The organism is Aureivirga sp. CE67, assembly GCF_015767245.1.
In the GTDB taxonomy this organism is placed as follows: Bacteria; Bacteroidota; Bacteroidia; order Flavobacteriales; family Flavobacteriaceae; genus Aureivirga.
The window spans coordinates 115,344-217,174 of the sequence record NZ_JADOTV010000004.1; the positions used below are offsets into that span (position 1 = coordinate 115,344).

The 101,831-nt window shown below is 29.4% G+C and carries 79 protein-coding genes and 4 tRNA genes (1 of these 83 only partly in view); 40 read left to right on the forward strand and 43 right to left on the reverse strand.

The window, feature by feature from the left end; translation table 11 throughout:
- The 5 genes from I0K12_RS07620 to I0K12_RS07640 all read left to right on the forward strand — a co-directional run.
- Nucleotides 1-1,955, forward strand: partial view of a peptidase domain-containing ABC transporter gene (locus tag I0K12_RS07620; protein ID WP_196886743.1) — the 3' portion only. 253 nt of this gene lie to the left of the window's left edge; only the last 1,955 of its 2,208 coding nucleotides appear in the window; its start codon lies off the left edge, out of view; its stop codon occupies nt 1,953-1,955.
- Nucleotides 1,956-3,260, forward strand: coding sequence for an HlyD family secretion protein (locus tag I0K12_RS07625; protein ID WP_196886745.1), 1,305 nt, complete (start codon nt 1,956-1,958; stop codon nt 3,258-3,260).
- Between the two features lie 73 nt (nt 3,261-3,333).
- Nucleotides 3,334-3,729, forward strand: a complete 396-nt coding sequence (locus I0K12_RS07630) for a hypothetical protein (protein WP_196886746.1) — start codon at nt 3,334-3,336, stop codon at nt 3,727-3,729.
- Between the two features lie 559 nt (nt 3,730-4,288).
- Nucleotides 4,289-6,595, forward strand: a complete 2,307-nt coding sequence (locus I0K12_RS07635) for a TonB-dependent receptor (protein WP_196886747.1) — start codon at nt 4,289-4,291, stop codon at nt 6,593-6,595.
- Between the two features lie 92 nt (nt 6,596-6,687).
- Nucleotides 6,688-7,911, forward strand: a complete 1,224-nt coding sequence (locus I0K12_RS07640; protein WP_196886748.1) for a sialidase family protein — start codon at nt 6,688-6,690, stop codon at nt 7,909-7,911.
- Between the two features lie 155 nt (nt 7,912-8,066).
- Here the strand turns inward: I0K12_RS07640 and I0K12_RS07645 are convergent, their stop codons facing one another.
- Nucleotides 8,067-8,372, reverse strand: a complete 306-nt coding sequence (locus I0K12_RS07645) for a hypothetical protein (RefSeq protein ID WP_196886750.1) — start codon at nt 8,370-8,372, stop codon at nt 8,067-8,069.
- Nucleotides 8,373-8,493: 121 nt separating this feature from the next.
- Entirely contained in the window at nt 8,494-9,003 is a 510-nt protein-coding gene (locus tag I0K12_RS07650) for a hypothetical protein (protein ID WP_196886752.1), read from the reverse strand.
- Nucleotides 9,004-9,297: 294 nt separating this feature from the next.
- Here I0K12_RS07650 and I0K12_RS07655 point away from each other — a divergent pair, with 294 nt between their 5' ends.
- A complete protein-coding gene (locus tag I0K12_RS07655) occupies nt 9,298-9,984 on the forward strand; it encodes a metal-dependent hydrolase (protein ID WP_196886754.1) in 687 nt (228 codons plus the stop codon).
- Between the two features lie 44 nt (nt 9,985-10,028).
- On the opposite strand, the gene ettA is transcribed toward I0K12_RS07655, so the two are convergent.
- Nucleotides 10,029-11,723: an energy-dependent translational throttle protein EttA gene (ettA, locus tag I0K12_RS07660; protein WP_196886756.1), complete on the reverse strand. Its 1,695-nt coding sequence runs from the start codon at nt 11,721-11,723 to the stop codon at nt 10,029-10,031.
- Between the two features lie 146 nt (nt 11,724-11,869).
- Between ettA and I0K12_RS07665 the strand changes: the two genes are divergently transcribed.
- A complete protein-coding gene (locus I0K12_RS07665) occupies nt 11,870-12,457 on the forward strand; it encodes a mechanosensitive ion channel domain-containing protein (protein WP_196886758.1) in 588 nt (195 codons plus the stop codon).
- Between the two features lie 170 nt (nt 12,458-12,627).
- Here I0K12_RS07665 and tsaD read toward each other — a convergent pair whose 3' ends face one another.
- Nucleotides 12,628-13,656, reverse strand: a complete 1,029-nt coding sequence (tsaD, locus tag I0K12_RS07670) for a tRNA (adenosine(37)-N6)-threonylcarbamoyltransferase complex transferase subunit TsaD (RefSeq protein ID WP_196886760.1) — start codon at nt 13,654-13,656, stop codon at nt 12,628-12,630.
- A 111-nt stretch (nt 13,657-13,767) separates the two neighbouring features.
- On the opposite strand from tsaD, the gene I0K12_RS07675 reads away from it, so the two are divergent.
- The 3 genes from I0K12_RS07675 to I0K12_RS07685 all read left to right on the forward strand — a co-directional run bounded on the left by I0K12_RS07675 (nt 13,768) and on the right by I0K12_RS07685 (nt 19,199).
- Nucleotides 13,768-18,177 (forward strand): translocation/assembly module TamB domain-containing protein, encoded by a 4,410-nt coding sequence (locus I0K12_RS07675; protein WP_196886762.1) that lies wholly within the window; start codon nt 13,768-13,770, stop codon nt 18,175-18,177.
- Between the two features lie 179 nt (nt 18,178-18,356).
- Nucleotides 18,357-18,788: a hypothetical protein gene (locus I0K12_RS07680; RefSeq protein WP_196886764.1), complete on the forward strand. Its 432-nt coding sequence runs from the start codon at nt 18,357-18,359 to the stop codon at nt 18,786-18,788.
- A gap of 27 nt (nt 18,789-18,815) precedes the next feature.
- Nucleotides 18,816-19,199, forward strand: a complete 384-nt coding sequence (locus I0K12_RS07685; protein ID WP_196886767.1) for a methylglyoxal synthase — start codon at nt 18,816-18,818, stop codon at nt 19,197-19,199.
- A 53-nt stretch (nt 19,200-19,252) separates the two neighbouring features.
- On the opposite strand, the gene I0K12_RS07690 is transcribed toward I0K12_RS07685, so the two are convergent.
- Nucleotides 19,253-20,884, reverse strand: coding sequence for an ABC-F family ATP-binding cassette domain-containing protein (locus I0K12_RS07690; protein WP_196886769.1), 1,632 nt, complete (start codon nt 20,882-20,884; stop codon nt 19,253-19,255).
- Nucleotides 20,885-21,072: 188 nt separating this feature from the next.
- Here I0K12_RS07690 and I0K12_RS07695 point away from each other — a divergent pair, with 188 nt between their 5' ends.
- Nucleotides 21,073-21,636 (forward strand): HdeD family acid-resistance protein, encoded by a 564-nt coding sequence (locus tag I0K12_RS07695; protein WP_196886771.1) that lies wholly within the window; start codon nt 21,073-21,075, stop codon nt 21,634-21,636.
- A gap of 94 nt (nt 21,637-21,730) precedes the next feature.
- On the opposite strand, the gene I0K12_RS07700 is transcribed toward I0K12_RS07695, so the two are convergent.
- The 8 genes from I0K12_RS07700 to I0K12_RS07735 form a co-directional block, all read right to left on the reverse strand.
- The gene (locus I0K12_RS07700) at nt 21,731-23,158 is read right to left on the reverse strand and encodes a CCA tRNA nucleotidyltransferase (RefSeq protein ID WP_196886773.1); all 1,428 of its coding nucleotides are present in this window, start codon (nt 23,156-23,158) and stop codon (nt 21,731-21,733) included.
- Between the two features lie 6 nt (nt 23,159-23,164).
- On the reverse strand, nt 23,165-23,722 hold the full coding sequence (locus I0K12_RS07705) for an L-threonylcarbamoyladenylate synthase (protein ID WP_196886774.1): 558 nt from the start codon (nt 23,720-23,722) through the stop codon (nt 23,165-23,167).
- Between the two features lie 18 nt (nt 23,723-23,740).
- A complete protein-coding gene (locus I0K12_RS07710; protein WP_196886776.1) occupies nt 23,741-24,505 on the reverse strand; it encodes a glycosyltransferase family 2 protein in 765 nt (254 codons plus the stop codon).
- A complete protein-coding gene (locus I0K12_RS07715; protein ID WP_196886778.1) occupies nt 24,505-25,608 on the reverse strand; it encodes a glycosyltransferase in 1,104 nt (367 codons plus the stop codon). Before I0K12_RS07715 ends, I0K12_RS07710 begins: the two co-directional genes overlap by 1 nt.
- A 3-nt stretch (nt 25,609-25,611) precedes the next feature.
- Complete coding sequence (locus I0K12_RS07720; RefSeq protein WP_196886779.1) at nt 25,612-26,727, reverse strand: glycosyltransferase family 4 protein; 1,116 nt, start codon at nt 26,725-26,727, stop codon at nt 25,612-25,614.
- Nucleotides 26,728-26,754: 27 nt separating this feature from the next.
- Nucleotides 26,755-27,630 (reverse strand): hypothetical protein, encoded by an 876-nt coding sequence (locus I0K12_RS07725; RefSeq protein WP_196886780.1) that lies wholly within the window; start codon nt 27,628-27,630, stop codon nt 26,755-26,757.
- 76 nt (nt 27,631-27,706) lie between these two features.
- Entirely contained in the window at nt 27,707-28,522 is an 816-nt protein-coding gene (locus I0K12_RS07730) for a 2,3,4,5-tetrahydropyridine-2,6-dicarboxylate N-succinyltransferase (protein ID WP_196886781.1), read from the reverse strand.
- A 115-nt stretch (nt 28,523-28,637) separates the two neighbouring features.
- Nucleotides 28,638-29,489: a class D beta-lactamase gene (locus tag I0K12_RS07735; protein WP_196886782.1), complete on the reverse strand. Its 852-nt coding sequence runs from the start codon at nt 29,487-29,489 to the stop codon at nt 28,638-28,640.
- Between the two features lie 170 nt (nt 29,490-29,659).
- Here I0K12_RS07735 and I0K12_RS07740 point away from each other — a divergent pair, with 170 nt between their 5' ends.
- Nucleotides 29,660-30,364 (forward strand): PepSY domain-containing protein, encoded by a 705-nt coding sequence (locus I0K12_RS07740; RefSeq protein ID WP_196886783.1) that lies wholly within the window; start codon nt 29,660-29,662, stop codon nt 30,362-30,364.
- A gap of 87 nt (nt 30,365-30,451) precedes the next feature.
- Here I0K12_RS07740 and I0K12_RS07745 read toward each other — a convergent pair whose 3' ends face one another.
- From I0K12_RS07745 to I0K12_RS07755, 3 genes are all read right to left on the reverse strand, one after another.
- The gene (locus I0K12_RS07745; protein WP_196886784.1) at nt 30,452-33,367 is read right to left on the reverse strand and encodes a T9SS type A sorting domain-containing protein; all 2,916 of its coding nucleotides are present in this window, start codon (nt 33,365-33,367) and stop codon (nt 30,452-30,454) included.
- A gap of 360 nt (nt 33,368-33,727) precedes the next feature.
- Nucleotides 33,728-35,071, reverse strand: a complete 1,344-nt coding sequence (gene purB / locus I0K12_RS07750) for an adenylosuccinate lyase (protein WP_196886785.1) — start codon at nt 35,069-35,071, stop codon at nt 33,728-33,730.
- A 73-nt stretch (nt 35,072-35,144) separates the two neighbouring features.
- Entirely contained in the window at nt 35,145-37,646 is a 2,502-nt protein-coding gene (locus I0K12_RS07755) for a P-loop NTPase fold protein (protein ID WP_196886786.1), read from the reverse strand.
- Nucleotides 37,647-37,787: 141 nt separating this feature from the next.
- Between I0K12_RS07755 and I0K12_RS07760 the strand changes: the two genes are divergently transcribed.
- The 3 genes from I0K12_RS07760 to I0K12_RS07770 all read left to right on the forward strand — a co-directional run bounded on the left by I0K12_RS07760 (nt 37,788) and on the right by I0K12_RS07770 (nt 41,392).
- A complete protein-coding gene (locus I0K12_RS07760; RefSeq protein WP_196886788.1) occupies nt 37,788-38,939 on the forward strand; it encodes a T9SS type A sorting domain-containing protein in 1,152 nt (383 codons plus the stop codon).
- Nucleotides 38,940-39,001: 62 nt separating this feature from the next.
- A complete protein-coding gene (locus I0K12_RS07765) occupies nt 39,002-40,165 on the forward strand; it encodes a T9SS type A sorting domain-containing protein (protein WP_196886790.1) in 1,164 nt (387 codons plus the stop codon).
- Between the two features lie 54 nt (nt 40,166-40,219).
- The gene (locus I0K12_RS07770; RefSeq protein ID WP_196886792.1) at nt 40,220-41,392 is read left to right on the forward strand and encodes a T9SS type A sorting domain-containing protein; all 1,173 of its coding nucleotides are present in this window, start codon (nt 40,220-40,222) and stop codon (nt 41,390-41,392) included.
- 339 nt (nt 41,393-41,731) lie between these two features.
- On the opposite strand, the gene I0K12_RS07775 is transcribed toward I0K12_RS07770, so the two are convergent.
- From I0K12_RS07775 to I0K12_RS07785, 3 genes are read right to left on the reverse strand one after another with little or no spacing between them, the layout of a single operon-like run.
- The gene (locus I0K12_RS07775; RefSeq protein WP_196886794.1) at nt 41,732-43,606 is read right to left on the reverse strand and encodes an amidohydrolase; all 1,875 of its coding nucleotides are present in this window, start codon (nt 43,604-43,606) and stop codon (nt 41,732-41,734) included.
- A 21-nt stretch (nt 43,607-43,627) separates the two neighbouring features.
- Nucleotides 43,628-44,791 (reverse strand): hypothetical protein, encoded by a 1,164-nt coding sequence (locus tag I0K12_RS07780; protein ID WP_196886796.1) that lies wholly within the window; start codon nt 44,789-44,791, stop codon nt 43,628-43,630.
- A gap of 12 nt (nt 44,792-44,803) precedes the next feature.
- On the reverse strand, nt 44,804-45,988 hold the full coding sequence (locus I0K12_RS07785; RefSeq protein WP_196886798.1) for a hypothetical protein: 1,185 nt from the start codon (nt 45,986-45,988) through the stop codon (nt 44,804-44,806).
- Between the two features lie 123 nt (nt 45,989-46,111).
- On the opposite strand from I0K12_RS07785, the gene I0K12_RS07790 reads away from it, so the two are divergent.
- Entirely contained in the window at nt 46,112-46,510 is a 399-nt protein-coding gene (locus I0K12_RS07790; RefSeq protein ID WP_196886800.1) for a DUF4870 domain-containing protein, read from the forward strand.
- A 177-nt stretch (nt 46,511-46,687) separates the two neighbouring features.
- Here the strand turns inward: I0K12_RS07790 and I0K12_RS07795 are convergent.
- The 4 genes from I0K12_RS07795 to I0K12_RS07810 all read right to left on the reverse strand — a co-directional run bounded on the left by I0K12_RS07795 (nt 46,688) and on the right by I0K12_RS07810 (nt 47,088).
- Nucleotides 46,688-46,761: transfer RNA gene (locus tag I0K12_RS07795), tRNA-Met, on the reverse strand.
- Nucleotides 46,762-46,798: 37 nt separating this feature from the next.
- Nucleotides 46,799-46,872, reverse strand: a tRNA-Met gene (locus I0K12_RS07800).
- 34 nt (nt 46,873-46,906) lie between these two features.
- A tRNA-Met gene (locus I0K12_RS07805) sits at nt 46,907-46,980 on the reverse strand.
- A gap of 34 nt (nt 46,981-47,014) precedes the next feature.
- A tRNA-Met gene (locus I0K12_RS07810) sits at nt 47,015-47,088 on the reverse strand.
- Nucleotides 47,089-47,204: 116 nt separating this feature from the next.
- Here I0K12_RS07810 and I0K12_RS07815 point away from each other — a divergent pair.
- Nucleotides 47,205-47,588 carry an START-like domain-containing protein gene (locus I0K12_RS07815; RefSeq protein ID WP_196886802.1) on the forward strand — a complete coding sequence of 128 codons (384 nt, stop codon included), beginning with the start codon at nt 47,205-47,207 and terminating at the stop codon, nt 47,586-47,588.
- A 241-nt stretch (nt 47,589-47,829) separates the two neighbouring features.
- Here the strand turns inward: I0K12_RS07815 and I0K12_RS07820 are convergent, their stop codons facing one another.
- A complete protein-coding gene (locus tag I0K12_RS07820) occupies nt 47,830-49,692 on the reverse strand; it encodes a mucoidy inhibitor MuiA family protein (protein WP_196886804.1) in 1,863 nt (620 codons plus the stop codon).
- Between the two features lie 150 nt (nt 49,693-49,842).
- The gene (locus I0K12_RS07825) at nt 49,843-50,532 is read right to left on the reverse strand and encodes a nitroreductase family protein (protein ID WP_196886806.1); all 690 of its coding nucleotides are present in this window, start codon (nt 50,530-50,532) and stop codon (nt 49,843-49,845) included.
- A gap of 204 nt (nt 50,533-50,736) precedes the next feature.
- On the opposite strand from I0K12_RS07825, the gene I0K12_RS07830 reads away from it, so the two are divergent.
- The gene (locus tag I0K12_RS07830) at nt 50,737-51,810 is read left to right on the forward strand and encodes an AAA family ATPase (protein WP_196886808.1); all 1,074 of its coding nucleotides are present in this window, start codon (nt 50,737-50,739) and stop codon (nt 51,808-51,810) included.
- A 114-nt stretch (nt 51,811-51,924) separates the two neighbouring features.
- Here the strand turns inward: I0K12_RS07830 and I0K12_RS07835 are convergent, their stop codons facing one another.
- Complete coding sequence (locus tag I0K12_RS07835; protein ID WP_196886810.1) at nt 51,925-52,857, reverse strand: toxin-antitoxin system YwqK family antitoxin; 933 nt, start codon at nt 52,855-52,857, stop codon at nt 51,925-51,927.
- Nucleotides 52,858-53,259: 402 nt separating this feature from the next.
- On the opposite strand from I0K12_RS07835, the gene I0K12_RS07840 reads away from it, so the two are divergent.
- Nucleotides 53,260-53,814, forward strand: coding sequence for a hypothetical protein (locus I0K12_RS07840; protein ID WP_196886812.1), 555 nt, complete (start codon nt 53,260-53,262; stop codon nt 53,812-53,814).
- 11 nt (nt 53,815-53,825) lie between these two features.
- Nucleotides 53,826-55,040, forward strand: a complete 1,215-nt coding sequence (locus tag I0K12_RS07845; protein WP_196886814.1) for a CotH kinase family protein — start codon at nt 53,826-53,828, stop codon at nt 55,038-55,040.
- Between the two features lie 59 nt (nt 55,041-55,099).
- On the opposite strand, the gene I0K12_RS07850 is transcribed toward I0K12_RS07845, so the two are convergent.
- Nucleotides 55,100-56,458: an alpha/beta hydrolase gene (locus I0K12_RS07850; protein WP_196886815.1), complete on the reverse strand. Its 1,359-nt coding sequence runs from the start codon at nt 56,456-56,458 to the stop codon at nt 55,100-55,102.
- 551 nt (nt 56,459-57,009) lie between these two features.
- On the opposite strand from I0K12_RS07850, the gene I0K12_RS07855 reads away from it, so the two are divergent.
- Entirely contained in the window at nt 57,010-57,471 is a 462-nt protein-coding gene (locus I0K12_RS07855; protein WP_196886817.1) for a hypothetical protein, read from the forward strand.
- A gap of 91 nt (nt 57,472-57,562) precedes the next feature.
- On the opposite strand, the gene I0K12_RS07860 is transcribed toward I0K12_RS07855, so the two are convergent.
- From I0K12_RS07860 to I0K12_RS07890, 7 genes are all read right to left on the reverse strand, one after another.
- A complete protein-coding gene (locus I0K12_RS07860) occupies nt 57,563-58,126 on the reverse strand; it encodes a helix-turn-helix domain-containing protein (protein WP_196886819.1) in 564 nt (187 codons plus the stop codon).
- Between the two features lie 189 nt (nt 58,127-58,315).
- On the reverse strand, nt 58,316-59,320 hold the full coding sequence (asnA, locus tag I0K12_RS07865; protein WP_196886820.1) for an aspartate--ammonia ligase: 1,005 nt from the start codon (nt 59,318-59,320) through the stop codon (nt 58,316-58,318).
- A gap of 403 nt (nt 59,321-59,723) precedes the next feature.
- Entirely contained in the window at nt 59,724-60,221 is a 498-nt protein-coding gene (locus I0K12_RS07870; protein ID WP_196886822.1) for an SMI1/KNR4 family protein, read from the reverse strand.
- Nucleotides 60,222-60,229: 8 nt separating this feature from the next.
- On the reverse strand, nt 60,230-60,979 hold the full coding sequence (locus I0K12_RS07875; RefSeq protein ID WP_196886825.1) for a hypothetical protein: 750 nt from the start codon (nt 60,977-60,979) through the stop codon (nt 60,230-60,232).
- A 66-nt stretch (nt 60,980-61,045) separates the two neighbouring features.
- Nucleotides 61,046-61,606 (reverse strand): CopD family protein, encoded by a 561-nt coding sequence (locus I0K12_RS07880; RefSeq protein ID WP_231372719.1) that lies wholly within the window; start codon nt 61,604-61,606, stop codon nt 61,046-61,048.
- 5 nt (nt 61,607-61,611) lie between these two features.
- Nucleotides 61,612-62,631 (reverse strand): ferrochelatase, encoded by a 1,020-nt coding sequence (hemH, locus tag I0K12_RS07885; protein ID WP_196886827.1) that lies wholly within the window; start codon nt 62,629-62,631, stop codon nt 61,612-61,614.
- Nucleotides 62,632-62,836: 205 nt separating this feature from the next.
- Nucleotides 62,837-63,733: a helix-turn-helix domain-containing protein gene (locus tag I0K12_RS07890; protein ID WP_196886829.1), complete on the reverse strand. Its 897-nt coding sequence runs from the start codon at nt 63,731-63,733 to the stop codon at nt 62,837-62,839.
- A 305-nt stretch (nt 63,734-64,038) separates the two neighbouring features.
- Between I0K12_RS07890 and hemA the strand changes: the two genes are divergently transcribed.
- The 6 genes from hemA (at nt 64,039) to hemE (ending at nt 70,289) form a co-directional block, all read left to right on the forward strand.
- On the forward strand, nt 64,039-65,286 hold the full coding sequence (gene hemA / locus I0K12_RS07895; RefSeq protein ID WP_410548821.1) for a glutamyl-tRNA reductase: 1,248 nt from the start codon (nt 64,039-64,041) through the stop codon (nt 65,284-65,286).
- A complete protein-coding gene (gene hemC, locus I0K12_RS07900) occupies nt 65,276-66,196 on the forward strand; it encodes a hydroxymethylbilane synthase (protein WP_196886830.1) in 921 nt (306 codons plus the stop codon). Before hemA ends, hemC begins: the two co-directional genes overlap by 11 nt.
- 8 nt (nt 66,197-66,204) lie before the next feature.
- Nucleotides 66,205-66,876, forward strand: a complete 672-nt coding sequence (locus tag I0K12_RS07905) for a uroporphyrinogen-III synthase (protein ID WP_196886832.1) — start codon at nt 66,205-66,207, stop codon at nt 66,874-66,876.
- Complete coding sequence (hemB, locus tag I0K12_RS07910) at nt 66,866-67,834, forward strand: porphobilinogen synthase (RefSeq protein ID WP_196886833.1); 969 nt, start codon at nt 66,866-66,868, stop codon at nt 67,832-67,834. The genes I0K12_RS07905 and hemB overlap by 11 nt, the downstream gene beginning before the upstream one ends.
- 20 nt (nt 67,835-67,854) lie before the next feature.
- A complete protein-coding gene (gene hemL / locus I0K12_RS07915; RefSeq protein WP_196886835.1) occupies nt 67,855-69,162 on the forward strand; it encodes a glutamate-1-semialdehyde 2,1-aminomutase in 1,308 nt (435 codons plus the stop codon).
- Nucleotides 69,163-69,263: 101 nt separating this feature from the next.
- Nucleotides 69,264-70,289 carry a uroporphyrinogen decarboxylase gene (hemE, locus tag I0K12_RS07920; protein ID WP_196886837.1) on the forward strand — a complete coding sequence of 342 codons (1,026 nt, stop codon included), beginning with the start codon at nt 69,264-69,266 and terminating at the stop codon, nt 70,287-70,289.
- Nucleotides 70,290-70,732: 443 nt separating this feature from the next.
- Here the strand turns inward: hemE and I0K12_RS07925 are convergent, their stop codons facing one another.
- The 4 genes from I0K12_RS07925 to I0K12_RS07940 form a co-directional block, all read right to left on the reverse strand.
- Nucleotides 70,733-71,260 (reverse strand): hypothetical protein, encoded by a 528-nt coding sequence (locus I0K12_RS07925; protein ID WP_196886839.1) that lies wholly within the window; start codon nt 71,258-71,260, stop codon nt 70,733-70,735.
- Nucleotides 71,261-71,416: 156 nt separating this feature from the next.
- Nucleotides 71,417-72,037, reverse strand: coding sequence for a hypothetical protein (locus tag I0K12_RS07930; protein WP_196886841.1), 621 nt, complete (start codon nt 72,035-72,037; stop codon nt 71,417-71,419).
- Between the two features lie 278 nt (nt 72,038-72,315).
- Nucleotides 72,316-72,825, reverse strand: a complete 510-nt coding sequence (locus I0K12_RS07935; protein WP_196886843.1) for a hypothetical protein — start codon at nt 72,823-72,825, stop codon at nt 72,316-72,318.
- A gap of 57 nt (nt 72,826-72,882) precedes the next feature.
- The gene (locus tag I0K12_RS07940) at nt 72,883-73,332 is read right to left on the reverse strand and encodes a hypothetical protein (RefSeq protein WP_196886845.1); all 450 of its coding nucleotides are present in this window, start codon (nt 73,330-73,332) and stop codon (nt 72,883-72,885) included.
- Nucleotides 73,333-73,456: 124 nt separating this feature from the next.
- Here I0K12_RS07940 and I0K12_RS07945 point away from each other — a divergent pair, with 124 nt between their 5' ends.
- The gene (locus I0K12_RS07945; RefSeq protein WP_196886847.1) at nt 73,457-74,440 is read left to right on the forward strand and encodes a phosphotransferase; all 984 of its coding nucleotides are present in this window, start codon (nt 73,457-73,459) and stop codon (nt 74,438-74,440) included.
- Here I0K12_RS07945 and I0K12_RS07950 read toward each other — a convergent pair.
- Nucleotides 74,437-75,252 (reverse strand): formate/nitrite transporter family protein, encoded by an 816-nt coding sequence (locus tag I0K12_RS07950; protein ID WP_196886849.1) that lies wholly within the window; start codon nt 75,250-75,252, stop codon nt 74,437-74,439. The two genes, I0K12_RS07945 and I0K12_RS07950, sit on opposite strands and share 4 nt — an antisense overlap.
- A gap of 124 nt (nt 75,253-75,376) precedes the next feature.
- Nucleotides 75,377-75,901: a YcxB family protein gene (locus I0K12_RS07955; protein ID WP_196886851.1), complete on the reverse strand. Its 525-nt coding sequence runs from the start codon at nt 75,899-75,901 to the stop codon at nt 75,377-75,379.
- 133 nt (nt 75,902-76,034) lie between these two features.
- Here I0K12_RS07955 and I0K12_RS07960 point away from each other — a divergent pair, with 133 nt between their 5' ends.
- Nucleotides 76,035-76,409: a hypothetical protein gene (locus I0K12_RS07960; protein ID WP_196886852.1), complete on the forward strand. Its 375-nt coding sequence runs from the start codon at nt 76,035-76,037 to the stop codon at nt 76,407-76,409.
- Nucleotides 76,360-78,030 (forward strand): hypothetical protein, encoded by a 1,671-nt coding sequence (locus I0K12_RS07965; protein WP_196886854.1) that lies wholly within the window; start codon nt 76,360-76,362, stop codon nt 78,028-78,030. The genes I0K12_RS07960 and I0K12_RS07965 overlap by 50 nt, the downstream gene beginning before the upstream one ends.
- 62 nt (nt 78,031-78,092) lie before the next feature.
- Here the strand turns inward: I0K12_RS07965 and I0K12_RS07970 are convergent, their stop codons facing one another.
- Together I0K12_RS07970 and I0K12_RS07975 are read right to left on the reverse strand one after the other, a co-directional pair.
- Nucleotides 78,093-83,417 (reverse strand): T9SS type A sorting domain-containing protein, encoded by a 5,325-nt coding sequence (locus I0K12_RS07970; protein ID WP_196886856.1) that lies wholly within the window; start codon nt 83,415-83,417, stop codon nt 78,093-78,095.
- A 99-nt stretch (nt 83,418-83,516) separates the two neighbouring features.
- A complete protein-coding gene (locus I0K12_RS07975; protein ID WP_196886858.1) occupies nt 83,517-84,173 on the reverse strand; it encodes an NAD-dependent epimerase/dehydratase family protein in 657 nt (218 codons plus the stop codon).
- Nucleotides 84,174-84,697: 524 nt separating this feature from the next.
- On the opposite strand from I0K12_RS07975, the gene I0K12_RS07980 reads away from it, so the two are divergent.
- The 6 genes from I0K12_RS07980 (at nt 84,698) to I0K12_RS08005 (ending at nt 90,594) form a co-directional block, all read left to right on the forward strand.
- A complete protein-coding gene (locus I0K12_RS07980) occupies nt 84,698-85,513 on the forward strand; it encodes an outer membrane protein assembly factor BamD (protein ID WP_196886860.1) in 816 nt (271 codons plus the stop codon).
- A 4-nt stretch (nt 85,514-85,517) separates the two neighbouring features.
- A complete protein-coding gene (locus I0K12_RS07985) occupies nt 85,518-85,844 on the forward strand; it encodes a DNA-directed RNA polymerase subunit omega (protein ID WP_196886862.1) in 327 nt (108 codons plus the stop codon).
- A 3-nt stretch (nt 85,845-85,847) separates the two neighbouring features.
- Nucleotides 85,848-87,056 carry a bifunctional phosphopantothenoylcysteine decarboxylase/phosphopantothenate--cysteine ligase CoaBC gene (gene coaBC / locus I0K12_RS07990; protein WP_196886864.1) on the forward strand — a complete coding sequence of 403 codons (1,209 nt, stop codon included), beginning with the start codon at nt 85,848-85,850 and terminating at the stop codon, nt 87,054-87,056.
- Nucleotides 87,057-87,059: 3 nt separating this feature from the next.
- Nucleotides 87,060-87,950 (forward strand): DUF4835 family protein, encoded by an 891-nt coding sequence (locus tag I0K12_RS07995; protein WP_196886866.1) that lies wholly within the window; start codon nt 87,060-87,062, stop codon nt 87,948-87,950.
- 24 nt (nt 87,951-87,974) lie between these two features.
- The gene (gene recN / locus I0K12_RS08000) at nt 87,975-89,627 is read left to right on the forward strand and encodes a DNA repair protein RecN (protein ID WP_196886868.1); all 1,653 of its coding nucleotides are present in this window, start codon (nt 87,975-87,977) and stop codon (nt 89,625-89,627) included.
- A 145-nt stretch (nt 89,628-89,772) separates the two neighbouring features.
- Nucleotides 89,773-90,594 carry an enoyl-ACP reductase gene (locus tag I0K12_RS08005; protein WP_196886870.1) on the forward strand — a complete coding sequence of 274 codons (822 nt, stop codon included), beginning with the start codon at nt 89,773-89,775 and terminating at the stop codon, nt 90,592-90,594.
- 275 nt (nt 90,595-90,869) lie between these two features.
- Here the strand turns inward: I0K12_RS08005 and rpsA are convergent, their stop codons facing one another.
- Nucleotides 90,870-92,654 (reverse strand): 30S ribosomal protein S1, encoded by a 1,785-nt coding sequence (gene rpsA / locus I0K12_RS08010; protein WP_196886872.1) that lies wholly within the window; start codon nt 92,652-92,654, stop codon nt 90,870-90,872.
- 725 nt (nt 92,655-93,379) lie between these two features.
- Between rpsA and I0K12_RS08015 the strand changes: the two genes are divergently transcribed.
- From I0K12_RS08015 to I0K12_RS08030, 4 genes are all read left to right on the forward strand, one after another.
- Nucleotides 93,380-93,694 (forward strand): hypothetical protein, encoded by a 315-nt coding sequence (locus I0K12_RS08015; protein ID WP_196886874.1) that lies wholly within the window; start codon nt 93,380-93,382, stop codon nt 93,692-93,694.
- Nucleotides 93,695-93,757: 63 nt separating this feature from the next.
- Nucleotides 93,758-95,647 (forward strand): DUF3857 domain-containing protein, encoded by a 1,890-nt coding sequence (locus tag I0K12_RS08020; protein WP_196886876.1) that lies wholly within the window; start codon nt 93,758-93,760, stop codon nt 95,645-95,647.
- An 18-nt stretch (nt 95,648-95,665) separates the two neighbouring features.
- Complete coding sequence (locus I0K12_RS08025; RefSeq protein WP_196886877.1) at nt 95,666-97,615, forward strand: DUF3857 domain-containing protein; 1,950 nt, start codon at nt 95,666-95,668, stop codon at nt 97,613-97,615.
- 229 nt (nt 97,616-97,844) lie between these two features.
- Nucleotides 97,845-101,831, forward strand: a 3,987-nt coding sequence (locus I0K12_RS08030) for an L-type lectin-domain containing protein (RefSeq protein ID WP_196886878.1), incomplete at its 3' end; no start/stop codon positions are given.

A 101,831-nucleotide genomic window follows, 5' to 3' on the forward strand; every position in this document is an offset into this window, starting at 1 on the left:
GGGATAAGAAACATTATGTTGTAGTTTATGACATAAAGAAAAAAAGAAATGGTTATAAAATTTACATTTCCGATCCAGCTATTGGAAAATATACAGTAACAGAAAAGGAATTTATTAATCATTGGATTGATAGACATGCGGATGAAAATACAGAAGACGGAATTTTACTTTTAATAGAGCCTTCGGAAGAATTTTATAAAATGAATTCGGAATATGAAAAAAGAAGTAAATCCGATTTTTCATTTGTTACTAGATATTTCTTCAGATATAAAAAATATTTATTTCAGTTACTTCTTGGGTTGATGGTAGCGAGTATTCTACAAATAATCCTTCCTTTTTTAACGCAAAGTATTGTAGATATTGGAATTCAAAACCAAGATATTAGTTTTGTATATTTAATGTTGATGGCTCAATTAGCAATCTTTTTAGGAAGAAGCTCAATTGAAATAATACGAAGCTGGCTTTTATTAAATATTGGTTCCAGAATTAATATTTCTATGATTTCGGACTTTATTTATAAATTAATGAAGCTTCCGATTTCTTATTTCCAAAAAGCTGCAATTGGAGATATGATTATGAAAATTAATGATCATGAAAGAATCAAAAAGTTAATTACAACTTCATTTTTAGATGTAATTCTTTCTATTTTCAATTTGTTAATCTTCGGATTTATTCTAGCATTTTTTAACTGGAAGATTTTTACAATATTCTTAATAGGAAGTATTTTCTATTTCCTATGGATTACTTTTTTCCTAAAACGAAGAAAAAAATTAGATTATCTACTTTTTGCTCAAAGAAGTAGTGAACAAGATAAAGTTCATGAACTTTTATACGGAATGCAAGAAATAAAACTTCACAATGCAGAAACAAAAATGCGTTGGAAGTGGGAATTTCAACAAGCAATTCTTTATAAAACAGCCATGAAAAGTTTGGTTTTAGAACAAACACAAAGTACTGGTTCTTCTTTTATAAATGAATTAAAAAACCTTTTGATTACGGTAGTTTCTGCTGCATTGGTGATTGAAGGAGAATTAACGCTGGGAACAATGTTGGCAATTGCAAGTATTGTTGGTCAATTAAATGTTCCTGTTTTAAATCTGATTAATTTTATAAAAGATGCTCAAGATGCAAAGATTGCAATGGAACGACTTTTGGAAATTCACAATACGCCAAATGAAACTCCAGATAACATGGAGCGAAATTTAGAGCTTCCAGAAAAAACAGATATCACGCTGAATAATATTACTTTTCAATATCCGAATAGTTATGATCCTGTAATTGAAAATTTGAACCTAAACATTCCTGCGAATAAAATTACTGCAATTGTAGGAACGAGTGGAAGTGGAAAAACAACATTATTGAAACTACTTTTGAGTTTTTATAAAGTAAATAAAGGAAAGATTAAAGTTGGAGACATTGATTTAGAAAATATTGATCCGAAAGTTTGGAGAGAAAACTGTGGAGTTGTAATGCAAGAAGGTTTTGTTTTTGATGAATCGATTGCCAAAAATATTGCGATTGGAGAAAATTATATTGATAAAAAACGATTAATTGAAGCTGTTACAGTTGCAAATATTCGAGAGTATATCGAAAGTCTTCCGTTAAATTATAACACCACTTTAGGTAGAGAAGGAGGAAGTTTGAGTACAGGACAAAAACAACGATTATTGATTGCGAGAGCTGTTTATAAAAATCCAAAAATCTTATTTTTCGATGAGGCAACTTCTGCTTTAGATGCAAATAATGAGCGAATTATTATGGATAATCTAAATCGTTTTTTTACAAATAAAACGGTAATTGTGATTGCACACAGGCTTAGTACGGTTAAAAATGCAGATCAGATTGTGGTTCTTGAAAAAGGAAAGATTGTAGAAGTAGGAACGCATGATGAGTTAGTTTATGCAGAAGGAAATTATTATCATTTAGTTAAAAATCAATTAGAGTTAGGAAGTTAAATGCCATTACAAGAAGACGACATAGAGTTAAGAAGCGAAGAAATTCGTGAGATATTAGAAGATGTTCCACATGCTTTTCTTAGGTGGGGAAATTCTATTTTATTTATTACAGTGTTTCTTTTGTTGGCACTGACTTGGTTTATAAAATATCCAGATAAAATTGCTGGAGAAGCAACGCTTACAACGGAAATTCCACCAGAGAAAATTTACACAAAAATTACGTCGAATATTGATACGATTTTTGTTTCTAATAATAGCGAAGTTCAGAAAAATAGTGTGCTTGCTGTTTTAGAAAATAGTGGAGATTATCATGATATTTTTAAACTTAAAAAAATAGTAGATACTGTAAAATCGAACAAAGCACATTTTTATTTTCCTTTTGAAAGATTAGATCCAATGTTGTTGGGTGAAGTAAATAATGCTTTCGAGGTTTTTGAAACGAATTATACTAATTATATTCTTCATCAAAAATTACATCCTTATGAAGGTGATTTTCTTGCCATAAAAGAAGAGATTTTTCAAGCAAATCAACAGTTGAACACTTTTTACACACAAAAAGAATTGCAACAAAAAGAGTTGAATTTTCAGAAAAAAGAATTGGAAAGAAATAAAAAACTTCATGATAAAGGAATTATTTCTACACAAGAATATGAGAAAAAACAATTGGAGTTTTTAAATTTTGAAAAGCAGTTTAAATCAATAAATAACGACATTTCAGCTGTAAAACAAAGATTGGCTACTATTGATAAAAACTCAAAATCTACTGAAATTCGTAAAATTCAAGATGATACGCAGCTGCGTAAAAAAGTTGTACAATCTTTCAATAATTTAAAAAGAGCAATTAAAGATTGGGAACTAAAATATGTGTTGAAATCTTCGATTCACGGACAAGTTTCTTTTTTAAATATTTGGCATGAAAATCAGAATTTAAAACAAGGAGATTTGGTTTTCCATATTTTACCAATCGAAAAATCTGTGTATATCAGTAAGATTCAGATTCCAAGAAGAAATTCTGGTAAAATTAGAATTGGTCAGAAGGTTTTGATGAAATTGGATAATTTTCCTTATAACGAATTTGGAATGTTGATCGGAAATGTACAATCGATTTCTAAAATTCCGGATAACTCTGGGAATTACCATATTGATGTAGTTATTGCTAATGATAAACTGATTACAAACTATAAAAAAGAGATTCCTTTTCAGCAAGAAATGAAAGGAACTGCGGAAATTATTACAGATGATTTACGTCTTTTAGAAAGAGTTTTTTATCAGTTCAAAAAATTAACATCGAATAACAATATTTAAGCTTATTCAGTTTAAGTATTGTTTATTTTTCAAAATCATACTACATTTGCGTGCTTTTATTTTTGAATAAACAATGAAATCACAAATAGCAGGAATTTTTTTTTACATACTTTATTTTGTCGCAATGGTTCGACCAATTGTGCCTGTATTGGAGTATCATGTAAATAAAGATTATATTGTTTCTGTTTTGTGTGAAAACCGAAATAAGCCAGCTTTGGCTTGTAATGGAAAATGTTATTTGAAAAAGCAGATGCACAAAGCTTATCATGTAGATCATGATGAAGATAATCATAATCATGATCACACAGGGTTACCTGAAATTGATATGTCAAAGTATCCTGTAAGTCTTCTAGATTTTGCTATAATTCAAATAAAAAGACCTAAAACATCTCTTGAAAACCCCAGTTTCGCAAGAGAACTAGCCTATTTTAATCTCATTTACGATTTAGACAAACCACCAATTTCTTAATATAGATTTATTTTCAAGATTAAACATTATCACGATTGATTTTGTATAATAGCATTCAGTTTATCAAGTTCCCCTCTTGAGAGGGGTTAGGGGTGTGTTTTTTATGAAACAAAATTCCCTCATAAGATTTTAATCGTGATAATGACTATTATAAATTAGAAGTATTTTCCTATTTCTAAGAATAGTTATGCCTTGAAATTAACATCTATAATCTACAAAATGGGAAGTTTACAAGTGAATTAAATTTAATATTACAATTATTTACAGACTTACAAATTCCCCTCTCGAGAGAGGCTAGAGGTGTGTAATTCAATAAATAACCTACTTTGTAAAAAGACAAATTTCCCAAACAACTACAAAGAAATTTTAATTAAAAAACAATAAAACCATATTGATTTTTTTAAAGTGAAAATTAATTGCTGTCGCGAGTTTGTAACTCGTGACTATACTAATATGAATGTATTTTATAAAAGTATTCTAGATTATTTTTCTGAAAATCGATAACGGTTATAAATATTGAAAACAAAAAGATTTTCAATACGTCAAATCGTACTCAAAAATGAGAAATACAATTTTATCTCTAGTAACAATTTTACTAATGGGATTAACAACATATGCCCAAAATATCACTGTAAAAGGAAAAGTAACAAATGAAAAAAATGGAAATCCTTTACTTGGTGTTACACTGATTGTCGAAAATTCTGAAGAATGGACAACAACTGATGAACAAGGAGAATTCACACTTGAAAATGTAAAAGAAAAGCAATTTGTAGAAGTTTCTATGATTGGATTTATTTCTAAAAAAGTACAAATTACAGGTGAAGTTTTAGAAATAAAATTAAAAGAATCTACGCTAGAATTAGAAACTGTTGTTGTTTCTGCTTCAAGAACCACACAAAATAGAAAAGAAGTTCCGATTGCAATTTCTGCGATTTCGGCAAAAACAATCGAAGAAGAAGAACCGAATACTGCCGATCAAGTATTAAATCAGGTTGCTGGAGTAAACATGGTTGATTTAGGAAACGAACAACACATGATGTCGATTCGTCAACCAATTTCTACAAAAAGTTTGTTTTTATACTTAGAAGATGGAATTCCAATTCGTCCGACTGGGGTTTTCAATCATAATGCACTTTTAGAAATGAATCTTGCAGCAACAAGACAAATCGAAGTAATTCGAGGACCATATTCATCATTATATGGAAGTGAAGCAGTTGGTGGAGCGATTAATTTTTTAACAGCAAATCCAACAAAAGATTTATCTGGAGCAATTTCAGTTCGTGGGAACTCTAACGGATATGAAAGAGCAGATGTAAATATTTCTAAAACTTTTGGAAAAACTGGAGTTTATTTAGGAGGATATAGAGCTCGAATTACCGATGGTTATAGAGAATATGGAGATTTTAATAAGACTGCTTTATCAGGAAAAATCAATCATGAATTTTCAGAGAAATTAAAATGGACAACTACTTTTTCGCATATCAAATATCGTAGTGATATGAGTGGAAGTATCGGTGAAGATAAGTTTTATGACAAAGATTTTTCTTCAAATCACACATTTACTTTTCGTGATGTGTTAGCTTTTCGTCTTCGTTCTACTTTGTCAAATCTGTGGAATGAAAACAATTTAACTTCTTTCACTTTTGTTTATAGAGATAATTCGATTCAGCAAAATCCTTCTTATAGAATTGATAATGGAGCGGAAAATGATTCTTATACTTTTGGAGAATTAAATGAAAACCGTTTTAATAGTTATGGAGCAATTGTACAACACAATTTGAGCATTCCTTCAGCTAGATTAAAATTCAATATTGGAGCGAGTTTAGATTTTAGTCCAAATACTTTTAAAGCAGAAGAAATTGAAGTTTACAGAAATGCAGAAGGACAATTTGCATCGTATACACAGACTGGAAATTTCCGTTCAAATTATGCCGTAGATTTAATCAATATTGGTAGTTATCTGACTGTAGAATACGCACTTTTAGAGAATTTAATTATCAATGGAGGTCTTCGTTTTGATTCTTTTAATTATGATTTTACAAATAGATTAGAAGATGCCGCAAACTTCAAAGCGCCAAATACTGTAACAACTTTTAATACTCTAACACCAAGAATTGGTTCAGTTCTGAATTTGAAAAATAATTTAAATATTTATGGAAACTTCAGTAAAGGATTTGTTCCGCCAAGTGTTGGAGAATTATACAAAAGATCTTTTGTGCCAGAATTAGATCCAGCGAAATTTACGAACTACGAAATTGGTTTTTGGAAAACATTTTTCAATGAAAAAGTTTATATCGATATCGCTGCTTATTATTTAAAAGGAAAAGATGAAATCGTTTCTGTAACTGTAAAAGATGGAGATAAAAAGCTTTTTGAGAATAGAAATGCAGGAGAAACGAAACATTATGGTTTAGAATATTCTTTCCGTTTTGCACCAACCAAACAAGTACATTTCAGAACAAGTGGAGCTTTTTCACAACATGAATTTGTAGATTATGTGACACAGATTCAAAATGGAGCTCCAGCAAAAGATTATAGTGGGAAAATAATGCCAACAGCTCCAAGCTGGGTTTCTAATACGGAGATTGCTTATACTCCAAATTACTTAGAAGGTTTTCGTATTGCAATGGAGTGGCAACACATCAATCATTATTATACAGATGAAGCAAATACAAACGAATATGCAGGATATGATTTATTCAACTTGAGAACAAGTTATAAATTCAAAAATGTAAAAGTTTGGGCAAACTTCATCAATGTATTTGACAAATTATATTCTACAAGAACTTCAACAAGATGGGGAAGAACTTCTTTCACACCAGGAGCTCCATCAACAGTTGATTTAGGAATAAAATACCAATTTTAATTTTAAAAAATAGACTGAGCGAAGCGAAGTCAGAATCACTCATTCCCCTCCTTATAAAAGGTGGGGCTAGGGGTGGTATAAAAACTAAAAACATGTTCAGAAAAACAATCCTAATAACCATCTTTTCCTTACTAATTATTTCTTGTACAGAAAAGAAAAAATCAGTTGTGAAAACATCTGATTTTGAAGTGAAAGTTTTAGAAAAAGAAATTATTTCTAAAAATAAGTACAATGCTTCCGGACCTTATTTTTCTAAGAAAGGAAGTGAAATAACTTTAAATTGGTCAGAAGAAATTGATTCCAATTATACTACAATTTTAAAATATAAAAATATAAATCAACCAAAAATCAAAACCGTTCTTCCATCAAAAGGAATGCAATCTCATGGGGAGAGTATGGCGAAAATAATCCAAGATACTTTTGGAAATACAATTGCAATTTTTCGAATCAAGGCTGCTACTAAAAAGAATAAATATGGAGGTTTTATTTATTATTCGATTTCCAAAGATCAAGGGGAAACTTGGACAGAGAAGCAAAAATTAGTGAAAGATGAAACTTCTGGAAGTCAGAGTTTTTATGACGTAGCACTTTTAGGTTCTGGGAATGTTGGAATTATTTGGTTAGACAATCGAAAACCAAAAGAAATCAAGCAGGGAAGTAGTTTGTATTTTGCTAAAACAAATCAGAATGGAGAATTTACAAATGAAAAAGTGCTTTCTACAGGAACTTGCCAATGTTGTAGAACGGATTTGTTTGTCAATAAAAATGGGAAAATCGACATTGCTTTTCGAAATATTGTAGCAGAAAAATATCGTGATATTTACAATATTACTTCTGAAGATCATGGCGAAAACTTTTCTGTTGCAAAACGAATTTCTCCAGATAATTGGAAATTAAAAGGTTGTCCACACACTGGTCCTTCGATTGCTTTTAATGGGAAAACTACAGGGATCATTTGGTACACGGCAGCAGATGGAAAGCAAGGAGTGAATTTTGTAGAAAAAGTAAATGAATCTTTTGATTTTTCGCAATCCAACCTTCTAACTTCTATTGCAAAACATCCACAAATGATTGCTGATAATTTCGGAAATTATTTTGCAACCTATGAAGAAATCACGGAAGATGGACAACAAAGAATAGTTTTACACATCATTTATAACAATGGAAAAATGGAAATTATCCCAATTTCTGATGCTAAAGGTTTAAATCGTTATCCTGTAATCACCAAAAAAACAGACAAAGATTTAATGATCGCTTGGATTAAAGATTTTGAGGAGGTTTCTAAGATTATAAAAGTGGATGTGGAGTTGAGATAAATTAATTTGGGACTTTCCCTAACGGGTCGGGCTTTTCGTTTCAAGTTTTTTGTTTAAAAAAAAGAATTTCTAAGCAATCCGTGGGCTTCTTAGGTCGCCTCCTTTTGCTAAGAAATTCTAATTTTTTAATTCAAAAAAGCTTTCCACTACAATCCCTAAGCTTTTTTATTTCTTTTTTTAAATCTAATTTCTCTACTAAAAAGAATTAATAATAGAATGAGAACAAGTAAACCAATATTGATGAGAATTTTTTCGTTGGATTCATCAACCTGCTTTCTCCATAATTCCATTAAATTATTTATAGCTTCCGAATCTTCGATTTTAAATTCAGTTCTATATTTTTCACGCATTAAATGACTAGATTTTATTCTAGTGATGTTTAAATTTAAAATATTATAGATGATTGTAATTGCAGTAACAATTATAGAATAGTCATAAACTATTTGGATGTGATTCTTCATGTTATTTTTTCGTGAAGATAAGAAAGAACATCCATTAATAAAACTGCAAAAAAACAAAAGCACACTAAGTAAAGTGTGCTTGCAAAATTTTGAATAAAAAATATATTATAAGTTATAAAAATTAACAAGGGACAAAGAAGTCAACAATTACTTTTCCTTGCGAATCTTCAAAGAAAATGATATGACTATCATAAACTGTATCGCCATCTCTTATGTATAATCTCCACAAATTATTTTCATCATCTCTTTCAACTTTCAATTTTTTAAGTACTTCTGAAATAGGTGTGATTTTCGTTCGAACTTCAAAATCTCCAAATTTTAAACGAAGATCATGACCTTTAATTTGAAAAGAAGAAAGAGTTAAGATTCCCTCATTATTATTACTGAAAATAAATTCATGATTTGTATAAGAATAAGTAGTGTAAAGTTCATCATCAAAACTACCAATCTCTTTCGATATTTTATCTGGTTTTCCAAGTCTTTTTATAACTTGTTCTGGAATTACTTCATGTAAAGTTTCATTAAATATTTTAAAATCTTGATAAGGAATGCTATGTTCAAAATATTTGTTTTGAGAGTAGCAAAATAAAACTGTCATTAGAAAAACAGTAAGTAATATTGACTTTTTCATAAAATTTGAAATTTAGATGTGTTAATGTAGTGATTTTTAGGATGAAATATGTAGTTGTTGAATTATTTTTTTAATGAAAATTTAAAACATTAGTAGCTGAAAATCAATATCGATATTCTCAACAAAATAATATTCGAATGATTAATTAAAATAACGAAAAACAACCTGGTGACTGAACGTAGTCGAAGTCCAAAAAATCAAAAGTCAAGAAAGAAAAATTAAACAAGCTTTTACTTTATGTTAAAATATTTCTTAGTTTTAAATTTGACGGTTTAATAAAGAAAAACAGAAATTATGAAAGTAACATACTTAGGGCACGCATCCTTATCTATAGAAACAAACGGAAAACATATCATTGTAGATCCATTTATTACTGCAAATGAATTAGCAAAAGATATTGACATAAATACTTTAGAAGCAGATTATATTTTAATCACACACGCACACCAAGATCACATTTTAGATGTAGAAGCAATTGCAAAAAGAACAGGAGCTAAGGTGGTTTCAAATTTTGAAATTGTAAATCATTTTGGACAAAAAGGAATTGAAGGACATCCAATGAATCATGGAGGATCTTGGGAATTTGATTTTGGAAAAGTGACTTATACAAATGCAGTGCACACAAGTTCTTTCCCTGACGGAAGCTATGGAGGGCAACCAGGAGGATTTATTATTTCAAATGATGATGCAACAATTTACATCGCTGGAGATACAGCATTGACAATGGATATGAAATTAATTCCGATGCGTCATGAGTTGGATTTAGCAATTTTACCAATAGGAGATAATTTTACAATGGGAGTAGAAGATGCGATTATTGCAGCAGATTTCTTAGAGTGTACAAATATTCTTGGTTATCATTATGATACTTTTGGTTATATCGAAATTGATCATGATGCAGCAGTACGAAAATTTATCGATGCACACAGAGATCTACATTTGCTAAAAATCGGAGAAGATTTAGAAGTGAAAAAAGGATAAAATAAAACATAAAAAAAGCCGACTCAAAGTCGGCTTTTCTAATATTATCCTCTAATTAATTTCTTGTATTTGATACGTTTTGGCATTAAATCACCACCAAGACGTTTTTTCTTGTTTTCTTCATATTCTGTGAAACTTCCTTCGAAGAAATAAACTTGAGAATCTCCTTCAAAAGCAAGAATATGCGTACAAATTCTATCTAAGAACCAACGATCGTGAGAAATCACTACCGCACATCCAGCAAAGTTTTCTAAACCTTCCTCTAATGCACGAAGTGTATTTACATCTAAATCATTCGTAGGCTCATCCAGTAAAAGAACGTTTCCTTCCTCACGAAGCGTCATCGCAAGGTGAAGTCTGTTTCTTTCTCCTCCAGAAAGTGTACTTACTTTTTTGTTTTGCTCAGAACCAGAGAAATTAAAACGAGAAAGATAAGCTCTAGAGTTTACCATTTTTCCTCCCATCATAATTTGCTCTTGCTCATCAGAGAAGTTTTGCCAAATTGTTTTCTCAGGATCAATATTAGCGTGTTTCTGATCTACATAAGCTAATTTTGCAGTTTCTCCAAGATTGAAAGTACCTTTGTCTGGAGTTTCTTCTCCCATAATCATTTTGAAAATCGTCGTTTTACCAGCACCATTTGGTCCAACAATACCAACGATTCCCGCTTGTGGAAGCATGAAGTTTAAATCTTCATATAATAATTTATCTCCAAATGCTTTAGAAACACCAGTAGCTTCAATTACATTTGTTCCTAAACGAGGTCCGTTCGGGATGTAAAGCTCTAATTTTTCTTCAACTTGTTTTTGATCTTGGTTTAATAATTTATCATAGTTCTTTAAACGAGCTTTTGATTTAGATTGACGTCCTTTCGCACCTTGACGAACCCATTCTAACTCTCGTTCTAAAGTTTTTTGACGTTTAGAAGCAGTTTTTTCTTCTTTAGCCAAACGTTGTCCTTTTTGATCTAACCAAGAAGAATAGTTTCCTTTCCATGGAATTCCTTCTCCACGATCTAATTCAAGAATCCATCCTGCAACGTTGTCTAAGAAATAACGGTCGTGCGTTACAGCAATTACAGTTCCTTTATATTGTGCTAAATGTTGCTCTAACCAGTGTACAGATTCTGCATCTAAGTGGTTGGTAGGCTCATCTAAAAGTAATACATCAGGTTGTTTTAAAAGTAAACGACAAAGTGCAACACGTCTTCTTTCTCCTCCTGATAAGTTTTTAATTAAAGCATCACCATCTGGAGTACGTAGTGCATCCATAGCGATTTCTAATTTTGTATCTAATTCCCAAGCACCTAAAGCATCAATTTTATCTTGAAGTTCTGCTTGCTGAGCCATTAATTTATCCATTTTATCGGCATCAGAATAAACTTCTTCTAAACCGAACATGTCATTAATTTTATTATACTCATCTAAAACAGCAACTGTTTCTGCAACACCTTCCTTAACAATATCCATTACTGTTTTTTCTTCGTCAAGTTGTGGCTCTTGCTCTAAGTACCCTACTGAATAATCTTGCGAGAAAACAACATCTCCTTGATAGTTTTTGTCTAATCCTGCAATGATTTTTAATAAAGTAGATTTACCAGATCCATTTAAACCTAAAATACCAATTTTAGCTCCGTAGAAGAAACTCAAATAGATATTTTTCAAAACTTGTTTGTTTGTCGAAGCATAAGTTTTACTTACACCTGACATTGAAAAAATAATTTTTTTATCGTCTGACATGATTTGTTATATTTTAATATGGCAAATATCGTAAAAAGAATTTTGTTTTTTAAGAAACCTTAGAATATAAAAGAGTATTTCTTTAAATTTAAAGTGTAGAAGAAGTGTTTTTTCTACTTTTTTTTAAAATATAAAATACCGAAAGAATGAGCGAAGAATTTGTCCTATTATATAAAGAGATTTTTTTTACAGTTTTATTGCTAATTTTTCTTGGAACAGTAAGGGTTTTTCTAAGAAGAATTTTAACTTCTTTTATGGAGAAAAAATCCATTGACCCAAACCGTAAGAAAATAATATTAAACATACTTTATATTTTTTTATATAGTATCGTCGGAATTATTTTATTCATCATTTGGGGAGTTAACTTAAAAGAATTTACGCTGTTTATTTCATCTATTTTAGCAGTGTTAGGTGTAGGTTTTGTAGCACAATGGTCCGTACTTTCAAATTTAACTTCAAGTGTGATTTTATTTTTCTATCATCCTGTGCGAATTGGAGATCGTGTTAGAATTCTCGATAAAGATTTTGAACTAAAAGGAGAAGTTGTGGATTTGACAGGTTTTTTCTTTTTTCTAAAAACAGATAATGGCGAAGATATTTCTTTTTCAAATACCATTATTTTACAAAAAGGAATTGAAATTATAAGTTCAACAAATGAAGAAAAAATAGAAGAGGAAGGAAAAGAAGAGTTAAAAACAGAAAATAACACAGAAAATGAGGCTTCAGAAGCGTAGTAAAATGTTATTTTTTTGCTAAAGTTTCAAGAGGAATTAAGAATTTAAAAAACCTAAATCAAATCAATTTAGGTTTTTTTAGTTTATAAATTCCCCTCTTGAGAGGGGCTAGGGGTGTGTTATAATTTATATAAAACAAACCCTTAAGAATTTTAAAATAATAATATTTCTTATTCAGAAACTTTAAATCGAGCCTTAGCCCCAACAGTTTCATCTACAAAATCATTTTGTAAATATTTTAAATATCCAGCAATAGCAATCATTCCTGCATTGTCTGTTGTAAATTCAAACTTAGGAATATAAGTAGACCATCCCCAGTCAGATTCAGCTTGTTTTAATCGTTTGCGAATTTCTGAATTAGCAGAAACTCCACCAGCAATAGCAACGTGATTGATACCAGTTTCTTTCACTGCATTTTTGATTTTATCCATCAAAATATTGATAATTGTATACTGAATAGAAGCACAAATATCATATAAGTTTTCTTCGATAAAATTCGGGTTTTCTTTTACATTTTTTTGAATAAAGTAAAGAATACCAGTTTTTAAACCACTAAAACTAAACTCTAAATCTCCAACTTTTGGTTTGGTAAATCTAAATGCTTTAGGATTTCCTTGTTGCGCATATTTATCAATTAATGGTCCTCCGGGATAAGGTAAACCTAAAATTTTTGCAGATTTATCAAAAGCTTCTCCAACCGCATCATCAATCGTTTCACCAAGTACTTCCATATTGAAATAATCCGTAACTTTAACTATCTGTGTGTGTCCTCCACTTATAGTCAAACAAAGAAAAGGGAAAGGTGGTTTTTTCTGAGCATCATCCTCAATAAAATGTGCTAAAATATGTGCTTGCATGTGATTTACAGCAATCAAGGGAACATTCAGAGAAAGTGCCAAAGATTTAGCAAAAGATGTTCCAACAAGAAGTGAACCCATTAATCCAGGTCCTCTTGTAAAAGCTATGGCTTTTACATCTTTTTTGTCGATATTTGCCTTATGAAGTGCTTGCTGAACTACAGGAACAATATTTTGTTGATGTGCTCTAGACGCAAGTTCAGGAACAACACCACCATAAGCTGCGTGAATTTCCTGATTTGCGATAACATTTGAAAGTATTTTTCCGTTATGTATCACAGACGCACTTGTATCATCGCAAGATGATTCAATACCGAGTATGTAAATAGAATTGTCAATCATTTAATATAATTTCAGCCTTTCGCTAATTATATTGCAAATTTAAAGCTTATCAAACGATTAAAAAAAATACTATTACGTTTTTTAAAAGGACTTATCCTTTTTCTTTTGCTTTTGAGTATTTTATTAGCAATTCCTGCTGTGCAGACTTTCCTGGGAAAAAAAGCTTCAAATTTTCTAGATTCCAAATATGGAGTTAGTATTGTTATAGAAAAAATAGATTTATCACTTTTAGGGAGTGTAAAATTCAAAAATATACAAATAGATGATCATCATCAAGATACACTGATTCATGTTTCAGAGTTGAAAACTACAGTGATGAGTTATCGAAATATTCTGAATAGTAAGTTAAATTTTGAAGAAGTAGATTTAAGTGGCGCATATTTTTATATGACAACATATAAAGGAGAATCAGAATCAAATTTGCAGAAATTTGTAGATGCTTTCAGTTCGGATAAGCCAAAAGATTCGACTTCTCAATTTGAACTTTCGTTTACCAATATTTCACTTTATAACGGAAATGTTCGTATTCAAGATTTAAATTCAGAAAATAAACCTTTGACTTTTAATAAAATTACGGGAGATATCAATGATTTTAAAGTAGAAGGTTCTAATGTTTATGGTAATTTGAGAAATGTTGCAGTGTATGAAAATGATCGATTGGATGTGAAAAATCTGACGACAGATTTTACTTACACCAATGAAAATATGCTATTTGAAAATACGACGATTGCTACAGAAACTTCCGATATTCATACAGATATTATTTTTTCTTATAAAAAAGAGGATTTAAAAGATTTTGTCAATAAAGTAAACATCAAAGCAGATGTGATGAATTCGAATCTTTCGTTGATTGATTTAAATAAACTTTATGGAGAATTAGGTAAAGATGATAACATTCATTTTTCTTCAAAATTAAATGGAACTCTAAATAATTTGTTTGCTACTAAACTGATTTTAAATTCGGATAGAGGAACTATAATTGATGGAGATTTTCATTTTAAAGGAATTTTTAACAAAGAAAGAAACTTTAAGATTATTGCAGATATGAAGCATGTTGCTTCGAATTACGATAATTTGAAAAACCTTTTACCACAAATTCTTGGAGAAAAATTACCTACAGTTTTTCAGGATTTAGGATTTTTTGAAGTAAATGGGGAAGCAGATATTACGAGAGAATACATAGGTCTTGATATTGTATTACAAACAGAAATTGGAGAAATTGATTCTGAATTGATGATTTCAAATATCAGACATATTGATGATGCTTCTTATAAAGGTAGAATTAAGGTTAAAGATTTTGAACTTGGAAAAGTAGTTAATGATCCAAAAATTGGTCAAATTTCTTTAGATGCAGATGTAGACGGAAAAGGATTTACGATTGAAGATTTAGACACTTCTATTGAAGGGAAAATTACAAAACACGAATATCTTGGTTATATGTATCAAAATATCAAGATTGATGGAGAGTTTAAAAAACGTGTTTTTATTGGAAAATTAAATGTGAATGATCCTAATTTTAAAATGAAGTTTAATGGTCAGGCAGATTTGTCTTTAAAAGTTTATAAATACGATTTTAAAGCAGAAGTAGAGCATGCGGATTTTAATAAATTACATCTTTTTACAAGAGATTCTATTTCAGAAATTCGTGGAGATATCGCAATAAATGTAGAAGGGAATTCTGTTGAAAATATGCAAGGAACGGTGAGGTTTACCAATTCTTTCTATAAAAGTAGTTATGATTCTTATACGTTTAAAGATTTTGAGGTTTCTTCTACACTTCAAGATAGTACAAGGACGATTACGATTAATTCTCCAGATATTATTGATGGTAGAATGAAAGGTCATTATTTTTTCAAAGATTTACCTCATTTATTGATTAATACTTTGGGAAGTAAATACACAAATTTCAAACCTTATGATGTAAAAAAAGGACAATATTTAGATTTTAATTTTAATATTCATAGTCAGATTGTTGAGGTATTTTTTCCTAAAATTAAAATTGCACCAAAAACAGTTTTAAAAGGAACTATTGATGAAGATAAAGATTTAATTCAACTTTCGTTAGATTCTCCAAGTCTGGATATTTATGATAATTTGATTACTTCCGTCAGGTTTCAATTAGATAGTAATAATCCGCTTTATAATACACAATTGGCTGTAAAAAGCGTGGATTCCAAGTATTACGACATTTCAAATTTAAACCTAGTAAATAAAATATTAAATGATACTTTATTTTTTAGAACAGGATTTAAGGGAGGGAAAAATAATACAGAGAAGTATAATTTATCTTTCTATCATACGATAGATGAAAACAATAATTCGGTAATAGGTTTTGAAAAATCGAATTTCAAGTTTAACGATCGAAAATGGTTAATCAATCCAAATTCGGATAAAGAAAATAAAGTGATTTTTGATTTGGCAATGGAAACTTTTGATTTTAAGAAGTTTCAAATTGAATCTGGAAATCAGTTGTTAGAATTTTTTGGACAAATAAAAGATTCAAAAGAACAAGACTTGAATTTTAATTTTAATAATGTTCATCTGGAAAATATTACTCCAAAGTCTAAATTCATGAAGTTAGCAGGAGTATTGAATGGAGAAGTTTCTTATAAAAAATCGAACAAAGAAATTATCCCTCAAGCAGATATTACTATTGATAATTTTGAGATAAATGATACAATTCAAGGAAATGTAAATGTAAATATTACAGGACAGAATTCATTTAAGAAATACGAAGTTAATGCAAAAATTGATGCTGGAGGATATGATAGTTTCAGTGCGAGAGGACATCTGGATTTTGAACCAGAAAAGCCAGAAATTGATTTGAATTTACAGCTGAATAAATTTAATCTGATTGCTTTAAAGCCTTTTGGAAATAAAATTATTTCAAATATTAGAGGAGAAGCATATACAAATCTAGAAATCCACGGACCTTTAGAAAATCCAGATATTAATGGAGGATTATTTTTAGATAAAGCTGGAGCAAAAATGGAATATCTCGGTGTTGATTATGATTTTCAAGGAACATCGGTAATTGAGTTTTATAATCAAACGATAGATATTCAAGATGTAAGATTAAAAGATACCAAAAAAGGAACGAAAGGAGAATTATACGGAACGGTAAGTCATCAAAAATTTAAAGATTGGGATTTGAATTTACATATACAAACTCCAAACTTATTAGTTTTAGATACGAAACCACAAGAAGATAGTAGATATTACGGAACTGGTTATTTGGATGGGAATGCTCAGATTGTAGGAAAAGTTGATAACCTTGAGATTAATGTAAATGGAAAAACGATGCCAGGAACGAATTTCGTAATTCCAGTAAGTGATGTGAAAACTGTAAGTGCTTCTAATTTATTAGTGTTTACTACGGATGAAGAATCTAATAAATCTGCAGAAAAACAAAATGAAATTTTAATTGAAAGTTTAAAAGGAACTTCGCTGAATTTTAATTTAGAAATTACAAAAGATGCTGAGGTAGAAATGATTTTAGATCAATCTTCTGGAAGTACTTTAAAAGGAAGTGGAACAGGGAATCTTCAAATTGAAATCAATACTAATGGTAAATTCAATATGTATGGAGATTTTACTGTAGAAAAAGGAGTTTATAATTTAATTTATGGAGGAGTAATCAATAAACCGTTTGAGGTGCAAAAAGGAGGAACGATTTCATGGAGTGGAAATCCTTTAGATGCAGAAATTAATATTGAAGCAATTTATCGAGTACTTGCAAATCCGCAGCCGCTTCTTGAAAATATTAATACAGCCAGAAAAGTTCCGATTGATTTGATAACAAGATTCTCTGGAAAATTATTTGATTCTACAAAAGAGTTTGATATTCAAATTCCGAATTCAAGTTCGGTTGTTTCTTCTGAGTTAGCTTTTAAATTGAATGATAATGACCCAAATAATAAGCTACGACAGTTTATCTCGTTATTGATTACAGGAAGTTTCTTTGATGAAGATAATTTTGGGGTAAATGGAACATTGACATCTACAGGTTATGATATTTTATCAAGTATTTTAACCAATATTTTAAATAATGGAGATGAGAAAGTAAAAATCGGAATTGAATATACAGCTGGAGACGACACAGGAGATATTGATCGAATTATTGAAGATCAGTTAGGTATTTCTCTTCAAACACAAATTAATGATAAAATTATTATTAATGGTAAAGTTGGGGTTCCTGTAGAATCTAGAAGAGAAACGACTGTAATTGGTGAGCTAAAAGTAGAATTTCTTTTAAATGAAGATGGAAGTTTTAGAGCTACAGTTTTCAATAGGCAAAATGAAATTCAATACGAAGAAGAAGAAGGTTATACGCAAGGAGCAGGATTGACTTATACGGTAGATTTTAATACAGGAAGAGAATTATTAAAGAAATTGAAATTGGCCAAAGCAAAGGATTCTACAAAACAGAAAAAGAAAAAGAAGAAAAAGAAGAAGAAAAAAGATAAAAATAAACCAGTAGATCCGGATTTACATAATAATCCTATTTTGAATTTTGAATAAATGATAGAAAAAAGATTATTTGTTTTTGATAATTTTTAAATTGTTAAAAAAATAGATATTAAGAATAAAAAATCGTAAATTATACAATAGAAACACACTTAGAAATTAAGTGTGTTTTTTTATTTATCGGGAAATGTAATGATAAGGTGTTGAATATAAATAAAAATAGTTCGATTATTATGACTAAATTAAATGACGTTGGGGGTTTAGCAAAAATATTTCTACTTATAAGTATATTTTTGTTACAAAGTTGTACTAGTGACGATTCTTTAGAAGATTCGATTTTAGGAAAATGGGAACTTTATAAAACAAGTGTAAATGGATATGAAACTTCTCCAAATTGCCAAGAGTTGAATCAATTAAATTTTTCTAAAAATAAAACAGTTTATGTAACAGAATTTGTAAGCATAAACGGTGTATGTGAAGAAAATGAAGTAATTGAAAGTAATTGGCTAGATCATGGAGATTCTTATTATTCTCTTGGTTTTGTGGATGCTTCAGGACAAAGTGTTTTCGTAAATTTTGATACGATAGACTATTTTAGTTATGCTGTAAATGTCGTGAATGACGAAGGAGAGTTTACTTATACGTATTACTACAGAAGAAATTAATTTTAGACTAAAACTAAAAAGAAGAATATGGAAATAGCAGTAATTGCACATGACGGAAAGAAAGCAGAAATGATACAGTTTTTGATGAATCATAAAGAAATAATTCTAAAAAACGATGTTCATTTAATAGCGACAGGAACTACAGGATCTAAAGCAATTCAAGCTGGATTTTCAAATGTAACAAGGTTTTTATCAGGACCAAGAGGTGGAGATGCACAGATTGCAGGAAGAGTAGCAGAAGGAAAAACAAAGTTGGTTTTCTTTTTTAGAGATCCGCTAGCAAAACATCCGCATGAGCCAGATATCTCAATGCTTATGCGACTTTGTGATGTACACGATGTTCCTTTAGCAACAAATCTTTCTACGGCAAATTTGATTATGAAAGCAGTTTTTGGAGAGAAAATATCATAAAACAAAACAGGTTATCTTTTTACGGATAACCTGTTTCTTTTTATGCTTGAAATTTATTTTTCAATTTCTCTTAAATTCTCCATCTTTTTTGCTTCTAAGAAAGCATCAATTCCTTCGAAGTGTTCCTTGATTTGCTGGTTTCCAAATTCGAAAACTTTATCAGCTAATCCGCTTAAGAAATCACGATCATGTGAAACTAAAATCAAAGTTCCATCAAAATCTAATAAAGCTTGTTTTAAAATATCTTTTGTTCTTAAATCTAAATGGTTTGTTGGCTCATCCAGAATTAAAAGATTTACGGGTTCTAATAATAATTTTAATAAAGCTAAACGAGTTTTTTCTCCTCCAGAAAGAACTTTTACTTTTTTCTGAGAATCATCTCCTCCAAACATGAAAGCTCCAAGTAAATTCTTAATTTGATTTCTGATATCTCCTTCAGCAATCTGATCAATAGTTTGGAAAATTGTTAAACTTTCATCTAAAAGTGAAGCTTGATTTTGTGCAAAATATCCAACTTTTACATTATGACCAATTTCAAGATTTCCTTCTACAGGAATTTCATTCATGATGGCTTTTACCAAAGTAGATTTTCCAGCTCCATTTTTTCCTACAAACGCAACTTTTTGTCCTCTTTCGATTGCCATTGAAGCATCTGAGAAAACTAAATAATCATCATATGTTTTTGCAACATCCGAAGCAGTAACAGGGTATTTTCCTGAACGTGGAGCGGGAGGAAACTTTAATTTTAAAGCGGAAGTATCTACTTCATCCACTTCAATAATATCCAATTTCTCTAACATTTTTACTCTGGACTGTACTTGTAGCGTTTTAGAATACGTCCCTTTAAATCGATCGATGAAAGTTTGTGTTTCAGCAATAAATTTTTGTTGCTCTTCGTAAGCTTTTTGTTGTTGCTCTCTTCTTTCTTTTCTAAGTTCTAAATAATGTGTGTAATTTACTTTATAATCGTAAATTCTACCCATTGTCACCTCAATTGTTCTGTTTGTAATATTATCTACGAAAGCTCTATCGTGCGAAATTACAATTACAGCATTTGCTTGATGCAGTAAGAAATCTTCTAACCAATGAACAGATTCGATATCTAAGTGGTTTGTTGGCTCATCCATCAAGATTAAATCTGGTTTTTGAAGAAGAATTTTCGCCAATTCAATACGCATTCTCCATCCTCCACTAAATTCACTTGTAGGTTTGTCGTAATCTTCTCTTTCGAAACCTAAACCAGCTAAAGCTTTTTCTACTTCAGCATCATAATTTATTTCTTCAATCGCATAAAACTTTTCACTTAAATCAGAAACACGCTCAATTACTTTCATGTAACTATCCGACTCATAATCTGTTCTAGTTTCTAGTTCTTTGTTCAAAGATTCAATTTCATCACGCATAGCAAAAATAGAAGCAAAAGCTTTAGCAGCTTCTTCTCTCACTGTACAATTATCTTCTGTTAAAAGATGCTGAGGTAAATATGCAATTACAGTATCTTTTGGATAGGAAACATTTCCTTTTGTAGGTTTTTGTATTCCAGCAATAATTTTCATTAAAGTGGATTTTCCAGCTCCATTTTTCCCCATAAGAGCTATTTTATCATTAGGGTTAACTACAAATGAAACATTACTAAAAAGCGTAGTTCCACTAAATTCTACTGCAAGAGCATCAATTGAAATCATTCTTAGAATTTTAAAATTTTTTGCAAATATAGACAAAAGGAAACGGAAGCAGAAAACTCTCTTTTTATTTTGAAATAATTAAGTAAAAAAGAAAAATATATGTTAAAATCTATAATTATTCACAGTATCATTTTTAATTCAAAATCAAAATTGGTAATTTTAGTAAAGTTCTTAAAAATCAGTCATATATGGAGAGTTTTTTTAAAAACTGGTGGATGGTGACGTTGAGAGGATTGATTCTGATTTTGTTTGGAATGTTTGCAGTAGCAAATCCCCAAGAAGCAGTTTTAGTTTTAGTGCTTTATGCTGGTTTGGTAGCTTTAACATCGGGAATTTTTTTAATCGTGATGTCCTTATCAAACACAAGAAGAAAATATTGGACTTGGACACTTTTTATAAGTATCGTCGATATTTTATTCGGAGTCATGGTGCTAGCTTATCCTTACGCAACCACAGTTGCAACAGCCTCATTATTTACAGTTTTTATCGGAGTATGGGCGCTTTTCGGAGCGATAACATTAATATGGAATGCGTTTCGTTTTCGGAAAGAAAGTAAGTTCAATTGGCTGATTATGTTTCTAGGTGGAGTTTTAACTTGTTTTGTAGCAATTGTTATCATTACAAATCCACTGAAAGAATCTTTGACAATTACGGTTCTAATCGGAGCATTTGCAATCATTTTCGGTTTTGCAAATATGATTTGGGGATTAGAACTTAAGAAAATGAAAGATGATCATAAACATCATTCATAGTAAAATTTGAGAGTAATTTTTTTTTCATAATAAGGGTGTTTTCTCTTCGGAGGAACATCCTTTTTTTTGGACTAAAAATAAAAAAAGCACAGTTTTAATTCTGTGCTTTTAAATTATATTCTTTTCCAAGTTTCAACATTAAGTCGTAAGCTTGTTCATATTCGTTTTGAATTTCGCCTTCTAGAATGGCTTCTTTGATTCTATCTTTAATCAGACCAATTTCTCTACAAGGTTTTAATTTGAAAGTTTCCATAATTAATTCTCCAGAGATAGGAGGTTGGAAATTACGAACACGATCTCTTTCTTCTACTTCTTTGATTTTATCACGAACAATCTTGAAGTTATTATGATATTTCTTGAACTTCTTTGGGTTTTTAGTGGTGATATCTGCTTCACATAAAATCATTAAGCTATCAATATCTTCTCCAGCATCAAAAACCAATCTACGAATTGCAGAATCTGTAACTTCTTGTGCTAATACAATTGGTCTAGAACTTAGCATCACTAATTTCTGTACCAATTTCATTTTATTGTTCAATGGCATACGAAGTCTTTTGAATAATTTGTAAACCATTTTTGAACCAACAAACTCATGACCATGGAAAGTCCATCCAACTTTTTTGCTGAATTTTTTCGTAGGAGCTTTTCCAATATCATGAAGTAAAGCAGCCCAACGAAGCCATAAATCATCCGTGTTTTCAGAAATATTATCCACAACTTCTAATGTGTGATAAAAATTATCTTTATGTTTTTGTCCTTCCACATCTTCCACACCTTGAAGTGCTGTAAGTTCTGGCATAAAACGTTCTAAAAGTTTTGTTTTATATAAAAGCACAAAACCAGTCGAAGGAACAGGAGAAAGCATGATTTTGTTGATTTCTACAACAATTCTTTCTCTTGTAATAATATCAATTCTCTCAGCGTTTCTTGTGATTGCTTCTAGAGATTTTTCTTCAATTGTAAAACCTAATTGTGTAGCAAAACGAATAGCACGCATCATTCGTAAAGGATCATCAGAATAAGTAATATCTGGATCTAAAGGTGTACGAATTATCTTTGATTCTAAATCGCTGATTCCGTTGAACGGATCTAATAAATCTCCAAAATTAGCTTCATTTAAGCTTAAAGCTAAAGCATTTATCGTAAAATCTCTTCTGTTCTGATCATCTTGCAACGATCCAGATTCTACTTTCGGATTTCTACTATCTTCTGTGTATGACTCTTTTCTAGCACCAACAAACTCAATTTCCATGTCCTGAAAACGAAGCATAGCAGTTCCGTAAGTTTTAAAAACTTGAACTTTAGGTTTGTTTGGTAGTAAAGAAGCAACTTTTTTAGCTAATTCGATTCCGCTTCCAACCGCTACAACATCAATATCTTTAGCATTTCCTCTTTTTAAAATAAAATCACGAACAAAACCTCCAATCACAAAAGTATCCACTTTTAGTTCTTCGGCAGCCTGTGTAATGTATTTAAAAACAGGAGCTTTTAAAGCTTCTTTATAATTTTTAATATCTTCCATTTAGTGTTATTCTCGTATTACGATAATTTCCTCACCACTTATTTTTATGATTTTAGAGGCAACTGTGGAAATTTTTTCACGGTGCAAATTTACTATATAGTCAACGTTATCCAAAATTGCATTGGAAATTTCTTTAAAAGAAGTTGGAGAAGGTTCTCCACTCAAATTTGCAGAGGTAGAAACAATTGGCTTTTTATAAGTGCGAATTAACTCTTTACAAAATTCATTATCTACCACACGAATTGCAATTGTTCCGTCTGAAGAAACTACGTTTTTAGCCAAATTTTTAGCTCCTTCATAAATGATTGTTGTAGGTCTCGTTTGGTTTTTAATTATTTCAATAGCTTTTTCAGGAACGTATTCTACATAATTCTTCAACATTTCAACATCCGAAACCAAAATAATCATACTTTTTGTAGCAACACGATTTTTGATTTCATAAATACGTTGTACAGCTTTTTCGCAAGTAGCATCACATCCAATTCCCCAAATTGTGTCTGTTGGGTAAAGAATTACTTTATCTTTTTCAATAGCTTCAATTGTATTTTGAATTTCTTGCTTCATTTTTCCTTTCAATTTAGATTAATCTAATTTTTCACCATTTTGCATTCGCCACATTTTAAGATACACTAAAAAATCGTGAAATGCAGCCATTGAACAAACTACTACACCAATTTTTCCATCTAGAATTCCAAGCTTCATAATATATCTTTGGAAAAACTTAAATCCAGGTTTTATTAGAAGTTCAAACAAACCAGCTTTTTTTCCTTTTTTAAATTTAATTAAAGCTTTTTGCGTACTGTATTTCTGAAATTTTTCGAAATAAGTTTTAAAATCTTTGTATGTATAATGTTCTAATTTTTGTTTTAAAACCCCAATTTTTTCGGTAGTTTCAATTTCTTCATGAACTAATTTGTCATTGTATTTACAATGCTTTCTATCAAAAAGACGAATTACTTTATCATTTTGCCAACCAGAATATTGCACTTTACAATCCATCAAATAATTGATTCTTTTAATCCAAAAAGCTTTTTCTTTTATTTCATTTTGGTTTAAAATAGATTTAATTTCTGATTTTAAATCTTCAGGAATTCTTTCATCTGCATCCACAATTAAAACCCAATCATTTTTCAATTGTTCTAAGCCCCAATTTTTCTGAGCAGCATGATAATCAAATTTTCGATACAAGACTTTAGCTCCCATTTCTTCTGCTATTTCTGTAGTTTTATCAGTACTATAGGAATCTAAAACTACAATTTCATCAGCAAAATCAATAGAAGAAAGAAGAGGTTTCATATGTTCTTCTTCATTTTTTGTAATGATAAGAACGGATAATTTATTAGACATTATTTTTCGTTTATTAATGAAACTAAATAATCTTTAACTCGGTTTACAGTAATTCGGATATCAAATTCCTCAACAATCATTTGTTTTCCGTTTTGGCTAAATTCTTTATAGGTTTTTGGATTTTCTTTTAAAGAAATGATTTTATCACAAACTGCATTTACATCATTTTCTTCCGTTAAATATCCGTTTACATTATCTTTCACCAATTCAGGATTACTGCTTACATCAAAAGCAACAACAGGTTTTTCGCAAAGCATAGATTCCGCAATTACATAACCAAATCCTTCCCAAAAAGAAGAAAGCATAAAAACGTCAATTGAGCTATAAAGATCTTTTGGATTTTTGATAAAACCAGCAAAAACTACTTTGTCAGTAACATCTAATTTTTGTGTTTTTTCTTGAAGTTCTTTTAAAAGTTTTCCACTTCCTCCAATTACCAATTTAAAATTGAATTGACGGTTTTTCAATTCTCTCGCAACATCAATTAGAAAAGATTGATTTTTTTGATAAACCAAACGACCTAAATTTCCTATTACAAATTCATCAGAATCCGTTTTAGAATATACAGGTTCGAAAGAAGTTTCTAAGAAAGTTTTTGTTTCAATTCCGTTTGGAATTACTGTGATTTTTTCTAAAGGAAACATGTCTGCATTGTTTTGAACAATGGTTTTTTTCGTAGCATGAGAATTTGCTAAAATCGATGTTAACACATTACCAAAAAAGTATCTATTTATAAAAGTATTTTTAATCGGAATAGCACTTCCTCTTCTATAAATAATATGATTAATTCCTGCTTTTTTTGCTGCCAATCCAGCAAATTTCATGTCTTCAGAAGAATTCATGATAATAGCAGATAATTGATGTTTTTCAAAAAGTTTAGCTGCTTTAGAAACCTTTAAAGGATTTAAATAACTTAAATTCTCTACTTTAATTGTTTCAACAGGAACCGTAGTTTTTTGTAGTCTTTTATGAAGAGCACTTTGATCTCTAACAATTACAAGAACTGGAAAGTTATTTTTATGTAATTCTAATGCAATATCAAAATGCCATTTTTCTCCACCACCCCAAGCTTTCGTCGAATTAAAAAAACAGATTGTTTTCATCTTTTATTTTAGTTTTTGATACACATTAAACAAATTTTTCGCTACTTCTTCGTCATTGAATTTTTGTACAAATACATGACTTTTTTCTACAATTTCTTTTCTTTTTTCTTCATTGTTCCATAAATCTAAAACAGTATCTTTCATCTGAGTTTCACTTGTAGGGTCAATTAAAATAGAATGTGGACCTGCAGCTTCAGGAAGACAGCTTACATTACTCGTAATTACTGGAGTTTTGCTATAAAGGGCTTCGATAACCGGAATTCCAAATCCTTCGAAAATACTCGGATAGACAAAAATTGTTGCCATTTGATACAATCCTGCAATCGTTCTTAAAGTCAAATCTTTTAAGAAAATAACTTGATTTTGCATATTGTTTTCTTCGATAAAAGAAACAACTTTATCATAATAAGCAGTTTGTTTTCCTACCACAACCAAAGGAATATCTGTTCCTTTAAGAGCTTTTACAACGGTAAGAAGATTTTTTCTTTCTTCAATTGTTCCAACAGAAAGTACAAACTGTTCTGGAAGATTGTATGTTTTTCGAATTTCAGATGTTTCTTCCTCCGAAAATTCTTCTTTGAAAACATTACTACAACCTTGATACACAATTTCGATTTTCTCTTCTGGAATACCAAAATAATGCATAATATCTTGTTTTGTTTGTTCACTAATAGCAATTACAATATCTGCATTTTCAGCAGCATATTTGAATTTTTTATAGTGAATTTTTCTGTCAAAATATTTGTATAAGTGAGGATAACGAATGAAAATTAAGTCATGAATTGTAACAACAGATTTGATAGAAGTTTTCTCTAAACCTTTAGGAATTTCATTGGAAAGTCCATGGAAAATTTCGATTCCATCTTTCTGAAGTTGTTTCACAATTGGACCTTGACGCCAAACAGAAGAAAGTTTTTTCCAAATAGGAGCTTCCGGAAACTTCACTTCCGTATTTGTTTTATTTTGTTTAAAACGTTTAACTCTTCCTTCTTTCGGATTATAAAGTACATATTGATTATCTGAATAGAATTCACTCAAAATCCTTACAGCATCTCTACTATAGTTTCCTAGTCCAGTTGCATTATGAAAAATGCGTTTTGCATCAAAGCCTATTTTCATATAATTATCCTTTTGAATATTGAAGTTTTATGCTTCAATTTTTTCGAAATTTCTGTATTTAAATGCTTTAGAAAGTAATCTTTCTAGTCTAACTTGCGTGTTTTTACGCTGCTTAATGATTGGGATTTCAATTAAATTAATTTCTTTAAACTTTTCAATTGTAGCATTAAGATCTAAATTGCTTAACGCAACATTTGTGAAAAATCCACTAATCATTTCATTCCATTCTGATTTATTTCCCCAATAATGTCCTATTTGTTCTTCGGCTGGCGTCAGACCGCAAATTTCTTTTGTTGCAACTGAAAAAGAAAATTGTTCAATCAATCTTCTAGTAACACCAGCAGCACACATTTCATCACAAAGACTTAAAGATTTTTCAACAATCTCACGATTTTTCCCTTTTGGAACACCAATAGTTCCTGCATTCCACATTTCGCTTTTACCATCAATCGTAATTCCTGCAAAAGTTTTGTTTTTCATCTGTTTCAACATCATTTTTTCTGTTTTTGTTGTCAAATCAGATAAAGCACCTTCTTTTTTGTGCATGATTCCTTGATTGTTGTCTAAAAGATCTTTCAATTTAGAAATTGATTTATATTTAAAAGTATCTGAATCTAAATAAAGAATGTGACTATTTGGATCTAAATTCACCAAATGTTCAACAGCTTTAATTTTTACTCTCCAGAAGAACTGATGTTCTCCTTCCCATTCCGTAAGAGTTTCTTTTGTGATTTTAATACATTGAACTCTATCTCCGAAGAATTCATAAAAATCAGGTCTGTCAGTGAACATATAAATTTTATCAACGATTCCTTCATTTTTAGAAAGAAAAGATAAAATTGCAAAGCAAGCTTGTGCATGATTCTTTAGATTGTCTCCAAAGGTTAAAAACATTAAATTCATGGTTAGTCAGTCTGTGAGGTTAGTTTAAAAAAACAGGCTTGAGTGGTCAGCTCAAACCTGTCATATGATTTTTAGTTTATACAGCTACATCATACTCACGAAGAGCATCATTTAGCGAAGTTTTTTTGTTTGTTGACTCTTTACGAGTTCCGATAATTAAAGCACAAGGAACGTTGTATTCTCCTGCAGCAAATTTCTTAGTGTAACTTCCAGGAATTACCACAGATCTTGGAGGAACATATCCTTTTCTTTCTACTGGCTCGTCTCCTGTAACGTCAATAATTTTTGTACTAGCAGTTAATACTACATTTGCTCCTAAAACAGCTTCTTTTCCAACACGAACTCCTTCAACAACGATACATCTAGATCCGATAAAAGCATCATCTTCAATGATTACTGGAGCAGCTTGTAAAGGCTCTAAAACTCCACCAATTCCAACTCCACCACTCAAGTGAACGTTTTTACCAATCTGCGCACAACTTCCTACAGTTGCCCAAGTATCTACCATTGTTCCTTCAGAAACATATGCTCCGATATTTACATAACTTGGCATTAAGATAGTACCAGAAGAAATATAAGCTCCATGTCTTGCAACAGCATTAGGAACTACACGAATTCCTTTTTCTTTATAGTTAGTTTTTAAAGGAATTTTATCGTGATATTCGAAAATTCCAGCTTCTAAAGTTTCCATTTTTTGAATTGGGAAATAAAGAACTACAGCTTTTTTTACCCATTCATTCACTTGCCAATCATCACCATTTGGTTCCGCAACTCTTAATTCTCCGCTATCTAATAAATCAATAACTTTTCTGATAGCATCTTGAGTCTCAGTAGAACTTAATAATTCTCTGTTATCCCAAGCATTTTCAATAATGTTCTGTAAGTTTTTCATCAGTTATATTAATTTGAAGCAAAGATAAAAAAAATGAGTTGTAATAGTAGAGAAGTCAAGGAAAAGCAACAAATTGATTAATTTGTAAAATAATATATTTTTTAAGTTAAATTATTTAGTCTTTTTTATGTATTGAATGGAAAGCTTCTCTTGTCAAATCTTTTCTACTTTTTCCAAAAGTTTTAAAATCCAAACTATCATTTGCCTGAATATTTGTAGCAAAATAATAGATGTCATTTTTGTCTGAAATAGAACCTACATACCAACCATTATAAATATTATTATGATGTGATAATCCAGTTTTTGCTTTTATTGTGGAAGCTATATCTGAATTAGATACTTGCATAATAGCATTTAATTGGTCAAAAGTTTTTTCTGAAATAGGTAGTTTTTTTTCGAATAAACGAGATAAAAACTCAATTTGCTCCATTTGTGAAATCTTAGAATTACCTACTAACCAAAAATTGGTAAGATTTTCTTCAGAAACATCCATTCCTGGATAATTTATTTTTTTCAAATATTGATTCATTCTTTTTTCTCCAATTCTTCCTGCAACTTCTTGATAACACGGAACACAAGAAACCTGAAAAGCTTCTTTTAAAGTCAAATCTTTTTCCCAAGATTTGAATCTTCTTTTCTCTCCATTCCATTTAAAAACAGTGGTGTCAGAGATTACTCCAGTTTCTAAACCAATGATTGTGTTTGGAATTTTGAAAGTAGAAGCAGGGAGATGTTTTTTCTTCGTCCACTTAAAATTATTGGAATAAAAATTAACAGAATTCGGATGGTAAAATAAAACCGAACCTTCAAGATGAAGAGAATCTAAAGTATTTTCAATAGTAGTATTTGAAATGGGATTGTAAATGTTTTTTTGTTTAATAGTTTCGTTTGTTTTATTTTTTTTAGGAGTTTCACAACTTAATAAAATTAAATAAATTAAGAATAAATAATAAAAAGTATTTTTCATTTGGTTGGTTTTTTAAGGATTTAAACGAATCAAAATTAAATAATTTAATTGTTGGTAAATCGGTTTGAATAAACTTTTTTGTTAAGAATTATTCCTTTGATGGTTATTTTATTTTTAAGTCATAATTTGCGGCTCAATTATTGAAAATAATTCTCCAAACTATAATTTTAATGAAACTTAAGAAAGCAAAACTTATTCGAAAATCGCATCGTTATTTAGGACTCTTTTTAGGAGTTCAATTTTTATTTTGGACTATAAGCGGACTTTATTTTAGTTGGACAGATATCGATGAAATTCATGGAGATCAATTCAAAAAAGAAAATGTAGAAAAAACGTCTTTTCAGGATTTAATCTCTTTTGAAGATTTAAACATAAATAATGGAATTAAATCTGTTGAGATTATCGAAATTGACCAGAAACCATATTATTGGATTAATAATAAGCAACTTTTTAATGCTGAAAATGGAAAAATAAAATCAGGTATCTCTGAAGAAGAAGCTATAAAAGTTGCAAATAGTCGTATTATAGAATCTTTAGAAATAAAAGAAGTAAATGAATTGACAGAAGTTGGGAAACATCATGAATTTCGTGGTAGAAAACTTCCTGTATTTGCAATTTCTTACAAAGGTAAAGATAACGTGACTGCATATGTTTCAAAAATAAATGGAAAATTTCTTGGTGTACGCCATGATAATTGGCGAGTCTTTGATTTTTTATGGATGACACATACCATGGATTTTGAAGGAAGAGATAATTTCAATACCCTAACACTTCGAATATTTTCTTTATTCGGGCTTTTTACAGTAATAAGTGGTTTTTGGCTTTGGTTTATATCATCTCCGACTATTAGAAGATTTAAGAAAAACAGAAACTAAATATTTTTGAGGAGAAGAAAAATAATAAAAATAAAAAAAGCATCTGACAATCGAGTAAGATGCTTTTTTCGCTGTATCAAATAAATATTAATGAATTATAATTTTTGAATGTATAGATTTACCATTCGATAAATTCACTTTTAAGAGATAAATTCCAGAATCAAAAGATCTGACATCATAAGTTGTTTCTGAAATAGGTTGTTCTATCGTTTTTGTATGAATTAGTTTTCCTTTCAAATCGTAAAATTCGAAATTGGCTAAAGAATTATTTGCTTTAATTTGAATAAAATTCTTTGTAGGGTTAGGAAATATTTTTACTAATTCCTCAATATGTTCATGTTTTATAGGTTCTTCTACATTTAGAGGTAAGAACTCAGGTTTTGTAATGTAAAGTTCTGTTCCATTTTCAATTGTAGAAGCTGCAATATAAAGATTGTATTTTGTTTTTCCTAAATCTTCTATTTTAATTGAATTATTTGTATACTCATTATTAGTAACAATAGGAGTTCTTCCATCAAGAAAATCTTCTTCACTATTATAAAACCACACTTTGTCAGGGTAATTTTCGTTTATATAAACTAGATAATCTTCCAAGCATAAAATACTTTTGATGTCATTCGCTTCATTTTCTACAATATCTAATAGTTCTACACCTTCATCGTCCACTTTCCAAATTTCTTTCGTATGATCTTCATTTGGACCTATTGTAAAAAATATACTTTCTCCACATTCTATAATAGAAGTAATTTTCTCCAATTCTGAATCTATGATTTCAAAATTTAAATGTGTTCCTTCTTCTGTTCCATTTGTTTCATAAAGTTGAATAATGTCATTTGAATAATCAATAATTGAGAAATGTAATTTATTATCAGAACTTATTAGAGACTGTTTGATTCCTGAAAAACCTGTATCAAATGTATGAATCAAATGTTTTGCTTCATTTTCCCAAGAATAGATATGTCCTAAAAAACTAGAACCTACTTCGTTTTGAAAAAGTAATAATTTGTCATCCAAAGCTCGTAAGTTTTTATTATTTACATCGTTTGAAAGTTCCACTGTACCAGCCGTAGTTCCGTCGCTTTTCCAAAGAGAATTTAAACCTCCGTATTTTGATAAAAAGTAAATTTGATCTTCAAAAACTGTAATGTCAAATGGATTGGTATTTTCTGAAATGTCAATGGTTGAAACTGCATAAGTTCCTTGTTCTGTACCATCCGTTTTCCAAAGTTGTTTTCCGTTTTCTCCATCTGTTGCAGTAAAATAAAGCGCATTGTTCCAATAAGTAAATTGTTCTTGATCTTCTTCAATAATCATAGAAGAACCATTTTCAGGATGGATATCCTTTAGTATTTCTGAAGTATTTGTCGAAAGGTTCGTTTTCCAAACTTCTTTTCCGTAGTCTTCGTGATTTTTTACAAAGAAATATTCATCATTAAGTTTTACACTATTTTTTTCAATAAAAATCGAAGCTTCTTCAAGACTAGTTTCTGTTTCTCCACATGAAAAAATATCTTGTAATAAATGTCCATAATGATAACCTTCGAAATAAATTTTATCATCAGTGCTTATTAAAAACTCCGGGTCGCTTCCAGCAGCAACAGAGGTTTCTATACTTAATTTTGTCCCGAAAATAGTTCCGTCTGTTTCCCATATTTCGATTCCAGATTCGTATGTATAAGCATTAAAAAGAGTTTTTCCTTCAAAAGTAAAAAACTTGGTTCCTGTTACAGCTTTAAGATGACTTGCAAATTCATAAGTTCCTGTAGTAGTCCCATCAGTAGTCCAAAGAGTTTTTGCAACATTGCTTTCTGGAGAGTTTTTAGAAAAGAAAAATAATTTATTGTTTAATTCATCTACATGAAACCTATCAATATATATCCCTTTTCCTTCTTCAGGATTTATGTCTTTTACTAATTGTGTTCCGCTTTCAGTTCCGTTTGTTTTCCAGATTTCTTTTCCATGCTCACCATCATCCATATAGAAAAATACTTGATTGTTGAACTCTGTCATTTCTACCTCCAAAGAATCATAAGTTAATGTACCTACTTCATCATTTTCAAAAGTGTAGATATTTTGAGATTCTTCTCCGTTTTCACTGATTTTCCAAAGTTGGATTTCGTTATTTCTTGCCTGAAGAAAAATTAAATCTTCATTTAGAAGTGTACCATTTAAAATACTTGGAGTATATTGAATATTTCCGTCAAAATCTTTAACTAAAGTTGTTCCAGCAGTTGTACCATCACTTTTCCAGATTTCTCTTTTAGAAGTTTCATTTTTTCCTACAAAATAAAAATAATCTTCTCCTTTAATCACATTCATATATTGATACTCATACGATTCTGAATTTGCCCAGGAGTAAACAGCTGCGGTTCCAAGCTCTGTTCCGTCTGTTTTCCATAAGCTATAACCAATCCCGTCCAAGAGTCCAGTGAAAAAATACAATTCACCATTAAATATGAATTTATTATAGCTTTGCTGATCAGTGATTTTATAAGTTACTTCAGAGATTCCGTTGGTAGCCCAAGTTCCGTCTTCTTGTGAGAAAATAATTCTGTTATTGAAAGCAATTAAATCCTGATGTTGACCTAAAAAGATATTATCATCAACATCTGTAACGATTTCGGTTCCTTCACTAGTTCCGTCGCTTTTATAGAGACAATAATCAAGGTTTTCATTTCGTCCTACAAAAAAAAGCGTATTATCAAGCATTGTTAAGTTATTTGGTTTAGATCCATCACTGTCAGGGATGATATCTTTGACCAATCGAGTTCCTTCTACTGTTCCGTCCGAAAACCAAAGTTCTCTAGAATTGCTAGTATGTCCGCTTGGGTAGGGACCATGATAGCCTGAAAAGTAAAAACCATTATTACATTTTGTAATGTGTAGTGGATAAAGTCCAGCTCCTTTGTTAATTTCAATGAGTGTTGCAGTAAGTTCTTGTGCATTACTATATAATGTTAAAAAAAGAAGCAGAAATAAAGTTAGGGGGGAATGATATTTCATACTTTATTATTTGTAAATTTATTGTAAATGTATGAAATAGAAGTTAAAATAAATAAGAATAATTTTAAATAAAAGTTAAAAAATGTCTTAAAACATATAAAACGTTTATTAAAAACAATCTACATGTTAATAAATAATTACCTTTTAGGTTGATTTTTATTTTGATCAAATATTTCTTGATAAATTTTAATTATTATACTAGTTTTTACAAAAAAAAGCACCCTACAAAAAGTAAGATGCTTTTTAAATAAATTCGTAAAATATTTTTTTGGAGTAATTATCAATCAGGGTCAATATTTATTACATCACAAATTCCATTTTACTTTTTCACACTAAAAACTAGAATCAAAGGCAAATGAATTAGATTCCGGTATAATTACTTGGCGTAATTACTTTTAATTCGTTTTTTATTTCGTCTGAAACTTCTAAAGTATCGATAAAGTTCGCAATAGAAGTTTGGTTGATTGTTTCGTTTGTTCTTGTCAATCCTTTTAGAGCTTCGTAAGGGTTTGGATATCCTTCTCTTCTCAAGATTGTTTGAATCGCTTCAGCAACAACAGCCCAATTATTTTCTAAATCTTGTGCAAACTTCGCTTCATTGATTAATAATTTATTTAATCCTTTTAAAGTTGCAGCAAATCCGATCATTGTGTGTGCCAAAGGAACTCCAATATTACGTAAAACTGTAGAATCCGTTAAATCTCTTTGTAATCTAGAAATTGGAAGTTTTGCAGCCAAATGCTCAAAGATTGCGTTTGCAATTCCCATATTTCCTTCCGAGTTTTCAAAATCAATTGGGTTTACTTTATGTGGCATTGCAGAAGAACCAACTTCTCCAGCTTTGATTTTTTGCTTGAAATAATCATTAGAAATATACGTCCAGATATCTCTGTCTAAATCAATGAAAATCGTGTTGATACGTTTTAAAGCATCAAAAGTAGCAGCAATATGATCGTAATGTTCGATTTGTGTTGTTGGGAAAGAGTGGTGTAAGTCTAAAATATCTTCTACGAAATGCGTTCCGAAAGCTTTCCAGTCTGTTGTAGGATATGCAACTTTGTGTGCATTGTAGTTTCCTGTTGCTCCACCAAATTTTGCAGCAAAAGGAATCGTCATCAACTGCGCCATTTGCTCTTGAATACGAACGATGAAAACCTCAAATTCTTTTCCAACACGCGTTGGAGAAGCTGGTTGTCCGTGTGTTCTTGCAAGCATCGGGATGTCTGCCCACTCATCAGCAAGTTCTTGTAATTTTGCTAAAACATCGTTTAATGCAGGAATATAATCTTGCTCGATAGCATCTTTTAAAGAAAGCGGAATTGCCGTATTGTTGATATCCTGAGAAGTCAATCCGAAGTGGATAAACTCTTTATATTTTTGTAAGTTTAAAGCATCAAACTTTTCTTTGATAAAATACTCAACTGCTTTTACATCGTGGTTTGTTACACTCTCGATGTCTTTGATTTTTTGTGCATCTTCTGCAGTAAAGTTTTTATAAATCTCTCTTAAATCGAAAAATAAAGAAGCGTCAAAATCTTCTAATTGTGGTAAAGGAATTTCGCAAAGCGCGATAAAATATTCGATTTCTACTTTTACTCTGTATTTGATTAAAGCTTCTTCCGAAAAATAGTTTGCTAAGTTTTCTACTTTTCCTCTATATCTACCATCAATTGGCGAGATTGCGTTTAGTTTTGTAAGTGTCATTTTTCTGTTGTTGTGTTGAAAAGCAACAAAAATAATTATTTCTGTTAAAGTGGGGTGGGTTTATTGGATTTATTTAGTTAAGTTTTCCTGGGTTTAGGTATTCGAAATTATAAACTATGGAATTAAAACTATTTTCCTTTGATTTATCATAAAATTTTTTAAACTCAAGAAACTTATTGTCATGTTTCATTAAATGACTCTTGTTATTCAAATATCTTTCAAAATCGAGTAAGTCTACGAAGACTGTTTTTAAAATATCATTTTTTAGATGATAAGTTTGTTTATTTGAAGTTTTAATTATTAGAAATTCTAAAAATTCTGTAGTTACGTTTTTTGGTGTTTGAAAAAATTCCTTAAAGATAAAAGGTTTTAATTTTGAATAAATTATATTTTCTTTATTTGTGAAAAGATTAATTAAATCAAAAAAATCTTGATTTAATTTATTTTCTGCATATGATCTTCTAATATGTGCTAATCTCAATTCAATTGTTTGCTCTTCAGATAATATATTTGAATATTTATTATTATCAATATATTTTAAAATTTTACTGTTGATATTATAAGGCATATCATACCTTTTAAAATACTTTTTAATAAAAGTAGAATAATTTTCTGTTGAAGAAAATAAACTAGAGATATCTTCATTATAATTTATTTTTTCAACAAAAGAATTTATTACTTTTTCTTCTTTTATACATAAATAATGAAACCCCCTAATTAAATGTTCAAAATCATCTAAAGTTTTATACTTGTAATCATTAAAATGTTTGATAATATTATTCAATTGTCCATCATTTAACCAATTTTGAATATAAAATTCAACATTTTTACTCTTGAATTCCATATGAAATTGTTCCTTTGATAAAGAATATATTTTTTGATTACTTGAAATATATTTAAATAATATTTCACTTCTATTTATACTATTTAAATTTTCTTTATTTAGATGATTCTCATCTGGAAATATTCTGAATAATAAATTTTTAATTAATATTTTGTTTTTTTCGATATTTAACCTTTCATCTAATATACTTTGTTTATCTAATGATGAAAATGAATTTGTTTTATCATCTAGAAAAACATATTCAGATTTATTATGAGTATTTAATGTTAGTAAAGGGAATGGATGTGAAAATATTTCATTATAAATTTGTAAATATTTTATTTTCAGTAGAGATATATTTAAGATATCTATAATAAAAATTTCAGTTTTAAATTTTTCGTAAATAATAATAAATGTATTTAAAAACCTCGAAGCATCTCTTAAATTATTTAAATACCCAGAATAAAACGTTCTTGATATATTATTTTCTGTTCTTACTGCAGATGTCTGTAAAGAATAATTATTTAAATCATTATCATCTTGAATTAAAGGAAGTAAGTGTTTGTTTAAAAATAATTGAATTTTCTTGATATCAAACTTCGGCAAAGGAACTTCCAACTGAAAAATCTTCTCCAAATAATTTTCATGTTTGTCATTAATTTCTTTTACAGCTTTTAAAACATATTCCTTATCATAAGCAACAATAAAAAAAGTATTTCCAAAGTTTGCGGTATTTCTGATGATTCTTAAAACTTCTACAACTTCTGCTTTATCCAAACGATCTAAATCATCTATAAAAATGAATATTTTTTTGTTTAAATCTTTAATGATTGTGTTGATGTTGTCAAACTCCTCTTTTGCAGTTTTTGTAGGAAATAATAAAGTTTGAAGTGGTTTTGCAAAACTTTTTATGGATTTATGTTTACTATCTACAAGAAGCTGTAAATATTTATTGATGTCATGAGAAAGTTTGGAATGATAAGGTTTTAATTCTTTACTAAGTGTTTTAAAGAAATCTTGTGTGATAAATTCGGTCCCGTTATGCAGCCAAGGATTAAATTCAACAATAATTGCATCTTTTTCATTTTCTAGTTTCTCTTGAATCATATTTAAAAAAGAAGATTTTCCGGAACCCCATTCTGCAACAACTCCAACAGCAAAAGAACTATTTTCTGTTTTTGTATGAATTAATTTTTCTGCTATTTGTTTTGCGAAATCTTTTCTCCCTAAATCATCATCTTTTTCATTTTTAATTGGATTATCAGAGTAAAAGCCTTGATTATTTTCTTCAATTACTGTATGAAGTTTTCCTCCAAAAGAATCAATTATCTTTTTATAATTATTTGCGATGAAACCAATAAATCCAACTCCAAAAATGAGAAATAAAATATCAAAATATACAAGAGATTCAAAACCATGCGTATTTTCAAAAGCCCAAAAATCTCCATGAAATCTTTCATAAAAAAGAATAGAAAGCAAAACTAAACTAATCCAAAAAGCATCTTTAGAATATTTATAGCCACGAGAAATTTTTAGATAAAAAGAAAGAAGAATAAAAAGAATAATAGCTATGAAAACACCATCAATCCAATAAGAATTCTCAATTTTATCAATAAAACCTAAAACAATATTTTTGTACCAAAACTCAAAAATTGGTTCTCGCAACACTATATATAATCCAGTGAAAATAAAAAGAAACTTATATTCTAAACAAAAATCATATAACCTTTTTGTATAACTATCCTGACTCATAGAAATCTAAAATTTTAACAAATATAAATAGATTATTTGCGAATATGTTTAAATATATAGTGTAAAAATCGGTATTGATAAAAAAATATGTAAATTATTTATATCTTTACATTGCTATTTAAATAACCTCAAACAAAAAATATGAAAAAACAATTACTTTTTGCAATGATGCTTATGGTATCATTTTTCAGTTTTAGTCAATACAAGCCACTATTAGAAGAAGGAAAAGTCTGGATTTATTGTTCAGAAGGTTCAAGTTGGGGATTTGAAGAAGGTTCTGAAAATATTTTAACATTTTATGGTAGAAGTATAAAAGTGTTTTTAGAAGGCTTTGAAGAATTAGATGGAGTTACCTATCATAAGCTTTATAGGCAGAAATTCTTTCAAGACAAACTTGAAGTTGATTATGATTTAAGCCAAGAAGAAATAGATGAAGCACTTGCGCAATTACCTATTACCTATGAAAACTTATCAGGAGGTGAAATTATAGAACTTATGGAAAATGCTGAAGAGCCAGAGCTGATAGGATATCTTAGAGAAGATGTTGCAGAAAAGAAAGTTTATACAAGGGCTTTTGTACAATATGATAATGAGAGTGAGCAAACATTATCAGAAGAATATGTTCTTTATGATTTTAATATGGAAGCAGGATCTGTTTTTTATCCACTATATTATTGTCCAGATGGAGTAGACGCAATTGAAGGAGGAGGTATTATTGATGACTATGAAACCATTATAGAAGCGAAAAATATCGTAAATATTAATGGTCAAGATTTGATTGAATATAGTAATATAAATTGTTCGGAAATTTCTGGTGCTTTTGGAGGAGTGAAATTTATAGAAGGAATAGGAAGTACAAATAGTTTATTACCTTCACTTCCTTTTGAATCTTATACATTTCGAAAAGATAATTCAGTTTTGGAAACATTTGGAGAGATATTTACCTGTAATGAAGGAAGGTTGTCTTTGGTTATAGAAAACGGCGAAGCATTTTATAATCCTTCAGGTTTTACTTATGTTAATTATATTCTAAGTACGGAAGATATAGAGTTAGAGCTTGATAATATTGAAGTTTCTCCAATTCCAGCTTCAGATTATGTTCAAGTAAAAGCTTTTCAACAAAATTTATCTTTTGAATTATTTGATATTAATGGAAGAAAATTAAAAGTATTTAGAGAAAAATCGAATTCGGATTATTCTTTGAATATTTCACATCTTGAAAAAGGAGTTTATTTCTTGAAAATAACGAATGATGATAATACTTCAATTACTAAAAAAATAATGAAACAATAATAATTCGAAAAGAGCTGATCATTTGATTAGCTCTTTTTTTAACACTAAAAAAACAAAAAAATATGAAAAAACAACTACTTTTTGCAATGATGCTTATGGTATCATTTTTTGGTTTTAGTCAATACAAACCACTATTAGAAGAAGGAAAAGTATGGGTCTATTGTATAAAAGATGTAGATCAGGTGCCTCCAGCAGATGATTTTGATGGTCCAATATATAATCATTATGGTGAATGTTTTAAAGTCTATGCAGATGGCGTGGAAGAATTAGATGGAGTAGAGTATCGAAAAATTTATATGGAGCTTTTTTATCAAGAATCAGTAACTGTAGATTATAATCAGACAGATGAAGAGGTGGAAGAGGCGCTTGCACAATTGCCTGTAACTTATGAAGATTTGGCTTATTCGGAAGTTATAGAAATAATGGAAAATGCTGAAGATCCAGTATTAATTGGTTATATGAGAGAAGATACTACAGAAAAGAAAGTGTTTTCAAAAGTATTTATTAAAGATGAAGATGATGCTGTTGTGCTTTCAGAAGAAAATATGATCTATGATTTTAGTTTAAATGAGCAAGATGTTTTTGAATATAAATCTTATTGTCAAGACGGAGAATTATCTGTTGATATGTCTGAGTTAATTGGGATTACTGAAGAAAATATTAAACTTATAGATAAATCAACAGTAGAGATTAATGGAGAAGAATTGATCCATTTTAACGAGTTTAGAACTGAAGAAGGAAATAAGGAATTTTTGAATTCGAAAAATCTAGATATAGAGATTATAGAAAGTATAGGAAGTGATAATAATTTAATGCATCCATTTTCTTTCGATTTTTCATTTGTCAGATTAAATACACAGGAAAATGGGTTTGAAAGATGTAATTTTGGAAAACTTATGTTCGTTTCAAAAGACGATGAGGTGATTTATAATCCATCAGAATTTGATTATAATAATTTAATTTTAAGTACAGAAGATGTGCAGTTAGAATTAGAAAGTATTGAAGTTTCTCCAATTCCAGCTTCAGATTATGTTCAAGTAAAAGCTTTTCAACAAAATTTATCTTTTGAATTATTTGATATCAACGGAAGAAAATTAAAAGTATTTAGCGAAAATTCGAATTCGGATTATTCTCTAAACATTTCACATCTTGAAAAAGGAGTTTATTTCTTGAAAATAACGAATGATGATAATACTTCAATTACTAAAAAAATAATGAAACAATAATAATTCGAAAAGAGCTGATCATTTGATTAGCTCTTTTTTTTGATAAAAAATAATATGAAAAAACTAGTGCTTTTTATTTCGATATTTATGCTGTCTTATTTTAGTTATGGCCAATATAAACCATTACTAGAAGAAGATAAAGTCTGGGTATATTGTGAAGAAAGATTGGATGTTTATTATTCAGGTGAAGGTACGGAACCACATAAATCTTTTTACGGTAAATGTTTTAAAATATATTTGGATGGAAAGGTGGAATTGGATGGAAATGAATATTATCAAGTGTTTATGCAAGTTTTTTATGAAGAAGGTGTTTATATAGATTATAATCTTTCAGAAGAAGAAATTGCAGCAGGGTTGGCACAATTACCTGTGACTTATGAAGATTTAGAAAGCTCGGAGATTTTAGAAATTATGGAAAATGCAGAGGAACCTATCCATATTGGACTTATTCGTGAAGATGTAGAAGATAAAAGAGTTTTTTCAAGAGTATATACTAAAGATGAAAATCAGGATACTTTTTTGACTTCAGAACTTTTGATTTATAATTTTAATTTGAATGAATTGGAGGTTTTTGAAAATAATTTCTATTGTCAAAATGGAGAGCTTTCTGTAGATATGTCTTTTCTAGTAGGTATGGAGTATGATGAGAATTTAAGAGCTGTAAACAAAGAAACGATTACTATCAATGGAGAAGAATTAATCCATTTTGAAAAATTTGAAACAGTAGATGGCGTAGAGCTTTTGAATTCTAAAGGAGAAAATATTTCCTTTATTGAAGGATTTGGTAGTGATAATAATTTACTGCATCCATTTTCATATGAATTTTTTTATTTGAGTAAGGATACAGAAAACGAATCTCGAAGAAATGAAAGTGAGAGATGTAATTTTGGAAAGTTAATGTTTGTTTCAGAAAGCGGAGAAGTTGTTTATAATCCATCAGAATTTGCACATAATAACTATATTCTAAATATAGAAAATCAAGAAGTGTTTTTGAAAAATATTGAAATTTATCCAATTCCAACTTCTGATTATCTACGAATAAAAGCAGTGCAACAAAACTTATCTTTCGAATTATTTGACACCAACGGAAGAAAATTAAAACTATTTAGCGAAAAATCAAATTCGGATTATTCTTTAAATATCTCACATCTTGAAAAAGGAGTTTATTTCTTAAAAATCACAAATGAAAATAATATTTCCATAACTAAGAAAGTAATGAAGCAGTAAAACAGATTTGTGAATTTTCTACAAAATCGAAGATTTTCAAAAGTCTTTCATAATGAGTATAGTATTTTAATTACGTTAATAAATTCCGAATCCTTGTAGGAATTTTAGTAATTAAAATACGGTTTTTTGACCTTGTTGTCAAAAAAACACCTTTTATGAAAGTGTCCTTTTTTGGTTCGTTTTTTGGACAAGCAAAAAATGAACAAGAACGTGAATCTGATTTGAAAATTGGCTGTGTTTTCGAAAATTTAATTAGAATTTGATAATCCTGCTCTTGAGAGGATTTAGTGATGTATTTAATATACAACGCAATATTTTTAGAAGTTTAAAAGATGTATTTTAATTAATCTCATTATAACAATAAACTCTAACACCGCCTTTCCAGGTTTCTAAAACTTTAATATCTCGCATATTCTGATATGGATTTGTTATTTCTAAAGGATTTTGTTCTAAAATCACATAATCAGCAAACTTTCCATTTTCTAAAGAACCAACCCAATGATCAGCATGACATTGCCAAGCAGCATCGATAGTAACAGCTCGTAGAGCACATTCTGGAGAAATTCTTTCTTTTGGATTTAAAACATTGCTTTCAGAAATCTGTGGAGAATTCGGACTTGCTTCCATAATTCTTGTAATCGCTTGTTCCATTAATCGTAAACCTCCGATTGGAGTTACGCCAAAATCACTATGAAGTGAGATTTTTAGAAAATAATTCAAAGCGGAACGACATAAATCTAAAGTTTCCGCTTTTTCTTTAAAAATAGCATTTCTAAAAACAAATCCCCAGTAGCCAACATGTCCAATTAGAAAACTTGGAGAAAGATTTAAAGCGTGCATTCTCTGTAATTGATTTTGATTTAAGAGAGAACAATGTTCGATTCTATTTCGAAAATCTTCTGGATTTTTATCCACTAGAGCGAATTCATAAGCGTCAATTGTTTGTTTTAAAGCTTTATTTCCGTTTGCATGAATCATCATAGACCAGTTTTGATCCAAACAACTTTTGACTATCTGATGAAATGTAGGAACATCAAAATTAAACTTTCCGAAATTATTTTCTGGTTCACAACAAAAAGTTTCGGATTGAAACCCAGTTAACCCTTGATTTGCTCCATCAGAGATTAGTTTAATATTCGCAATATAACCATCGTAATAATTTGTAATAGGTTCAAATTCTCCCATTTTCTCAATGTCTTCAAGCGTAAAACAGACTTTAGCTCCACCAAAACGAACAGGGATTTCATTTTTTTCTAAATAATCACTTAAAAACAAAACAGAAATATCCTGTAAAGCTGCATCGTATAAAAATGTAACTCCTTTTCGTGCTGCTTCTTCAAAAGTTTTGGAAACATATTTTGAAACATTTTCAGCAGCGAATAATACTTGACTTTCAGGAATTGCTGGAATTAACCATTTCATTTGTTCAGGTTCTTGAAGCAAACCATTTGATTTTTCTTCAAATACTTCGTAATTAGGATAGTTTGTTTTAAAATCTTCATTAACACTATTTGCATTGTAAACATTTTTTAATCCCAAAGTATTTAAATAAATAGTATGCATGGAAGCTGCGATTAGTGCAATTGGGATTTCAGAATCAATCTCGTCAAGTCGGTGATGATTAAAAGATTCTAATTTTGTCAAACTTCCTGGAGTTTGTATCACTTGAAAAGGCATCAAAGACGGGTCTACTTCTTTTCCTAAAAACCATAATTGTTTTTCATCAGAATCTATTTTCTCGATATTTTTAATTTCTTCTTGAATAGTTTCTTTTAAATATTCAAAATCATATTTCGGAATGAGTCTTTGATTTTGAATCCTAGAAAGGTTTTTCCATGTTCCTAAAAAAGCACTTGGAATGATGTGCATATGCGGTTCTACAAAACCAGGTAAAATAGTTTGCTTTTCTTTTAATTCGATGATTTTAAAACTGAAATTTTGATTTTTTAAAGTGTTTAAAACAAATTTTTCAGTTCCGCTACAAAAAACTTTTCCTTTATGAAAAGCAATTGCTTCTACTTTTTGTGTCGTTCTATTTAGGATTGGAATTATTGTAGAATTTTCGCTTTTTGACACATAAACCAAACTAGGTATTTTATGCTCTCTTTTTGGATTAATAATTTCAGCATGGGGCGTTAGGTTTTCAATCATTTTTTGTGTAATCGGATTATGACATCCGCAATGAATACAATCGTGCGTATTTTCTTTTTTCATTTTATTAAATTTGTTTAAAAATTAATTTGAAAAACCATTAAAACCACCAGAAATCGTATTGATTATAGGTCTATCTTTAAAGCTAGTGTTGGTATCATAAGTCAAACTCCCATTAGTTTCTATTTTATAACTATCAATTCTTTCATTCAAAGGATCAATTACATACAGATAATGATCGGTAACAACTAAATCAAGAAAAATATAATATCGAATTGTGTCTTCTCCTTGTATAACAGTGTTTCTCGAAGGTGGGGGAGTCGATTCTGTAACTAGCGGGACTTCTTGTGTGAAGTTTTGAATATTAAATTTAAAAATTTTCCCTTCTGGAGTATTACTCCCATAGAGATAGTTTTTGAGTCGATCTGTTTTAAACCAACAAAGTCCTCGAACTTCAGTATTTTCTTCAGATAATAATATAAGTTTATTGTTTTCATTAATTCTGTAAATACCAACACTTCCAAGCCTAGCTCTTGTGATTGCTACTACATCTTCTGTGATAAAAATAGATCCAAAAGGACGAAGTGCATCATTTTCTTCAATAGAGGTGAATTCTCCGTTTTCATCTAAACTTATAATATATGCTTTGTCAGAAAGTGTTGTCACAATAAGTTTTGTAGCAGAATCATTTATAGAAACATTTACATAACCAATTGCAGAACTATCAAATTGGTGTTTTGCATTCGGAATTGGAGTTAATCCTCCATTTTCATCTATTTTAAAACCTTGTAAGCCACCGAAAAGATGTAGGATATAAACTACGTTTTTAGCACTTGCAATAGAGTTTGGATATTCGAAATCGGTATTTTGTTTTGTTATGAATTCTAATTTGTCGGGATGAATTTTAAAAACAGAAAAAGAAGAATCGAAATTATTTACATTTAATACGAATTTATTATTTTGAGCGAAATTTACAGAGCCTTGCGAACCATTTGGATCTGCGGTTACCCCAAATTCTCTAAACGGATCCAAATTTCCTCCACTTCCTTTTGTACCGTAGCTACCAACAATTTCTAATTTTGAATTCAGGTTTCTATTAAAATAAATAAGTTGATTTTCATCGTTTAAATTATTTAGCATAAAAAAAGCGTCTGAAACGGTTTCATTATTCGTGTGGTTATCATCATCTGAAGAACAGGAAATATTTAAAAAAAAAATTAGTAGAAATAGATAGCAAGGTTTTCTCATAATTTTAAAATTTTAATACTCTGAAAATCCATTAAATCCTCCTGAAATCGTATTTACAATTGGCCAATCACTATAGCCTTTATTTTCGTCTAAAGTCAATGTTCCGTCTCCATGAACAATGTAAGCGTCAATTCTTTCATTTAAAGGATCGATAGCATAAATGCATTCCTTAGAATAAACTAAATCTAGATATAAATAGGGTAAGGTGAAATCTCCTTGCGTCACAGAATTTCTCGATGGAGGAGGAGTAGATTTATAAACTTGTGGAAGTTCATTTTGAAAATTACTTAAATCATAACTATAAACGGCTCCTTGCGGAGTATTTGTTACATATGCAAAACGTTTGTCGTCACTAACACGAAGCCAACAATGACCTCCAGAACCTGAAAGATTTTCACTAAATAAAACTAATTCATTTTCTGAGTTGATATTATAAATTCTAACACTTCCTTCAAAACCATTAGAAATAGCAATGTTTTGATCATCAATAAATGCTGAGCCATATGGCCCGATGTTTTCATCGTAACTTGTTTCGGTAATGGAAGAAAAACCACCAAATTCATCTAATTGAATTACAAAAGCTTTGTTTCTAACAGAAGTTACTACTAAAGTTGATGCAGAAAAATTAATAGAAACATTTACAAAAGGAGTTAGACTACTATCAAATTGATGATTTGCATTTCCGATAGGAGAAACTTTACCTTCCTCATTTAATCGAAAACCTTGTAATCCGCCATCTAGATGTAAAACATAGACAAAACCATTTCTAGTAGCCATTGCATTTGGATAATCAAAATTTGTAAATTGTTTATCTACAAATTCTAATTTATCAGGAAGAATTTTCATTACAGAAAAAGAAGGATCGTTATTATTTACATTTAAAACAAACTTTTTGTCTTCTGTGAATGCTACAGCATCTTGAGAAGTATTTGGATCCGAAACATTTCCAAATCCAGAAACAAGAAAAAGATTTTCTCCTTTTCCAGTAGTCGGATAGCTCCCGATCATTTTTAAAGCATCGTTATTGTCTTTTCTGAGATAAATTAATTGGTTTCCAGCGTTGAGGTTGTTTAAAACAAAGAAGGCGCTTGAAATTTTTTCGTTATCAGGTGGGGTGTCACAACAGTCATCATCATTATTACAAGCAAGAAGTGTAAAAATAATTAATAAGTATAAAAATGAGTTTTTTGGTTTCATTTCAAAATAATTTAATTTTTCACTTATATTAAATTACAATTATTTTGTTGAATATTAAATAGTTGTGTGATTTGTCTTAATAAATTATTACATTTAGGGGAAAAATTAAAAAAACGACAAATAATGGAAGAAAATTCAAATGTAAAAAAAGAAATTGCTTATGAAAATGCTGAATTCAAGCCTTGGGGAATCGATTTAAAACAATATACAATGTTTATGCATTTAGCTCTTTTAACAGGGCTTGTAATTCCTTTTGGAGGTTACATTCTACCTTTAGTAATGTGGCTAACAAATAAAGAAGGAGATGCAATCATTGATGAGCATGGAAAAAACATTGCAAATTTTATGATAAGTATGGTTATCTATGGCTTTGTAGGTTTTATGTTGAGCATTGTATTTATAGGTATCTTCTTGTTGATGGCACTTGGGATTATTGCAATTGTTTTACCAATTATCGGAGCTGTAAGAGCTTCAGAAGGAAAGGTTTATAAATATCCTTTAACAATTCAGTTTTTAAAATAAAGATATTTGTTAAGAAAGAATCCTTAATATTCTGTACTAAATACAGGACGTACAAAAAATCCTTAAAATTAAATTTTAGGGATTTTTGTTTTTATAAAGCGTTTTAAATAGACTCAAAAAAAACACTTTACAAAAGTGGTTATAAAAAGAAATCTGATAAAATAGTTGAAAAGAAAGTGGCGAGAACGAGATTTGAACTCGTGACCTCCGGGTTATGAATCCGACGCTCTAACCAACTGAGCTACCTCGCCGTTTAAGATGTAAATATTTGTTCTATGAACATTGTTGTGGCGAGAACGAGATTTGAACTCGTGACCTCCGGGTTATGAATCCGACGCTCTAACCAACTGAGCTACCTCGCCATATTAAGATGAATATATTTTTTTGAAAATGTTGTGGCGAGAACGAGATTTGAACTCGTGACCTCCGGGTTATGAATCCGACGCTCTAACCAACTGAGCTACCTCGCCATTTAAAAAAAAATATTATTTTTGAGAACTTTTGTGGCGAGAACGAGATTTGAACTCGTGACCTCCGGGTTATGAATCCGACGCTCTAACCAACTGAGCTACCTCGCCATGAAATCGGGTGCAAATATAAAATAAAAATCTTTTGAAACAAGCAATTTTAGTGGATTTTTTTGATTTTGCATTATTATTAATTTTTGTATATTGTATTAAACAACTTTTGAAAAATGTCAAACAAAATAAAATATCAATTAGAATTTCCTGTAAAAGCCTCACCTCAATTATTATACGAATATTTCACGTCGCCATCTGGTTTGTCTGAGTGGTTTGCAGATAACGTAAATTCGAGAGGAGAGAAATACACTTTTATTTGGGATGATTCTGAAGAAGAAGCGAAATTATTAGTGGAAAGATCTAATGAAAAGGCAAAATATAAATGGTTAGAAGACGAAGGAACGGATTATTATTTTGAATTTAAAATTCAGGTAGATGAAATTACAAAAGATGTTTCTTTAATTATTACTGATTTTGCTGAAGAAGATGAGATGGAAGAAGCTAAAATGCTTTGGGAGAATCAAATAGATTCTTTAAGGCAAGTGCTAGGAGCATAATTATATATCTAAATAAAAAAAGTAAAGAGATTGTTCAAATATTTGGACAATCTCTTTTTGCATCAAAAGTAAATTTTCGGGGTTAGATTTTGATGAGTTTTTGTAAAAGGTTTTTTTATTTAAAAAATGTTTAATAGTGTTTATATTAAAACAATCAAAGCACAGAAAACCCTACTAAAACAAAAGGGATTTTTGCTTTTTTATTGTAAAAACTTCTTTTTTAAGTGTTTATAAGTATGTTTTAATCTGCAATAAAATTTACAGATTTAGGATATTTTACCATATACTTGAAAGGAGTCGTTTTTTCTTCTTTCGAATTTAATTGAAATTCCCATTTTACTTTCCCTGTTTCTGTATCTAATTTTCCAGTATTTTCTTCATCAATTTCTACAGTAATATCAGAAATAGTAGCTACAGGAATTTGATCTAAAATTGCAATTTGAATTGGAGTCGCTTTTTTATTTCGCACTTTAATTTCCCAGCCAACGTGTTCTCTAATTTTACTAGATAAAAATTTCTTTTTCGAAAAATCTTTAATTCGTTCTCTAGTAACCACTACATTTTTATCCATTCCAAGTGATAATTTTAATTTTTCAGCAGTACTTTTTGAATCTAAAATAGTTTTCCCGATAAAAGTTCCTTCAAAATAAATGTTTGCTTCTCCGCTCAAAAGATTTAATTTTTCCCAGTCTTTTAAGTAAGCCATTAAATAAACATCTGTTTCAATTTTTGGAATAGCGATATATTTATATTCTGTTGGAATTTCTAAATGATCAATGGTAATTGTTTTTTTCTGATTTGTAGACTTAATAGAATATGCAACCGAAATTTCAAAATTTACAGAAGTTTGATTTTCCTTTTGATTGGTAGGAATATAATTTTTATGATGTTTCAATTTTTTCCTAGAATTTAATCTTCTTTCTTCTGCTTTAGTTGTAATAACAACAACACCATTAGAAGCTCTTGCCCCATAAATTGCTGCTGCTCCAGCATCTTTTAAAACACTCATAGATGCAATCTCATTATCATTCAGAAATTTAATTTCATCTGCACTTTTTGGAACACCATCTACGATATATAAAGGTTCTTGTCCTGAAGATATAGAACCAACACCACGAATTCTTACATAACCAGATTGACCAGCTTGTCCATTTGCAGTTGTCACATTAATACCAGCAGCTTTTCCTTGAAGCGCATTCGCAATATTTGTAACAGATTCTTTGTTATAAGTAGGAGGAGTTGAATAATAATTTAAATAATAGGTTTTTAGTTCTGGAGCAATTCCAGATTTTTTAGGATTTGCATTCGAAAGAGTAATCTTTACATTTTCCCAATCTACTTTTGTGTTTTGTTTAATATTTGCTTTGTAAATCAGATTTATTGGCTCTGCAACATTTTTTGATCGAATATCATAAGAAGGAAACCAACTTACATTTTCTACAAAATAAGAAATAAGGAATTTTCCATTTGTTGGTTTATCACAAGTTACTTTTACTAAAATTTCTCCACTCTCTTCAATGTCTTTTCCTCGAATTTCATTTAATTCTTTTTGAAATGCTGATTTTTCAATATTGAATGCTGTTACTTTTTTGCGTCTTTTTATTTGCTCTAATTTTATAGAAGTCATCTTTTCTTTGTAAAAATCAGAAGTAGCTTTTAAATTCTCTAGGCTTAGTTCTTCATTTTTTCCACCTATATTTTGGTTTGTTTCTAAGAAAGTAAGTTGTTTTTGTAGAATTTGGATATGTGTGTTTTCTAATTCAATTTCTGCATCAAAATCTTTAATTTTTGATTCTAAAGAAATTATTTCTTCATCTTTTTTTAATTTGTTTAAATGATCATTTTGATGATTTACAGAAAGAATCATTCCATCAAAATCTCCTTTTACCTGAACACTTTTTCCATCGATATAAGGGGATAATTGATGAAATTTTAAAATAGTTTCTCCTTTTGGAAGTGAAATAGTTTTGAATCTTGAAATTTGAGCTCCGTCCAAAAATACGGTAACTTCATCTACTTTTGAGTCAATTTTTTTCTCTGTTTCTTTTTGCGCAAAAGTTATTTGAATACAAAGAAGTAGTAGTAAGAATAATATTTTTTTCATTTGGTTAATTTTTGTTTTAGAGAATAGATTTTTCTTTTTAACATATTTTTCTCCAAATAATCAAAAACTAAGCCAATAAAATAATAAAGCTCTATTTATTTTTTGTTAAACAGAGCTTTAAAGATGATATTAGAAATAATAAAGTGTTTTTTAATAATAAACAGCAACTTCCTCTAAAGGTTTCCTTTCAATATTTGGAACATAAACTTCTTCAGCTTCATATCCTATTGGTAAAAGTAAAAATGGTTTTTCATTACTTGGTCTATCTAAGATTTTAGTTAAGAAATTCATTGGGCTAGGAGTGTGCGTAAGAGTAACCAATCCGGCATTATGAATTGCAGAAATTAAAAATCCACAAGCCAAACCAACAGATTCGTTTACATAATAATTTTGCAATTTTTCTCCATCCTCGCCAAACTCGAAAGTTCTTTTACAAACAATAATCAAATATGGAGCAGTTTCCAGAAAAGGCTTGTTCGGATCCGTTCCAAGTGGAGCCAAATCTTTTCGCCACTGATCGCTCATTCTGCTAGAATATGTTTTTCTTTCTTCTTCTTCAGCAGCTTCTCTAATTTGCTTTTTAATCTCCGGATTTGAAACAACACAAAAAGTCCAAGGTTGTTTGTGCGCACCAGAAGGAGCTGTAGAAGCAGCTTTCAAAATATGATCAATAACTTCTCTCGGAACAGGTTTGTCAGAAAAATGACGCACCGAACGTCTTTCGTCCATCCATTCAAAAAAAGATTTACTTCTTTCTTTCATTTCTTCCTCGCTATAATGTGTGTGTTTATAGCGAATATGCTCAAATCCTTCTACAAGAATACTGTCTTTTGTTATCATAAAATGTTTTTTTGGTTTGTTGTCCTTAAATGTAAGGTTTTTTTAGTTTTCGTGTTTTTGAGTATTTATAATTGAAAGCGAAAGAATAATATTAAAGTGAAGGATTTTGTTAAGAAAAATTTATAATTATGAAATAAGTTTAAGCAAAATTTTAAAAGAATTTGATTGATAAAAGGTATAAATTGTATTGTAAAACAATAAAGAATGGATAATTTAATCAAAGCCTATAATTCCTACAGTTATTGCGAAAAGCAACCATTATTTGTTGCGTTTTATAATAAGATTCCTTCAAATTTGGTTACTAATATTTTCTTAGAAGAATCAAAAGAAAATATGGAAAAGGTTCTTGAAATATTTGATACCAAAGATTTGGTTGTTGTAGCTAAAAATTGGAAAACGAAAGATGATCAGGATGCAAAACTGAATGAAGATTATGTGTATGAATATTTATTTAAAGGAAAATCTAAGCAAATATTAGTAGAAATACGTTTGTACAATACATTGTTAGAAGTAGAGTTTTATTATGATTGTGAAGATAAGGAGTTGGAAAATTGGGTTTTGAATAGTAACCATAAACTTCGAACTTTATTAAGTGAAAAAACGAAACCAACTTTTAGAGTTTTAATTAAGAAAAAAGAAGAATTTGAAACAAAAAAAGTGAAAACTGAAGATATTGTTTTAGATATTGAGAAAAATTATAATGATGATTTTATAGAAGTTGATCATACAATTCAAGATGCTTTGCAAGAAGAAAAATCAGGATTAGTTTTGTTGCACGGACTTCCAGGGACAGGAAAAACAACTTATATCAAAAGTTTGATTTCGAATTATAAAAAGACTAAATTTATTTTTATTCAAAATGAATTTGTAAACGAATTATTCAATCCAAATTTTATCTCTTTTCTCATCGAAAATAAAAATGCTGTTTTGATTATTGAAGATGCTGAAAAGGTAATCATGAAAAGACAACAAACAGGAGAAAATTCGGTCGTTTCAACAATTTTACAATTAACAGATGGTTTGTTCAGTGATTATTTAAACATAAAAATCATATGTACTTTCAACTCCAATTTGAACACTATTGATGAAGCACTTTTAAGAAAAGGAAGAATGATTGCTTATTATAATTTTAAAAAATTAACTCTTGATAAAACCAATAAATTATTAGCAGAAACGAGTTCCGGGGCTACAATGGAAGAACTAACTTTAGCAGAAATCTATAATATTGATAAAAATAATTATAGGCAAGAGCAAAAAAGAAAGATTGGTTTTAATTAAGAGCCTGTTTAAATTCTGATATAATTTTAAACAAACTCAAAAAGAAATAAAAAAAACAGGATTTTTAAATAAAAGTAAAATCCTGTTTTTGGTTAATTATTTGAGGTTGTATTTTTAATTTACAGAACTTAATTCTCCTTTTTTATAAGTTTCCGTTTGCTTTAAGTTCCCATCATCGGTGTACACGTTTAAAGTCCCATTTCCATTCACTAAAGTTCCTTTATCTAAAAGATTTCCGTTAATATCATATAATTGATAAACGTCCATTAGTTTGTTGTCTTTAAAAAGTTTTACAGCTTTTAATTTTCCATTTTTAAAATAATCTTTTTGTTCTCCATTTCGCTCATTATCTTCAAAATTTCCAATACTCATCAACTCTCCAGTAGGATAAAAAGCTTCCCATTTTCCTTTACGTTCTCCATTTTTAAAGTTTTGTGTATAGTTTAATTTTCCATCATTAAAATAATATTTCCAGTTCAGATTCTTTCCATCTTCTTTATAAATACCTTCGCTAATAAGAACTCCTTTTTTATTGAAAGATTTCCATAAACCAACTTTTAAACCTTTAGAAAAAGAACCATTATGCATTAGCTGACCGTTTTTATGAAAAGTTTTAAATTCGCCAATTTTTAAACCTTTTTCATAATTTCCAGTTTCAGAAAGTTGCTCGTTTTCATAAAAAATCTTCCAAGTTCCTGTAGCTTTTCCTTTTTCTCTTTTTCCAGATGCTTTTAATTTTCCATTGGTATGATAGTATAACCAATTCCCTTCTGCCATACCTTTATGATATTTTCCAATTCTGGCTAACTGACCATTAGAGTGGAATTCTTTGAATTCTCCTTCTGCATATCCTTCTTCATAGTATCCAATTTTAGAAATATTTCCATTTTCATGATATTCTTTAAACTCACCCTGTGCATAACCATCTTGTTTGTTACCAACTTGTGCAAGTTTTCCGTTTTCATAAAATTCTTTGTATTCAGTCTGTCCAAAAATAATGGAAATGTTCGCAATTAAAGCAAACAGAAATAATTTTTGAGGGCTCATTTTTAATATTTGATTAAGATTTTTAGTTAATTCAAAATTAGATTTATCCTGCTTTTAGGTGTAAAGTGTAGTCTATGATTTTATTACGAAATCTTTACTAAAAACCGTTGAATATTAATTTAATTTTAAGGTTTGTTTTTTTATGAAAAACGAGTTTGATAAAATAATGAGAAGAATCTTTTTAAGAATCTTATTTTAAATAAGTTGAAGTGATTTTATTATAAAATATAAAAAAATAATTTGTTTCATAATTAACGATAATATAAAAAACTGTTAAAAAATAGGTCTTTGGTTTGATATTTGATATTTTTGCGGTTAATAAATTTAAGATATATTATTTTTTGTAAGATTTTAAATTTTTTATAAAAAATGATTTTTTATTAATAATCCCAAAAATAAATAATGAAAAAACTATTGTTTATGTTTTTTATCTGTGCTTTTTTTAGTGTAAATGCACAAGTGAAATTCAATGTAGAAGCCCATATGGGGTATGCTTTTAATCATGAAATAAAAGTAGCTGAAGAAAAAGTAGAGTCAAATACTGTTGTAATGACACAATTTGGAGCAAATGTTCAAATACCAATTTATAAAGGAATTTATGGAGAAACAGGGCTTTATGGTAAAGTATATTTTGCCAAAGGAGAGGTGCGAAATTCAGAATTTACTTCAACAACATTAAGGTTTGATATCCCAGTACTTGTTGGTTATCATTTTTTAGATAAATATAGAATTGCTTCAGGAATTTCTGTTAGTAATAATAGAGATTTTGAAGATTTTAATATTAGTAAACAAGATAATTTAAGAATCAATTATCTATTAAAAGGAGGATATGCTTTTAATAAAAAATGGCAATTAGTTGCATTGTTTCAACGTAACTTAAGAACTTCTCCAGATTTATACTTATTGAACGAGCCAAAGTCAACAGTTTCTTTAGGTGTTTCTTATACTCTTAATTAAAAAAATACAAAATGAAAAAAATATTTAGTACCCTATTTATTGCAATTCTTCTTGTTTCTTGTAGTGAATTTGAAGAAGATTTAAAGTTTGATACACCATCTTATAAACAATTGACCGTAGAAAATGTTGAAACAGATTTACCTGTTATCAATATTACAGCGGATGAAGATGAAGTAGCAGAAATGCTTAAAAATTATAGAGATGAAATAGAAATCGAAGCACATTTTGATTTATATAGAAATAAAGAATTGAAAATTGATAATGAACTTATAGAGCTAGAGGTTAAAGGAGGAAGGTCAGCAACTTTTGCTTTAAAATCTTTAGGAATTAAGTTTGATGATTCAGTAGATAATGATGAAAGACAATTGATTAACCCTGAAAAAGTAAAATCAAATCATTCTATTGAGAAAGTAAAATCGATTCGTTTAAGAAATTCTGGAAACGATTTTTATGATACAATGCTAAAAGATGCTTCTTATACGGAGTTGGCTATTAGTTTAGATTTAGATTTCGAATTGACTTATTATGAGCCAGCTTATGTTTTCCTTAATAAAGAATACTATGGAATGTTGAATATTCGTACAGAATCAAATTCACATGGAGTTTCTAAATTATTTGGAAAAAAGAAGAAAAACGTAACAATGGTGAAAATCAATTCTCCTGGAGAAATCGAGATTAAAGATGGAGATGAGGCAAGAGTTTATAGTTTATTAGATAAAATTGAGCAAAAAGATATTACTGGATTAAAAGAAGAAATTGATATCTCAAGTTTTATTGATTATATGGCTTTTGAATCTTTAATTGATAATTTTGATTGGCCAAATAACAATGTTCGTTTTTATGCGATTGATGAAGGGAAATTTCGTTTTGTTTTATATGATTTAGATTATGTAAACGAAATTGATGTAGAAGATGATCCAATGGAAACTATCAATAATGGAAATTCAAGCGCAATGATTGATTTGTTTAATGTTTTATACACAGATCAAGAATTTAAAACTGCTTATGATGCTAGAATTCGTGAAATCTTTAAAGATTCTAGATTTTCAAGAGAAGCTTTTTCTGCTATTATCCATAAAAACATGGAAGCAATCGAAAAGGATATTCCTGCTCACTTAGAAAAATATAACAATCCTGAAACGTTAATCGAGTGGTATCAAAATGTTGATAATTTAAAAGCTGGGTACAACGATAGATTTGAAGCTTTAAAAGAATATTTAAATTAATATTTTAAAGCATAAAATAAGAAACCCGAACTAATTAACTTAGCTCGGGTTTTTTATTTTTATTCATCATCAGATTCAGATTCCTCTTCTTCTATTTCAGATTCTTCATCGTCAGATTCCTCTTCAGAACTTTCTTCTTCTACATACTTCTCTTCAACAATTTCTTCAGAATTTTCATCTTCGTATTCTTCTTCTACATATTCATCACTTTCTTCATATTCTTCAATAGCATCTTCTGCAAACTCATCTCTACTATATCCTTCAGCTTCCATTCTTTCTAAAACTCTTTCTACATTTTTATAATACCCAACAGCACTTTCATGGTTGTTTGGAACTTTCATATATCCATCTTTGTAATTTCTTAAAGCTTTTTTAAGCATATTTTTCTTTTCATAATAAAGACCTATATAATAGTTTCCTAGTGGAGACTCTTCATAAAGTTTCATTAGCATTTTACCAAAATCTTTTAGGTAAGCACCATCTTCTTTCTCGATAATAATTTTTTCAATCGCATAAATATCTTTCTCACGAATTTTTAAATCCGAACCAAATAAATAATCAATTTCAACATATTTAGTTTCTAGGTATGCGATAGCTTCTGCAGGAGATAAATTCTTTACCCTTTCTCCAAACTCATTTTCAGAAACCTCAGAATAAATGTCGAAAATAAAAGATAATGCTTGCGGAATTGCTTGTCCTTGAGAAGTTGTAGTGGTTATTCCTTCAAAAAATTGATTTTTAAAACTAAATTTTTTGTTTTCATTTTCAGCAAGAAGGTTGGCTACTTGTGCAATTTGTGTTTGTTTTTGATTGGATTCATAATCTCCGGAACAAACATAATAAAAGGTTTGTTCTTTTATAGATTCTGCTTTACTTGCAATATATCCTGGCATCTCAGGAGCATAATCAGGATTGATGCAAATAAATGCATTAAAACCTGGTTTATCTTCAATTAAAAAGAAGTTCATAAAGTTACCCGTTAAGTTATGACCAATAATTGTTTTAAAAGGTGAAACTCTATAATTTAATTCTAAGTGGTCTAATAATTCTCCTCTTATAAATCTATAAAAATTATCTCCATCATTTGTTGGTAAATTATTTGAAAACTCATAAGAACAATCAATTTTTCTTTGCGTAGAATTACTTTGATCTACACCAACAATGATTTGCTCTGGTGCTTTATCAGAAAAAGCAAACATTTTAGCATTTCCTACATAAGTATCAAAAAGTAATTGACTATCTAATACAACGGTTAAAGGGTAGGAGCGCAAAGAGTCTGTCGCATATGAATTAGGTACATATATTTTTAATTTTCTATTAGCACTTAATTCATAAGATTCTATGGTTTCTTCAATAATTTCTTGAGAATAACTCAAAAAACTAAAAAAGGATAGGAACAGAAATAATATTTTTTTCATAATAAATATAATAGGAGTTTAAGCCTCGAAAATACTAAAAAAATGTGAAAGCAAAATAACAGTAAAAATGAAAAATAGGTTATGGTTTTTTCGAACTAGCATTCTTTTGAAGAAAAATAAAAAGATGTTTGGTGTTATAATTGGTTAAAAAGTAAAATTACAGTTAGGAAGAATATTTATAAGTAAGGAAATAATCCATAATTACTAATAGGTTTTTACGTTATATATTGTGAATGGAATCAGTATGAAAAATTCTTTTTAAAAATACGCAATAATACTGCTTGTTAAAAAAATTATATATCTACAATAAACTATATTTTTAAAATTCTTTAAATCTTAAAAAGTGTTAAAAAAATAAAAGAAAATCAAAAAAAGGATATTTTGATTATGTGTTTTTCTAAAAAAACGGAAAATATAAATAAAAACCTAAAAAAATAGATTTAGAAAATTGCTTTATTTTTTTATATTTGGAATTAGATAGACCCGAAATATAAACTCTTTTTTGTCAAAAAATAACACAATTTGATAGAAAACTAAATCAATCATCCTTTATGAATAAAGAAGATTTTGATACCTTAATTGAATATAAAAAACATCCAACAATAAAAAAATTGGAGGTTAGTTCAGATGGTACTTCATTATTATTTGATGGAAAACCGCTGAGGATATTCAAGTACGAAAAAAAAGATAGACCAATGAGAATGGTAAGTGTGAATCGAAAATCATACACTGTAGCAAAATTGGTTTGCGAAGCCTGGAATGGACTTCCAGAAGACGAAAAAATGATTGCTAAACATAAGTATTGTTTTACTGATGATCATTATAGAAATTTATATTGGGGAAAAAGGGGGGAGAATAAACTGGTAAGAAGTAAGCTAAGTAAAATTTCTACAGATGATATTCCAGTAATCATTGAAAGAATCAAAAACGGAGATACTCTCAAGAAAATTGCTGCTGATTACGGAACTTCAGATACCAGTATAGGAAGGGTAAAAAGAAGATATCTAAAATAAAAACTTAAAAAAACATATTTCGATTTAGAAATATGTTTTTTTCTTTTAAGACTTTATAGGTTTTATTTTTGTTGAATTTTTCTCAATTTTTTTATTGAATAAAACGAATCAGTTTCGGATATAAAATAGGTTTTTCTCTGTTTTTGGTTAAAAAAGCAAATGTTAAAGAAAGAATTATGTTTAAAACATAAATAGAAATAACTAATAATATGAATTCAAACCAATTTCCGTTAAAAGTTGTGAAGGAGAAAATAAAACTGAAAAGTAAAACAGTACTTATCAGAGTTAAATTGATTTGAAAATTTAACAAGTTTGCACCAACTTTATTTAGATTGATGATTTTGTCTCTTTTATAGATCCATAAAATTAAAGGAAGAATGATATTCCCAATAGGAATAAATAAAAAAGACAAAACAGAAAGATGAAGTAATACAAGATAATTACGGTCTTCAGTTTTTCCGTGATCTAAAATATTTTCGATATTGATTTCTAAAGCATCACAAATCATTTGTAATGTTTTATTTCTAGGCTCCGTTTCGTTACTTTCAATTCTTTGAATGGTTCTCAAATTTACCTTCGCTTCTTCAGCCAAATCTTCTTGAGACATTCCTTTTCTCTTACGAGCTTCTTTGATTTTTTGTCCGATTTCTTTCATAATGGATTTTCTTTAAAATTTATGAAACAAAATTACTTCGAAGATACAATTTTGATAACGGTTTTCTTATGACATTTCTACGACATTTGTGTCTTTTCCTTTAGAATCAGGTGTTTTGAGCATTTTTTTTAATCTAAAATAAAAATTGATTCTGAAAAAAACGATTTTCCAGAATCAATAAAACAGTAATTATAACAATTGTATTCCATAATTTTTTACTTCATTTTTTACGCTTTCTGACCAAATTCCAACTTGTACTTCTCCGATATGTTTTTTCCTCAACAAGAACATACAAAGTCTAGATTGTCCAATTCCTCCACCAATACTTTGAGGCAATTTATCTTCCAATAATATTTTATGGAAAAATAATTCTTTTCTATAAGAATTTTCCGTTTTATCTAATTGATATTCTAAAGCTTTTTTATCCACTCGAATTCCCATAGAAGAAAGTTCAAAACTAGATTGTAATTCTGGGTGCCAAACTAAAATATCTCCGTTCAATCCAAAAAATCCATCTTCAGTTTTCGTACTCCAATCATCATAATCTGGCGCTCGTCCATCGTGTTTTTCTCCGTGACTTAATTCATGTCCAATTCCCATTAAAAATACTGCTCCAAATTTCTCAGTGATTTTGTTTTCTCTTTCTTTTGGACCTAAAGTTGGATACATTTGTAGTAATTCTTCACTCTGAATAAAAGTAATTTTTTGCGGAAGAATAGGAGTGATGTCTTCATATTCAGTATGAATTTTCTGCTCTGTTTCTCTTAGAGCTTGATAGATTTTCTCTACTTCCTCTTTCAAATATGAAAGTTTTCTTTTCGATTCACAAATGCGTTTTTCCCAATCCCACTGATCCACATAAATTGAATGAATTTTACTATAATCTTCATCAGGACGAATTGCACGCATATCTGTAATAATTCCTTGTTTCTTTTCTACTTCTAGTTCTTTTAAACGAAGTCTTTTCCACTTCGCAAGCGAGTTTACAATCACAGCTTTTCTATCATCAAGAGATTTAATTGGAAAATCAACAGTTCTTTCATATCCGTTCAAATCATCGTTGATTCCTGTTCCTTTCATCACTGCAATTGGTGCAGAAACTCTTGTTAAACTTAATTGTTTTTTTAGTTTCGTTTCAAATGTTTGCTTTACAAAAACTAAAGCTTCTTCTGTTTTTAAAATTTCTGATTTCATTTTTTATAAATATTTAGATTGTTAAATTTTAGACATAAAAAAAGCCCGCTCGAGAGCAGGCTTCACTTAAATTATACGCAATAAGTTATGAACCTACCCAGGAGGAGATTTATAATTATTGTTATTATTATTTAAGTTTAAAATTGGCATTTGATTATAATTGAAAAATTATTGTAAAAAAAAAGTCTTCCTAAAAATTGGAAGACTTCTTATAGATATTGTTTAATATTTTCTTACCTACACAATCTTCCTACTTCCGAATAAATAATTATTCGAATTATAAAAGAAGTTAATATTGTTTAGGTTTTTGATCATTATTTCTCGTTTGTTATGCGACAAATATAAATGAATTATTTAGAAAAAAAAGTGTGAGTTTTAGTTTTAACATTTTTAGGTTTTCCAATTAATTAGAATAATAAGCAACTCGATCCAAAATATTATTCAGAATTGAAGAAGCTGTATCTCCTTCATTTTTATACTCTTCAAGGTTGTAAGTATGAATGTCAGTTCCATTCGAATTTTCATCAACTAAATAACCATAAGATAACTCAGGTTGCTCTTGATATAGAATTAAAAAAGATTGGTTTTCTTTCAAATCGGCTAAAAATGCAGAATAATCCTTTCTGTTTTCATACATTTTTAAATTATCCTCTAAAGAAGTAATTTTAATTTTTGGCGAACCAAAACCGAATTTTTTATGACTAAATTCAATCTGAAATCCACTACATTTTTTATAAATATTTTTCAAATCCTTAGGTAGAGAATGACCAATTAATTTCTCCAATTTTTCAATTTTTTCTTCACTTGCTGGCGGATTTATTGTTGCACTAACATTATAACTACAGTCTGGATTGTTTTTGCTTTTTTCTACAAGAGAAACGATTTTTTCAATTATTTCCATATTATTTTTTATTTATAAATTCCTTTGTTTTTAAATCTTTCAATTAAATTTGATTTATAATCAACAGCTTTTTTGGCATAACTTTTTCCATACTTTTCTTGAGTAAATTGTTTTTCACTTGACTTCACTTTTTTGAAAGTATGATTTTCCAAAATATATAATTCATATGAAACATGAACTCCTTCGTTCTCTGAAGAATATAAAGTTGTCATTCGATTTTCTTTGTTTATATAAGCATTTTGATGCTCATAAATATTGTTGTAAGTCAACCAAATTGTGTTTTCAGAAATCTGTCCATTTTTTATTTTCCCAAGATATATATTTGGAGAATCTTCCAATTCACCATATAATTCTTCTGGTGTATTTGTAAGAAAAATCACAAACGAATCATTTTCTTTTGTAGTTAATTTATAAATTGGATTTACAAACGTTTGTTCTTCAAATATAGTTGGTAAAAACTGTCTAAATTCAAGATTATTAATTTTATAATACTTTGAAAAATCATCAATAATTAATTTTTTTGGAAGTTGAATTTCTTCTAATTTTTCAAGAATAAGGTCAATATTTCCTTTAGTTTCTTCTTCTTTTTTTAGTTCAATTTCTTTTTCTATTTTTTTTGTCTTTTCTACCTTTTCCTTTTTTTCTTTTGATTGAAGATTTTCTTTTTCCTTAGAATTATTATTACAACTACTTAAGAGTATTCCAAATAATAATAAAATGAGAAAAGGTTTTCTTTTAAGGCTAGTTATTTTTTTCATTATTAGATTTTTATTGGAGCCCTAAAATAAAAAATCCATAAGATTTAACTTATGGATTTTGAAATTTTATTTTTGATTTTTTATGTCTTTTTCTTCGTTTCTCATTCGAATTCGTTTGTAGAGCTTTATTCCCATCATAATAATTACAGAGAATAATACAATTCCAATTACTCCCCAAACCCAGCTAATTGCATTTTTTAGAACCACTAAAAATACTACTGCGAAAAGGATAATTGTTGAAACTTCATTCCAAATACGAAGTTGATTCGACGAATATTTGATTTCATCTTTTTGTAATTGCTTATAAATTTTATGACAAGCAAAATGATAAACATAAAGGAAAAACACAAAAACTAATTTGATCCACATCCATTTTTGTGTCAACCAAGCAGGATTTAGATATAAAAGAATTCCCGCCAAAATTAAAGTAATAATCGCCGAAGGCCATGTGATGATATACCAAAGTCGATAACTCATCAATTTATATTGATCTTGTAAAATGCTTCTTTTTGGCTCTTCCATATTTTTCGTTTCCGCATGATAAATAAACAAACGAACAATGTAGAATAATCCAGCAAACCAGGTTACAATAAATATGATATGCAGTGCTTTTACATCTAAATACATAATTCTTAATTTTTAGAAATCCAGTTATCAATCCATTTATTCATTACAGCAACCCAATCATCATTATCATTCAAACATGGGATGTGCATAAATTCTTTTCCTCCAGCTTCAAAGAATTCCTCTTTTCCTTCCATCGCAATTTCCTCTAATGTTTCCAAACAATCGGCAACGAAAGCAGGCGTCATTACAGCGATTTTCGTTTTTCCTTCTTCAGCCAATCTTTCTATTTCTTTATCTGTATAAGGTTGTAACCAAGGATCTCTTCCTAATCTTGATTGGAAAGCATCGCTATAAGTTCCTTCTTTTAATCCTAATTTTTGCGCAACCAATTTTGTAGTTTCAAAACACTGATGTCTGTAACAGTATTTGTGAGCTTCTGATTTTTGATTACAACAAGAACCATCAATTTTACAATGTGATTTTGTTGGATCTGTTTTTAAAATATGACGCTCTGGAACACCGTGGTAAGAAAAAAGAATATGATCAAACTCTTCATAATAAAGTTTGTCAGCAACAGTTTTGCTTAAAACATCAATATATTCTTCTTTGTTATAAAAGGATTCTAAGAAATCTACTTTTACAGAAGAAAAATGTTTTTTCTGAACTTCTTTTACTTTTTCTTCCACAGTTAAAGTAGTAGACATTGCATAATGTGGATAAAGTGGAACTGCTAAAATTTCAGTCACACCCTGATCTACTAATTCTTGCATTCCTTTCTGAATAGACATCGTTCCGTAACGCATACCTAAAGCAACAGGAATAGAACAGTTTTTCGCTACTTTTTCTTTAAACCTTTCAGAAAGAACAATTAGTGGAGATCCTTCATCCCACCAAATTTTCTTATAAGCAGCAGCAGATTTTTTAGGTCTTGTATTTAAAATAATTCCTTTTACCAATAAAGTTCTTTGAAAAACAGGAATATCAATAACATATTTATCCATTAAAAATTCTCCCAAATATCTTCTCACATCTTTAGGCGATGTGCTATCTGGAGAACCTAAATTTATTAGTAGTACACCTTTCATAGTGTTTGCGTTTGTTTTTGGTTTATTCGATTAAAATTTCTCTAAAAAGAGAGTTTAAATAAAGTATCAAAAGTACTACATAATTCAATAAGTAACACAAAATTTATAGTTCCCCTCTTGAGAGGGGTTAGGGGTGTGTGAAAATTCTGATAATTTTTTCTTATGAATTAAATAGATCTATTTTGTCTTAATAAATAATGATTAATTAATCTTGTTTCATAAATTGTTTTGGAGTAATCCCAAATTTCTTTTTGAAAGCAGCAATAAAATGACTCGAAGTACTATAACCAACTTGTAGTGCAATTTCGTTTACATTCATATTACTTTCCGACAAAAGTTTTTTGGAATGTTCCATTTTATAATTCAATAAAAAAGTAAAAACTGGAAGTCCGTAAAATTCTTTGAATCCCATTTTTAATTTTTTAATGTTCAGACCAACCATTTTTGCCAATTCTTCCAAAGAAGGAGGATTTGCCATATTTTCGATAATAATATCTTTGGCTTTCTTGATTTGAGCCACTGTTTCTTCATTTGCCATAAAAGGACAACGTTCCGCATCACTTTCTTCAGACATATTAAAATATAAACTTAAAAGTTCATAAATTTTACCTCTTATATATAAAGAATGTAAAGTTCCATGAAGTTTTGTGACAGAAAGCTGGTGAATTACAGTTTGAATTAAAGGATTGGTAGCCTTTGTTTCAATAATTGGTTTTCCACTTTTGAAATCATCAAAATTAATAATGTAATTTTGCTCTGAAGAAAATAAAGAATGTAGATAATTTACAGAAATTAAAACAGTAATTATTTGAGAATTTGGTTGTAATTCGAATAAAAGCGGCATGTTTTCTTGTTCAAAATAAACCATTCCAGCCTCTTTTGGTTCTAAATTAATGCGACAATGTTCCATCTGGAAAGCAACTTTACTCTCCTGATGCAAACAAAAATATAATTGCAAACAACTTTTTGGCAAAACATATTGATAATGTTTTACTTCGTTTGTATTGTTTTCTAAAGATAAAACCGAAAATTTCTCAGAATCATCTAATAAAAAACAAGAACTTTTGTCGATATTTTTATATTTTCCTTCTTGAACTTTCATGTATAATTTACTGTATTGTTACCAATTATTAAGGCAAAATTACAATAAAAAATAATATGAATATGCAAGGTTTTTAAATCTTTTGTAGGTTGAATGATTTTTTGTAATTTGAAGAGTGAATTAATTGAAAATGCTTTAAACAGTTGATTTTGAGTGGTGTTTGTGTTATTTAAAATCATTATAAATTAATCGAAATCACCGATGTAGTAATTTAAAGTTCTTTTAGCGACGTTTTTATTGTTAAATAGGTGGTACTTTTGTCGATACTTATTGGAAGGAGTAATAAGTTTATGCGTATTGAAGATATGACAAGGAAATTATATAATATAGGGCTAAGTTACAAAAAAGCTGACGTTCAGACTAGAGGTGCTTTTAGTATCTCAAAACCAAATCAAACTGCTTTATTAGAATCAGCAAAGGAAAAAGGAATTGACGGAATCTTCGTTATTTCTACTTGTAATAGAACAGAAATTACAGGATTTGCAAAACACCCATTTGAATTAATCCAACTTTTATGTGAGTTTTCAGAAGGATCTGTAGAGGATTTTGCAAAGTTTTCTAATGTCTATAAAGATGGTGAAGCTATCGATCATTTATTCCGTATCGGAACAGGATTGGATAGTCAGATTCTTGGAGATTATGAGATTGTTTCACAATTAAAACAATCATTCATGACTGCAAAAGAGGTTGGAACTACAAATGCTTATTTAGAAAGATTGCTGAATTCTGTTTTACAAGCAAGCAAGAATGTAAAGAATAATACGCAAATTAGCTCTGGAACTACATCTGTTGCATATGCTGCTGTTCAGTATATTTTAGAGAATGTAGAAAATCTTGCAAACAAAAATATTACTGTTTTTGGTTTAGGTGATATGGGGAAAAGTACTTGTAAAAATATTTTAGAGTATACCTTAAACCGTAAAATCAAATTAATCAACAGAACAGAATCTAAAACGGAAGCTTTCGTTGCAGAACACCCTGAGATTTCTAAAGGAAATTACCACGATTTAGCGGAAGATATCAAGGATACAGATATTTTAATTGTTTCTACAGGAGCAGATAAACCAACTATTACAAAACAACATTTAGAAGGTCATAAAGAAATGTTGGTAATGGATTTATCAATGCCAGAAAACGTAGATATTTCTGTAAAAGAATTAGAAAATATTACATTAATCAATGTAGATGAGCTTTCCAAAATTACAGATAGAACGATTGAAAAAAGAAGAAAAGATATTCCTGTTGCAGAAGGGATTATTGAAGAGCATAAAACAGAATTTTTAAATTGGTTAGAGCATAGAAAATTTACACCAGCTGTTAATGCTTTAAAAGAGTCTTTAAGATCTATTCAAAATGATGAATTAGATTTTCAAAGTAAAAAATTGAAAGATCTTAATTTAGAACACGCAGAAATAATTACTTCACGCCTTATTCAAAAAATAACTACACAGTTTGTAAAACATCTAAAAGACGAAGATACTTCAATGGATATGAGTATAGATGTGATGCAAAAAGTGTTTAACTTTAATACGATTAGTATTGATGAAAAATAAAATCCGAATTGGAACTAGAGCAAGTGAGTTAGCTTTATGGCAAGCGCATTTGGTAGAAAATAAATTAAACGAATTAGGATACAAAACAGAAATTGTAGAAGTTTCTTCAACAGGAGATGAGGTTTTAGATAAACCTTTACATGAAATCGGAGGAATGGGACTTTTTACAAGAACTTTGGATAATGCAATGTTAAGAGGAGAAATCGATATTGCTGTGCATTCTCTAAAAGATGTTCCTACGGATTTGCCAGAAAAAATTGTGCAAGCAGCAGTTTTGGAAAGAGCAAATATTTTAGATGTTTTAGTATATAAAAATAACACAGAGTTTTTAGAAGAAAATTCTGCTACAATTGCAACTGGAAGCTTGAGAAGAAGAGCACAATGGTTGCATAAATATCCAAATCATACAATTACTGGTTTAAGAGGAAATGTAAATACTCGTTTACAAAAACTAGAAGATAATGATTGGAATGGAGCAATTTTCGCAGCAGCAGGTTTAGAAAGAATTAATCTTTTACCAGAAAATCACCAATATTTAGATTGGATGATTCCTGCGCCAGCACAAGGAGCTATTATGGTTACAGCTTTAGAAGCTGATGAAGCTGTATTGGAAGCTTGTGAGAAATTAAATCATAGAAATACAGAAATTGCTGTTTTTGTAGAGCGTCAATTCATGAAAGTTTTAGAAGGTGGTTGTACTGCGCCAATTGGTGGAAATGCAACAATCGAAAACGAAGAAATTCATTTTGTAGGAGTTTTAAGCGCTATTGATGGTTCAAGAGAAATTAGAGTAGAGAAAAAAGGAATGATTTCTGACTTTGAAAATTTCGGAGGAACTTGTGCTAAAGAGCTTCTTGCAGATGGAGGAAAAGAATTGATGATTGAAATCAAAGCAGAAATGAAAAAATAAATGCCGAAATGAAATCTCCTTTCCAAATAATTTCTACAAAATTGTTGACTACAAACCAAAAGCAACTTTTTGAAAACGTAGAAATGGAAGATTATTCTTTTATTCGAGTGGAAGTGAAAGGAGATTTTAATTCGGATTCTCTAACAGATACCTTAATTTTTACAAGTCAAAATGCTGTAAAAGCTGTTTTGCAAAAAAAAGAAGAAATACATTTTGAAACTAAAAATGTGTTTTGTGTTGGAGAAAAAACGAGAGCTTTACTTCAAAAACAAAATATCGAAGTAAAAGCCATGTTTTTCGGAGCAAAAGAATTAGCAGATTATTTGGTGGAAGAAGTGAAACCAACAGAAGTTACTTTCTTTTGTGGAAATCTAAGAAGACAAGAACTTCCTAAGATTTTAGAGGAAAACGAAATCGAAGTAAATGAGGAAATTGTTTACGAAACTATTTTAGAAAAAATAAAGCTAAATACAGCATTTGATGCTGTACTTTTTTTTAGCCCTTCTGCAATAAAAAGTTATATTTTAGCTGAAAATAAGATAAATATACCCGTATTTTGTATTGGAAATACAACTGCTGTTGCAGCAACATTTTATTTTGACGAAATTTACGTTGCACAAAAACCAACAGTGGAAGAGGTTATTAAACTAACGAACGCACATTTTAGCCATGTTAAATAGAACAAGACGTTTAAGAAAGACAGAAAACATTCGCCGTTTGGTAAGAGAGAATTCTCTTTCAGTGAATGATTTGATTTACCCTTTATTTATTGAAGAAGGAGAGAATATTGAAACTGAAATTCCTTCCATGCCAGGAATTAAACGTTTTTCATTAGATACTTTACACAAAGAGTTGGATGAAGTTGTTGATTTAAAAATTCCAGCAGTTTTACTTTTCGGAATTCCTGCAAACAAAGATTGTGAAGGAACAGAAACTTGGAATGATGATGGAATCATGCAACAAGCAATTCGTTATATCAAGAAAAATTATCCAAGCTTATATGTAATTACAGATGTTTGTTTTTGCGAATATACAGATCATGGACATTGTGGAATTATTCACGATAATGATGTGGATAATGATGAAACTTTAGTAAATCTTGCAAAACAAGTAATTTCTCATGCAAAAGCTGGTGTAGACATGGTAGCACCTTCTGGAATGATGGATGGGACAATTCAAACAATTCGTGAAGCTTTAGATAATACAGGTTTTTACCAAATTCCAATTATGGGATACTCTGTAAAATACGCTTCTGCTTTTTACGGGCCTTTCCGTGATGCGGCTGATTCTGCACCAAGTTTTGGAGATAGAAGAACGTATCAAATGGATCCATCAAATAGAGATGAAGGTTTAAGAGAAGCAACTTTCGATGATGAAGAAGGAGCAGATATTTTGATGGTAAAACCAGCTTTATCTTATTTAGATATTATTAGAGATTTAAAAAATAATTTTGATAGACCAATAGCTTGCTATAATGTAAGTGGAGAATATGCAATGGTGAAAGCTGCTGCTGAAAAAGGTTGGATTGATGGAGAACGAGTGATGATGGAATCTTTACTTTCTATGAAGAGAGCGGGAGCAGACATAATCATTACTTATTTTGCAAAAGAAGTAGCAAAATTATTAAAAGACCAATAGTCACTTTAAAACTATTCCAAATGACATTCGAAAAATCAGAAATATTATACAATAAAGGTTTAGTGCATTTAGTAGGTGCGGTAAACTCTCCAGTTAGAGCATTTCAATCTGTTGGAGGAAATCCATTATTTATTAAAAAAGCAAAAGGATCAAAAATCAAAGATGTTGATGGAAATTCTTATGTAGATTACGTTCTTTCTTACGGACCAATGATTTTAGGTCACCGTCATAAGAAAGTTGAAAAAGCAATCAAAAAAGCTTTAAAAAATGGATATTCATTCGGAGCAACTTCTGAAGGAGAATTAAAATTAGCAAAGATTATTTGTAAAGCTTTTCCAGGAATGGATAAAGTTCGTTTTGTAAACTCTGGAACAGAAGCAGTTTTAAGTGCAATTCGTTTAGCAAGAGCTTATACAGGAAAAAATAAAATTATCAAGTTCTCTGGATGTTACCACGGACATTCTGATGCTTTATTAGTTGCAGCAGGTTCTGGTTTAGCAACTTTAAGTTTACCAGGAAGTAAAGGTGTTCCAGAAAAAGCAGTTGAAAATACTTTAATTGCAGAATATAATAATTTAGAAAGTGTAAAGAAACACTTCGAAGATTCAGATGATATTGCTGGAGTTATTTTAGAGCCAGTTGCAGGAAATATGGGAGTTGTAGTTCCTCAAGATGGATTTTTACAAGAATTAAAAGCTTATTTAGAATCAAAAGGAGCCTTATTAATTGTAGATGAGGTAATGACAGGATTCCGTTCTAAGTTTGGTGGAGCTCAAGAAGTTTTAGGAGTGGAAGCTGATATTACTTGTTTAGGAAAAGTAATTGGTGGAGGTTTCCCTGTTGGAGCTTATGGAGCTAGAAATGAAATCATGGAAATGGTTGCGCCACTTGGAGGAATGTACCAAGCAGGAACACTTTCTGGAAATCCAATTGCAATGGCTGCAGGAATTTCTACTTTATCACAATTAAAGAAAGAAAACCCATATAAAGGATTTGATATTTTAGCAGAGAAAATTGAGAAGATTTTACTAGGAGCTGCAAAAATTCATAATGTACCTTTAACTGTAAACAGATTTGGATCGATGATTAATCCTTTCTTTACAGATGTAAAAGTTACAGATTTCCCTTCTGCACAAACAAGTGATACGGAAAGTTTTGGTGTTTTCTTCTGGGAATTAATCAAACAAGGATTATTTATTCCACCATCGCAATTTGAAGCTTGGTTCTTATCTACTGCTTTATCTGAAAAAGATTTAGAAAAAACTTCTAAAGCAATTCATAAAGCAATGGAAAAAGTAGCAGAATTTCAAAAGTCAAAAGCGGAGTAAAAAACAAAAGGGATAGGTTTTAAACACACCCCTAACCTCTCTCAAGAGGGGAATTTTAAATTATTAATTAAAAAACAATCGAAGAAATTCGAACTAGATATATGTTGAAGAACGATTTATTTTTAAGAGCACTAAAAGGAGAAGAAGTAGAACGTCCTCCAGTGTGGATGATGCGTCAAGCTGGACGTTACCTTCCAGATTTTATGAAGTTGAAAGAGAAGTATGACTTTTTTACTCGTTGTCGTACTCCTGAATTAGCAGCAGAAATTACTGTGATGCCAATTCACCAAGTAGGAACGGATGCTGCAATTTTATTCTCGGATATTTTAGTAGTGCCACAAGCGATGAATATTGAAGTGGAAATGAAGCCAAATTTTGGACCTTATTTACCAAATCCAATTCGTACGCAAAAAGATGTGGATAATGTAATTGTTCCTGATCCAAATGTTGCTTTAGATTATGTAATGGATGGAATCAAGATGACAAAAGAAATGTTGAATGATGAGGTTCCATTAATTGGTTTTGCTGGTTCTCCATGGACAATTCTTTGTTATGCTGTGCAAGGTCAAGGTTCGAAAAACTTTGATAAAGCAAAAGAATTCTGTTATACAAATCCTGTTGCAGCACACCAATTATTACAAAAAATCACAGATACAACAATTGCTTATTTAAAAGCAAAAGTAGTTGCTGGAGTAAATGCTGTACAAGTTTTTGATAGCTGGGGAGGAATGTTATCACCAGTAGATTATCAAGAGTTTTCTTGGAAATATATCCAACAAATCATCGACGCTTTAAAAGACGAAACAGAAGTGATCGCTTTCGGAAAAGGATGTTGGTTTGCTTTAGAAGAAATGTCAAAATCTGGAGCTGCTGCTTTAGGAGTTGATTGGACAATCACACCAGAAAATGCACGAAAATTAACTGGAGGAAATATTACTTTACAAGGAAACTTTGATCCTTCAAGATTATTAACGCCAATTCCTGAGTTAAAGAAAATGGTAACTGAAATGATTGATGGATTCGGAAAAGACAGATATGTTGCGAATCTTGGTCACGGAATTTTACCAAATATTCCTGTAGATAATGCTAAAGCATTTGTTGATGCAGTAAAAGAATATGGTCAATAAGACTTAAGATATTATAAAATGAAAAATCCTCTTTTTTAGAAGAGGATTTTTTTTATGAATTTATTTCTACGTTTTTTTGTCTTAAAATTAAATTGAAAATGTGTTCTTGTTGAATTGGGAAAATTAGTTCTGTTGGGATTTTTAAAATTTCCTTTTTATATTTTATAACCAATTTTTCTTTTTTACTTTTTACCAATATTATAGAATAAATTATGATATTAAAGAGAAATAAAGCCACTAAAGGATCTTTTTTAATTGAAAAATTTGTTAAAGCTAATAAAGTTATTGATATTAAATAGAAAGGTTTAAGAAGTTTAAAATTGTATTTTTTTTCAATTGTAACATAATTAATATCTTCTAATTTTATGATGGTTTTCTTTTCATCTAAAATTACAAGAAAATCGTTTTCAATTTCAAAGCGAATTAGAGCCATTTTTTTATTTTTAATTTTGCTCTAATATACTTATAATTTTCTTTTTCCCAATCTCACTCAAACTACCAAATTTCATCTTAGCAGAAAAAGGAATAGATTTTACAGCTTCACAATCATTTAAACAAAGCCAAACTTTACCAATTTCTTCTTTATTTTTGTCAAAAAAACGAATGATGTATTCTGCATCTGGAATTTTCCATGAAGTTTTTTCAAAACTAAAATTTTCTGGATTATTAAAGAATTGGATGATTTCCTCTTGTTGTTTTTTATCTAAAGTTTCTGCTGTAAATCGACTTATAACAGGTGTGTTTTTATAGATTTTTATTTTTGAAATTTCTTTTCCAGGAAAATCAAATTTTGGATTGTTGAATTCCTTTTTATAGTTTTCCTCAATTGTATTTCTTGGCTTTGCAAGTTTTATTTGCTCCGTTTTGTCTAATTTATCTAAAAGTAATCTATCTCCGATATCCCAATAAACTAGATAAACAGATCCTAAGCAAAGTGCAAATACAATTAATAAGGTTTTGATAAATTTCATGTGATTGATTTTGAGACTGCGAAAATAATGAAATTTTATTCAAAAAAGGAGGGAAGAAGTGATGGAGTAGCGTATTTATTAATTAAAATATAACAGAATCGAAGTCAAATAGAAATAGGTTTCATTTAACTTCGATTTTGTATTATTTTTTAAGCATTAATTCAAACGATAATTAATTCCAAATTGTACTAAAAAATGTAAATCTTCTCCTGCAATATCCCAGTTATAGCTAGTTTTGATAGAAGAAATAGGATCTGCCCATTGAAGTGATGGAGAAAGTTGTAAAGATAATTTTTGATTTAGCTTAAAATCAATAATTCCTCCAAGAGATAAACTTGCGTAATTTTTCTCAATGATATTTTCAGTATTCGTTAGGTGTAAATATTTTTGAAGTCTTTCTTTTGTATAACCTAAACCGAAATTATAACCAAAATTCCATTTCTTATTTTGATTCAAATGTTCTAAAAGTAAAAATGAACTGAAAGAACTTATGTTTCCGTCTATTGTAGACATAAACTGTGTCCAGTCATCTCCTTTTATGTCTGAATTCAAATATTGAAGCTTAAGTTTTAAACCAAAATAAGAGCCTTTTTTTTTATAACTAATTTCAGAATACAAACTAATGTTTCGAGTATAGTCAAGGTTTACAGAAGAATCGTTACTTTCTACTAAATAGAAAGCTCCTGTACCGAAACCAGTTCCAAAATTAATTTCTTGAGATTGCAAATTACTTATCATACCAATAAATAATATGCATAGAAAAAGTATTTTTTTCATGCGAATTTTAAATAAAGATTAAACAATTTTTTTCATGCTTGCTAATATATAAAAAATAAAAAAAAGCACATTTTGATCAAAATGTGCTTTTTGTAAATTATGAACTCATTTAAACTTATTGACTCAAAATTCGTTTCAAGCATGTTCATTATTGGTTTGTGAAAAATTTTAACCATAGCTTAGGCTATGCTGAAAATTTTTCCCTTCACCATCAATAAACATCAGATGAAACTCCATGTTTTGGCAAAAAAGTTTAAACGAGTTCTATGTTTAGTTTCTTAATTACTACTTAAAAATTGCTGATTTGCATTTTTAAATTTATGATCTGCATAATCTAGATTATTAACCATTTCTACATAGAAATTAATTATTTTATCTTTTAAGTTTGGATAAGCTTTTATAGCATCTTTTCCTTCAGAATCACAAACGATGATGGAACTTGTATAAAAATTAGGACTATCTGTTCCGAAAGCCAAAATAGAAAAACGTTTATCCATATTCGGGAATAATTTCACATTATACCACTGATAAACTGAAGTGTTTTTTAGCTTAAAATTATTATTCCATTTTCCAAATGTATCAAAAACTCCTTTTTTAGAAAAAAGCGCTAATTGCACATTATTATCAAATGAAAACTTTAATTCGGTAAATTTCCCGGAGAGAAATTGATTGTAAATGGGCGTTTGTTTGACTAAAATATCATTTTCAGATAATTTTAATTTTGGTTTAGAATCTGGCGCATGGGTTGCACATGAAATAATTGTAATTGATATTACAATTAATGACATAATTCTTTTCATAGGTCTTAAAAATAAGGTTAGCAAAATTGGACATAAATGTAACAATTACTTTTGGAAAAACCCTACTATTTTGGTTATGAAAACTTTAATAATTGATTCATTTTCTTCGATTAAAACTTCATCATTCAGGTAAATTTCATTTCCAATAGTTTTAAATGCATGAAAAAATAATCGAACACGAGTTTCATTGCTTCCATAATCAGATATGTCCTCCCGAAGAGAAGTGCTTTTACAATGAATATTTTTTTCAGAATGTGTGATTTCAATAAGCTCTGTTAAATTATCATATTTGTCTTTTCTTGTATAAGAAAAACTATTTTCATTTTCAGTCTTTAAATCAAAATCAATATGTTGAGCAATTATTGGGACTATTTCTTTAAATTCTTCTAAATCGATCTGAATTTTTCTTTTCTCTTTATATTTTGGAGTCCATGCCATTATTGGTTTCGCAAGGGATTGAAATTTTCCCTCAATTTCAATAAAATCTTCTCTCATTTTGATGTTTTTATTCAAATTTAGAAAAATGATTTATAATAAATTAAAAATAAGTACTTTCGCATCCATTTTTTTAAAAAAGAAATAAACGTAAATTAAGGATTGCTAAAAAGCTTATTGTATCATGAAAAATAACCAAATCTCTAGTTCTATTTTTGCTTCAGAATTTATTACAAAATATGTAGCGAAAAATTATCATTTTATTGAAAAATCAGATACGTCGATTTTAAAAACAGGAATTAGTCATAATTATTTGATTTCTGAAGAGAATCAGAAATATGTTTTCCGAGTATATTTTAAAGATTGGAGAACGAGAGAAGAGATTGAAGAAGAAATTAAACTTTTGAATTATTTGCATCAAAATGGAATTTCGGTATCGTTTCCTTTAAAAGATACTGATGGAAATTATATTCAAGAAGTGGAAGCTCCAGAAGGAAAGCGTTTTGCTGTTTTGTTTTCTTATGCAGACGGAGATTTTGTAAGAAATCCGGATGAGAAAGATTGTTTTGAGTTTGGGAAAACAATAGCTAAAATGCATCAATTGTTGGAAAATCAATCGTTGAAAAGAATTAATTATAATGCGGAATCTTTGATTGGTTGGGCTTATGAAAAATCTAAAGAAATGTTTTCCGAAGAAATTTCAAGTATGCAATATTTCAAGAGAGCAAAAGAAAAAGTGGAAATAGCTTTTGATAAAGCAGATAAAACACAATTGAAAAAAGGTGTTGTTCATTTAGATTTATGGTATCAGAATATGAAAAAAGATAATGGAAAATTTACTTTTTTTGATTTTGATAATTGTGGAAATGGATTTCTTTTTCTCGATTTGTCTTATGCTTTGATGTTGCTTTTTAAAAACGAACCAAACAAAGAACTTTTTGTTATTTTGAGAGAAGCTTTTTATGAAGGTTATGAATCTATTTTACCAATAACTAACGAAGAAAAACATTTAATTCCCTACGGAGGACTAGCAATTTGGCTACATTATACAGGAATTCATGTAGTGCGTTTTGATGATTTTACAAACCATTTTTTAAGTGAAGAATTTCTTTCTTTTTGGATTCAAATTGTAGATCAATGGATGCGATTTAATGAAATAGAAATTTAATTATAACCATTGTAAGCAAAAGCTTTGTATTTCAAAAGTGCAACGAATACAACACCTCCGAAAGCATTTCCGATGATAGTAGTAATTAGAAACGAAAGATATTTGTAAATCGTGATATCTTTTGTTGAAAGAAATCCAGAGAAAATTTCAATATTTCCAACAATACTATGATGTAAACCAGTGGCACCAATCACAGCTGTAATTATGTAAATGATTAGAATTCGGCTAATGGTGCTGTCTGAGGAGGTAAGTAGCCAAGATAAAAGTCCCATCAACCAACCAGCTAAAATAGAACTCACGAAAATTGTAGATAATTTATAATTAGAAACATGTTCGGCAATGAAAATAATTGTTTCTTTATTGAATAAATCGAGTTTTGGACCAAACCAAATTGCAATTCCGCTCATGATAAAACCACCAAGAAGGTTTCCTAAAATTACAATTAACCAGATTTTTATAAGTTCTCTAACTTTAAATTTTTTGTTTAAAACAGGAAGACTTAAAAGAGAGGTTTGTTCTGTAAAAAGCATCGATTTTCCTAAAATTACTAGAATAAATCCGATTGGATAAAACATGGCATTGATTTTCCAGAGAACTTTATCCGAAAAATAAGTGTAGAAAAAATGCGTCATGGAACATAATAAAACATAGCTAAAACCGATTTCTAAACCAGCAGAAAGAGAACTCAGAAAAATACTCGTATTGTTTTTATCATAAATAATTAAAGCTTCAGAAACTTGCTCTTTAATGATATCCGAATGCGATTTTTGTGAGCTATCAATAGTTGTTTTTTTACTTTCTTTTTTCGCCATTTTAAAGATACTTTCCTTTCTATCTTTAAGTTAGTGAAATATTTTTTGCAAAAAATAAGGAATGAAAAAACTGAGAATATTTTAACAGAATCGTAGGATTGGATTTTTTAAAAAGTTGAAGGATTTAAGCATTCCATCTCCAATTAATTGCGTCTACATGATTTGTTTCAAAACTTTCTAATAGTCTTAAAATTTCATCTTGATCGTCGATAGCTTTTTTGGGAATAATTATATGTTTGTGATTAAATAAATTGATGAAATAATGATCAAGAGTTTCTACAATTTCCACCATCTGAGAACTGTGAATTTTTTGATTTTCAAAATAAATTTCCTTTTCATTTATTTCTAAACTAACTTTTAGAGGGAATTTGGTTTCTAGTTCTTCAATTTCTTTTTCGATATGAATCTGACTACGAAGTTTTGAATAATCTGGATAAAACAAAAACCAAACAAATGCGATAATTACGAGCGTAACTACAAGAATTGGTTTTTTAAGTTCTACCATAGAATATCCTGCAAAAACAATATACACTAAAGGAATTGCAATTCTGGATAGAAATCTGTTTTTTTCTTGTGTATTTGATTTTGAACAAGCATACATGTAATATGCTAAGAAGTCCGTTTTATGCAGTTCATATTCTAAAATCATCAGAATTAAGATTTGCTTAAATTTAAGGATTTCTGTGTCGTTTTTGCTTAAAATTTGTTTAAAAAAATAAATTTAACGCTTGTAATTGCTTAGAAATGATTTATTTTAGAACCCAAACTTTAAACCCTAAAAAATGAAATTGCTTAGATATTTACTTGTCTTGTTATGTCCTTTTTTTGTTTTCTCACAAGATTATGAGAAAGTACACAAAGATTTAAAAGAATTAACAACCTTTAATTTGAGAGATTTTTCTAAAATTTCTTTATTTAAAATTGAAATAAAAGACACTTTTTTAAAAAACCAGCCTGTTTATGAAAGGTATGTTGTAGGTTGGGTTTTGTCTGAAAATGAAAAAGAATATGAAATTCAAAGAGCTTTGGGTGAAATTAGAAAAATAAATAAAAAAAAGCTTGTAGAAATAATAGATTTTGAACCATCTGAAGCTTCTAAAGAAATGGATGCGTTTAATAGTATTTTCAGTAGATTTCTTTTTTTTAAAAGCAGGTAAGGAAAAAGAAAAACAAGCATTTTGGATTAATGAATACGAAGGAAGAGAAAATGTAGGTTTAAGTACAGTAGCTTTTTGGTTTTTAGAAAATGAGAAAGGAAATTTAATTGAAAAATATATTTTTGAAATCGAAAATAACAGAGAGGTAGTAATAAAATCTTTTGCAAATTTTTATTACAATGAAATGTTAGTTGAATTTTCCTATAGAAATAATTATGAGAAAGCTATTGAAATAGGAAATCATTTATTGAAACCAATTTTTAAAGATTTTATATATCGAGCTGAAGTATTGAAACTTAAAAATCAATTAGAACAAAGAAAAGATATAGATTTTAAAACATTAAAACTTCCAAGGATTCAAGAATGGGAAGAAATCAAAAAGAATTTAAACCGTAAAGAGCAAATTGCTTTTCTTTTTGAGCGTTTAAAATTGCTAAATATTGTGCAACAAGGACAACCGATGGATCTGATTTTAGAGGATAAACAATATGATTTTGATTCGTTCCATAATAAATATGAATTAATTCACCCTTATGTTCTTTTAAAGGAGATGAAACTAACGAAAAAAGAAGTATTACTTTATTTGGATTTATTTTTATCAGAAGAATATTTTTTGGCTTTTTCTTATTGGAGAGATTTTTCTGAGCAGAGACAGATTCATAAAATAAGAGAATTAGTGAATGAAATTTTCAAAGAAATAATACATGTAGATATTTTAACTCTAGAAGGGTTTTATGAATTAAATAAATCACAACAAAAAAAGGTTGTAGAAAAATGGAGAAAAATACTTGAAAAAGATGATGAACAATCGGAAAAAGATTTTTATAAGAGTATTTTGTTGGATATTAAACATTGGGATTCTTATCGTAGCATTTTAAATAAATTAATAGAATTAGGAGAAAATAAATATGTACTTCAGAATGTAAGAAATATTATTTCAGAAGGAAAATATGATTTTAAACATAGAAGATATGGAGTACTAGAACCTAAAGAGGAACTTTTTGAAATAATGTATAAAATTGGTGAAAAAGAAGATATTGATTTTCTTAAAAAATATATTTCAGATGAAAGTAAATTTGTAAAGATTTGGGTTGCATTGTTTTTATTAGAAAATGATAAAGATAGTTATGATATTTCTATGAAAACCATCTCAGAAATTTATGAAAATGGAGATGGAACTTATTATGAACCAAAAACTTTTGATGCACTAGTTTTAATAGATGACCATAAATCAAAAGAGATTTTAAATAAATTATTTGAAAAAAAACACTTTATGGATTACTTTCTATATGGTAGTTATTCTAAGTTGTTAAAGTATTTTTTAGAATCTGGAAATGAGAAGCTTTATGCTTTGTTTTTTGAGGAATTAGATTTAAAAAAAGAAGACTTTATTGAAGAACCATATACTAAAAGTTATTATTCACCTCTTGCAATCAAAGAAAATGTTCTACGTTTAGTTGGATCTATTCAAAGTTATGAAGATTTAAAATATGATTGGGAATGGACAGAAGATCAAAAAATAGAAGCAGGAAAGAAATTAAAAAAATGGTTGGAAGGACAATATGAAATATTCAAAAAAGGAGGGAAGCTTGATTTTGATTTTTCTCAAATAAATAATTAAGAATATAAAAAAACCAGAGAAATTAATCTCTGGTTTTTCTGTATAAATCAATTTGAAAAATATTATTTAATAATAAGTTTTTCTCTGAAGTTTTTACCGTTTTTAGTTGAAGCTAAAACAGAATACATTCCACTAGAAAGTTCAGAAAGATCTAAAGATTTAATCTGATCTCCATTTTGTTTGAAAACAATTTTTCCAGTAACATCGTAAATAATAACATTAGAGATAATTTGGTTTGTTTTAAATAACACAACATCATTTGCTGGGTTAGGATACAATCCAAAATTATTTTTGTCATAATCTGTGATGCTCAATTCTGTAACAACATTCATGATAAATTGACAAGAATTTGTATTTCCGAATCCATCTTCAATGTTTACCGTAATTGTATGCAAACCTACTTCTAATTCTGTTCCGATTTCAGGAGATTGTGTAAATGTTACATCATCACAAGCATCTAAAATTTGAACTAAAGATGAAATATCCTCTAAAGTATGGATTCCGTTTTCAGCTAATTTGTCTTGAGTTTCAGGACAAATAATTAATGGAGCAACATCATCCATGATTTCGATCTTGAAAGTACATTCAGAAGTGTTTCCGTTTCCATCATCATATGTAATAACTACATCCGTATTTTCTGTAATTATAGTTCCTGCAGCAGGAATTTGTGTTGCTGTAATTGTAGTACTACAATTATCTGTTACTTGAATATCTGTTGTGTAATCTAATAAAGTGTACTCACAAGCAGTTCCTAAATTAATTTCTGTACCATTAAAACAATTTTGAATAATTGGAGCTTCTGTATCTTCAATAATAATTGTTTGTGTTGTAGTAGAAATATTTTCGCTAGAATCTTCAAATGACCATGTAATTACATAAATTCCAGGCTCATTAAAAGTTAAACTTTCTTGATCATGAGTTGTTGTTACAACACCTCCACATAAATCTGGTGCATAAGGAACATTTGTTACAGTGTATTCACATTGTGCATAAGTATCAGGAATTGTTGGAGCAATAGGAGCTTCTGTATCTGAAACAATAATAGTTTGCGTTGTAGTTGAAATATTTCCACTTTCATCTTCAAAAGTCCAAATAATATCATGAACTCCAGATTCGAAAATATTTAAGTTACTAGTTGTAGAACCATTAATTTCTCCAGAACAGTTATCCTGAGCAACAGGTACATCGATACTTACACCACAACTTACATAAGCAGTTTCTAAAGTAGGAATAACTGGAGCATCTGTATCTTCAATTACGATTGTTTGTGTTGCTTGTGTAGAATTTCCACTAGCATCTGTAAATGTCCAAGTAATAGTATATTCTCCAGTTCCAATAAATTCAGTATCATCAGATGTTGTTCCTGAAATTGTTCCAGAACAGTTATCAGTTGTAGTTGGAGGAGTTTCTGCACTATAAGAACAATCTGTTCCAATTGTCAATAAAGTAGGAGTGATTGGCGCTTCATTATCTTCAATATTTACAGTTTGTGTAGATTGTACCGAATTTCCAGCTTCATCTGTAAAAGTCCAAACAACTTCATAAGATCCTGCTAAAATATATTCTGTAGGGTTTGAAGTAGTTCCAGTTACAGTTCCAAAACAACTCATTGTTGTTGGGTTTTCTTCAAAAGTATAAGAACAATCCGTATTGATAGTATCTAATACTGGCGCAACTAATTCATTTCCTAAAATAATAATAGTTTGATTTGCTTGTACTGAATTTCCATTTCCATCATTGAAATTCCAAACAATTGTGTATTCACCTTCTTCTGAATAAGAAACTGGGCTTGTAGTTGTAGCTACAATAGTTCCAGCACATAAATTATTTATAGTTGGAATTTCAGTTACAGTATAAGAACAGTTTTCAGTAACTGTTGCTAAAGTTGGAGCAACTAATTCTTCTCCATTTACAATAACTTCCTGAACAGCTTTTGTACTATTTCCATTTCCGTCATTAAAAATCCATGTGATTGTATATTCACCAGGTTCAGTAAATTCTAATGAATCAGATGTAGTTCCGTTTACAAGAATACTACAATTATCAGGAGTTGAAGGAATATCTGTAACTGTAATTTCACAGTTGGCAATAATTGGATTTAAAGTGATCGCTTCTGGAGCAGTTGTATCTTGAATAATTACAGTTTGTGTAGATTGAACAGAATTACCATCTTCACCTTCAAATGTCCAAACAACATCGAAACTACCAATTTCATTGTATTCTGTAGGATTTGTCGTAGTTCCAGTAATTGTTCCAAAACAAGCATCTTCAATTGTTGGAGCATTTTCAAAAGCAAAAGAACATTCAGCTTCTATAGTTTCTAAAGCTGGTGCTGCCATTTCTCCTGTACTATTTGTAATTTCTAAAAGTTGAGGTACTAAAATGATATTTCCGTTACCATCATTAAACTTCCATAAAACAGTGTATTCTCCTACAGTATCGTAAGATGTTGGAGTGTCTGTTGTTGCAGTAATTTCTCCAGCACAGTTATCTGTAGTAGTTGGGAAGTTTTCAAAAGTATATCCGCAAGCAGCTGTGATTTTCTCTAAAGTAGGAGTAACAGGATCAATGTTATCTTCAATAGTTAAAGACTGATTTATATTTACAACATTTCCATTACCATCATCAAATTTCCAAGTAATTGTATAACTTCCTTGGATATCATATGATAATTGGTTTTCAGTAGTAGCGGTAACCTCTCCAGCACAATTGTCTGTTGCTATTGGAGCTTCAAAAGTATAAGCACAATCTGTGACAATTGGTTCTAAAGTTGGAACAATAGGATCTTCATTATCTTCAATTGTTACTGTTTGGTTTACATTAATTGAATTCCCATTACCATCCTCAAATTTCCATGTAATTGTATATTCTCCAACTTCTGAATAAGTTGTTGGGTTTACAGTTGTTGCAGTAATTTCTCCAGCACAGTTATCTGTAGTAGTTGGGAAATTTTCAAAAGTATAAGAACAAATTGTTGTAATTGGGCCTAAAGTTGGAGTTACAGGTTTTGTGATATCTTGAACAAAAATTTGTTGTGCAATTTCAATAATATTTCCTGTATTTTCTTCAAAATTCCAATTGATAGTATATTCTCCAATAGAAGTGAAGTTTGTATCATCTGTTGTTGTTCCAGTGATTGTTTCTCCCGCTAAAGTTGTAATTGTCGGAGGAGTCGTATAATTATAAGAACATTCTGTAATAATTGGATCTAAATTATATTCAGGAATTTCAACATTCAATGCGTTTTTATAAACATTTGTATAAGGAGTAGTTTCACTATTAATATATGTACTCCCTACAACTATTAAATCTTGAGTAGTATTTCCATCAATATCTAAAACTATTAATTTACCATTATTAACTTCTTGTAATTGAGAGCTTGAAGCATGATAGAATTTTCCATCAATATTTGCATATAATTTAGTTGTATTTAAGTTAAAATATCCTCCAGAACTTGCATATCCAGAAACAATTAAATCTAAATCACCATCATTATCAAAATCTGCTAAATCAGAATCTCCACGACCTATGTCAATAATATGTAATTCTTGATCTTCTGTTAGATTTCCACTTCCATCATTTTTTAAGACAATAGTTTGATTATAATATGTCTCAGAGTTTGTTCCAAAAAATAGTACATCTTGATCATTATCTCCATCAATGTCTCCAATTGAAATATTTGCACCAATTAGTGGTGTCCAACTATTGCTTTCAGTGAAATTTTCAGATCCATCATTTAAATAAAGTTTTGTTACTTTAACGGTTTTTTGATCAACAATTTGATCTGTTTGTCCAACAATAAAAACATCTTTATCACCATCTTGGTCAATATCATAAAAAGCTAATTCACCATCACCAACATTTGGTAAGTTTGTGTTATCTAGAGCAACAAAGTTTCCAGAATCATCCTGAATGTATAAACCAGTGAAATTTGTATTGCTATAGAAATTAAATTTCCCAGATAATGCAATATCTAGTTTGTTATCTCCATCAATATCTACAAACTCAGCACTTCCTTTATAAACTTCAGTAAAATCTGTATCACTTTCATATTCCGTAAAAACTCCATTTCCGTCATTTACATAAACTTCAGTAGTGACTAAATTTCCAAGTCCATGTCCAGAAATTAATAAATCTAAATCACCATCTTGATCAAAATCTCCAAAATCAGCATCACCAGTATATACAGGTGTGATATTATTTTGTGTAGATTCTGTAAAGTTTCCATTTCCATCATTTAAGTAAATTTTCGAAACTTTAGAATCATCAGCTAATATTCCTGACAAAAACACATCTTGATCTCCATCTCCGTCAACATCACCATTGGCAAGAATACCTTCTGAAACATCTACTAAAGTAGTTTCGATATCTTCTAAAGTGATTTGTGTAACAGGAGTCACATTTGGAGAAATATTTTCAACATCTAAAGTTGCTCTTCCTCCAGTAGCTTCCCAGAAATTATAGTTTCCAGAAATTCCATTATCAGAATTTCTACCAAAACGCTCTACTTGACTATCGAAAGATTCCCATTCTGCATCTGTAAGTTCAGTATCTGTTAATACAACAGTAAGTAAACGAAATTCTTTTTGAGAGTTTACATGGTTAGGAATTCTTTCTCCGTTATCAGCAACGATAGATGCTCCACTAAATGTTTGTCTATTTTGTGCAGTAAAAGTAGTAGTTGACTGTGTATAAGAAACATTTGAAATATCAGTGAAAACATCAAACTCTTCAACTTCTGAAGAAGGGATTAATCCCATGAAATAAAGTTCTAAATTAGTATAAGGAACAGAATTTCCTCCATTAGCATTTCCTCCAAAATTGCCAACAGAATAAGAGTTTCCTCCATTTTCTACTAAAGTACTTTGGTCAAATCCTCCAAGTTGTCCTTTATTATTTCCACCAGCATATCCCCAGTGTCCTCCAACTTCCGTAGGAATTAAGAAATTTGCCCAATTATGCATTAATTCATGAAGTGCAGGACCATTTTGAACTCCTGTTTTCAGGCTTAATTGCATGATTGCTTGAAGCTTTCCGTTTGAACCATAATTTGAACCGAAATCGTATTGGTTCATTCCTAAATTTTGAATCGAATTCGAAACTCCAATCAGTTTTCCGTAATATCCAATGTTTGCAGGAACATCTTCTTCATTCAAGACTAAAAAGATAAAATCGAATTCATCTTCAAATTCTTGATAAAGCTCTTGAGTTAATGCGTATCTTTTATCATTGTCTCCAAAATCATCATTTGTTATCCAACTTTGATAATCGGAAGAAGACATCTGTAAAGAAGCAACTCTGTTGTTTGGGTGTACGACAATTGTATTTGTCTGTGCTTGAGTAAAATAAACAAGAAAGAGAAATAATGTGAGGGTTATTTTTTTCATAAAAAATAGTTAAATTGTAATTTTATTTACAAATAAAGTAAAAAAGTGTAAATAAATTAACTTAAAACACTTAATATTTTATGAAAAAATCAAATAAAACTATTTGCTCAATTTTTCTATTAAATCGGAATTTATAATTCCAGACGGATAATCTGAATTAGCTAAAAATAACATCGTTTTTGCAATGCTACTCGCTTTTATTGCTCGATATTTTTTCCATTTTCCTTGCATTAAAAAATGAAACAATGGAAAAACTTTCATCCCAAAACCTTCCATAAAACGACTTTCATTTCTATTTCCAAGAATAAGAGAAGGTCTTAATATATACGTGTTTTTGATGCTTTGTTCTAAGACTAATTTTTCCATATCGCCTTTAGTTTTATTATAAAAAATAGAACTTTTAGAATTTGCACCTAAAGCAGAGATTACCATAAAAGTTTCAATGTTATTTTCTTTGCAAAGACTAGCAGCGTTCCACGGAATTCCTAAATCAATATTTTTATATATTTCTTTATTAGGAGTTTTTTTAGCAGTTGTTCCAATACAACAATAAACTTCATCAGCTTTAAATTTTTCTTTTTGCGCTTTCAAATCAAAAAGATCACAAACAATTTCTTCTAACTTCGGATGTTTTTGGTTTAAAGATTTTCTTCCAAAAGAAATGATTTTTTCATATCTATAATCTTCCAAAAGTAAATTTAATAATAAACCTCCTGTCAGACCTGATGCGCCAAGAATTATTGCTGTTTTTTTCATCAAATAAATATTTTTCTATTACTCGTTAAATTATGATTTTTTAACAAATATTATAGAGTTTTATTTTAATTATTTTTTGTTATTGCAAGAATGTTTTAAGTATTTGAATCTTCCATTTTTAGTAAATTTAAAAGAATAATTAAAGAATACTATCATGAAGATGATATGTAGCTTTTATTTTTTAGGAGATAAATAAACTAAGTTTGTAATAAACATTATCACGTTTAAAATATTATGAGGGAATTTTGTTTCATTTAAAACACACCCTAGCCCCCTCTCAAGAGAGGAACTTGATAATCTGTATGCTATTATACAAAATCAAACGTGATAATGTTTAATAAAGTTTCAGAGAATATTTTTCTAAAGAAATAATAATTGAAAAAAAATACAGTTTTCATTTTTAAATACGGATTTTTTCAGAAGATGAGCTAAGTGTTTAAAATTAAATGTTAAGATAAATATTTAAAACGTTATATATTGAAAAATCATTTTAATAATCCATTATAATTAATTATTTTTGCCGAATGCGAAAAATCAAAAAAATATCATTCATTGTTATCTCTACATTAGTTTTAAGTTCATGTGGTAGATATTCAAAAGTTTTAAATAAAGGAACAGCAGAAGAACGTTATAAACTTGCAACAGAATTATATGATGCAGGAAAATATAACAAAGCTGTAGATTTGTTCGAGAAAGTTATCACACCATATCAAGGAAAACCTCAAATGGAGCGTATCCAATATATGGTTGCTCAATCTTATTTCAATTTGAAAGATTATATTCTTTCTTCTTATTATTTTGATAAGTTCGCTAAAAATTTCCCAACAAGTTCTAAGAAAGAAGAAGCAATGTATATGTCAGCTTATAGTGATTATTTAGCTTCACCAAAATATAGCTTAGATCAATCAGATACGGAAAAAGCAATCACGAAGATGCAGGTGTTTATTGATTCTTATCCAAATTCAGACAGAATTGCTGATGCAAATAAGATTAGTAAAGAATTAAGGCATAAACTTGAAAAGAAATCATTTGAAATTGCAAAGCAATATTATAAATTAGAGGATTATAAAGCAGCAATTGTTTCATTTGATAATTTTCTTTCAGATAATTTAGGTTCTTCATTTAAAGAAGAAGTATTATTTTTAAGATTGAAAGCCTCTCATGATTTAGCGATGGAGAGTGTTCAAAAGAAAAAAGGAGAAAGATTGAACGATGCTGTTAAAGCATTTGAAAAATTAGAAAGAGCTTTCAGTGATTCTCAATATTTAGAGGAAGCTAAAAAATTATTAATAAAGATAAATAAAGAATTAGATTTAATTACTCAATTAGAAAATAAATAGAAAGATGGACTACAAGAATACAAACGCAGCGGATACTACTATCACTTATGATAGAGAAGCAATTGAAGCCCCAACTAACAACATTTATGAGGCTATTTCTATCTTGGCTAGAAGAGCAGACCAAATCAATGGAGATTTAAAGAAGGAGCTAATTGATAAATTAGATGAATTTGCTACGCATACAGAAAGTTTAGATGAAGTTTTCGAAAACAAGGAGCAAATTGAAGTTTCTAAATTCTACGAAAAATTACCAAAACCAACTGCAATTGCATTAGAAGAATGGTTTGAGAATAGAATTTATTTCAGAAACCCAAACGAAACAAAAAAATAATAAATGACAGTTTTACGTGGTAAAAAAATCCTTTTAGGAATTACTGCAGGAATTGCTGCCTATAAAACGGCTCATTTAGTTAGACAATTTATAAAAGCAGGTGCGCATGTCAAAGTAGTCATGACACCTGCTTCTAAAGATTTTGTCACGCCTCTTACACTATCTACACTTTCCAAAAATCCAGTTTACTCTACTTTTTACGATAAAGATTCAGAAGAAAATGAAATCTGGAATAACCATGTGGAATTAGGTTTATGGGCAGATTATATGGTAATTGCTCCTGCTACAGCCAACACACTTTCGAAAATGTGTCACGGAACCTGTGATAACTTACTTTTGGCAACATATCTTTCAGCAAAATGTCCAGTATATTTTGCACCAGCAATGGATTTAGATATGTACAAACACGGTTCGACAAAAGAAAATATAGACAAACTTATTTCATTCGGAAATATCTGTATTCCAGCAGAAAGTGGTGAATTAGCAAGTGGATTGGTAGGTGAAGGAAGAATGGCTGAACCAGAGACCATTGTAGAATTCATTGAAAAAGATATACTTGATAAATTACCTTTAAAAAACAAAAAAGTTTTAATTACTGCAGGACCAACATACGAAGCAATAGATCCTGTTCGTTTTATTGGTAATCATTCTTCGGGTAAAATGGGATTTGAGCTTGCAAAAACTGCAGCTTCTCTAGGAGCAAAAGTTTATTTGATTGCAGGTCCTTCCGCCGAAGTTGTTCAGAATAAGTTAATTGAGAGAATAGATGTTTTTTGTGCAGAAGATATGTACAATGCAGCAATGAAACATTTTGATTCCGTAGATATTGCAATCCTTTCTGCAGCAGTGGCTGATTATAAGCCAAAACATGTTGCAACACAAAAAATTAAAAAGAAAGACGCGGAATTTGTAATTGAATTAGAAAAAACTAAGGATGTTTTAGCATCTCTAGGAGCGATAAAGAAAGATCAGTTCTTGGTTGGTTTTGCACTAGAAACTAATGATGAATTGGAAAATGCAAAAGGGAAATTAAAGAGAAAAAACTTAGACATGATAGTCTTAAACTCTTTAAATGATAAAGGCGCAGGATTCAAAAATGCAACAAACAAAGTCTCAATTATTGATAAATTCGAAAATATTTCAGAATTTGGCCTAAAATCTAAATCTGAAGTAGCGATAGATATTTTTAATGAAATAATGAAGAAAAAATAATTGATGAATAAACTACTTTTATTTACAGCAGCTTTTTTTGTGTTCTTAAGTATAAATGCACAGGAATTAAATTGTATTGTTAATGTAAACTCAGATCAGATTCCAGGTTCAAATAAACAAGTTTTCAAAAGTTTAGAAACTAATCTTACGGAGTTTATCAATCAAAAACAATGGACAAACAAGACTTTCAAAAAACATGAAAAGATCCAATGTGCCATTACAATTATTATTAAAGAACAATTAGCTTCAAACGAATTTTCTGGAAGTATTCAAATTCAGTCTTCAAGGCCTGTATATGATTCTTCTTATTTGAGTCCAGTTTTAAATCATAAAGATGATGATTTTAGTTTTAAATACTCAGAGTTTGAAGTTTTACAATTCAATCCAAACAGTTTTGATTCGAATTTAGTTTCTGTTATTGCTTATTACGCATATGTAATTTTAGGAATGGATGCTGATACTTTTAAACAAAATGGAGGGAAAGAATATTTTAAAAGTGCGCAAAATGTTGCTAACTTAGCACAACAAAGTAGTTATCCAGGATGGAGTCCGCTTGAAAATGGAATTACGAGATATAGAATTATTAATGATTTTACTTCTACATCTTATATTTCGTTTAAAAATGCTTTGTACAGATATCATTTGAAAGGATTAGATATGATGGCTAAAAATAAAAATACGGCCAAGAAAAATATCAAATCTGCGATTATGAAATTAAAAAATATTCATTCTTCAAGACCAAATACGGCAGTGATTAGAATGTTTTTTGATGCAAAAGCAGACGAAATTTCAAATGTGTTTTCAGGAGGTCCAAATACGGATGTTGTTGATTTAAAAGAATTATTAGGGAAAATGTCTCCTACGAATTCTAAAAAATGGGATAAAATAAAATAGTTTCAACTATCTAATATTTTTATTGTGTTAAATTCACTTTTTATCAAAAATTACGCATTAATTGAACAATTAAACGTAGATTTTAGAGAAGGATTTTCCATTATTACTGGTGAAACAGGAGCAGGAAAATCTATCTTACTTGGAGCTCTTGGCCTTGTTTTAGGTAAAAGAGCAGATTTGTCTATTCTGAAAGACAAAGAAAAGAAATGTGTTATTGAAGCTGAATTTGCTATTAAAAATTACGATTTAAGAGATTTCTTTGAAGATAATGATTTAGATTTTGAAGAAAATACGATCATTCGAAGAGAAATTCTTCCAAGCGGAAAATCTCGATCTTATATAAATGATACACCTGCGAAACTGAATATTTTAAATTCTCTTAGTGAAAAATTAATTGATATTCATTCGCAGTACCAAACTTTAGAACTTTCCAATACCGATTTTCAATTCAAAATAATTGATGCTTTATCTTCAAATCAAGATATTGTTTTGGAGTATAGATCGAATTTGAGAAAATACCAAAGTTTGACAAGAAAACTAGCAGAATTAGAAACTTTTGATAGAGAATCGAAACTGCAGTTTGATTATAATTTACACTTACTTCAAGAATTACAAAAAGCAGAATTAATTGAAGATGAGCAAGAAGAAATCGAACAGAAAATAGATAAACTAAATAATGTAGAATCTATTAAGTTACATATTGCTCAGACGATTGAAACAGGTTCTAATGAAGAAATTGGAATTCAAAGTTTACTTTCTGAATGTAATTCTAATTTGATGAAAATTGCTGATTTTTCTGAGGAATACAAAGATATTCAAGAAAGGTTGGAAAGTATTTCTATCGAATTTAACGATATTATTCAAGATTTAGAAGGTTTTCAAGACGATGTAGAATTTGAACCATCAGAATTGGAAAACTTGAATGATCGTTTACAGATAATTTATTCTTTACAGAAAAAACATCATGTAGATTCTATTTCTGATTTATTAAAAATTCAAGAAGATTTAGAACAAAAAGTACAAGCAGCAAGTAATTCTTCGGAGAATATTTCTTTGTTAAAAGAAGAAATTGAGGCGATGGAAAATATCTTAGATAACTTGGCTGGAAATCTACATGAGAAAAGAAAAAATACTTTACAAGAGTTAAAAGATAAGCTAGAGGCAAAACTTGCTACGCTTGGAATGGTAAATGCTCGTTTTAAAATTAATATCACACTTTCGGATAATTATACTGAAAATGGGAAAGATATTTTAAAATTACTTTTTTCTGCAAATAAAGGTGAAAATTATGGTGAGTTGAAAAAAGTAGCTTCAGGAGGAGAAATGTCTAGAATCATGCTTTCTGTAAAAGCTATTTTATCAAACTACACAAAACTTCCTACGATTATTTTTGATGAAATTGATACTGGAGTTTCTGGTGAAGTTTCTAATAAAATGGGAGAAATTATGGAGCATATGAGTGAAAATATGCAGGTTATTACAATTAGTCACTTGCCACAAATTGCTGCAAAAGGAAGACAACACTATAAAGTTTATAAAGAAGATGTGGCGGAAGAAACATATTCTAGACTAAAAGAGTTGACAAAAAAAGAAAGAATACAAGAAATAGCAGAAATGCTTGGCGGAAAAGATTTATCTGCTTCTGCGGTAGCACATGCTAAAAAATTACTTAAATAGTTAATATTCTAGTTTTTAATAGATTAAATTATTTTAATTAAGAAATAAAATTAAAATATTAAAACACTTGTTAAGTAAAACTAAATAAATTTATATTTTTGTTCTATCAGAAATAGAATGAAAGAATTTTAAAATAAAGAACACTATGTATAACCTACTTAAAGGAAAAAAAGGAATTATATTCGGAGCTTTAGATGAGAACTCTATTGCTTGGAAAGTGGCAGAGCGTGCTCACGAAGAAGGTGCAGAGTTTGTTTTAACAAATGCTCCTATTGCAATGAGAATGGGAACAATCAACCAATTGGCTGAAAAAACAAATTCTCAAATAATTCCTGCAGATGCGACTTCAGTAGAGGATTTAGAGAAGTTAGTAGAGCAATCAATGGAAATCTTAGGAGGAAAAATTGATTTCGTATTACACTCTATCGGAATGTCTGTAAACGTAAGAAAAGGAAGACATTATACAGATGAGAATTATGATTTCACTCACAAAGGATTTGATGTGTCAGCATTATCATTCCACAAAGTAATGAGTGTTTTATATAAGAAGAACGCAATGAACGAGTGGGGATCTATCGTAGCATTAAGTTACATGGCTGCGCAAAGAGTATTCCCAGATTACAACGATATGGCGGATAACAAAGCTTATTTAGAGTCAATCGCTCGTAGCTTTGGATATTTCTTCGGAAAAGAACAAAAAGTAAGAGTAAACACAATTTCTCAATCTCCAACTCCAACAACTGCTGGAAAAGGAGTGAAAGGATTTGATGGATTTATTAGTTATGCAGATAAAATGTCTCCATTAGGAAATGCTTCTGCTGCTGATTGTGCGGAGTATACAATTAGTATGTTCTCTGATTTAACGAAGAAAGTTACTTTACAAAACTTATTCCACGATGGAGGATTCTCAAATATGGGAGTAAGTCAACAAGTAATGGAAGCTTTCGTAGAGAGTGAAGAAAAATAAAACAAAGTATTGTTTTTAAAATATTAAAGAGTAATCTGAAAAGGTTACTCTTTTTTTATACAATGAATTTAAGTGTATTTGTTATTTATTTGAAATTAGTTTTAAAATAGAATTTATAATAAACCGATAATTGAAATTTAAGGATAATTATTAGAGGAAGGTGTGTCAGATTCTTAAATTTAAAAGAAGATAATATTCGTTAAAAAACAAGAATAAAAAAAAGCGTCACTTCCGAAGAAATGACGCTCTAAAATATTTAAGGATTTAGAAAATTATTATTTTCCTTCTTCCATTTTCTTTTTTAAATCAGCTAATCCAGAGATATCTCCTAAAGTAGTTTTTTCTACTGAATCAGACTTAGCTTTTGCGTTAGAAATGTTTTTCTTCTCCTCTTCTTTGAAGATAGCAGTGTGAGAAACAACAATTCTTCTGAACTCTTTGTTAAACTCGATAACTTTGAAATCAACAACGTCACCTTTGTTTAATTTAGATCCGTCTTCTTTTTCCATGTGACGTCCAGGTACGAATGCCTCAACTTCATCATCAAATAAAACGATTCCTCCTTTGTCAGTCTTTTCTTTAACTGTACCAGAGTGAACAGAGTTTAAAGTATACTTAGCTTCGTGAACATCCCAAGGATTTTCTAAAGTTTGCTTGTGACCTAAGTTTAATTTACGTCCTTCAGCATCTAATTCAAGAACTACAACTTCTAATTTATCTCCAACTTTCACAACCTCAGATGGGTGCTTGATTTTCTTAGTCCAAGATAAGTCAGAAATGTATACTAATCCGTCGATTCCTTCTTCTAATTCTACGAATACTCCGAAGTTAGTATAGTTTCTTACAGTTCCCATGTGCTTAGATCCTACTGGGAATCTCTCAGCGATGTTAGTCCATGGGTCTGGGTGTAATTGCTTGATACCTAAAGACATTTTTCTTTCTTCTCTGTCTAAAGTTAAGATTACTGCCTCAACTTCGTCTCCGATGCTTACGAAATCTTGAGCAGAACGTAAGTGCGTAGACCATGACATTTCAGAAACGTGGATTAATCCTTCAACACCTTTAGCCACTTCGATAAATGCACCGTAATCAGCGATTACAACTACTTTACCTTTTACTTTATCACCAACTTTTAATTCAGCGTCTAAAGCTTCCCATGGGTGAGCGTTTAATTGTTTTAATCCTAATTGGATTCTTGTCTTCTCATCATCGAAGTCTAAGATTACAACGTTTAATTTTTGATCTAACTCAACAACTTCAGATGGGTGGCTGATTCTAGACCAAGATAAGTCAGTAATGTGGATTAATCCATCAACACCTCCTAAATCAACGAATACTCCGTATGATGTAATATTCTTAACAACTCCTTCAAGAACTTGTCCTTTTTCAAGACCAGAGATAATCTCTTTCTTTTGAAGTTCGATATCAGCTTCGATAAGAGCTTTGTGAGAAACAACAACGTTTTTGAATTCGTGGTTAATTTTAACAACTTTGAATTCCATTGTTTTTTCAACGTACTGATCGTAATCACGGATTGGTTTAACGTCGATTTGAGATCCTGGTAAGAATGCCTCAATTCCAAATACGTCAACAATCATTCCTCCTCTAGTTCTGCATTTAACGAATCCGTTAACTACTTCACCAGTTTCGTGAGCTGCGATTACTCTATCCCATGCTTTGATTACACGAGCTTTTTTGTGAGAAAGTACTAATTGTCCAGTGCTATCTTCTCTTCTGTCAACTAATACTTCTACTTTATCACCAACTGCTAAGTTAGGATTGTAACGGAATTCGTTTAATGAAATAACTCCTTCAGATTTAGAGTTGATATCAATAATTGCTTCACGATCCGTTTTTCTAACTACAGTTCCTTCGATTACTTCGTGCTCGTTTACGAACCCTAAAGTTCCATCTAAAGCATCTTCGAAAGCTTTTAATTTATCTTCGTCTACTGCTTCAATTCCTTCTTCGTATTTGTGCCAATCGAAGTTTTCTAAAAATTCCTGTGGGTTAACTGGAGCGTTTTGCTCTTCCGCTACGTTTTTTGTTTCTTCAGACATAATGTTCTGATTTAACTTTGTATCTTCTTATTATTCAGATTTCTACTACGAAAATAACTTGAAGAGAGGTTTATAATAAAATAATAAAAATAATTCCTTTGAAATCTTTCTCGTAAAAAGGAGTGCAAATGTACAAATAATCTATAAAACAAACAATAAGATTTTTAGCTATTTGATTGAAAACTAAAATGTTTAATATATGGTTAACAATTTTTTCTATCTAAAATAATCGAATCTTTGCATGAAAAATTCATTTTAAATCATATAAAATTATTTAAATAATTGTAAATCAAATAATTAGGTTTTATATTAGCGTTTTGGACGAAATGCTATAAAATGAAAAATAATATTAACATATCTTTTATAATAGGTATTGTGAATTTAGTTTTGATGCTGTCAACTTCACTTTTTATCTATTTAAATATTATCGAAACTCGTGTAGTTTTGGTAAAATTGCTCGTAGTCCCCATCATAATTTCTTTTCTTTTATCTGTTTTAGGCTTTTTTTATTTGTTTAAAGTTGTAAATATTACTATTAATTTAAAAAAATGGATTGCTTTTATCATTCATCTTGTAATGAGTATCACTTCTCTTATTTTAGTAAGCTTAATTCTTAAAGCTTCTTTTTAAAATCTCCCACACAACGCCCTCACTTTTTTAATTTTTATTTAAGACCATTCTTTTTGAAAATAAACTAACTTCAAATGATATATAATATTTTGAGGATGGATAAGGAAAGTAAAACTTTAGCGATAATAACCTATATAACTATTTTTGGAACATTAATAGCTTTAATTATTAATTGGAGAAAGAGAAATTCGTTTGTTTCTTTTCATATTCGACAAATGGTAGGCTTGGTATTTTTTCTTTTTGTTTTGGAATTTATAAATGGAATTTTTCCGCTTGGTTTTGTCAATATATTTTTTCGCTCTCTTTTATTTGTTTTATGGGTAATAGGTTTATTTCGAGCCATTAATTTATCTACAAAACCGATACCTATTATTGGAGACTTTTTTCAACGTTGGTTTGTCAATTTGTAAAAAAAGACTTATTAGTATTGATAACATAAAAAATTAACTATTTTAGCTGAAAAAATAGTTAAAATGTCAAGAAAATTATTGTTTATTCTGCTTATTTTTTCAAATTTTTTATATTCATTTGAAGGCGGAAAAGAAAGGAAAATCAATGCTACGATACATAGTGTTGACGAGAAAATTGTTGTAGAAAAGTATAATTATTACACTTACAAAATTGATTTAGATGTTACAATTCATAATAAAGATGGATTTGAATCTTTGATTTCACTTTTTAGTGGTTATTATGATAATGACAGAAAAATCAAAAAATTAAAGGTTTCCGTATTAAATACTAATGGAGATGTAGTTCAGAAAATTTCGAAAAGTAATTTTAAAGATTATAGTGCTGTTTCTCACGGAACTTTATATTCAGATTCTAGAGTGAAAAGTTTTGAATATACACCTGCTTCATTTCCGATCAGATTAAAATTGGAAAAAGTTATTGGGTCAAGTGAAACTTTTGCAATTCCTAGTTGGAGACCAATTCGAAGATCTAAAGTTTTGGTTAAAAAAAGTCTTTATTCTTTAGAATATTCAGAAGATATTAAACTTCAAAAGCAATCGAAGAATTTTGAGGATTTCCAGATTGAAGATCTTTCAAAAGGAAATGTTTTGAAGATGAAATTAGTTGATGGTTATATTAATGCTGAAAATTATTTAGGGGTAAGTTCAAGAAGAATTTTGCCAGAATTAAATATCAATATTAATCCTTTTCATATTTCTGGTTATAAAGGAAATTATAATAACTGGAAGGAGTTTGGGAAGTTTATGTATGAAAATATTTTAAAAGATAGGCAAGAGGTAACAGATGAAACACGAGCTGAAATTTTAAAATTGACAAAAAATATTACAGACCCTATTGAAAAAGCTAAAATTGTTTATGAATATGTGCAAAATAAAACGAGATACATCAGTGTGCAGGTAGGAATTGGTGGATTTCAGCCAATAAAAGCAAAAGATGTAGACAAAGTAAAATATGGAGATTGTAAAGGATTGTCAAATTATACGATGTCTTTATTGGATATTGTAGATGTTCCGGCTTATTATGCACACGTGGAAGCAGGAGCAGAAAAAGTAGATTTTGACAAAGAATTTGCTGATTTTAAACAAGGAAATCATGTGATTTTATATTTACCAATTTCAGAAGAAGGTATTTGGTTAGAATGTACGAGTAATACAAATCCTTTCGGATATTTAGGTGATTTTACGGATGATAGAGATGTGACCGTTATGTTTCCAGAAGGTGGAAAAATCATGCATACTACTTCTTATTTGAATGAACAAAATAAATTGATTTCGAAAGCAAAAATAAGTTTAGAGGTAAATGGTGATTTGAATAGTCAATTAGAAATTATTTCTACCGGAAATACTTATGGTGATCATTATTATTTAGAAAATGCAGATGAAAATGAACTAGAAATATATTATAACAAAAGATATTTTAGAGATTTAAATAATGTTCATTATAAGGAGATAAAATTTGAAAATGATAAAGAAAGAGTTGTTTTTAAAGAAAGTTTAGATTTAAAAGTAAATAAATATCTGACAAAATTAGGCCAAGATTATGCTTTTACTTTGAATCCATTTTCTAAGTCTTTTTCTAAACTACCAAGAAATAATGATCGAAAATCACCAATTATAATTGAAAGAGGATTTGTGGAAGAATGTGAATTTATTGTTGATTTACCAGAAGGTTACCAATTGAGCGGGACGATGTTTGAACCAGAAAATTACGAATGTGAAATGGGGTCTTACGCAATGAAAATTGAGATAATTAATGAAAGACAAATAAAATATCTTAGAACTTATTCTTTAAACAAAGGAGAATATTCTAAAGATAAATATGGAGAATTAAGAAAATTTTTAAGAAAGGTTAGAAAAGCCGATAATTCACAAATAGTTTTAAAAAAAATATAAATTATGAAAAATGAGTTTATGAAAAGTATTTTTATACTTCTAATTATTTCTTCATTTACTTCTTATGCCCAAAATTTTAAGTTTGGAAAAGTGTCAAAAGAAGAATTGCTTGAAAAAGAACATCCACTTGAAAAAGGAGCAGATGCAGCTTTTTTATATAAAGAGAGAGAATTGTTCTATTATTATAACAGTATCGAAGGACTTATGATTGAGGATCGGTACAGATTTAGAATTAAAATTTATTCAAAAGATGGATATGATTGGGCTAAATTACCTATTTTACTTCATCAGAAAGATTCGGATAAAAGAGAGAAATTAATAGGTATTAAAGTTGTTACTTATAATTTAGAAGGAGATGAAATTGTAAAAACAAAAATGAAAAGTGATGGTGTTTTCGAAGAGGAAATTAGAGATGGAGTAAGAAAGAAAACATTGACTTTTCCAGAAGTGAAAGAAGGAAGTGTTATTGAGGTGAGATATAAAATTACATCACCTTATTTTGAATATATAAGAGAGTCAAGTATTCAAGAAATGATTCCTGTGAATGCTTTAAATCATGAGATTAGAATTCCTGGATTAATTAATTTTAAACTTCATCATGGAGGAATTCATCCTTTTAAAGTAGAGCAAGATCTTGAAAATGCTGATATTGGAGGATCTTTATATCAAACAGATGTTTATAAAGTAAGAGAAGAAAATATTCCATCTTTAAAAAATGAGCCTTGGTGTGGAAATTTAGAAGATTACCGTTCGAAAATTGCATTTGAAATAAGATCCTTTACTCCACAAGGAGGAAAAGTGAAAATATTTTCAAATACTTGGAAATCTGTAAGTAAAACTATTTTTGACAATGCAAGATTTGGTGGGCAGTTAGATAAAACGAATTTTTACCAAGAAGATTTGGCACAGATTACAAATAATTCTTCTTCAGATTTAGAAAAAGCGGTTAGGATTTATCAAAAAGTAAAATCGAAAGTAAGATGGAATGAGAACTTTGGAAAATATGCAGAAAATGGTGTAAGAAAAGCTTATAAAGATGGAGTAGGGAATGCTGCAGATATTAATTTGTTGTTAGTTTCAATGATGAGAAGTGCTGGTTTAGAAGTACACCCTGTACTAATAAGTACAAGAACTCACGGAAAAACAATTTATCCAACAATTAACGGATTTAATTATGTTATTGGGTATTATAGAGATAAAGATGGAAGTCAATTTTTATTAGATGCAACAGATCCATTAATTGGATTTGGAACTTTACCACAAAGAACGCTGAATTGGACAGGTCAAATGATTATTGATAGAGCTAATATCATGACAGTGAATTTACCTATTGATAATATTTCAACCTTTCAAAGAACAGCATCTATAAAATTTAATGAAGATGGAACGATGAAAGGAAATGTGTCTACTAGTATGGAAGATCGTTATGCTTACTATTACAGAAGAAAAAACGGAGCTTTGAGTAAGGATGAAATCATGGATCAATTAGAAGAAAACAATGAAAATATTGAAGTCTTAAATTGTAGAGTTTCTAATGTGAAAAAATTATTGAAACCTGTAAAAGAATTATACCAGTTTGAAAGTGATAGAGGGTTTCAGAAGATAGGGGAAGATTATTATTTAGATCCAATGTTATTTTGGGGAGAAACTAAAAGTGATTTTACAGCTGAAAAGAGATTATTACCGATTGATTATGTTACAGCTTGGAATGAATCCAATATTATTGAATATAATATTCCTGAAGGATATGTTTTAAAATCAAAGCCAGAACCAGTTAATATTATTTTACCAAATGATATAGGATTTTTTACTTTTAAAGTTGAAGAAAAAGGTTCTAAAATTGTCGTAGTTTCAGCTGTAGAAATAAACAGAGGATTGTTTTCAAGTGATTATTATCTTAGTTTAAAAGATCTTTTTGATAAAGTAATTGAGAAACATGCTGAGAAGTTAGTGTTTACAAAACAATAATTACTATTCTTAAAATTATAATATAAGGTTACTATTTATATAGTAGCCTTTTTTGTTTTAAAAAGAAAAACTGTAATCATTTTTATGAAATAGTAGATGCGTTTTTATAAAAAACAAGTTTTATTTTAGTTTTAAACCTATATAATATGTTAAAATATTGATGTTTTTACTACATTTGATGAAATTACTTATTATATGATGAAAATCATAAACTTAAAAACTTACATCTATGAATAATTTATTTAAATACTTTACCTCTATAGTATTTATCTATGTCTTACTCTGTTCATCAGTATCACATGCACAATTAACCTATAATTTGATAGGTGACGCAACTGATGAAGGAGATGATTGCTTTATTATTACTCCAGATCTAAATGGTCAATCTGGAGCTGTATGGTATGAAAATGAAATAGATTTTAATCAGGATTTTACAATTTTGTATAATTCTAATTTTGGGGTAAATGATAGTTGGGGAGCTGATGGAATGGCTCTGATTTTTAAAACAACTTCAACTCCTGAGATAGGAAATCTAGGAGGTGGAATTGGTTACCAAGGTATCGATGATTCAATTGTAGTAGAATTTGATACTTGGCATAACGGAGGTGCAGGAGATCCATCTTACGATCATATATCCATATTGAAAAATGGAAGTAACAATCATAATTTAGATGGAAATGATGCGGCTAATACAGAAGGGAATTTAGCAGGGCCTGTTCAAGCTAGTTTTTATGATGAAAATATTGAAGATGGAGAAGATCATTTGATAAAAATTGATTGGGATGCTTCAAGTCAAAAATTGAGTGTTTATTTTGATTGTAAATTGCGAACATTTTATTCAGGAGATGTCATAAATGACATTTTTGGAGGAAATAATATTGGATATTTTGGTTTTACAGGTTCTACTGGAGGAGCTTCAAATCTTCATCAAATTTGTTTTCAATATTTATCTTTTGTTGAATTAGCGGATATTGAAGATAAAGTAATCTGTGAAGGAGAAACTGTGGATGATGTAGATGTAACATTTACAGGAGCATTTTCTTATGAATGGTCACCAGCAGCAGGAGTTTCAGATATTACAATTCCAGATCCAGTTTTTTCGCCTACAGTAACAACTACTTATGAAGTAGAAATATATGATGATTGTGGAGATAAATATGAAAATACTTTTACAATTGAGGTAACATCTCCTCCTGTATTTACAGAACCTGTTGATCAAACTATTTGTCAAGGAGATTTATTTGATTTAAATACGGTATCTACTACGATTTTAGCAGATATGTCAACATTGATATCTTATTATAATGATGCTGCATTTACAGATGAAATAACAGATCTAACGAATTTTTCTCCAAATACTACACAAACGGTTTACATCAAATTAGGTGGTGGAGAATGTGGTGATTCTACTCAATTTGAAATGACAGTTATAGAGTCTCCAGCATTAACTACTCCAGATCCTATTTCATTTTGTTCTTTTACCGGAACAGAGATTTATGATTTAGACTCTTTAGTTTCAACAATTACTTCAGATACAACTGTTGATGTGAAGTTTTATTCAGATGCAACTTTTACAACTGAAATTATTGATTTAACAAATTATACTGTTTCTAGTACACATTCAGTTTATGTTTTAGCAACAAATACAACAGGTTGTACTTCTTCAACTTCTGTTGAATTTATTATGAATTTAATTCCTGTAGTAACTACACCAGCTGATATAGTTCAGTGTGCAGATAATACAACTTTTGATTTAACAACACAAGATGATGCTATTACAACTGAAACAGGTGTAGCTATAGTTTATTATGATGGAGCGGGAGTAGAAATTACAAATGCAGATTCCTATACTGGTACAAATGGTGAGATTATAACTGCAACAGTTACAAATACAACTTCTAATTGTGAAGATTCTGTAACTTTTGAGTTAATTTTAAATCCACTGCCAGTTGTGACTCCTACATATACGATTTATGATTGTGATTTAGATGAAGATGGGTTAATTACTTGGGATTTAACTTTACAAAATTCGAATCTAGATAATAGTGGAACTTATACAGTTACTTATTATTCAGATGCAGGTTTAGCGTCAGAAATTACAAATTCAGATACTTTTATTTCAGGAGATACAACAGTTTATTATCAATTGGAAGATAATGTAACAGGGTGTTTAAATTCGGGAATGTTTAATGTTGAAATTGGAGATCAGCCAACAGTAGATCAAACTTTTCAATATGAACTTTGTGATGATTTAGTTGCAGATGGAATTCGTTCTTTTGATTTGACAACTTTAGATGCACAAATTTTAGGTTCCAATACAAATACATCTATTTCTTATTATGAAGTGTTGGATTTTGCTCCAGGAGCAGACTTACCAACCAGTCCTGCAATTGCAAATCCAGCAGATTATGTTTCTGATTCAAAAACTATTTATGCTTATTTATATAATAATGATAGTTTATGTTGGGTAACTACTGAAATTGAATTGGTTGTTGGTGAAATTCCAGTTATTAGTACAGATATTGATCATCTTGAAGTATGTGATGATGACTATGACGGATTTAGTTTATTTAATTTATCAATAAAAGAAACAGAGATTTTAACACCAACAGTTGATCCTGATACTGCTACTGTGGAATATTATAATACACAAGATGATGCGGAAGCAGGTACAAACCAGATCGTAGCACCAAATATTGTAAACTACCAAAATGCGACACAAAATGTTCACCAAGTTTGGGTGAAAGTTTATTATGCATTAGGAGAATGTGCAGCATATACAAGTTTTTATGTAATTGTGCATCCAAAACCATTAATCAATGAGGTGAATAATATTGAAATGTGTGATGATGGAGATGGTTCTGTAGCTTTTGACTTAACAAATACACAGACAACAGAGGAAATTTTAAATGGTCAAAATGGAATTAGCATTACTTATTTCACAGATTTAAACGAAGCAAACCAAGCAGTAATTGATGAAGCAAACGGAAACGTAGGATCTTTTGCTTATATCGCAACGCCAGATAATTTTGAAAATACAGTAACACCAGTTCAGACAATTTATGCAGTACTGAAAAATGATGTTACAGGATGTGGAACGGTAACACCTTTTAATATTGAAGTATTACCACAACCAGAATTTCCAGACGAACTACAGACTTTAGAAGTTTGTGAGGATGATATCAATGACGGAATCACGACCGTTTATTTAACAGATGCAGATGCTTATTATAATGCATCTACACCAGGATTTATCGTAACTTATCACCATACCGAAGCAGACGCATTTGATGGATTGAATGCAATCGCATCCCCTTATATTAACAATGCAACACCAGATAATTTCACAGTTTGGGTACGTTTAGAAAATAATGTGACACACTGTTTTGATATCACGACTTTAGAGGTGATTATCCACGAATCACCAGCTTCAACGATTCCAACACCATTAGAGGTTTGTGATGATAATAATGATGGATTTGCAGAGTTCAATTTAACTTTAAAAGATACAGAAATCACCTATGCTTTAGGGCAAGTAACAGTGACGTATTTTGAAGAATTAATCGATGCGCAAGAAGAAATTTATGACAATGCAATTTCAAATTCGACAGCTTATCCAAATGTAGATATCAACAACCAAGTTGTATATGCTTTAGTTAAAAATACAATCACAGGATGTACAGACATCGTAGCTTTAGAATTAATTGTAAATCCAACACCAACAGCAATCGTTCCAGAAGCAATTGAGCTTTGTGATGATGAAGTAGTGGATGGAATGACAACTTTTGATTTAACCGTAAGAGAAGGAGAGATTGTAGCAGAAACAGGAATTTCATTTGAATATTACTACACAGAAGCAGCAGCGATTTCAGGAGATGTAACGAATACAGCACAAGGAGTTGGATATATTTTAAACCCAACAGCTTTTGTAAATGAAACGAATCCACAAACAGTTTGGGTACGTGCAGAATATGCAGCTACAGATTGTGCGAAGGTAGTTCCATTAGAATTAATCGTAAATGCAATACCAGTATTAGTACAACCAACACCATTAGAATTCTGTGATGAAGATGTGGATGGAGATGACACGAATGGAGTTGTTCAAGGATTCTTATTATACGAAAAAGATGCAGAGATTTTAAATGGAGGAACAGGAGAAGTTGTGTATCACGAAGGAGCGATTGATGGTCCAGTGATTAACAAATTAGTTCCTTAT

Coding starts and splice junctions, on each gene's coding strand:
- I0K12_RS07780 (WP_196886796.1), bottom strand. CDS start 44,791: ATGAGAAAACCTTGCTATCTATTTCTACTAATTTTTTTTTTAAATATT.
- I0K12_RS07735 (WP_196886782.1), bottom strand. CDS start 29,489: ATGAAAAATACTTTTTATTATTTATTCTTAATTTATTTAATTTTATTA.
- I0K12_RS07850 (WP_196886815.1), bottom strand. CDS start 56,458: ATGAAAAAAATATTATTTCTGTTCCTATCCTTTTTTAGTTTTTTGAGT.
- I0K12_RS07680 (WP_196886764.1), top strand. CDS start 18,357: ATGACTAAATTAAATGACGTTGGGGGTTTAGCAAAAATATTTCTACTT.
- I0K12_RS07715 (WP_196886778.1), bottom strand. CDS start 25,608: ATGAAAACAATCTGTTTTTTTAATTCGACGAAAGCTTGGGGTGGTGGA.
- I0K12_RS07755 (WP_196886786.1), bottom strand. CDS start 37,646: ATGAGTCAGGATAGTTATACAAAAAGGTTATATGATTTTTGTTTAGAA.
- I0K12_RS07960 (WP_196886852.1), top strand. CDS start 76,035: ATGAAATTGCTTAGATATTTACTTGTCTTGTTATGTCCTTTTTTTGTT.
- I0K12_RS07625 (WP_196886745.1), top strand. CDS start 1,956: ATGCCATTACAAGAAGACGACATAGAGTTAAGAAGCGAAGAAATTCGT.
- I0K12_RS07725 (WP_196886780.1), bottom strand. CDS start 27,630: ATGAATTTAATGTTTTTAACCTTTGGAGACAATCTAAAGAATCATGCA.
- asnA (WP_196886820.1), bottom strand. CDS start 59,320: ATGAAATCAGAAATTTTAAAAACAGAAGAAGCTTTAGTTTTTGTAAAG.
- purB (WP_196886785.1), bottom strand. CDS start 35,071: ATGACACTTACAAAACTAAACGCAATCTCGCCAATTGATGGTAGATAT.
- I0K12_RS07785 (WP_196886798.1), bottom strand. CDS start 45,988: ATGAAACCAAAAAACTCATTTTTATACTTATTAATTATTTTTACACTT.
- I0K12_RS07950 (WP_196886849.1), bottom strand. CDS start 75,252: ATGGCGAAAAAAGAAAGTAAAAAAACAACTATTGATAGCTCACAAAAA.
- I0K12_RS07720 (WP_196886779.1), bottom strand. CDS start 26,727: ATGAAAATAGGCTTTGATGCAAAACGCATTTTTCATAATGCAACTGGA.
- I0K12_RS07945 (WP_196886847.1), top strand. CDS start 73,457: ATGAAAAATAACCAAATCTCTAGTTCTATTTTTGCTTCAGAATTTATT.
- ettA (WP_196886756.1), bottom strand. CDS start 11,723: ATGTCAGACGATAAAAAAATTATTTTTTCAATGTCAGGTGTAAGTAAA.
- I0K12_RS07995 (WP_196886866.1), top strand. CDS start 87,060: ATGAATAAACTACTTTTATTTACAGCAGCTTTTTTTGTGTTCTTAAGT.
- I0K12_RS07940 (WP_196886845.1), bottom strand. CDS start 73,332: ATGAGAGAAGATTTTATTGAAATTGAGGGAAAATTTCAATCCCTTGCG.
- I0K12_RS07935 (WP_196886843.1), bottom strand. CDS start 72,825: ATGTCATTAATTGTAATATCAATTACAATTATTTCATGTGCAACCCAT.
- hemC (WP_196886830.1), top strand. CDS start 65,276: ATGAAAAATAAAATCCGAATTGGAACTAGAGCAAGTGAGTTAGCTTTA.
- I0K12_RS07705 (WP_196886774.1), bottom strand. CDS start 23,722: ATGAAGCAAGAAATTCAAAATACAATTGAAGCTATTGAAAAAGATAAA.
- I0K12_RS07685 (WP_196886767.1), top strand. CDS start 18,816: ATGGAAATAGCAGTAATTGCACATGACGGAAAGAAAGCAGAAATGATA.
- I0K12_RS07825 (WP_196886806.1), bottom strand. CDS start 50,532: ATGATAACAAAAGACAGTATTCTTGTAGAAGGATTTGAGCATATTCGC.
- hemL (WP_196886835.1), top strand. CDS start 67,855: ATGACATTCGAAAAATCAGAAATATTATACAATAAAGGTTTAGTGCAT.
- I0K12_RS07880 (WP_231372719.1), bottom strand. CDS start 61,606: ATGTATTTAGATGTAAAAGCACTGCATATCATATTTATTGTAACCTGG.
- I0K12_RS07760 (WP_196886788.1), top strand. CDS start 37,788: ATGAAAAAACAATTACTTTTTGCAATGATGCTTATGGTATCATTTTTC.
- I0K12_RS08020 (WP_196886876.1), top strand. CDS start 93,758: ATGTCAAGAAAATTATTGTTTATTCTGCTTATTTTTTCAAATTTTTTA.
- I0K12_RS07635 (WP_196886747.1), top strand. CDS start 4,289: ATGAGAAATACAATTTTATCTCTAGTAACAATTTTACTAATGGGATTA.
- I0K12_RS07790 (WP_196886800.1), top strand. CDS start 46,112: ATGGAAGAAAATTCAAATGTAAAAAAAGAAATTGCTTATGAAAATGCT.
- I0K12_RS08025 (WP_196886877.1), top strand. CDS start 95,666: ATGAAAAGTATTTTTATACTTCTAATTATTTCTTCATTTACTTCTTAT.
- I0K12_RS07710 (WP_196886776.1), bottom strand. CDS start 24,505: ATGTCTAATAAATTATCCGTTCTTATCATTACAAAAAATGAAGAAGAA.
- I0K12_RS07655 (WP_196886754.1), top strand. CDS start 9,298: ATGAAAGTAACATACTTAGGGCACGCATCCTTATCTATAGAAACAAAC.
- I0K12_RS07765 (WP_196886790.1), top strand. CDS start 39,002: ATGAAAAAACAACTACTTTTTGCAATGATGCTTATGGTATCATTTTTT.
- I0K12_RS07690 (WP_196886769.1), bottom strand. CDS start 20,884: ATGATTTCAATTGATGCTCTTGCAGTAGAATTTAGTGGAACTACGCTT.
- I0K12_RS07975 (WP_196886858.1), bottom strand. CDS start 84,173: ATGAAAAAAACAGCAATAATTCTTGGCGCATCAGGTCTGACAGGAGGT.
- I0K12_RS07985 (WP_196886862.1), top strand. CDS start 85,518: ATGGACTACAAGAATACAAACGCAGCGGATACTACTATCACTTATGAT.
- I0K12_RS08015 (WP_196886874.1), top strand. CDS start 93,380: ATGGATAAGGAAAGTAAAACTTTAGCGATAATAACCTATATAACTATT.
- hemH (WP_196886827.1), bottom strand. CDS start 62,631: ATGAAAGGTGTACTACTAATAAATTTAGGTTCTCCAGATAGCACATCG.
- I0K12_RS07835 (WP_196886810.1), bottom strand. CDS start 52,857: ATGAGCCCTCAAAAATTATTTCTGTTTGCTTTAATTGCGAACATTTCC.
- tsaD (WP_196886760.1), bottom strand. CDS start 13,656: ATGATTGACAATTCTATTTACATACTCGGTATTGAATCATCTTGCGAT.
- I0K12_RS07740 (WP_196886783.1), top strand. CDS start 29,660: ATGAAACTTAAGAAAGCAAAACTTATTCGAAAATCGCATCGTTATTTA.
- I0K12_RS07965 (WP_196886854.1), top strand. CDS start 76,360: ATGCGTTTAATAGTATTTTCAGTAGATTTCTTTTTTTTAAAAGCAGGT.
- I0K12_RS07855 (WP_196886817.1), top strand. CDS start 57,010: ATGAATAAAGAAGATTTTGATACCTTAATTGAATATAAAAAACATCCA.
- I0K12_RS07745 (WP_196886784.1), bottom strand. CDS start 33,367: ATGAAATATCATTCCCCCCTAACTTTATTTCTGCTTCTTTTTTTAACA.
- I0K12_RS07845 (WP_196886814.1), top strand. CDS start 53,826: ATGAAAAAAATATTTAGTACCCTATTTATTGCAATTCTTCTTGTTTCT.
- rpsA (WP_196886872.1), bottom strand. CDS start 92,654: ATGTCTGAAGAAACAAAAAACGTAGCGGAAGAGCAAAACGCTCCAGTT.
- I0K12_RS07925 (WP_196886839.1), bottom strand. CDS start 71,260: ATGAAATTTATCAAAACCTTATTAATTGTATTTGCACTTTGCTTAGGA.
- I0K12_RS07905 (WP_196886832.1), top strand. CDS start 66,205: ATGAAATCTCCTTTCCAAATAATTTCTACAAAATTGTTGACTACAAAC.
- I0K12_RS07830 (WP_196886808.1), top strand. CDS start 50,737: ATGGATAATTTAATCAAAGCCTATAATTCCTACAGTTATTGCGAAAAG.
- hemB (WP_196886833.1), top strand. CDS start 66,866: ATGTTAAATAGAACAAGACGTTTAAGAAAGACAGAAAACATTCGCCGT.
- I0K12_RS08005 (WP_196886870.1), top strand. CDS start 89,773: ATGTATAACCTACTTAAAGGAAAAAAAGGAATTATATTCGGAGCTTTA.
- I0K12_RS07930 (WP_196886841.1), bottom strand. CDS start 72,037: ATGAAAAAAATACTTTTTCTATGCATATTATTTATTGGTATGATAAGT.
- I0K12_RS07645 (WP_196886750.1), bottom strand. CDS start 8,372: ATGAAGAATCACATCCAAATAGTTTATGACTATTCTATAATTGTTACT.
- I0K12_RS07730 (WP_196886781.1), bottom strand. CDS start 28,522: ATGAAAAACTTACAGAACATTATTGAAAATGCTTGGGATAACAGAGAA.
- hemE (WP_196886837.1), top strand. CDS start 69,264: ATGTTGAAGAACGATTTATTTTTAAGAGCACTAAAAGGAGAAGAAGTA.
- I0K12_RS07890 (WP_196886829.1), bottom strand. CDS start 63,733: ATGAAAGTTCAAGAAGGAAAATATAAAAATATCGACAAAAGTTCTTGT.
- I0K12_RS07820 (WP_196886804.1), bottom strand. CDS start 49,692: ATGAAAAAAATATTATTCTTACTACTACTTCTTTGTATTCAAATAACT.
- I0K12_RS07700 (WP_196886773.1), bottom strand. CDS start 23,158: ATGGAAGATATTAAAAATTATAAAGAAGCTTTAAAAGCTCCTGTTTTT.
- I0K12_RS07665 (WP_196886758.1), top strand. CDS start 11,870: ATGAGCGAAGAATTTGTCCTATTATATAAAGAGATTTTTTTTACAGTT.
- I0K12_RS07815 (WP_196886802.1), top strand. CDS start 47,205: ATGTCAAACAAAATAAAATATCAATTAGAATTTCCTGTAAAAGCCTCA.
- I0K12_RS07955 (WP_196886851.1), bottom strand. CDS start 75,901: ATGATTTTAGAATATGAACTGCATAAAACGGACTTCTTAGCATATTAC.
- I0K12_RS07630 (WP_196886746.1), top strand. CDS start 3,334: ATGAAATCACAAATAGCAGGAATTTTTTTTTACATACTTTATTTTGTC.
- coaBC (WP_196886864.1), top strand. CDS start 85,848: ATGACAGTTTTACGTGGTAAAAAAATCCTTTTAGGAATTACTGCAGGA.
- I0K12_RS07875 (WP_196886825.1), bottom strand. CDS start 60,979: ATGAAAAAAATAACTAGCCTTAAAAGAAAACCTTTTCTCATTTTATTA.
- I0K12_RS07770 (WP_196886792.1), top strand. CDS start 40,220: ATGAAAAAACTAGTGCTTTTTATTTCGATATTTATGCTGTCTTATTTT.
- I0K12_RS07775 (WP_196886794.1), bottom strand. CDS start 43,606: ATGAAAAAAGAAAATACGCACGATTGTATTCATTGCGGATGTCATAAT.
- I0K12_RS07650 (WP_196886752.1), bottom strand. CDS start 9,003: ATGAAAAAGTCAATATTACTTACTGTTTTTCTAATGACAGTTTTATTT.
- I0K12_RS07870 (WP_196886822.1), bottom strand. CDS start 60,221: ATGGAAATAATTGAAAAAATCGTTTCTCTTGTAGAAAAAAGCAAAAAC.
- I0K12_RS07860 (WP_196886819.1), bottom strand. CDS start 58,126: ATGAAAGAAATCGGACAAAAAATCAAAGAAGCTCGTAAGAGAAAAGGA.
- hemA (WP_410548821.1), top strand. CDS start 64,039: ATGACAAGGAAATTATATAATATAGGGCTAAGTTACAAAAAAGCTGAC.
- I0K12_RS07695 (WP_196886771.1), top strand. CDS start 21,073: ATGGAGAGTTTTTTTAAAAACTGGTGGATGGTGACGTTGAGAGGATTG.
- I0K12_RS07840 (WP_196886812.1), top strand. CDS start 53,260: ATGAAAAAACTATTGTTTATGTTTTTTATCTGTGCTTTTTTTAGTGTA.
- I0K12_RS07640 (WP_196886748.1), top strand. CDS start 6,688: ATGTTCAGAAAAACAATCCTAATAACCATCTTTTCCTTACTAATTATT.
- I0K12_RS07970 (WP_196886856.1), bottom strand. CDS start 83,417: ATGAAAAAAATAACCCTCACATTATTTCTCTTTCTTGTTTATTTTACT.
- I0K12_RS07980 (WP_196886860.1), top strand. CDS start 84,698: ATGCGAAAAATCAAAAAAATATCATTCATTGTTATCTCTACATTAGTT.